Source organism: Candidatus Margulisiibacteriota bacterium, assembly GCA_041650855.1.
Taxonomy (GTDB): Bacteria; Margulisbacteria; WOR-1; order O2-12-FULL-45-9; family XYB2-FULL-48-7; genus JALOPZ01.
The window spans coordinates 111435-222002 of sequence record JBAZKJ010000002.1 but is presented as its reverse complement, the minus strand read 5'-3'; the positions used below and the strand labels follow the sequence as shown (position 1 = coordinate 222002).

Annotated in this window: 119 protein-coding genes, 7 tRNA genes and 1 other RNA gene (2 of these 127 running past the window's edge); 57 read left to right on the top strand and 70 right to left on the bottom strand. The window is 59.0% G+C overall.

The features are described from left to right. The 6 genes from tsaE to WC529_05795 form a co-directional block, all read right to left on the bottom strand. Positions 1–319, bottom strand: partial view of a tRNA (adenosine(37)-N6)-threonylcarbamoyltransferase complex ATPase subunit type 1 TsaE gene (gene tsaE / locus WC529_05820; protein ID MFA5113791.1) — the 5' portion only. It extends 113 nt beyond the left edge of the window; the window shows 319 of its 432 coding nt (coding positions 1–319); its start codon is at positions 317–319; the stop codon falls past the left edge of the window. Further along, entirely contained in the window at positions 316–966 is a 651-nt protein-coding gene (gene folK, locus WC529_05815) for a 2-amino-4-hydroxy-6-hydroxymethyldihydropteridine diphosphokinase (GenBank protein MFA5113790.1), read from the bottom strand. Before folK ends, tsaE begins: the two co-directional genes overlap by 4 nt. Before the next feature lie 23 nt (positions 967–989). After that, positions 990–2171: a dihydropteroate synthase gene (gene folP, locus WC529_05810; GenBank protein ID MFA5113789.1), complete on the bottom strand. Its 1182-nt coding sequence runs from the start codon at positions 2169–2171 to the stop codon at positions 990–992. Next, complete coding sequence (tilS, locus tag WC529_05805; GenBank protein MFA5113788.1) at positions 2168–3547, bottom strand: tRNA lysidine(34) synthetase TilS; 1380 nt, start codon at positions 3545–3547, stop codon at positions 2168–2170. The genes folP and tilS overlap by 4 nt, the downstream gene beginning before the upstream one ends. After that, positions 3534–3845: a hypothetical protein gene (locus WC529_05800; GenBank protein MFA5113787.1), complete on the bottom strand. Its 312-nt coding sequence runs from the start codon at positions 3843–3845 to the stop codon at positions 3534–3536. Before WC529_05800 ends, tilS begins: the two co-directional genes overlap by 14 nt. Positions 3846–3867: 22 nt before the next feature. Beyond that, a tRNA-Met gene (locus WC529_05795) sits at positions 3868–3941 on the bottom strand. A 94-nt stretch (positions 3942–4035) separates the two neighbouring features. On the opposite strand from WC529_05795, the gene WC529_05790 reads away from it, so the two are divergent. The 3 genes from WC529_05790 to WC529_05780 are packed head-to-tail and all read left to right on the top strand — an operon-like array spanning position 4036 to position 6064. Beyond that, complete coding sequence (locus WC529_05790) at positions 4036–4467, top strand: response regulator (protein ID MFA5113786.1); 432 nt, start codon at positions 4036–4038, stop codon at positions 4465–4467. 53 nt (positions 4468–4520) lie between these two features. After that, positions 4521–5288, top strand: coding sequence for a hypothetical protein (locus WC529_05785; protein ID MFA5113785.1), 768 nt, complete (start codon positions 4521–4523; stop codon positions 5286–5288). Positions 5289–5332: 44 nt separating this feature from the next. After that, entirely contained in the window at positions 5333–6064 is a 732-nt protein-coding gene (locus WC529_05780; GenBank protein MFA5113784.1) for a hypothetical protein, read from the top strand. On the opposite strand, the gene nadA is transcribed toward WC529_05780, so the two are convergent. After that, complete coding sequence (gene nadA / locus WC529_05775; GenBank protein MFA5113783.1) at positions 6041–6955, bottom strand: quinolinate synthase NadA; 915 nt, start codon at positions 6953–6955, stop codon at positions 6041–6043. The genes WC529_05780 and nadA overlap by 24 nt on opposite strands. Next, the gene (gene mnmA, locus WC529_05770; protein MFA5113782.1) at positions 6927–7991 is read right to left on the bottom strand and encodes a tRNA 2-thiouridine(34) synthase MnmA; all 1065 of its coding nucleotides are present in this window, start codon (positions 7989–7991) and stop codon (positions 6927–6929) included. The genes nadA and mnmA overlap by 29 nt, the downstream gene beginning before the upstream one ends. A gap of 21 nt (positions 7992–8012) precedes the next feature. Here mnmA and WC529_05765 point away from each other — a divergent pair, with 21 nt between their 5' ends. Beyond that, positions 8013–8657, top strand: coding sequence for a class I SAM-dependent methyltransferase (locus WC529_05765; protein ID MFA5113781.1), 645 nt, complete (start codon positions 8013–8015; stop codon positions 8655–8657). After that, the gene (locus tag WC529_05760; protein ID MFA5113780.1) at positions 8654–9979 is read left to right on the top strand and encodes a hypothetical protein; all 1326 of its coding nucleotides are present in this window, start codon (positions 8654–8656) and stop codon (positions 9977–9979) included. The genes WC529_05765 and WC529_05760 overlap by 4 nt, the downstream gene beginning before the upstream one ends. Here WC529_05760 and nifU read toward each other — a convergent pair. The 11 genes from nifU to WC529_05705 all read right to left on the bottom strand — a co-directional run bounded on the left by nifU (position 9976) and on the right by WC529_05705 (position 18414). Then, entirely contained in the window at positions 9976–10407 is a 432-nt protein-coding gene (gene nifU / locus WC529_05755) for a Fe-S cluster assembly scaffold protein NifU (GenBank protein MFA5113779.1), read from the bottom strand. The genes WC529_05760 and nifU overlap by 4 nt on opposite strands. Continuing rightward, positions 10404–11594, bottom strand: coding sequence for a cysteine desulfurase NifS (nifS, locus tag WC529_05750; protein MFA5113778.1), 1191 nt, complete (start codon positions 11592–11594; stop codon positions 10404–10406). The genes nifU and nifS overlap by 4 nt, the downstream gene beginning before the upstream one ends. Then, positions 11584–12384, bottom strand: a complete 801-nt coding sequence (gene larE / locus WC529_05745) for an ATP-dependent sacrificial sulfur transferase LarE (protein ID MFA5113777.1) — start codon at positions 12382–12384, stop codon at positions 11584–11586. The genes nifS and larE overlap by 11 nt, the downstream gene beginning before the upstream one ends. Beyond that, entirely contained in the window at positions 12385–12795 is a 411-nt protein-coding gene (locus WC529_05740; protein ID MFA5113776.1) for an NIL domain-containing protein, read from the bottom strand. It lies immediately after the preceding gene. Between the two features lies 1 nt (position 12796). Further along, complete coding sequence (locus WC529_05735; protein ID MFA5113775.1) at positions 12797–14011, bottom strand: homocysteine biosynthesis protein; 1215 nt, start codon at positions 14009–14011, stop codon at positions 12797–12799. Positions 14012–14026: 15 nt separating this feature from the next. Continuing rightward, positions 14027–14950, bottom strand: a complete 924-nt coding sequence (cysK, locus tag WC529_05730) for a cysteine synthase A (GenBank protein ID MFA5113774.1) — start codon at positions 14948–14950, stop codon at positions 14027–14029. 37 nt (positions 14951–14987) lie between these two features. Next, the gene (locus WC529_05725) at positions 14988–15434 is read right to left on the bottom strand and encodes an RrF2 family transcriptional regulator (GenBank protein MFA5113773.1); all 447 of its coding nucleotides are present in this window, start codon (positions 15432–15434) and stop codon (positions 14988–14990) included. Positions 15435–16039: 605 nt separating this feature from the next. Then, complete coding sequence (nrdD, locus tag WC529_05720) at positions 16040–16339, bottom strand: anaerobic ribonucleoside-triphosphate reductase (protein ID MFA5113772.1); 300 nt, start codon at positions 16337–16339, stop codon at positions 16040–16042. Between the two features lie 4 nt (positions 16340–16343). Then, positions 16344–16745 (bottom strand): Rrf2 family transcriptional regulator, encoded by a 402-nt coding sequence (locus WC529_05715; GenBank protein MFA5113771.1) that lies wholly within the window; start codon positions 16743–16745, stop codon positions 16344–16346. A 134-nt stretch (positions 16746–16879) separates the two neighbouring features. After that, positions 16880–17221, bottom strand: a complete 342-nt coding sequence (locus WC529_05710; protein MFA5113770.1) for a hypothetical protein — start codon at positions 17219–17221, stop codon at positions 16880–16882. Between the two features lie 35 nt (positions 17222–17256). Continuing rightward, entirely contained in the window at positions 17257–18414 is a 1158-nt protein-coding gene (locus WC529_05705) for a permease (GenBank protein ID MFA5113769.1), read from the bottom strand. A gap of 34 nt (positions 18415–18448) precedes the next feature. Between WC529_05705 and WC529_05700 the strand changes: the two genes are divergently transcribed. After that, positions 18449–18874, top strand: a complete 426-nt coding sequence (locus tag WC529_05700; protein MFA5113768.1) for a YkgJ family cysteine cluster protein — start codon at positions 18449–18451, stop codon at positions 18872–18874. On the opposite strand, the gene amrB is transcribed toward WC529_05700, so the two are convergent. Beyond that, entirely contained in the window at positions 18835–20250 is a 1416-nt protein-coding gene (amrB, locus tag WC529_05695; protein MFA5113767.1) for an AmmeMemoRadiSam system protein B, read from the bottom strand. The genes WC529_05700 and amrB overlap by 40 nt on opposite strands. Before the next feature lie 109 nt (positions 20251–20359). Between amrB and WC529_05690 the strand changes: the two genes are divergently transcribed. The 3 genes from WC529_05690 to WC529_05680 are packed head-to-tail and all read left to right on the top strand — an operon-like array spanning position 20360 to position 22330. Continuing rightward, positions 20360–20719, top strand: a complete 360-nt coding sequence (locus WC529_05690; GenBank protein MFA5113766.1) for a single-stranded DNA-binding protein — start codon at positions 20360–20362, stop codon at positions 20717–20719. Between the two features lie 59 nt (positions 20720–20778). Then, positions 20779–21438 (top strand): SagB/ThcOx family dehydrogenase, encoded by a 660-nt coding sequence (locus WC529_05685; protein ID MFA5113765.1) that lies wholly within the window; start codon positions 20779–20781, stop codon positions 21436–21438. A gap of 1 nt (position 21439) precedes the next feature. Then, on the top strand, positions 21440–22330 hold the full coding sequence (locus WC529_05680) for an LCP family protein (GenBank protein ID MFA5113764.1): 891 nt from the start codon (positions 21440–21442) through the stop codon (positions 22328–22330). Between the two features lie 3 nt (positions 22331–22333). On the opposite strand, the gene hpt is transcribed toward WC529_05680, so the two are convergent. Both hpt and WC529_05670 read right to left on the bottom strand, forming a co-directional pair. Further along, the gene (gene hpt, locus WC529_05675) at positions 22334–22861 is read right to left on the bottom strand and encodes a hypoxanthine phosphoribosyltransferase (protein ID MFA5113763.1); all 528 of its coding nucleotides are present in this window, start codon (positions 22859–22861) and stop codon (positions 22334–22336) included. Next, entirely contained in the window at positions 22858–23454 is a 597-nt protein-coding gene (locus tag WC529_05670; protein ID MFA5113762.1) for an adenine deaminase C-terminal domain-containing protein, read from the bottom strand. The genes hpt and WC529_05670 overlap by 4 nt, the downstream gene beginning before the upstream one ends. Before the next feature lie 38 nt (positions 23455–23492). Here WC529_05670 and WC529_05665 point away from each other — a divergent pair, with 38 nt between their 5' ends. The 6 genes from WC529_05665 to rnpB all read left to right on the top strand — a co-directional run bounded on the left by WC529_05665 (position 23493) and on the right by rnpB (position 27860). Then, positions 23493–23747 carry a hypothetical protein gene (locus WC529_05665; protein MFA5113761.1) on the top strand — a complete coding sequence of 85 codons (255 nt, stop codon included), beginning with the start codon at positions 23493–23495 and terminating at the stop codon, positions 23745–23747. Continuing rightward, the gene (locus tag WC529_05660; protein MFA5113760.1) at positions 23731–24855 is read left to right on the top strand and encodes a site-2 protease family protein; all 1125 of its coding nucleotides are present in this window, start codon (positions 23731–23733) and stop codon (positions 24853–24855) included. The genes WC529_05665 and WC529_05660 overlap by 17 nt, the downstream gene beginning before the upstream one ends. After that, positions 24852–25367 (top strand): DJ-1/PfpI family protein, encoded by a 516-nt coding sequence (locus WC529_05655; protein MFA5113759.1) that lies wholly within the window; start codon positions 24852–24854, stop codon positions 25365–25367. The genes WC529_05660 and WC529_05655 overlap by 4 nt, the downstream gene beginning before the upstream one ends. After that, entirely contained in the window at positions 25354–27078 is a 1725-nt protein-coding gene (gene polX, locus WC529_05650) for a DNA polymerase/3'-5' exonuclease PolX (GenBank protein MFA5113758.1), read from the top strand. Before WC529_05655 ends, polX begins: the two co-directional genes overlap by 14 nt. Next, entirely contained in the window at positions 27075–27506 is a 432-nt protein-coding gene (locus WC529_05645; protein ID MFA5113757.1) for a ribonuclease HI family protein, read from the top strand. The genes polX and WC529_05645 overlap by 4 nt, the downstream gene beginning before the upstream one ends. Positions 27507–27508: 2 nt before the next feature. Further along, positions 27509–27860, top strand: an RNA gene (gene rnpB / locus WC529_05640) — RNase P RNA component class A. A 28-nt stretch (positions 27861–27888) separates the two neighbouring features. Here the strand turns inward: rnpB and WC529_05635 are convergent. After that, on the bottom strand, positions 27889–28527 hold the full coding sequence (locus tag WC529_05635; GenBank protein MFA5113756.1) for a hypothetical protein: 639 nt from the start codon (positions 28525–28527) through the stop codon (positions 27889–27891). Positions 28528–28602: 75 nt separating this feature from the next. On the opposite strand from WC529_05635, the gene WC529_05630 reads away from it, so the two are divergent. After that, on the top strand, positions 28603–29259 hold the full coding sequence (locus tag WC529_05630) for a hypothetical protein (GenBank protein ID MFA5113755.1): 657 nt from the start codon (positions 28603–28605) through the stop codon (positions 29257–29259). On the opposite strand, the gene WC529_05625 is transcribed toward WC529_05630, so the two are convergent. Next, positions 29245–30714, bottom strand: coding sequence for a DUF2779 domain-containing protein (locus WC529_05625; GenBank protein ID MFA5113754.1), 1470 nt, complete (start codon positions 30712–30714; stop codon positions 29245–29247). The two genes, WC529_05630 and WC529_05625, sit on opposite strands and share 15 nt — an antisense overlap. A gap of 95 nt (positions 30715–30809) precedes the next feature. Here WC529_05625 and WC529_05620 point away from each other — a divergent pair, with 95 nt between their 5' ends. Both WC529_05620 and WC529_05615 read left to right on the top strand, forming a co-directional pair. Next, a complete protein-coding gene (locus WC529_05620; GenBank protein MFA5113753.1) occupies positions 30810–31592 on the top strand; it encodes a hypothetical protein in 783 nt (260 codons plus the stop codon). A gap of 13 nt (positions 31593–31605) precedes the next feature. After that, the gene (locus tag WC529_05615; GenBank protein ID MFA5113752.1) at positions 31606–32238 is read left to right on the top strand and encodes a methyltransferase domain-containing protein; all 633 of its coding nucleotides are present in this window, start codon (positions 31606–31608) and stop codon (positions 32236–32238) included. On the opposite strand, the gene WC529_05610 is transcribed toward WC529_05615, so the two are convergent. The 4 genes from WC529_05610 to WC529_05595 all read right to left on the bottom strand — a co-directional run bounded on the left by WC529_05610 (position 32235) and on the right by WC529_05595 (position 34512). After that, a complete protein-coding gene (locus WC529_05610; protein MFA5113751.1) occupies positions 32235–32984 on the bottom strand; it encodes a hypothetical protein in 750 nt (249 codons plus the stop codon). The genes WC529_05615 and WC529_05610 overlap by 4 nt on opposite strands. 1 nt (position 32985) lies before the next feature. Continuing rightward, positions 32986–33303 (bottom strand): DUF1622 domain-containing protein, encoded by a 318-nt coding sequence (locus tag WC529_05605; protein MFA5113750.1) that lies wholly within the window; start codon positions 33301–33303, stop codon positions 32986–32988. 105 nt (positions 33304–33408) lie between these two features. Beyond that, positions 33409–33696 carry an RNA-binding protein gene (locus WC529_05600; GenBank protein ID MFA5113749.1) on the bottom strand — a complete coding sequence of 96 codons (288 nt, stop codon included), beginning with the start codon at positions 33694–33696 and terminating at the stop codon, positions 33409–33411. Between the two features lie 198 nt (positions 33697–33894). Then, positions 33895–34512 carry a hypothetical protein gene (locus WC529_05595; GenBank protein ID MFA5113748.1) on the bottom strand — a complete coding sequence of 206 codons (618 nt, stop codon included), beginning with the start codon at positions 34510–34512 and terminating at the stop codon, positions 33895–33897. A gap of 161 nt (positions 34513–34673) precedes the next feature. Between WC529_05595 and WC529_05590 the strand changes: the two genes are divergently transcribed. Beyond that, a complete protein-coding gene (locus tag WC529_05590) occupies positions 34674–35024 on the top strand; it encodes a four helix bundle protein (protein MFA5113747.1) in 351 nt (116 codons plus the stop codon). 212 nt (positions 35025–35236) lie between these two features. Then, complete coding sequence (locus WC529_05585) at positions 35237–35830, top strand: hypothetical protein (protein MFA5113746.1); 594 nt, start codon at positions 35237–35239, stop codon at positions 35828–35830. Positions 35831–35879: 49 nt separating this feature from the next. Here the strand turns inward: WC529_05585 and WC529_05580 are convergent, their stop codons facing one another. The 3 genes from WC529_05580 to WC529_05570 all read right to left on the bottom strand — a co-directional run bounded on the left by WC529_05580 (position 35880) and on the right by WC529_05570 (position 37103). Further along, entirely contained in the window at positions 35880–36497 is a 618-nt protein-coding gene (locus WC529_05580) for a hypothetical protein (protein ID MFA5113745.1), read from the bottom strand. A 125-nt stretch (positions 36498–36622) separates the two neighbouring features. Then, positions 36623–36778 carry a hypothetical protein gene (locus WC529_05575; GenBank protein ID MFA5113744.1) on the bottom strand — a complete coding sequence of 52 codons (156 nt, stop codon included), beginning with the start codon at positions 36776–36778 and terminating at the stop codon, positions 36623–36625. 121 nt (positions 36779–36899) lie between these two features. Continuing rightward, complete coding sequence (locus tag WC529_05570) at positions 36900–37103, bottom strand: hypothetical protein (protein MFA5113743.1); 204 nt, start codon at positions 37101–37103, stop codon at positions 36900–36902. A gap of 163 nt (positions 37104–37266) precedes the next feature. Between WC529_05570 and WC529_05565 the strand changes: the two genes are divergently transcribed. Genes WC529_05565 through dcm form a run of 3 tightly spaced genes read left to right on the top strand, consistent with a single transcriptional unit; the run spans position 37267 to position 40850 of the window. Continuing rightward, entirely contained in the window at positions 37267–37872 is a 606-nt protein-coding gene (locus tag WC529_05565; protein ID MFA5113742.1) for a S24 family peptidase, read from the top strand. Between the two features lie 10 nt (positions 37873–37882). Then, positions 37883–39754: a TaqI-like C-terminal specificity domain-containing protein gene (locus WC529_05560; GenBank protein MFA5113741.1), complete on the top strand. Its 1872-nt coding sequence runs from the start codon at positions 37883–37885 to the stop codon at positions 39752–39754. A 37-nt stretch (positions 39755–39791) separates the two neighbouring features. Further along, the gene (gene dcm / locus WC529_05555) at positions 39792–40850 is read left to right on the top strand and encodes a DNA (cytosine-5-)-methyltransferase (GenBank protein MFA5113740.1); all 1059 of its coding nucleotides are present in this window, start codon (positions 39792–39794) and stop codon (positions 40848–40850) included. Here the strand turns inward: dcm and WC529_05550 are convergent. After that, positions 40847–42028, bottom strand: a complete 1182-nt coding sequence (locus tag WC529_05550) for a hypothetical protein (GenBank protein ID MFA5113739.1) — start codon at positions 42026–42028, stop codon at positions 40847–40849. The genes dcm and WC529_05550 overlap by 4 nt on opposite strands. Position 42029: 1 nt before the next feature. Then, positions 42030–42215: a helix-turn-helix transcriptional regulator gene (locus tag WC529_05545; protein MFA5113738.1), complete on the bottom strand. Its 186-nt coding sequence runs from the start codon at positions 42213–42215 to the stop codon at positions 42030–42032. 392 nt (positions 42216–42607) lie between these two features. On the opposite strand from WC529_05545, the gene WC529_05540 reads away from it, so the two are divergent. Continuing rightward, entirely contained in the window at positions 42608–43183 is a 576-nt protein-coding gene (locus WC529_05540; protein ID MFA5113737.1) for a YdeI/OmpD-associated family protein, read from the top strand. Positions 43184–43226: 43 nt separating this feature from the next. Here WC529_05540 and WC529_05535 read toward each other — a convergent pair whose 3' ends face one another. The 8 genes from WC529_05535 to rpsT all read right to left on the bottom strand — a co-directional run bounded on the left by WC529_05535 (position 43227) and on the right by rpsT (position 50812). Then, the gene (locus WC529_05535) at positions 43227–43415 is read right to left on the bottom strand and encodes a hypothetical protein (protein MFA5113736.1); all 189 of its coding nucleotides are present in this window, start codon (positions 43413–43415) and stop codon (positions 43227–43229) included. 76 nt (positions 43416–43491) lie between these two features. Further along, positions 43492–43977 carry a M48 family metallopeptidase gene (locus WC529_05530; GenBank protein ID MFA5113735.1) on the bottom strand — a complete coding sequence of 162 codons (486 nt, stop codon included), beginning with the start codon at positions 43975–43977 and terminating at the stop codon, positions 43492–43494. Positions 43978–44023: 46 nt separating this feature from the next. Further along, positions 44024–44755 carry a hypothetical protein gene (locus WC529_05525; GenBank protein ID MFA5113734.1) on the bottom strand — a complete coding sequence of 244 codons (732 nt, stop codon included), beginning with the start codon at positions 44753–44755 and terminating at the stop codon, positions 44024–44026. Further along, positions 44752–45354, bottom strand: a complete 603-nt coding sequence (locus tag WC529_05520; protein MFA5113733.1) for a hypothetical protein — start codon at positions 45352–45354, stop codon at positions 44752–44754. The genes WC529_05525 and WC529_05520 overlap by 4 nt, the downstream gene beginning before the upstream one ends. Before the next feature lies 1 nt (position 45355). Further along, positions 45356–48565: a carbamoyl-phosphate synthase large subunit gene (carB, locus tag WC529_05515; protein MFA5113732.1), complete on the bottom strand. Its 3210-nt coding sequence runs from the start codon at positions 48563–48565 to the stop codon at positions 45356–45358. After that, complete coding sequence (gene carA, locus WC529_05510; GenBank protein ID MFA5113731.1) at positions 48558–49637, bottom strand: glutamine-hydrolyzing carbamoyl-phosphate synthase small subunit; 1080 nt, start codon at positions 49635–49637, stop codon at positions 48558–48560. The genes carB and carA overlap by 8 nt, the downstream gene beginning before the upstream one ends. A gap of 56 nt (positions 49638–49693) precedes the next feature. Further along, a complete protein-coding gene (ispE, locus tag WC529_05505; protein MFA5113730.1) occupies positions 49694–50527 on the bottom strand; it encodes a 4-(cytidine 5'-diphospho)-2-C-methyl-D-erythritol kinase in 834 nt (277 codons plus the stop codon). Next, positions 50528–50812, bottom strand: a complete 285-nt coding sequence (gene rpsT, locus WC529_05500; GenBank protein ID MFA5113729.1) for a 30S ribosomal protein S20 — start codon at positions 50810–50812, stop codon at positions 50528–50530. It lies immediately after the preceding gene. A 47-nt stretch (positions 50813–50859) separates the two neighbouring features. Between rpsT and accD the strand changes: the two genes are divergently transcribed. Both accD and WC529_05490 read left to right on the top strand, forming a co-directional pair. Further along, entirely contained in the window at positions 50860–51729 is an 870-nt protein-coding gene (gene accD, locus WC529_05495; protein ID MFA5113728.1) for an acetyl-CoA carboxylase, carboxyltransferase subunit beta, read from the top strand. A 2-nt stretch (positions 51730–51731) separates the two neighbouring features. Next, the gene (locus tag WC529_05490) at positions 51732–52721 is read left to right on the top strand and encodes an acetyl-CoA carboxylase carboxyltransferase subunit alpha (GenBank protein MFA5113727.1); all 990 of its coding nucleotides are present in this window, start codon (positions 51732–51734) and stop codon (positions 52719–52721) included. Here the strand turns inward: WC529_05490 and WC529_05485 are convergent. Next, positions 52718–53560, bottom strand: coding sequence for a UPF0164 family protein (locus tag WC529_05485; GenBank protein ID MFA5113726.1), 843 nt, complete (start codon positions 53558–53560; stop codon positions 52718–52720). The two genes, WC529_05490 and WC529_05485, sit on opposite strands and share 4 nt — an antisense overlap. Next, a complete protein-coding gene (locus tag WC529_05480; protein MFA5113725.1) occupies positions 53557–55683 on the bottom strand; it encodes a S8 family serine peptidase in 2127 nt (708 codons plus the stop codon). Before WC529_05480 ends, WC529_05485 begins: the two co-directional genes overlap by 4 nt. Before the next feature lie 65 nt (positions 55684–55748). Here WC529_05480 and WC529_05475 point away from each other — a divergent pair. Continuing rightward, positions 55749–55832, top strand: a tRNA-Leu gene (locus WC529_05475). A gap of 72 nt (positions 55833–55904) precedes the next feature. On the opposite strand, the gene WC529_05470 is transcribed toward WC529_05475, so the two are convergent. Further along, the gene (locus tag WC529_05470) at positions 55905–56411 is read right to left on the bottom strand and encodes an ORF6N domain-containing protein (GenBank protein ID MFA5113724.1); all 507 of its coding nucleotides are present in this window, start codon (positions 56409–56411) and stop codon (positions 55905–55907) included. Between the two features lie 130 nt (positions 56412–56541). Here WC529_05470 and WC529_05465 point away from each other — a divergent pair. Together WC529_05465 and rho are read left to right on the top strand one after the other, a co-directional pair. Continuing rightward, a tRNA-Leu gene (locus tag WC529_05465) sits at positions 56542–56626 on the top strand. 207 nt (positions 56627–56833) lie between these two features. After that, on the top strand, positions 56834–58078 hold the full coding sequence (rho, locus tag WC529_05460) for a transcription termination factor Rho (protein MFA5113723.1): 1245 nt from the start codon (positions 56834–56836) through the stop codon (positions 58076–58078). Here rho and WC529_05455 read toward each other — a convergent pair. Next, positions 58071–60029: a putative PEP-binding protein gene (locus WC529_05455; GenBank protein MFA5113722.1), complete on the bottom strand. Its 1959-nt coding sequence runs from the start codon at positions 60027–60029 to the stop codon at positions 58071–58073. The two genes, rho and WC529_05455, sit on opposite strands and share 8 nt — an antisense overlap. A gap of 49 nt (positions 60030–60078) precedes the next feature. On the opposite strand from WC529_05455, the gene murF reads away from it, so the two are divergent. The 16 genes from murF to WC529_05375 all read left to right on the top strand — a co-directional run bounded on the left by murF (position 60079) and on the right by WC529_05375 (position 78663). After that, positions 60079–61308 (top strand): UDP-N-acetylmuramoyl-tripeptide--D-alanyl-D-alanine ligase, encoded by a 1230-nt coding sequence (gene murF / locus WC529_05450; GenBank protein MFA5113721.1) that lies wholly within the window; start codon positions 60079–60081, stop codon positions 61306–61308. 3 nt (positions 61309–61311) lie between these two features. Then, a tRNA-Leu gene (locus WC529_05445) sits at positions 61312–61395 on the top strand. 46 nt (positions 61396–61441) lie between these two features. Then, positions 61442–62188, top strand: coding sequence for a flagellar hook-length control protein FliK (locus tag WC529_05440; GenBank protein MFA5113720.1), 747 nt, complete (start codon positions 61442–61444; stop codon positions 62186–62188). Beyond that, a complete protein-coding gene (locus WC529_05435) occupies positions 62181–62996 on the top strand; it encodes a flagellar hook basal-body protein (protein MFA5113719.1) in 816 nt (271 codons plus the stop codon). The genes WC529_05440 and WC529_05435 overlap by 8 nt, the downstream gene beginning before the upstream one ends. 6 nt (positions 62997–63002) lie before the next feature. Further along, positions 63003–64184 (top strand): FliM/FliN family flagellar motor switch protein, encoded by a 1182-nt coding sequence (locus WC529_05430; GenBank protein MFA5113718.1) that lies wholly within the window; start codon positions 63003–63005, stop codon positions 64182–64184. Positions 64185–64187: 3 nt separating this feature from the next. Further along, entirely contained in the window at positions 64188–64478 is a 291-nt protein-coding gene (gene fliN, locus WC529_05425) for a flagellar motor switch protein FliN (protein ID MFA5113717.1), read from the top strand. Then, a complete protein-coding gene (locus WC529_05420) occupies positions 64475–64762 on the top strand; it encodes a hypothetical protein (GenBank protein ID MFA5113716.1) in 288 nt (95 codons plus the stop codon). Before fliN ends, WC529_05420 begins: the two co-directional genes overlap by 4 nt. Beyond that, positions 64759–65451, top strand: a complete 693-nt coding sequence (gene fliP, locus WC529_05415; GenBank protein MFA5113715.1) for a flagellar type III secretion system pore protein FliP — start codon at positions 64759–64761, stop codon at positions 65449–65451. Before WC529_05420 ends, fliP begins: the two co-directional genes overlap by 4 nt. Further along, a complete protein-coding gene (fliQ, locus tag WC529_05410) occupies positions 65448–65717 on the top strand; it encodes a flagellar biosynthesis protein FliQ (protein ID MFA5113714.1) in 270 nt (89 codons plus the stop codon). Before fliP ends, fliQ begins: the two co-directional genes overlap by 4 nt. A 3-nt stretch (positions 65718–65720) precedes the next feature. Then, entirely contained in the window at positions 65721–66494 is a 774-nt protein-coding gene (gene fliR, locus WC529_05405; protein MFA5113713.1) for a flagellar biosynthetic protein FliR, read from the top strand. A 21-nt stretch (positions 66495–66515) separates the two neighbouring features. Continuing rightward, on the top strand, positions 66516–67619 hold the full coding sequence (gene flhB / locus WC529_05400; protein MFA5113712.1) for a flagellar biosynthesis protein FlhB: 1104 nt from the start codon (positions 66516–66518) through the stop codon (positions 67617–67619). 21 nt (positions 67620–67640) lie between these two features. Further along, the gene (locus tag WC529_05395) at positions 67641–69725 is read left to right on the top strand and encodes a flagellar biosynthesis protein FlhA (protein MFA5113711.1); all 2085 of its coding nucleotides are present in this window, start codon (positions 67641–67643) and stop codon (positions 69723–69725) included. Positions 69726–69800: 75 nt separating this feature from the next. Further along, positions 69801–72494: a hypothetical protein gene (locus WC529_05390; protein MFA5113710.1), complete on the top strand. Its 2694-nt coding sequence runs from the start codon at positions 69801–69803 to the stop codon at positions 72492–72494. A gap of 39 nt (positions 72495–72533) precedes the next feature. Beyond that, positions 72534–74366, top strand: a complete 1833-nt coding sequence (locus WC529_05385; GenBank protein MFA5113709.1) for an S-layer homology domain-containing protein — start codon at positions 72534–72536, stop codon at positions 74364–74366. Positions 74367–74451: 85 nt separating this feature from the next. Beyond that, positions 74452–76377, top strand: coding sequence for an S-layer homology domain-containing protein (locus WC529_05380; protein ID MFA5113708.1), 1926 nt, complete (start codon positions 74452–74454; stop codon positions 76375–76377). 3 nt (positions 76378–76380) lie between these two features. Continuing rightward, positions 76381–78663, top strand: a complete 2283-nt coding sequence (locus tag WC529_05375; GenBank protein ID MFA5113707.1) for a YCF48-related protein — start codon at positions 76381–76383, stop codon at positions 78661–78663. Positions 78664–78681: 18 nt separating this feature from the next. Here WC529_05375 and WC529_05370 read toward each other — a convergent pair whose 3' ends face one another. The 8 genes from WC529_05370 to WC529_05335 all read right to left on the bottom strand — a co-directional run bounded on the left by WC529_05370 (position 78682) and on the right by WC529_05335 (position 88582). Next, a complete protein-coding gene (locus WC529_05370; GenBank protein ID MFA5113706.1) occupies positions 78682–79794 on the bottom strand; it encodes a hypothetical protein in 1113 nt (370 codons plus the stop codon). 69 nt (positions 79795–79863) lie between these two features. Then, positions 79864–80958 carry a hypothetical protein gene (locus tag WC529_05365; protein MFA5113705.1) on the bottom strand — a complete coding sequence of 365 codons (1095 nt, stop codon included), beginning with the start codon at positions 80956–80958 and terminating at the stop codon, positions 79864–79866. 10 nt (positions 80959–80968) lie between these two features. After that, on the bottom strand, positions 80969–82240 hold the full coding sequence (locus WC529_05360) for a hypothetical protein (GenBank protein ID MFA5113704.1): 1272 nt from the start codon (positions 82238–82240) through the stop codon (positions 80969–80971). Next, complete coding sequence (locus WC529_05355) at positions 82237–83361, bottom strand: hypothetical protein (protein ID MFA5113703.1); 1125 nt, start codon at positions 83359–83361, stop codon at positions 82237–82239. Before WC529_05355 ends, WC529_05360 begins: the two co-directional genes overlap by 4 nt. Before the next feature lie 15 nt (positions 83362–83376). Beyond that, complete coding sequence (locus tag WC529_05350) at positions 83377–84663, bottom strand: hypothetical protein (protein ID MFA5113702.1); 1287 nt, start codon at positions 84661–84663, stop codon at positions 83377–83379. Positions 84664–84673: 10 nt separating this feature from the next. Continuing rightward, positions 84674–85825 (bottom strand): hypothetical protein, encoded by a 1152-nt coding sequence (locus WC529_05345; protein MFA5113701.1) that lies wholly within the window; start codon positions 85823–85825, stop codon positions 84674–84676. A gap of 26 nt (positions 85826–85851) precedes the next feature. Continuing rightward, complete coding sequence (locus WC529_05340) at positions 85852–87009, bottom strand: hypothetical protein (GenBank protein MFA5113700.1); 1158 nt, start codon at positions 87007–87009, stop codon at positions 85852–85854. Between the two features lie 49 nt (positions 87010–87058). Beyond that, the gene (locus WC529_05335) at positions 87059–88582 is read right to left on the bottom strand and encodes a hypothetical protein (GenBank protein ID MFA5113699.1); all 1524 of its coding nucleotides are present in this window, start codon (positions 88580–88582) and stop codon (positions 87059–87061) included. A gap of 213 nt (positions 88583–88795) precedes the next feature. Between WC529_05335 and WC529_05330 the strand changes: the two genes are divergently transcribed. The 3 genes from WC529_05330 to WC529_05320 are packed head-to-tail and all read left to right on the top strand — an operon-like array spanning position 88796 to position 89837. Beyond that, positions 88796–89038, top strand: coding sequence for a hypothetical protein (locus tag WC529_05330; GenBank protein ID MFA5113698.1), 243 nt, complete (start codon positions 88796–88798; stop codon positions 89036–89038). Then, positions 89035–89247, top strand: coding sequence for a hypothetical protein (locus WC529_05325; protein ID MFA5113697.1), 213 nt, complete (start codon positions 89035–89037; stop codon positions 89245–89247). Before WC529_05330 ends, WC529_05325 begins: the two co-directional genes overlap by 4 nt. Then, positions 89244–89837 carry a sigma-70 family RNA polymerase sigma factor gene (locus WC529_05320; protein ID MFA5113696.1) on the top strand — a complete coding sequence of 198 codons (594 nt, stop codon included), beginning with the start codon at positions 89244–89246 and terminating at the stop codon, positions 89835–89837. The genes WC529_05325 and WC529_05320 overlap by 4 nt, the downstream gene beginning before the upstream one ends. On the opposite strand, the gene WC529_05315 is transcribed toward WC529_05320, so the two are convergent. Next, positions 89838–90737 (bottom strand): diacylglycerol kinase family protein, encoded by a 900-nt coding sequence (locus tag WC529_05315; protein ID MFA5113695.1) that lies wholly within the window; start codon positions 90735–90737, stop codon positions 89838–89840. A gap of 39 nt (positions 90738–90776) precedes the next feature. On the opposite strand from WC529_05315, the gene WC529_05310 reads away from it, so the two are divergent. Genes WC529_05310 through WC529_05285 form a run of 6 tightly spaced genes read left to right on the top strand, consistent with a single transcriptional unit; the run spans position 90777 to position 97524 of the window. Next, positions 90777–92603, top strand: coding sequence for a proton-conducting transporter membrane subunit (locus tag WC529_05310; GenBank protein ID MFA5113694.1), 1827 nt, complete (start codon positions 90777–90779; stop codon positions 92601–92603). 8 nt (positions 92604–92611) lie between these two features. Beyond that, entirely contained in the window at positions 92612–93403 is a 792-nt protein-coding gene (locus WC529_05305; GenBank protein ID MFA5113693.1) for an NADH-quinone oxidoreductase subunit H, read from the top strand. Between the two features lie 5 nt (positions 93404–93408). Then, on the top strand, positions 93409–94044 hold the full coding sequence (locus WC529_05300) for a hypothetical protein (GenBank protein MFA5113692.1): 636 nt from the start codon (positions 93409–93411) through the stop codon (positions 94042–94044). Between the two features lies 1 nt (position 94045). Then, positions 94046–95443, top strand: a complete 1398-nt coding sequence (locus tag WC529_05295; protein ID MFA5113691.1) for a proton-conducting transporter membrane subunit — start codon at positions 94046–94048, stop codon at positions 95441–95443. Beyond that, positions 95444–97012 (top strand): NADH-quinone oxidoreductase subunit C, encoded by a 1569-nt coding sequence (locus WC529_05290; GenBank protein MFA5113690.1) that lies wholly within the window; start codon positions 95444–95446, stop codon positions 97010–97012. It begins immediately after the preceding gene. 14 nt (positions 97013–97026) lie between these two features. Further along, complete coding sequence (locus WC529_05285; protein MFA5113689.1) at positions 97027–97524, top strand: NADH-quinone oxidoreductase subunit B family protein; 498 nt, start codon at positions 97027–97029, stop codon at positions 97522–97524. 101 nt (positions 97525–97625) lie between these two features. Here WC529_05285 and WC529_05280 read toward each other — a convergent pair. The 4 genes from WC529_05280 to WC529_05265 form a co-directional block, all read right to left on the bottom strand. Continuing rightward, positions 97626–97699 (bottom strand) — tRNA-Val (locus WC529_05280). Positions 97700–97829: 130 nt separating this feature from the next. Beyond that, positions 97830–97900 (bottom strand) — tRNA-Cys (locus tag WC529_05275). Between the two features lie 11 nt (positions 97901–97911). Further along, a tRNA-Gly gene (locus tag WC529_05270) sits at positions 97912–97984 on the bottom strand. Between the two features lie 38 nt (positions 97985–98022). Beyond that, positions 98023–98667, bottom strand: a complete 645-nt coding sequence (locus tag WC529_05265) for a GGDEF domain-containing protein (protein MFA5113688.1) — start codon at positions 98665–98667, stop codon at positions 98023–98025. A 79-nt stretch (positions 98668–98746) separates the two neighbouring features. Here WC529_05265 and WC529_05260 point away from each other — a divergent pair, with 79 nt between their 5' ends. The 3 genes from WC529_05260 to WC529_05250 are packed head-to-tail and all read left to right on the top strand — an operon-like array spanning position 98747 to position 101134. Continuing rightward, the gene (locus WC529_05260) at positions 98747–99535 is read left to right on the top strand and encodes a dihydroorotate dehydrogenase electron transfer subunit (protein ID MFA5113687.1); all 789 of its coding nucleotides are present in this window, start codon (positions 98747–98749) and stop codon (positions 99533–99535) included. Beyond that, positions 99526–100401, top strand: coding sequence for a dihydroorotate dehydrogenase (locus WC529_05255; GenBank protein ID MFA5113686.1), 876 nt, complete (start codon positions 99526–99528; stop codon positions 100399–100401). Before WC529_05260 ends, WC529_05255 begins: the two co-directional genes overlap by 10 nt. Continuing rightward, positions 100364–101134, top strand: coding sequence for a TatD family hydrolase (locus WC529_05250; protein MFA5113685.1), 771 nt, complete (start codon positions 100364–100366; stop codon positions 101132–101134). The genes WC529_05255 and WC529_05250 overlap by 38 nt, the downstream gene beginning before the upstream one ends. Here WC529_05250 and WC529_05245 read toward each other — a convergent pair. The 12 genes in view from WC529_05245 to WC529_05190 are tightly spaced (at most 33 nt apart) and all read right to left on the bottom strand, a layout consistent with a single transcriptional unit that may run on beyond the window. Beyond that, complete coding sequence (locus WC529_05245) at positions 101117–101737, bottom strand: DUF4412 domain-containing protein (GenBank protein MFA5113684.1); 621 nt, start codon at positions 101735–101737, stop codon at positions 101117–101119. The two genes, WC529_05250 and WC529_05245, sit on opposite strands and share 18 nt — an antisense overlap. Positions 101738–101752: 15 nt before the next feature. Beyond that, positions 101753–103618 (bottom strand): 6-bladed beta-propeller, encoded by a 1866-nt coding sequence (locus WC529_05240; GenBank protein ID MFA5113683.1) that lies wholly within the window; start codon positions 103616–103618, stop codon positions 101753–101755. Positions 103619–103637: 19 nt separating this feature from the next. Continuing rightward, positions 103638–104420 carry an RnfABCDGE type electron transport complex subunit B gene (locus WC529_05235; protein MFA5113682.1) on the bottom strand — a complete coding sequence of 261 codons (783 nt, stop codon included), beginning with the start codon at positions 104418–104420 and terminating at the stop codon, positions 103638–103640. Further along, complete coding sequence (locus tag WC529_05230; protein MFA5113681.1) at positions 104417–104995, bottom strand: RnfABCDGE type electron transport complex subunit A; 579 nt, start codon at positions 104993–104995, stop codon at positions 104417–104419. Before WC529_05230 ends, WC529_05235 begins: the two co-directional genes overlap by 4 nt. Further along, entirely contained in the window at positions 104995–105585 is a 591-nt protein-coding gene (locus WC529_05225) for an electron transport complex subunit E (protein ID MFA5113680.1), read from the bottom strand. The genes WC529_05230 and WC529_05225 overlap by 1 nt, the downstream gene beginning before the upstream one ends. Then, complete coding sequence (locus tag WC529_05220; protein ID MFA5113679.1) at positions 105582–106010, bottom strand: FMN-binding protein; 429 nt, start codon at positions 106008–106010, stop codon at positions 105582–105584. Before WC529_05220 ends, WC529_05225 begins: the two co-directional genes overlap by 4 nt. 10 nt (positions 106011–106020) lie before the next feature. Then, positions 106021–106935, bottom strand: coding sequence for an RnfABCDGE type electron transport complex subunit D (locus tag WC529_05215; protein ID MFA5113678.1), 915 nt, complete (start codon positions 106933–106935; stop codon positions 106021–106023). Beyond that, on the bottom strand, positions 106932–108239 hold the full coding sequence (gene rsxC, locus WC529_05210; GenBank protein ID MFA5113677.1) for an electron transport complex subunit RsxC: 1308 nt from the start codon (positions 108237–108239) through the stop codon (positions 106932–106934). Before rsxC ends, WC529_05215 begins: the two co-directional genes overlap by 4 nt. Positions 108240–108272: 33 nt before the next feature. Then, a complete protein-coding gene (locus tag WC529_05205) occupies positions 108273–108542 on the bottom strand; it encodes a hypothetical protein (protein ID MFA5113676.1) in 270 nt (89 codons plus the stop codon). Beyond that, positions 108539–109636, bottom strand: coding sequence for a hypothetical protein (locus tag WC529_05200; GenBank protein ID MFA5113675.1), 1098 nt, complete (start codon positions 109634–109636; stop codon positions 108539–108541). Before WC529_05200 ends, WC529_05205 begins: the two co-directional genes overlap by 4 nt. 22 nt (positions 109637–109658) lie before the next feature. After that, on the bottom strand, positions 109659–110375 hold the full coding sequence (locus tag WC529_05195) for a methyltransferase domain-containing protein (protein MFA5113674.1): 717 nt from the start codon (positions 110373–110375) through the stop codon (positions 109659–109661). Next, a protein-coding gene (locus WC529_05190; GenBank protein MFA5113673.1) for an alpha/beta hydrolase crosses the window boundary here: on the bottom strand, positions 110365–110568 show its final stretch. It continues 417 nt past the right edge of the window; 204 of the gene's 621 nt are visible here — the last part of the coding sequence; its start codon lies beyond the right edge, outside the window; the stop codon is at positions 110365–110367. Before WC529_05190 ends, WC529_05195 begins: the two co-directional genes overlap by 11 nt.

The following is a 110568-nucleotide window of genomic DNA, read 5'->3' as shown; positions in this document are numbered from 1 at the left end:
CCGCCCATTCGATCACGCAAACCCCGCCGTTAGCAAAATACTCTTCGATCCCCAGCTCGGCGACCTGCGCGACATCATCAAGCCGGTAAAGATCGATGTGGTAAAACGGCAACCGGCCCGGGTATTCGTTAATAATAATAAAGGTCGGCGAGGTAACGTAATCTTTGACGCCGAGGCCGGCAGCGATCCCCTGAATCAGGGTCGTCTTCCCCGCTCCCAGGTTGCCGGTCAGGGCAATGATCTCGTTGGGCAACAAAAAAGCGCCGATCCGCCTGCCGAGCTCGACAGTCTCTTCAGCGCTTTTTGTGGTGAAGTTCACCAACGCTCGTAGTCGTCGAAACTCGCGCCTTTGATCTCTTTGAAGCCGGGGAGCTCGTCGTCGTACTTTTCGCCCCCCTCGGCCTTGCGCTCTTCGTAGATCGCGACGATGTTCTTTTCCAGCACCGGGTGGATGGCGTTCTGAGCGATCTCGCGCAGCGGCTTCAGGACGAACATCCGTTCGTGCATCAGCGGGTGCGGGATCTGCAGTTTATCGTCGGAAATAATGTCATTGTTGTAAAGCAGGATATCGATGTCGATCGTCCGCGGCCCCCACTCGCTCTCGCGCTCGCGGCCCAGGGCGGTCTCGATCTCCTGGCAGACTTCCAGCAATTTATGCGCGGATAGCTTGGTCCGGATCTCGACCGCGGCGTTGATGAACGGTGCCTGTTCGCCGCCCCCCTCCGCTTCGGTCTCGTAGTTGGAGGAGCGCTTGGCAACGTGGATGTTCGGGTTCTTCTCCAGCAGGAAACAAGCTTGTTCGATGTACTCTTCCCGGTCGCCGACGTTGGAGCCGAGCCCGAGATAGGCGATGGTAATACCGCCCGGTTTTTTCCCTTTCCCCGCCTTGCCGGCTTTCTTCCCATGACCGGCCGGCTTTTTGGCTTTCGTCGCCTTTTTCTTCGCCGGTTTAACTTTCTTTTTCATTTTTTTCGCCATACTATTGCCTCCTAAGATCGCACGATCGCGTCGGTCATCCGGGCTACCCGGGACATTTCCTGAACATCGTGGACCCTGATTATATCAGCTCCGCTTGCGATCGCAACCGCTACCGCCGCCGCCGTCCCCTCTACCCGCTCATCGACCGGCAAACCGAGAACCGCCCCGATCACCGCCTTGCGGGACGGGCCGACCAGGAGCGGACAACCGAGGACCTTCAGTTCCTTGAGTTTGCGCAGGATTTCGAGGTTGTGCCCGACCGTTTTTCCGAAGCCGATCCCCGGATCCAGGATAATTTTCTCATGTAGTATACCAGCATTTGTCGCGATTGCAAGACTTTCCGCCAGGTATTTTACGATCTCCCCCATCAGGTCGCTATACGCCGGTTTTTTCTGCATGTTGCGCGGCGTCCCCTGCATGTGCATGAGGCAGACCGGAACCTTTTTCCGGGCGATCAGGCCGGCCATCCGGCGATCGTGCCGCAAGCCGGAAATATCGTTGACCATGACCGCGCCGGCCCGGAGGGCGGCGGCGGCGACGGCCGCCTTCCGCGTGTCGATCGACACGGCGATCTTTTTCCCGGCCAGCGCCTTGATCACCGGCACAACGCGTTCAATTTCGGCGCGGGTCGGGACCGGCCGCGCTCCCGGCCGGGTCGATTCGCCGCCGACATCGATGATGTCCGCCCCAGCTTTGATCAGCCGCGCCGCCTGGTCGAGGGCCGCCGCCGGCTCGGCGTAGCGGCCGCCGTCGGAAAAGGAATCGGGGGTCACGTTCAGGATCCCCATGACATAGGTCCGGGCGCCGAAGCGCCAGGTTTTCTTGCCGACCTTCAGCGCCGGCGGGGTCGCTTCGTAGTTAGTCAGGGATCTCTCGATCTCGTCCGCGAGCCGCGGCAGGCCGAACTGGTGCGCCTTCAGCTTATTGATCAATTGCCAGAGATGGCGTTCGGTGCCGAGCAGGAGGACGTCGGTGAGCTTGACGGAATGGTCGAGCGAGCCGTAGGCGACGACCGCGTCGCCGCCGAACGAGAGCATTTCCTGTTTGATGATATTGGCCGCGATCGGCCGCAGGCCGGCCAGTTTCACGGCCCGGTGAACCGCCTTCGGCAGCATGATCTCCAGCCCGTCGCGGCCGCAGCCGACCCGCGCCATCTCCCGGACCAGGTCGTTTTCTACGACGCGCGGGATCATAACAGTTCCAGTTTAACGATCTTCTTGGTCCGGTCGGTGACCTTGGCCCGGTCGTCCAGCCGCTTGCCCGCCACCCAGATGATCTTGCCGACGCTTTCGACGATCGGGACCCGCTCCCGCTCCTCGGCCGGCACTTTTTCGTCGACGAAGAAATCCTGCAGCTTTTTCGTCCCCTTGACGCCGAGCGGCGTGAACCGGTCGCCCAGCAGCTTGTTGCGGACCACGATCTCCTTGCCCAGCAGGCTGTAATCGACAAAAGCGACGTCGGGCCCGGCGTTCTTGTCGATCGCGTCGACCACGCTCCCCCGGAGCGTCCGGCCGACCTCCTCGATCCGGATCTCGCCGGGCACGGACAGGAGGTACTTGAACGGCTTGGTCTCGATCACGACCGGTTTTTCCCGGCAGATCGTCAGAACGTTGCGCTCGCCGATCGCGAAGACGCTGTCCGGCAGGTGGAGCTCCCATTTTTCCGTCTCGCCCAGTTTCCCGAGGATCTCCCGGATATGGTTGAACGACAGCTCGGCCAGGTCGCCTTTGACCTTTTCGATCGCCAGCCGGATAATGTAGCGCTGGATGGTCCCTTCCACCGCTTTGAACTTTGCCAGGTCAAGCTTGACCTCGCCGACCTTCCGGCTGGTCATCAGCTCGGCGAACTTTTCCGCCGCTTTGTTTTCCAGATAGAGGTTGTCTTCGGTCACCAGGAGGATCGTCTGCAGGATGATCTCCTTGATGTTGAGGTTATAGATCTTGAGCTGCGGCACCAGCTTGAGGCGGACGGAATTGCGGATGTATTTCGACTCGTAATTGGTGTGGTCGCGCCGCGGCACCAGCTTGAGGGCGCCGACGTAATCCTCGATCTCCCGGCGCCAGACCTTGATCAGCGGCCGGACGATCTTCCCCCGTTTGGGCGGGATGCCGCAGAGCCCCTTGAGGCCGGCGCCGCGCAGCAGCCGCATCAGGAAAGTCTCGATGTTGTCGTCGGCGGTGTGGCCGACCGCGATCTTCCGGGCGCCGATCCGCGCGGCCGCCCGCTCAAAGAAATCGTAGCGGGCGACGCGGGCCGCCTCTTCGGTCCCCAGCTTCTCTTTTTCCGCCAGGGCGGCGACGTCGACCGTTTCGACGATCACCGGCAGCTGCAGTTTTTGGGCCAGGCCTTCCACGTATTTAACGTCAAGCTCGGCGTCGCCCTTGCGCAGCTGGTGGTTGAGGTGGGCGACCTGGAGCTGGACCTGAAGCTCTTCCCGGCAGGCGGCCAGGAGATTGAGCAGCGCGGTGGAATCGGCGCCGCCGGAAACCGCCACCAGCACCGTGTCGCCCGGCTCGAACATCCGGTATTCTTTGATCGCTTCCAGGAATTTTTCTTTAATTGCGGCCATATAGCGTGAACATTTCGCCCTGGGCGCAGCGGACCGAGCAGGAAACCGCGTAGCCCCAGGCGCCAAAGGCGAACAGGACCTCGACCAGGTCAAGATAGGGGATGTAGAACACGCTCCAGACCAGATTGACCAGCAAACGGAGCGCGAAAAAACCGGCGAAGATCAGAGTCCAGAGGACCAGCGCCTGGCCGCCGTGAAAACCGACGTATTCGTCCTTGCGCAGCCTGGTCAGGACAATGTACAGCGCCGGCACCCAGCAAAAATAAGCCAAAACCGCCAGTGTTTTTGAGTTTTTCATTTTGACTTTTGCCTTAATTGAATGCCGGGGGCCAGGATTGAACTGGCGACCTAGGGCTTATGAGTCCCTCGCTCTAGCCAACTGAGCTACCCCGGCACAGGTCGGTAAAATCAGGATAACATAACTAAAATTGTATTGCAATAATCCCGGGGTGGTGTTACAATGGCCTCCGTAAAGGGGGAGAAATAACTTGGCAGACAACGTACGGATCATGGTCATCGACGACGAACCATCGGTTTTGGAATCGTTCAAAATGATCCTGAAGATCAAGGATTACGACGTCGCCACTTTCCCCGACGGCCCCACCGCCCTCGCCCAGCTGCAAAAAGGCCAGTACGACGTCGTTTTCTGCGATCTGAAGCTCCCCGGCATGGACGGCCTCGAGGTCCTGAAAAAGGTCAAGGAGATCGACCAGGACGTCGAGTTCATCATCGTTACCGCTTACGCCACCGAATCATCGCACGCCAACGCCATTACGCTCGGCGCGCTGGAATACCTGCGCAAACCGTTCCTGATGGAAGAGATCTACGAACTGGTCGAGCGCGGCCTGCGCCGCCGGCGGTCTAAAACAGCCCGGCGCGAAGGCGGCGAAGGCGGCCCTTCCCTCGCAGCCATCCATTAGCTGATTTAAGCGAAATTTCCCCCGGTTTTTGCCGATAATATCATAGAAAACCTATGAGTATCGGAGCAGTTACCACCCGGCCGGCCACATCGGCCAATGATCAACCGGCACCAATTAAAAGCGCGCCGCCAACTGCCGTTGCCATCCCGGCGGAACTGCAAGACCCATTTACTTTTACCATCGATCTTAATTCCCCTTATCTCGACTACCTGCTCGGCCAATCATTGCTGAATAAGCCGGAAACGGAGCGGCAGGCAATTGCGGCGGCGCTGATCGCCAGGACCGGGCTGCAAGGGGTCGACCTGGTACTCCCCCCGGGAAAGCTCTACCTGGCGCCGGCCAAGGATACTGCCATGGACAAACTCCTTTTCCGTCAAGAGCAAAAGCCGTGGGACCTTCAGGAGCTGATCGTCCTTTGCTACTCAGCCATAATGAAGGCGGTCGGCGGCAAGGCCGGCGTCCCGGCCGACAAGCTAACTCCCCTGCCCATGTTCGGCTGGTATGTTCAGCCGTTATCGCCAACGACCCGGGATATCCCTTTGACCGTTTTGGAAACGGACAAGGAAACAAATTCGGTCAAAGTCTTGATCGGACAAGGCGCGGAGGCGGTCCGTTTTATCCTGCCGGCGGAGAACAGCGACTTAGAAGAAGCCAAAACACTTTACCTGATCTTCAAGGAAAAGCGCCGGGAATGCGGCTTCCCCGCGATCAAGCAAGTGAACATGACCGAGCCCGGCCTGAACCCGATCGTCCGTTTTGCCCTGGACGAAGCAGGCTGCTCGACGTCGTCTTTGATAATTGTTCCAGTCAGGAGCTGCTGAACTGGACCGCTAGCGGCTGGCAGAGAGCGGCGCAGATCATTAAAATGACGATCGACCTGAACAACTATGCCGACCACGGCCTCTGGCGGCTGGTCCTGCTCGATTCGTACGAGGTCCAGGACAAACAAAAAGCGCCGCTCCTGGCGCACCGGATGGTCAACTACCAGGGCGTCCCGCCGGCCATGATCGACGGATCCGATTCGTATTTCGACGCTCTCCAGACGATGCAGATCTCGCTGCGGCGCGACGACCAATTGCTCGACCATGTCGTCGCCCACGAAATGGGCCACTTGCTCTACAGCCAGTGGGTGAGGAACGATCATGCCCTGACCCAGCAGTTCCGCCGCTTGTTCGTTCTGGCCCTGGGAGAAAACCGCTTTGAGCTGGCCGATGATTCCAACTACCTGCCGGTCAACGACCTGGTCGGCCATCCGTTCGACGAACCGGGAGAGCTGTTCGCCAGCTTTAACGCCGCCTACCGGACCAAGCCGGAACAACTCGCCGCTTTCATCAACGACCATTCGACGCCGCAGTTGACTAAGCGGCTGGGGATCGCGCTCTGGTGCCTGCTGCGCGACCGGGTCTACCAGGGGAAGGTCTTTGTCCGCGACGATCCGTTCGGCAAGTCTGACCTGGCGCAAATGCTGACCTCTTTTACCGACGAAGAGGTTAAGCTTTCGCTCTGGCAGGCGCAACATAGCAGCAATCTGCTGGTAGCGGCCGCGGCCCGGAACGAGCGGTTCTTACCGGCGTCAGTCCTGCCGGCCGATCGCTAGCATCCGTTCGATCGCGGTCCGCGCTTTGGCGGCAATGTCCGGGGCAACTTTAACCTCGGTCTTCATGTCTTCCAGCGACCAGAGGACCTTTTCCAGCGTGGTCAACTTCATATTGGGGCAAGCCGCCAGCTCGGTCACCGGATAGAATTTCTTGCCGGGATTCTCCCGCCGCAAGCGGTAAAGCATGTCCGTTTCCGTTCCGATCAACAGTTCTTTGGCCGGCGACTCCTTGGCGTACCTGACCATCCCTTCGGTCGACAAGGCCGCGTCAGCCGCCGCGATCGTCTCGGGCCGGCATTCCGGGTGGACCAGGACCGGCGCGCCGGGATGAGCTGCCTTTGCCTGGGCGATATGCTCCGGCAGGATCTTGGCGTGGGTCGGGCAATAGCCGGCGAAGAGCACGAGCTGCTTGTCGGGCAGCTTGCTTTGCACGAACAACCCCAGGAACTTATCCGGGACAAAAACGATCTTCTTATCCGGCAGGGACCCGACGACGTTGACCGCGTTGGCCGAGGTGCAGCAAACATCCGCTTCCGCCTTGATCGCCGCGCTGGAATTGACGTAACAGACGACCGGCACATTGGGATTTTGCAGTTTGAGGTTTTGCAATTTCTCGACGGTAATCATGTCGGCCATCGGACAGCCGGCCTTAACATCGGGCATCAGAACCGTTTTATCGGGCGAGATGATCGCGGCCGTTTCCGCCATGAAATGGACGCCGCAAAAAACGATGACCTTGGCGTCGGTTTTGGCCGCGGCGATCGACAGCCCGAGCGAATCGCCGAGGTAGTCGGCGATATCCTGGACCTCCGGCCGCTGGTAGTTGTGGACCAGAATGACCGCGTTCCGCTCCGCTTTAAGCTTATTGATCTTCGCTAATAATTCCGCCACCGATGACCTCTTCTCCCTGGTAGAAAACGACCGATTGGCCCGGCGTTACCGCCCGTTGCGGCTTCTGGAACAGCACTTTACCGTCAGGGGACAAATTCGCCGCCGCTTCAGGTGAATTATAACGGATTTTGGCGGTTACCGCTAACGGTCCGCCCGGCCCGTGTCCGGCAACGAAAGAAAGGTCGCGGGCCTGGAGCTCGCTGCGTAAAGTCTCGGGATCATCGCCGATGATGACCGCGTTCCTTTCGCGGTCGAGGCCGACGACATATTTGGGCGCCCCCCGGTGATGGCCGAGCCCCTTCCGCTGGCCGATGGTGTAGAAAGCGATCCCCTCGTGCCGGCCGACGACGTTGCCGGCCCGGTCGATGATCTCGCCCGGTTTGACCAGTTCCGGCGCCCGTTCGCGGATGAACCGGCCGTAATCGTCATCTGCCACAAAGCAGATCTCCTGGCTCTCGGGTTTATCGGCGACTTCGAGCCCCAGACTTTTGGCCTTCCGCCTGACCTCCGCCTTGGTCATTTCTCCCAACGGGAAAATAATCCGCGCCAACTGTTCCTGCGTTAACCGGTAAAGCACGTATGACTGGTCCTTCTTCGCGTCTTTCCCTTTCAACAGCTTATTCCCAGCTATTCGAGCATAATGACCGGTCGCAATAAACTCCGCGCCCAGCTCGCTCGCCTTGCGCAATAACAGGTCAAACTTAATGAACTGGTTACAGCGGATACAAGGATTGGGCGTTCTCCCCTGCCGGTACTCATTGATAAAGTCGTCAATGACCAGTCGCTGGAAGTCGTCCTTAAAGTTGACCGTGTAATGGGGAAAACCGAGCCGGTCGGCGATCAGTTTCGCGTCGCGGGCGGCATTAAGGGAACAGCAGCCGCTCTCCGCCGCTTTGCTCCCGCAGTAAAGCGACATGGTCGCCCCGACCAGGTCGTATCCCTGCTCTTGCAGCAGCGCCGCCGCCACGGACGAGTCGACCCCGCCCGACATGGCAACCAGAACTTTTTGCTTATTTTTCTTGAAATTTGCGCTCATTTCTCCGGAAATCATTATAACATGACTCCCTTCCGACCGTTAACATACTCCGGCCTGAACCGGACCCAGATGATGGATGTCTACCGGCATCTCCTGAAGACGCACGGGCCGGCAAAACCGGAGGCGCTAGGCTGGCGCGGGCCGGACAGCCAGATCGAACGCTTCCGGATCCTGGTCCGCGATGTAAAGCCCCACTCCCGGCTGATCGATTACGGCTGCGGGCTGGGCGACCTATATGGTTTTTTGACCCGGGTCAACTTGCCGCTCGATTATAAAGGGATCGACATCATGCCGGAAACGGTCCGCGCCGCCCGGTATAAATACCCGCGCGGCCGGTTCGCCATCGCCGGCTCGCTCCGCAACTTCCCGAGCAAGAGCTACGACTATATCGTCTCCAGCGGCGTTTTTTCCCTCCGCCTGGTCGATCATTTCAACCTGGTCCTGCGGACCATGGCCGATTTTGCCCGGGTAGCCAGGCAAGGCTTTGCCCTGGACCTCCCCGCGCTGGAATACTACCAGTCCGCGGCCGAAGATCCGGTATTTTTCTCAGTCGACCGCGACACGTTGCAGGACACCCTGCAGAAAATGAACTTTGATTTTGATCTGGAAACCGACCGGCTGCAAAAGAGCCATTTTGTTTTTGTCCGGAACGGGGTCAAGGGATGAAGATCACCGGGGCCACGCCGCTGGAGCGCCCGTCCGCCTCGCTCCTGTCACGCCTGCGCGGCCGCGACACGCTGCGCGGTCGGGGGCTGCTCTCCGACACGCACGGCAAGATCAAACAGCTCTACCTTTCCTGCACGACCTCTCTGTCCGCCCTGGCGGTGGAGCAATTAGGGCGCGCGGATGTTGTCGCCAGCCTCCAGACGATCGATCTCCCCAGGATCACTTCGATCTTGCGGCAAACCGACGCCGACGTGCGGGTCAACGTCGCTTATCACGCCGCCGGCGGCGAGGCGGACCTCGCTCGCCCTTTGCGGGAGCTGGCAGCCGAGTTTCCGGAAAAATTGAATTTGCTCGAGACCGAATACCAGACGGGGACCTGGGCCCAAGACCGGCTCTACGCCTTTAACGACCGGCACATCTCGGTCCGGGGAAGCACGCCGCGGACCGACAACTCTTTCGACTCGGAAGGACTGCCGACGATGAGGTTCGCGCTCGAACATCTGTCGGCGCTCGGCTTCACTATTTGCCCGGCTCCGATCGCCGAGCTCGACTTGATCCGGGGAGCCGATATCATCACCGCCGACGAACAGGTCTTCCTCGGCTTCAACGCTCTCCGCATCCCTTACATGTACGCCAACGAGGCCGGCGGCGAAGACCGCGGCAAAGCCGGTTTTTACCACCTGATCACCGACAAGGCCAAGCTTAAAGCACTGACCCGTTTTGAAAGGACCGGCAGGATCAGCGGCGAGCTGCAGCTCTTCGCGAACAGTATGGGCGCGGCGCTCGAACAATTCGCCGGCAAGCCGGTCATTTTTGCTGCCGGGTATGATCAGCCGCTCGCCGCCCAGTGCGACCTCGATATGTTCTTTACCCCGCTCGGCGGCGGCCTGGTCGCGGTGGCCGACCCGACGCTGGCCAATGAGACGCGCGGCCGGCTGATCGGCCAAGGCTTTCACGATCACGTTAATCGCTCTCAGGACACGCCGACCGACCGGTTCCAGCTGAAAAAAGAGGAGATGGCCGGCTTTGTCGACTGGCTTAAATGGAAGGGCTTCACGGTCGTCAGGGTGCCATTCTTTAATAAACTGGAGCGCGAGCCGGAGCTGGTCCCCTGGGCTTCTTATAACAACGTACTGGTCGAGATCTTTGCCGACCGGAAAAGGGTCTACATGCCGGTCTATGATCTGCCGGAGCTTGACGATCTGGCAGCCAGAACGTACGCCGGCCTGGGCTTTGAAGTTCGCCGGATAGCTGGAATAAAAGAGATCGCGGGGGCCTTCGGCGCGCTCCGCTGTTCGACCAAGGTCCTGGAAAGAGCTTAATGCTCCTGGAGCGGTTCGGCGTGCGGCTTAAAACCGGGCAGACCTTTGCCGGTCGTCTTCTTTAGATAATCGTCGATCGCCGCCTGGACCGCCTCTTCCGCCAGGACCGAACAGTGCATCTTCACTTTGGGCAGACCGTCCAGGGCTTCGGCCACCGCCTTGTTCGTCAGCTTCAGCGCCTCGTCGATCGTCTTCCCCTTGATCAGCTCGGTCGCCATCGACGAGGTGGCGATCGCCGAACCGCAGCCGAAGGTCTGGAACTTGACGTCGGTGATGACGTGATCCTTGACCTTGATGAACATCTTCATGATATCGCCGCAAACCGGGTTGCCGACCTCCCCGACGCCGTCGGGGTTCTCGATCTCCCCGACATTGCGCGGGTTCAGGAAATGGTCCATCACTTTTTTGCTGTATGGTTCGGGGCTCATTTTTTCCCTCCCGGATATAACGGCGACATCTTGCGCAGTTTATCGACGATCTTAGGCAAATGCTCCAGCACGTAGTCGATCTCCGCCTCAGTTGTCTGCTTGCCGAGCGAAAAACGGAGCGAGCCGTGGGCGATCTCGTGCGGCAGGCCGATCGCCAGGAGAACGTGGGAAGGATCGAGCGAACCGGAGGTGCAAGCCGAGCCGGACGAGGCCGCGATCCCCAGCATGTCCAAGCTCAACAACATCGATTCCCCTTCGATATAGCGGATACTGACGTTGACGTTGTTCGCCAGACGCTCGGTCGGATGCCCGTTGAGCCGGACGTCGGGGATCTTCGCCAAAATCCCTTTGATCAGCTTATCCCGCAGCGGCAGCAGTTTCGCGTTCTCCGCCGCCAGAGTTTTACCGGCCAGCTCGGCCGCGGCGCCGAACCCGACGATCCCCGGCACGTTCTCGGTCGAAGCGCGCCGGTTGTTCTCCTGGGCGCCGCCGTGGAGGAACGGGGTCAACCTGGTCCCTTTGCGAATATAGAGCGCGCCGACCCCTTTCGGGCCGTACAGCTTATGGGCCGACATCGACAGGAGGTCGACGCCGAGCTCGTCGACGTTGATCGGCAAATGCCCCGCGGTCTGCACCGCATCGGTATGAAAATAGACCCGTGACTCGCGACCCGTGACTCGTGACTTGATCGCTTCGCTGATCGCCTTGATCGGCTCGATCGTCCCGATCTCGTTATTAGCCTGCATGATCGAGACTAAAATGGTCTGGGGGGTGATCGCTTTAGCAACTGCTTCCGGACTGACCAAGCCGTCCTGATCGACCGGTACGACAGTAAGCGCAAAGCCCCGTTTCTTCAGGAACTCGGCACATTCGGAAACGGCGTGGTGCTCGATCGCGGAGATAATAATGTGGTTACCGCGCTGGTCGTTGGCAAAAGAGACCCCTTCGAGCGCCTGGTTGTCCGCTTCGGTCCCGCCGGAAGTAAAGACGATCTCCTCCGGCTTGGCCGCGATCAGCGCCGCGACCTGGCCGCGCGCTTTTTCGATCGCCGCCCGCGTTTCCTGGCCGAACGCGTGGATCGACGACGGATTACCGTACTTCTCGCTGAAATACGGCTGCATGGCCGCGACGACCGCCGGATCGGCCGGCGTCGTCGCCGCGTAATCGAGATAGGTCCTATTGCTCATTCATGCTCCCCGGCCGGTAGCCCTTCAAGTCGAGCGTAATATATGTATAACCGAGCGCTTCGAACTTCTTGACGATCCCGTCGATCATCCCCTGGCCCATCACCTTGGGCAGCGAGGCCGCGTCCACTTCGATCCGGGCGATCTTGTCGTGGTGCCGGACCCGGAGCTGGTTAAAACCGAGCGAGCGGAGATATTTTTCCCCTTCGCCGACCATCTGCAGCACCGCTTCGTCGATCCGCGTGCCGTAGGGGATCCGCGACGCCAAACAGGCCATGGACGGTTTGTCCCAGGTCCGCAGGCCGGCATCAAGGGAGAGGCGCCTGATCTCTTCTTTGGTCAGGTCCGCTTCCAGCAGCGGGCTGCGGACGCCGAACTCCTCTTTCGCCTTGTTGCCCGGCCGGTAATCATTGACGTCGTCGGCGTTGGAACCGTCGAGGACCTGGGCGATCGCCTGCTCCGCCGCCAGGGCCTTCATTTTGGCGAACAGTTCCTTCTTGCAGTAGTAACAGCGCTCGCGGCCGTTGGCCACAAAATTCTCGTCGGTGAACTCGGCGGTCTTGATCTGCCTGACCTTGATCCCGATCTCGTCTGCCACCCGGATCGCGTCCTCGATCTCCGCCACCGGGTAGGTCGGCGATTCGGCGATCACCGCCAGCACGTTGGCCGGGCCCAGCGCCTGTTTGGCCGCGTAGAGCAGATAGGTGCTGTCCACCCCGCCGGAAAAAGCGACCAGCACCTTGCCCAGCGAGGATAAAATATCCCGGAGTTTTTGTTCTTTCGCTTTCAGCATCTAGAAATGCACTTCGATCGCGCGCGGCGGGCACGGACGGATGCACAGTTCGCAGGCGATGCATTTGTCGGGATCAAAACCGACCTCCATCGTCTGCCGGTCCTTGACGTAAAGCGCCCCGGTCGGGCAGATGGCAACGCAGGCGCCGCACTGGACGCACTCGTCCCAGTTGACCCGGATATCCTTGGAGAGCGGCGCGACCTTGACCCCCTGCTCTTTCAGGAATTTGATCCCCTGTTCGATGTCGGGAGCGCCGCCGATCAATTCCAGCACCATGTGGCCTTCCTGGTCGGGCGTGATGCTGGCCTTCATGATATTGAAAGAGAGGTCGAACTCCTTGATCAGTTTGTAGACGATCGGCTTGTCAATCTTCTCTTTGGGAAAATTAAGGACGATCTTGCGGGTTGCCATTTTAGTTCCCCTCCTTGACCGGCCGCTCGTTAAGCGGCTTGAACTTGGGCGAATCGGGGCCGGTCGGCAGGTCGGCGACCTTCTCGGTCAGCAGGAAAGCGCCTTTTTTGATCTGCTGCTTCAGCTCTTCGGCGATGGTCCGGGCGTTCTTATAGCTGGAAATGCCGGCGGTCGGGACCTTTTTACCCTTGACCTCGATCTCGCCCGACTTGAGCTGGGCGTAATTGACCTCACCCAGGACGTCCGGCTTCCCCTGCGGATACGCTTCGCTGTAGTCCACGACCGCGCACTGGATATCCTCGTCCCTGACCGCGACATACTTGGCGATCTCTTCGTTGAGGAGCGGGATCGGCACGCCGATACCGACGTTGAGCGTCGTGCCGTAGCCGATAAAGCTGACCCCTTTGAGCCATTTCGGGCTCATCCCTTTCAGGTCGCCGATCACCGCCAGCGTCTGGGACGGCCGTTTCGGCACCCCGTTTTCCAGCCGCGGCGCGTGCGGGTTGAATTGCGTCCCCTGCCAGGCGACGTAACCGATGCCGCCGCCGAGCCAGATCCTGGTCCCGATCCCGATCGTTTTCAGGAACGGATCGTTGAGGAGCGGTGAAAGCTGGCCGGCACTGCAGTAGTTGGCGTTGCCGAGATTCGGCTTAAGCGTCCCGAGGTAAGTGTAGATGGTCTTACCCGACAGGTTGACCGCCACGTTATAGTTCTGGTAGGCGTTCCGCGTATTGAAGAGGACCGCTTCGTTGAGGTCCTTGATGTTGAGCCAGCTGTCGAGGTGCTTGCGCGGGTAGCAATCTGTCCCGTAAGCCTCGATCTGCAGCCGAACATCCTTGCCGGCGACCAGCTCCTCGATCACGTGCGCCCCGCCGTAAGCGAACTCCCCGGGGTGGATCTTGTTGCGCGGATCGTCGTCGGGCAGCGCGGTGGCGCCCAGGTACAGGTCGACCGCCGCCCAGCCGGTGTAAGCCGGGATGTCGTTCAAATAAGCCTTGCCGCCGCCCGCCTTGATCTTCGGCTTAGTGTGGCCGAAGTTAAAGTAGGCGCCGGAGGAGCACATCGGGCCGAAAGTGCCGGTCGTCACGACGTCGACCTCTTTCGCCGCCTGTGCCGCCCCTTTTTGCGCCACGATCTCAATGATCTCTTCGGCCGTGACGACGACTGCCTGCCCTTTTTTGATCTTTTCGTTTATTTCGGCTATTGTTTTGGCCATTTAACTCAACTCCTTTTACTCTTGGAACAGCGGCGTGCTCAAATACCGTTCGCCGGTATCAGGCAGCACCACCACGATCAATTTCCCTTTATTGGCCGGCCGTTTAGCGATCTCGACCGCCGCCTGGACCGCCGCCCCGGAAGAGATGCCGACCAGGATCCCCTCTTCCTTGGCTAAACGCCGCCCCATGGTCAACGCTTGCTCATTGGTCACCGGGAAGATCTCGTCATAGATCTTGGTATCAAGGACGCCGGGAATAAAACCGGCGCCGATCCCCTGGAGCTTGTGCGGGCCGGGCTTACCGCCCGATAAAACCGGCGAATCGGCCGGTTCGACGGCAACGACCTGAACGGAGGGCTTTTTCTTTTTCAAGACTTCCCCGACCCCGGTGATCGTACCGCCGGTGCCGACCCCGGCGACAAAAATATCGACTTTGCCATCGGTATCGGCCCAGATCTCCAGCGCAGTGGTTTGCCGGTGGACCTCCGGGTTGGCCGGGTTCTCGAATTGCTGGGGGATAAAAGAATTCCTGGTCTCTTTGGCCAGCTCAGCCGCTTTGGCGATCGCTCCGGCCATCCCCCTGACCCCCTCGGTCAGGACCAGCTCCGCGCCCAGCGCCTTTAGAAGATTACGCCGCTCCACGCTCATCGTCTCCGGCATCGTGAGAATAAGTTTATAGCCGCGGGCGGCGCAGACGAAGGCCAAAGCGACGCCGGTATTCCCCGAAGTCGGCTCAATGATAACGGTATCTTTTTTGACCTTGCCCGCTTTTTCCGCGGCGTCAATTAAAGCGACGCCGATCCGGTCCTTGATGCTGGAGCAGGGATTGAACGACTCCAGCTTGGCGGCGATCAAAGCGCCGCTCCCGGCCGTCACCTTGTTCAGGTAGACCAACGGCGTCTTGCCGGTCAATTCAGTTATATCTTTCGCTATTTTCATTTTATCCCCCAATTATACCAGAATATCCTCGCTTACCTTAGATATAATACATGGAATCGGTAACGCTCCCCTGCTTCTTGGCCTGGCGCAGGACCATCTCCTGCAAGCTGATGGCATCAAGGAAAGCGTTCATTTTATTCCCCAATTCGCACCAAACATCCTGAGCGGCGCATTTCCCGGAGCGGCGGCACGAACCGGCCTCTTCCAGGCAAGCGACCGGTATCAATGAATCCCCCATGACGGCGGCGATCTGTCTGATACTGATCTTTTCCGGCGCTTTTGCCAGCCGGTATCCCCCTTTGACCCCCCGTCCGGAGACGACCAGGTTGGCGGACTTGAGCGCGTCAACTACTTGCCAGAGGTATTTCCGGGAAATGCCCTGGCGCCGGGCAATATCTTTTAACAAGATCAAGCCTTTCCCATAGTTTGCCGCCAGGTCGACCATCAACCTGACGCCGTACCTTACTTTAGTCGATAAACGCATTTAATTAATCTCGCTCCTATTGTCTATTGACATAGTAGACATTATAGATCATACTATTTAATATGTCAAGCAGGTTTTTGCGCCGAATAGCCATAGCGACCTTGCTGGCCGCTCTTTTTACCTGGCCATTTTGCCCGACATATTCGGCCCATTGCCGCCACTCGGCGGCAGCGGACAGCTACTGCGCCGCCCATTGCCAACCGGGCGCTTTAGGCGGGGAAAACGACCTTCAGCCACCCACCCTCTTCCCCCTGCCTCCCGTTGCGACGGAGACCACTCGATCGCCATTAAAGTCTCTTATCGGCTTTTTATCGGAGACAACCGTCAAAACCTTGCTGGGCAGGGCTTTAAAAGCCCACCCCCCGACAGGTCCGCCGGAGCCTTTGCCGGCCTAGGTTTCTGATCGTCCATTGCCAAAAGGAGAATAAAATGAAAATATTAATTGTCAGTTTATTGGTGCTGACGCTTTTTGGGGCTGCGGCTTCTTATGGCGCCGCCAAGTGCTGTCCGACGGGCAAATGTTGCGTGCGGCCGGCAAAATGCTGTAAGTAATTCCGGTCACGCGAAGGGGGCCTCAGCTGAGGCCCCCTTTTTTTGCCAATATATTATTTAGCGATCTCGGTCCGGGCCCGATCGGCCAATTCCCCCTTCTTCCCCTTGTTCCACCCCTCGACGCGGGAAAAATATCCGGTGATCCGGGTAATGTGCTCCACGTTCCGTCCGGCGGTCAGGACCTGGTCAAGTTTTGCCTCGGTCAGTTCCTTGAGCGCCTTCGGCTCAACCTTGACCTTTTCCTGCTCGTCGTCGAACTGCTCGTGGCGGAAATAGAAATTCCCCTCGTCATCCTTCAGCCAGAGCACCTGCGGCCGGGAATCAAGATAGCGGTCCAGTTCTTCTAACGTCATTTGCTCACCTCCCCTTTTGCGCTAATTTTCCCACGGTCACCTTGGCGAACTTCGCCAGCAGCTCCCCCTGAGTTTTGGCCAGGAATCGATGGATCGGGCATTCTTTAGCCAAAAAACAGTTGAACTTTGGGCTTAAGCATTTATTCAGGCACGAATCCGGCTCGAACAGGGCAATAATGGCCGCCAGGTCAACGCCCTTATCGACCAGCCAGAGACCGCCCCCTTTGCCTTTGGCCGTTTTAACGATCTTCTCGCCGACCAGTCTCTGGACGATCTTGGCCAGGAACGCCCGGGAGATCCGCAGCCGACGGCTGACTTCGGCGGTCGAGACCCTGGCCCCTGCTGGCTGCTGGGCCAGATAGACCAGACAGCGCAAAGCGTAATCCGTTTTCCGGCTGATCAGCATTCCGCATCCCTCCCATTAATAAGACTATTCTTGTCCTATTATAGGTCGTCCACCGTGCTTGTCAAGGCCGATTTTGGGCAAAAGAAAACCGCGAAAGGTTTTCGCGGTTTTCCGAGGAGCGATCCAGGGGCCGGTTATTTCCGCCCCTTCCCCATCTTCTTCATCATGCAATCCATCTTCTGCTTGTCGGACATGTCCGACTTCATGCACGGCATTTCCATCTGCCCGCCGCGCCTTCCTTCCATCATCATGCCGCCCCGCATCATCCGGTTCCGGGCCTTGCTCCCCCAGGTGCCGCCGTAGATCAACAGCACGATCGTCAGTAAAGCGATCAGGACCGCCATCACCTGGCCGGCGGTCTTCATTCCGCCGTTCTCCTTGGCCGCCAAAACCCAGATAATATAGGCAAAACCGAAAGCCCAGACCACCGACAGCAATAATATCAGCCACGACATCGCGCCAATTCCGCCTCCCATCATATTATTTCACCTCCCCGTTTAATGAAAATAAATTAGAAGAAATAGTTTATCAGAACGGCCAGCACCATGACCTGGGGAACAGCAATGACCGGCAGCCAGACCGCCGTCCGCCAGCCGATGTTCTGCCAGATCAGCCCGATCTCGGTATAATCGGTCACCACGCCGGCCATTAAAAAGACGAAGCTGTTGCCGAGCGCGCCGGTCTGGCGGTAAAGCTCGAAGGCGAGCGGCGCCGAGCCTTCGGAACAGATCTCGATGATCGTCGCCAGGAACAGGGTGACCAGCAGGCCGAGCAGCGTCGGCCCCATGTAGTGGTGCATGAACCCGGCCGGGATATAAGTGGCCGCTACGCTGGCCAGCAGCATGCCGAACATGATCCACCAGAGGACCATGTTGCCAAGGGAGATCATCCCTCCCGTTATCCCCCGGACAGCCGCCAGCGGCTGGAACTGGACTTTGGCCAAACGCCGGCGCGCGTCCTGCCAGATCGAGAAATCTTCGCCGAGCGCGATCGTGTTCGCGTTGCGCTCGATCAGCGAGCGCGACTCCAAAAACATGAAGATGTAACCGGTGATCAGGGCGATGACGATCGCCCCCAGCACGATCACGAAAGCCTTCAAGCCAAAGAAGCCGAACATTAAAATGGTCAGCGGCAGGTTCGCCCACGGACTGGCCAGCAGGAAGGCGACGACCGCCGGCGGCGACGCCCCCTTCTTGTGCAGCTGGATCGCCAGCGCCAGGATCCCGTGGCTGCAGGCGGACATCAGGAAGCCGGTCATGACCGCGTAGACGATCGTCCGTTTCTTTTTGCGGGCCAGCAGGCTGGAAATATACTCGCCCGGCACCAGCCAGTCGATCACTCCGCCGATCAACAGGCCGATCAAGATCGGCCAGGCGATCGTCCCGACATACATTAATAGGGAATCTTTGAGCGGCGCCACGGAGCGGTTAAGCAGGCCGGCGACGATAATGATCGCGTAGACGAACGCCAAAAGGACTATTTTGTTCTGCCACCAGGGGGTGCCGGGAACCGGGACAGCACAGGAGGGGCAAGGTTCGGTGATCTTATTTTGCTGAATGAACTTCTGGCGGCAACGTTCGGAGCAGAAAAAATAGTCTTTCCCCTGCCAGGAAAGCTTTAAGCTCTTCTTTTCGTCAACCTGCATCCCGCAGATCGGATCGACTGCCATGGCGGCATTTTACCTCTCCTGCTATAATTAATCAATGATCCGCCGGTTCGTGCTCGCTTTTGTTATCCTGGATAACTTTCTGACTAACCTGGCCAAGCGGCTTTTTCCGACCAGGTATAAGCTGGCCGGGCAATGCCGCCAGTGCGGCAATTGCTGCCGGCAGATCATCCTGACCATGACCCCGGCCCAGATCAACAGCCGCTTCTTTACCGACCTCTCGGTCCGCTGGATCTCCTGGCTGTTCGGCTTTCAGCTGCTCGAAGTCGACCGGGAGCACTGTTCGCTCGTCTTCAGCTGCCGGCACCAGGCCGCCGACGGCCGCTGCGGCAATTACCGCTGGCGGGCGAACGTCTGCCGCAACTATCCGCTGGTCGATTATTTTGAGAAACCGAAGTTCCTCCCCGGCTGCGGCTTCAGCGCCTATTCCCGTTCGGAGAAAACTTCGGCGGAAAAACGGTAGAGGCGCGCCGCGCCGTCCTGCCAGGCGTCTTCCGGCAGACCGGCCTTGAGGCAAACCTGTTTAAGGAACTCGGCGGCGTCCCACCCCTGCTCGACCGCCACTTGCGGTAAGAGGACGCCGGAATCTTCCCCTTTAACAAGATACAGGCCGTCGCGGCCGATCAAAACCTCGCCCGGCGACTTGATCAGCCTCAGGCGGGAGAGGACGGAGATCTCCAGCGTAACAGCCGACAACTCTTCTTCCCTGAGCGGCGGGTAACGGTCGTCCGCGGTCGCGGCTGCCACCGCCGCCGCCTGAACCGTCATAAATAACGGGTCGGCCGACCGGACAAAACCGATGCAGCCGCGCTGCTTCCGCTCCTCGTCGCGCACGGTCACGAACGCCCCGCGCGGCTCGTTCAAGCTCGCCTCCGGCGGGGCGAACTGCGGCAGCTTTTTCCCGGCGACCCTGGCCGCGACGCTCCGGCGGGCGATCCTCAGCAGTTTCTGCCGGTCGCCGGCCGCTAACCCGGTCTCGGCGCGGAAAAAGCCGACCGCCGCGTAGCCGACGACCTTATTCGGCTCGCCGCCCTGCCCGTATTTCAATAATTCGATCCGGTTCACGCCCAGCGCCGGGGCCAGCAACAGGGCGGTGATCACGCCCGGGGCGCCGCACGCTTCGGTATCGCCGTGCGCCAGCCGGCTGAGAAAAGCTTCCAGGCTCCCCGCCACGACCGCCTGCAGCCCTTGCCGGTCCATTTTCCGCGCCAGGTAATCGGGATAATAATGCGACCAGTCGGTGCTGACCACCAGCAAGGTCCGGTCATCGACCAGATAGCTCAGAGCGTAGGCCAGCGCCTGGCAGTTGGCCAGCGACAGGCTGCCGAAAAAGAGCGGGACGATCTCGGCGGAAGGCAAGATCGTCTGGATAAAAGGAAGCTGGGTCTCCAGCGCGTTATCGCCCGCGGCGAACGGGGCGTCATTGAGCTTGATCCGGTCGCTCAGCTTGAGCAGTTTCGCCCGGAACTCGCGATCGACCGGGAGCGCGCCGAGCGGCGTGGCAAATTCGTCAAATTGCGGCACGGCGATCTCCGGAAAAGACAATTTATGGCTCTGCCCGATCAGTATTACCCGGTCGTAACCGCCGCCCGCGACCTGCCTGTAAGCGGCGGCCGCGATCTGGCCCGAATAGGGATACCCGGCGTGCGGCACGATCAGGGCGATAACCTCCCCCGCCGTTTTCCGGACCGGCGCTTTGGCCAGCAGGTTGCCGACCTGGTAAGCAAGCTCGTCCCGGTCGGCCGGATAGAAAGAACCGGCTGCCTGCGGCTGGCAAGTGGCCGCTTCCGCCGCCGCCGCGAGCAGGACCGCGCAGACCGCCCAAATGACCCTTTTCATCTGACGAAATTATAGCACTTACTGTCGAAAATCCCGACACTTCAGCCTTGGCGAGCGTGGCAATAACCTTGCTGTAACTCGCGCAGAGGAGGTGAGACGAATGGGAGGATTGAACAGGTCGATCCTGGCCGGGCGGCTGGTAGCCGACCCGGAGGTCCGTTTTACCAGTAATGAACTGGCGGTCACGCATTTCCGGCTGGCGATCAACCGGAACGGCAGCGACAACGCCGAGTTCATCAACTGCGTCGCTTTCGGCGGGCTTGCCAAGATCTGCGGCGAGTACCTGAAAAAGGGGAAATTGGTCGCCGTGGAAGGGCGGCTGCAGATCCGCAGCTACCAGAGCAAAAGCGGCCAAAAGCGGACGTCGACCGAAGTGGTGATCGACGAAATGCAGATGCTCGACAACAAGTTCTACAACGCCGCGACTAAAGCCAAGAACCGGGCGGATGAGGAACCGATCGAGATCTGAGCGGCTGGCCCCGGACGATCACCATTGTCCGGGGCGGCTCTTTTTGTTATAATCTGTCCATGCTGAAAAAGCTGGTCGTCCCGCTCCTGCTGCTCTGCCTGGCCGCCGATCTGGCCGGCGCCGCGCGCAAACAGCTCAAGCTCCCCGAACCGAAAGTCCTCGGAAAAATGACCGTGGAAGAGGCGCTCCTGCGCCGCCGCTCCGAACGGTCGTTCCTCCCCAACGACCTGACCCTGGAACAGATCTCCCAGCTCCTCTGGTCGGCCCAGGGGATCACGGAAAAGAGCTGGGGCTTCCGCACCGCCCCTTCTTCCGGCGCCCTCTACCCGCTGACCATCTACGTCCTGAAAAAGGACGGCGTCTTCCAGTACGTCCCCGACGGCCATAAGCTGGTCGAGGTCTCGACCGAAGACAAGCGGGCTTCCCTGGTGCGGGCTTCCCTGGGCCAGGGCTACATCGCGGAAGCGCCGCTGGTCATGGTGGTGGCCGGCAATTTCCGGATCTGCGAAGCGAAGTACGGCCAGCGCGCCTACCGCTACATGAGCATGGAGATCGGCCACGTCGCCGAGAACGTCCAGCTGCAGGCGGTCGCCCTGGGGCTGGTCTCCGTGCCGATCGGCGCTTTCTGGGACGACGTGGTCGCCAAAGCGCTGGAGCTCCCCGAAACGCAAGATCCCTTCTACGTCATCCCGATCGGCTACTACAAGTCCGGCACGTAAGATGCGCCGCAAACGACCGGATTGGCTCCGGCTGCTCGCCCTGCTGACCCTGTTCTGCGGCATCGCCTATTTTTACGCCAATATCTTCGCCCCGCGGCTGATCCCCCGTTTCCTGCGGATCGGCGTCACCCGCCGGCCGACCAATATCCTGGTGCTCGGGACCGACATCACCTTTGACGGGCGGTCCGGCGAACCGATCATGCAGACCAACGGCCGGACCGACACCATCCTCCTGCTCCACGTCGACCCGGTCCGCTACCGGATCGACCTGGTCTCCATCCCGCGCGACAGCTTTGTCGAGATCGCCGGTTACGGCTGGCAAAAGATCAACGCCGCCAACGTCTTCGGCGGGACCGAGCTGATCAAGAGCACGGTCGAGCGGCTGACCGGCGTCAACATCGATTACTACCTCAAGGTGAACACCTTCGCGGCGGTCAAACTGGTCGACCTGCTCGGCGGCATCGACGTCACGATCGACAAGGACATGTATTACGTCGACCGGGCGCAGAACCTCTATATTAACCTGAAGAAGGGGGAGCACAAGCTCTCGGGCAAGGAGGCGGAAGGCTTTATCCGTTTCCGGCACGACGCGCTGGGCGACATCGGCCGGATCGGCCGCCAGCAGCAGTTCATGGAGATCCTTTTTCACTCGTTCACCAAGCCGCAAAATCTGGTGAAAGCGCCGGTCGGCTTTACCCTGGCCATGCGCTACGTGCAGACCGACCTGCCGCTGCTCAAAACGATCCGGCTGGCCAATTTCGCCCGGATGATCTCGCTGCGGGAGATCCACTCGTTCACCCCCACCGCCGAATCGGCCTCCGATCCGGGCGCCGGCGCGATCCTCTTGCTGGATAAACGGGGATTGCAGCAGTATATCCGCGCTAACTTCTGACGCTCAGCGCCCGGCCGGCAGCCAGCCGATATAGGGGAGCTCGCGGAATTTTTCCTGGAAGTCTAACCCGTAGCCGACGATGAAACGGTCCGGCACCGTAAAACCCTTGTAAGCGAGCGGCACCCGGACCCGGCGCCGCGCCGGCTTGTCCAGCAGGGCGCAGATCCGGACCGAGCGCGGTTTTTTGTGCTTCAGGAAGCGGACCAGGTAATCCAGCGTGTAGCCGTAATCGACGACGTCCTCGACGATCAGCACCTCTTTGCCGACGATCGGCAGATCGATGTCCTTCTTGATCTTGATGACGCCGGAGGAATAGGTCGAAGCGCCGTAGCTGGAAACCTGGACCAGGTCGAGCGTGACCGGCCCGGTGAGGCCGCGAACCAGGTCGGCCAGGAAAACGAACGACCCTTTCATTACGCCGATCAGGACCAGCTCTTTGCCGCGGTAGTCGGCGTTGATCTTTCTACTAAGAGCGGCGACGCGCTGTTTGAGCCGGCGGGCGGAGATCAGGCTTTTGGGCCGTTCTTTCATTCAAAAAGCGGGACGTTCCCCGGTTTGCCCGGGTCGTACAGGCCGGTCGGCGTTAACCGAAGCTCGGGGATGGAGGTGACCGTCAGTAAAGCGAGAACGGCGAGCGGATCGGCCAGCCGGCAGCCGAGCTGTTCGAGCGATTTATAGAGCGCGGTCGTCTGGTCGACCGCTTCGTTGCTTAAATGTTCGGCCGGCGAAAGGGAAAGCTCGGCCATGGTCATCCCGCCGCTGACGACCGCCGCCCCCTGCCCGAGCGCCGCCACCCGCCTGATCGCCGAGGCGATGTCCTCGTCGCTCTTGCCGACCGCGATAATGCTGCCGCGTCCTTGCGTCAGCGTGGTGGCGACCGCCCCCCGGGTCAGGCCGAAACCTTTCAGGAAGCCGATCCCGATCTCCCCGCTCCCCTTGACGCATTCGACCGCCACCGCTTTCAGGATATCCCGTTCCAGGTCGACCCCGGTGTATTTGACGACCGCGTTGCGGGTAAAGAGCGAACCGGGCGCGAGCTCGATCACCTTGGCGTACTTCCCCGTTTTCGTCAGGCGGAGCTCGTCGACCTCAAAATATTTGATCTGGCACTTGCCGGGCTTCATTGTTGGCTAAAGTATATACCAGTGCTATAATTATTTCAATGAAGAAGCGGTATTACTGGGCGGCCTTAGCGTCGATTTTTATCGTCGGGCTCGGCCAGCTGCTCAAGGGCGAGGGCCATAAGGCCTTGCTGCTGATCCTGGCTTTCTATTTCACCTTCCCCGGGCTGATCTACCTGACGCTGATGTTCAACGCCTACCTTTTCCTGTCGGCCCTGGGGATCGGCATCGTCGGCGGTATCGTCCTCTGGAGCTACAATGTCCTGGACGCGTGGTCACATGAAGCGGTCAATTAAGCTTTTAACGCTCTTTGACATCCCGATCGAGATCAACTACACCTGGTTCATCATCCTCGGGCTCGTCGTCTTTACCCTGGCCAGCGGTTATTTCCCGGCCACCAACCCGGAGCTCGGCCCCCCGGCCCACTGGCTGATGGCGCTGATCGCCGCCCTCCTCCTGTTCGCTTCGCTGCTGGCCCACGAACTGGCGCACTCGGTGGTGGCGATGCGCAACGACCTGCCGATCCACGGCATCACCCTTTTCGTCTTCGGCGGCGTCGCCCAGCTCGGCGAAGAGCCGGCCACGCCGGCCGTGGAGTTAAAAATGGCGGCGGCCGGTCCGGCCCTGAGCCTGGCGCTCTCCCTCCTCTGCTTCAGCCTGACCCAGATCTTTTTCCAGCTCCGGCTTCCCACTCCGCTCCTGTCGATCACCAATTACCTGTTCATCATCAACCTGGCCGTCGCGCTTTTTAACCTGATCCCCGGTTTTCCGCTCGACGGCGGCCGCCTGCTGCGGGCCGCGATCTGGCACTGGACCGGCGACCTGCGCCGCGCCACCCGCGCCGCCAGCTATCTCGGCAAGGTCTTCGCATTCCTCTTTATGGGGGCCGGCATCCTTTACCTCTTCACCGGCCTGGCCGTTTCCGGCATCTGGTTCATCTTTATCGGCTTCTTCCTGATGGAAGCGGCCGACAGCAGCTACCGGCAGGTAGCGATGAAAAAGCTCCTCTCCGGCCTGCGGGTCGGCGGCATCATGTCGCAGAACGTCGTCGCCGTGCCGGCCGACATCACCCTGGCCCGGCTGGTGGAGGAATATTTTTTCCGCTTCCGCTTTGCCTCTTTCCCGGTGACCGACGACGACCGCCTGGTCGGCCTGCTGACCTTCCACGCCGTCAAGGAGATCGAACGGGAAAAGTGGCCGCTGATCACCGCCCGGGAAGCGATGCTGCCGGTCACCCCCCGGATGACCATCGACCCGCACGCCGAATTGACCGAGGCGCTGGGCCGGCTCGGCGCCAGCGGCGTCGGCCGCCTGCTGGTCATGGAGAACGGCAAGCTGGTCGGCATCCTCTCCCAGCGCGACATCATGAGCCTGTTCGAGTACAAGACGGAGGTGGAAGGATGAGCGGCCGGATCGTCATGATCATCGCTTTCCAGCGTTTCCAGGAAAAGGAATACGATCCCCCCAAGGCGATCTTCGAACAGGCCGGCTACCAGGTGGTGACCGCTTCGTCCCAGCCCGGCCTGGCGACCGATAAGACCGGGGGAAAAACGAAAGTCGACCTGACGCTCGACCAGGTCAAAGTGGCCGATTACGAAGCAGTGACGTTCATTGGCGGTCCGGGCAGCTTTGACTATTATGACGACCAAACCTGCCATGAGATCGCGCGGGAAACGGTCAAACAGGGAAAACTGCTGGCCGCCATCTGCGCCGCGCCGGGGATACTGGCGCGGGCCGGCGTCTTGAAAGGAAAAAAAGCGACGATGTTCGACGACACCGGCGAGATCGCCAAAGGGGGCGGCACTTTTGTCGGCCAGGGGGTCGTGATCGACGATAAACTGATCACCGCCACGGGACCGGCTACGGCCGGGGCCTGGGCGGAAGCGATCGTCAAGGCGCTCCATGGAAAACAGTGAGTTCGCCAAAGCTTTCCGGGAAATAGCGGAACTCCTCGAACTTAAAGGCGATAACCCTTTCAAGATCCGCGCTTACCAGCGGGCCGCCCAGAATATCGACGACCTGAGCCGGGAACTCCCGGACATTTACCGGGAAAAAGGGCTGGCCGGCCTGCAAGAGCTCCCCGGCATCGGCCACGATCTCTCGCTCAAGATCGAGGAGTATATTAAGACCGGCAAGATCACCTCTTACCAAAAGCTGGCCAAAGAATTCCCCAAAGGGATACTCGAATTGGTCAATATCCCGGGGATGGGGCCGAAAACCGCCCTCCTGCTCCATGACAAACTGGGGATCGCTTCACCGGCCCAGCTGGAGAAAGCCGCTCGCGCCGGGAAATTGCGGGACATTCCCGGGATGGGCGCCAAAAAAGAAGAGAACATCCTGCGCGGGCTGGACCTCAAGCGGAAAAGCCGCGGCCGTTTCCTGCTCGACGACGCGGCCGCCCACGCCGAGCTGATCGTGGCTGAGCTGGAAAAACTGCCGGCGGTCAAAAAGATCCTGCCGTGCGGCAGCTTGCGCCGCGGCCAGGAGACGATCGGCGACCTGGACATCCTGGTGATCTCCGACCGGCCGGCCGCGATCATGGACAAATTCACCGCCCTCCCGGCCGTCAAAGACGTCCTGGCCAAGGGGGCGACCAAATCTTCCGTTATCCTCCGCAACAACATGCAGGCGGACCTGCGGGTCGTGCCCGCCAGATCATTTGGCTCGGCCGCCCACTATTTTACCGGTTCCAAAGGGCATAACATCCACCTCCGGCAGCTAGCCCAGCAAAAAGGGTGGAAAGTCTCGGAATACGGGATCTTCAAGGGGAAGAAACAGATCGGCGGCCGGACCGAAGAAGAGATGTTCGGCAAGTTCGGGCTGCAATTCATCCCGCCGGAACTGCGCGAAATGCGGGGCGAGTTCGCGGCGGCGGCCCAGCACCGGCTCCCCAGACTGGTAGAGTTGGCCGATATTAAAGGCGACCTGCACATGCACACCACCGCCACCGACGGGGCCGCTTCGATCGAAGCGATGGCGCTGGCGGCCAAAAAGCTCGGCTACGAATACATCGCGATCACCGACCACACCGTTTCGACCAGGATCGCCGGCGGCTTGAACGAAAAACAGCTGCGGGAAAACCTTAAAAAGATCAAAGCGGCCAGGCAAAAGGTCCGGGGGATCACGATCCTGGCCGGCGCCGAGGTCGACATCCACCCCGACGGCACCCTGGATTACCCTGATGATCTGCTACAGGAACTCGACATCGTCCTGGCGGCGGTCCACTCCGGGTTCAAGCTGCCGAAGGCCGCCATGACCGCCCGGGTGCTGCGGGCGCTGTCTAACAAATACGTCAATATCCTCACCCACCCGACCGGCCGGCTGATCAACGAGCGCGCGCCGTACGAGATCGACCTGGAGGCGGTGCTCCGGGCCGCGAAAAAGCACGGCAAATGCCTGGAAGTGAACGCGCACCCGCGGCGGCTGGACCTCAATGACGCCCATTGCCTGCTGGCCAAACAGCACGGGGTCAAGCTCGCGATCAACACCGACGCCCACTCCACCGACCAGCTGGGGCTGATGAAATACGGCGTGACCACCGCCCGGCGCGGCTGGCTGGAGAAAAAGGACGTGCTCAATACTATGCCGCTCGGCCGGCTTCTGGTAGAATTGAAGGCGTCAAGATGAAACTAACGATCTATTCCGACGGCGCCTCCCGCAACAACCCCGGCCACGCCGGCCTCGGCGTCGTGGTCAAAAAAGGGAACGAAGTGGTGGCCGAGATCGCCGAATACCTGGGCAAGACGACCAACAACATCGCCGAATATATGGCGTTCATCCGGGGCCTGGAAGAAGCGCTCGCCCAGGGGGCCAAAGAGGTCCACTGTTACGCCGACTCCGAGCTGCTGGTCAAGCAGATCAACGGCGAATACCGGGTCAAGCACGAGGGGTTGGTCCCCTTATATCACCACGCCATGGCCTTGAGCCGGAAATTCGCCGATTTTGCGCTCGAATACATCCCCCGCGAAAAGAACCAAGCCGCCGACGCCCTCTCCAATAAAGCGATCGACGACCACCACCACTCGACGCACGGCCCCCTTTTTGGTACAATTTAACCAGGGCAGGCCGGGCGGTTACCCCACGGGGAGGAAAGTCCGGACTCCGGAGAGCAGCGTGCCTCGTAACGCGAGGTCGGGTTTAAACCCGAAGGAAAGTGGCACAGAAAAGACACAGCCTACCCTAGCCCTAAAGGCTGGGCGGCGATAGGTGAAAACGGGAGGTAAGAGCTCCCGACGTAATAAGCTGGAAACAGCTACGTGCCAAACCCCACGCGGAGCAAGACCAAAAAGAGTGAGAGGCTGCTCGCCTCGTTATGAGCTCGAGTAGGTCGCAATGAGGTAGATAGCGATATCTATCCCAGACAGATTATCGCACAAAGACAGAATCCGGCTTACAGGCCTGCCCTTTTTCTTTCTCTGTTCGCTCGGGAAATACCGCTCAAACGATCTGGAAGATGATCTGGTACCCCTCGGAGATGATCCGCTGGCCGGTTTTCTTCGCCCAATCGAGCACATACCGCCCTTTACCGATCGCCGGGCCGTTATCATCCACCACCACGATCAGGCCCGGGCTTTTCGCCAGGATCTTGCCGGCACTGGCCAGCTCCTTAAAATGATGGGCCATGCTCAGCTCCGGCTGCTCCGCGGTAATATCGCAGCTGTCCAGATAAAGGAGGTCGGCCGGCTCGTCGATCTCCGCCAACAGCTGGAGGGAATCCCCCAGCCGCGGCGAAAACTCGCACGGCCGGAGTTTTTGCACCGGGCTTTCCCGGAGGACGGCGCGGCAAGTATCCAGGTTAACTGGGTCGATATCGAGGGTGATCAGCTTTCCCCCGAAGAGATTGATGAATTCATAGAACAGCAGGGAACTTTGGCCGTCGGACCAGCCGTCCCGATAGCGCAAACAGCCGGTCTCGATGATCGTAAAATCCCGGTTTTTTCGCCGCAATAATTCGGTAAAGATGATTTTAAACCCGGCGAGCCGGTCCGCGTCGGCCAACAGAACGTCATTAAAATAAACGGTCAGTTTGTCGGCATATTGCTTAGTAAAGTATGCGAGATATTCCTGCGGGTCCATGGCAACATATTATCATTCGCGACGGCCCTTAACAATCGTTTGAAATCAGCCGGTCCCCCGTCCGATAATCCGCTGATGGGATTTCACATCTGTCCCTTTAATCCAATGGTGGCGAAGATCTTCGCCGCCGCGCCGGAAAAATTACTGCATACTCGCATCCCGATCGCCCAGCGGGCGGAGATCGCCAGCCGGATGGTCCGGGTCGATCTGGCCGAGGCGGCCGCGCTGGTCAAGCAGTCCGACTTCCGGGCCGGTTTCAACCGCTACCTGATCAGCGGGCAGGAAAAGCTCGACGACCACCGGCCTTTGGCGGCCCTCATTTCGCAACTGAGCAGCGTCACGCTCGGCGCGACCTTCCGGATCTGGTGCGAGCAGCGCGCGGCGGGATCGATCTTTTTCTCGATCGTCGGCTCCGGGGCGCCGCGGACCTACCCTGACCGGCACATGGAGATCACCCTCCAACCCAAAGACCTGTTCCTCCTGGAAATGGAGTTCTCGTCCGCCAACAGCCTGCTCTGGCTCAGTTACGTCGAATCGCAGCAAAAAGGGATGGGGGGAAAACTGATGAGCGTGCTATACAATACCGCGCTCGACCTGGGGACGGCGCGGATCGGGTTCGCCCCGTCCGCCACCGCTAACGCCAAGCAGTTCTACTTTCATCTCGATTTCGGCGCCAGGCGGGAAGACAACAGCGGCTTCTGGGAACTCCCGCTCCGCCTACCGCTCCGCTAAGACCGCTTCTTTTAACACCTGGAGGATCTCGATCATCGCCCGGGTATCCAGCTCGCAGTATTGTTCCAGCGCGTTCCTGACCTTCTGCCGATCCGCCTCGGCCACGTTCTCGCCGTAAGTGACGCGCATGTACTCGTAACGGGCCAAACCGCCCTCGCCGATCTCTAAGCCGTCGTAGGTGATCCCGGTCAGCGCCGGCAGGACCTCTTTCATCGAGGCGCTCTTCCCCTGGGCCGGGTGGTAGTAAAAGAATTTCCGGAACGGGATCAGGAGATCGACAAAATCCTCCTTGATCGCCTGGTACCAGGCGTCGTACTCTGAAAAAGCCTCGGCCGCCGTCTTGATCCGCCCTTTTTCGTAATCGGCGTTATAGGCGATGATCGAACCGCCCGGCTTGATCAGCTCGCGCAGGCGCCGCAGGACCTCCGGCCGCGGGTCAACGTCTCCCGGCGCCAGGAATGAATAATGTTCCGGCTTTGCCCCCTCTTTAGCGACAATATGAAGCGAATACTGGAACGGCACGTCCTCGTAAGGCCGGGTCCCGTCGTAGATCGGGACCGGCGGGGCGATCGTCTCGAAGTCGAGGTAGTAATACGGGTATTTGAGCATCCCGAGGAATTCCCGGAGCGACTCCCGGTCGACGAACGGTTCCTTGGTCCGGTGGCTTTCGACCTGGATGGTATGCTTCTCGTTCAGTTCGTAGTCGGCCGGAATATCCTTCAGCTTCAGGACCCCGCGCTCCATCAGGTCAAAAGCGACATCCCTCTGCCCCCGCAGGATAAAAACGTGGCCTTCCGGCAGGAATTGCCAGCACCGGTCGTAAAGCGGGCACTCATCGCTGCACTGCTTGCCGACCGCGGTCAGCGGCTCCGGCCCGGCGATCACCGCCTGCAGCTGTTCGAGTTCCGCGCCGATGTTCGGCAGGAACGGCGCGATCCCTTCCGACAGCTCTTCCCGGGTGAAAAGCTGTTGAATGTCGAGCGCGCCGTGCCGGACATATTCCCGGTTCATGAACAGCAGATAAGTGTGCCGGAGCTTGAGCCCGCGGCTGCTGTAGACGTATTTCTGGAACGCGGCGTCGCGGTAATGCTCGTCCTTGACCTTGGTCGAGCTTTTCACCTCGATCAGGTCCCATTCGTCTTCCCCGACCGGCACCAGGATATCGGCCAGCGCGTAGGCGCCGTCGTAGAGGAAACCGGCCTCAAAGAGCGGTTGGCGGGCCGCCAGCGCGGCATACGACTTGGCGTCCTGCCGCTGCGGGTTGAAGTCGCGCTCGATCAGGATGCCGCCGGGGAATAACTGCTGGGCGAGCGCGCCGACCTTGCGCCCTTCGGCGAAAAGCGCCTCCAGGAACGGGGTGTTCGGCGGCAGTTCTCCCTTACGGTTGTACTGGTACCAGAGGAGTTTGGGGCATTGCAGGCCGACCAGGTATTTGCTTTTGGAAATGACCGCCATTTCCCTTATTGTACGCCGGCGTTTTACGGGGTACAAGGCGCAAATCCGCTGAAATCGGGCGGCCGGCGGGCCGATACTTTCACGGAGGGACTTTAATGAGCATTTACGACATCAGCCGCCAGCTCAGGCTGAGCATTGCGCCCAAGCTGGATATCGGCTACGAAACTTTCAATTACGGTTCGGCGGGCGGCTCGCTCTACGTGCCGGCCAATCCGGACGATCCCGGGGCGGAAAGCCAGCCGGTCAACGCCAACGACTTCAACACTTTCGAGGCCGCCGTCGGCTTTGACGTCAAGCTCGACTTCCTGCAATGGGCGTATCTCAAGTACCAGCTGGCCTGGGACGGCACCACGCAGCGGACCGACATCAACCACGACGAGTACGGCTGCAAGCCTTACACGGAAGGCAGCGGAGAGACCAGCGCGATCTGCACCGGCAAACCGGTGCCGAACGAGACCCCTTACGCCGTTGGCGCAGGGGCGACTTTCGCGTCGGCCAGCGAAGGCGGGCCGGGCATCGACGATCCCTCCCTGATGCAGAGCGTGACGGTCGGTTACTACCCGCTCGTCTACCAAACCGCGGGGCCGGGCGGTTTGCGCGAACGCTCCGTCGCTTTTGAGGCCGGCGTCGCCACCAAAAATTACACCGTGACCCGCGGCTGGGTCCGCGACGGCATCGTCGAGATCCGGGACAAAGAAGAATACGACCTTTTCGGCGCCACCTGGGGGATCTATTATCACGACCTGCGTCTCAAGGGAGACAAGGATTCGTATTTCGGCGGCGTCAGTTTCGGCCTGAAGGGGACGCATTTTATCGGCAACAGCCACGTTTTCGCGGTCGAAATGAGCGTCCCGTTCGGCCTCGGCTGGCAGATCTAACTTGGGAGGAGCAATGCAAATTGCCCCGGTAAAACTGAACCTCGGCCGGATCGTCCAGCTGGAAAAAGCGGTCCGGCAGGCGGAACGGCGGATCGCCCCGCCCGACCAGCTGGTCGGCAGAGGACCGGACGATTACCTCTGCTTCCACAGCACCGCTCCCAACATCAGCACCTATGGGCCCAGCAGCGCTTTTAACTTTCTCCGGATCCTGAAAATGATCGACCCGCCGCCCGATCGCGAGCGGACCTTCGCCGACCTCGGCTCCGGTTTGGGCGTGATCACGATGGCCGCCGCGACCTATTTTCGCCAGGCGGTCGGGATCGAGTACGACCCGCGGCTGCTCGCCGGGGCCGAAACGATCAGGCAGGCGGAGGGGTTCGACAACGTCCGGTTCATTAAAGGGGATTTCACCAGGATCGACCTGCGCCAGTTCGGCTGCTTATATCTCTATCAGCCTTTTCTGGAAGATTTCAACGAGCTGATGGGGCCGAGGCTGTACCAGACCGAGCCGGGGACCGTCATTATCGCCAACCTGTTCAACTTCTTCCTGGAAGGGCTTTTTCCCGAGCAATACTTCCGCCAGCTGGTCAACGCCGACAATCCGGCGGTCGAGCTCTCCGCTTACCGCGTTTTCCTGCGGCTTTAGTCGTCGGCTTCCATCACGATGTAAGGCGTCCCCAACCCGCTCTCCAACCCCTCGTAACGGACAAAATCGTGCGGCGCCGCTTTCTTATACCAGAAGTAGGTCTTGGGCACGAAAGCGCCGAGCAGGTTTAGCGCCCCCAGGTCGGGGATCATCTCCAGCTTGTAGCAATTGGCCCCGTTCACGACCTCGTCGCCCAGGTATTTGAGGGTCATCGTATACAGGGACGGCTCGTGGGTCAACAGCTTGAAGAGGAGCGAGCTTTTGTTCAACGGGTAGTTCGTCAGGACCGGCCCCATCATCTCCTTGTCGATCAGGTCGGCAGCGAAATCGTAGATCTTGGTCTGGCCGTTGATCTTACAGGCGACTTTTTTGCTCACCGCGTCGTAGTTCTTCTCCAGCGCGGTAACGACCTGGCCGTTCTTGTCTTTGACGGTCAGCTTGACCGAGTACGGGAGCAGGTAATTGCCGCTGAGCCGGACGTAGGCGACCGTTTTCCAGCTTTTGACCGTTTTGTCCTTGCCGTAAACGCCCGAGCCGTTATCCTCGATATAGAGGAACGGCTCCCCTTTGGCGTTGACGGTCTTGCGGGTATTGACCTTGCTGGACCAGAGCGGCTGGCCGCTCGCCTTGTCTTTCGCTTTCAAGCCTTTGACCCCTTCGTTAATGCGGGTAATAACGAACTGTTCGGCCCAGGCGGAGCAGGCGACGGCCAGGAGGAGCAAGAGGGTGATCAGGCGCCGCTTCATGTTAGGCCTCCCCTTTCAGTTCCAGGCCGAGGAAGTAGCTAAGGACCGTCCGCAGGGCGATGATCGCCGCCAGCATGCCGATCTCGTTCCAGTCCGGCCGGGTAATGGTCCGGATGATATCGGCCGCGATGAAGAACTCGAGGCCGAGGACCAGGTAGGCGCCGAGCTTCTGGCGCAGCACCCGTTTCGATTCGGGCGTTTCGTTAAACAGCTGGAGAACGAAATCCTTTAAGACCAGGAGCAAACCCCAGAGAATGACGAACATGCCGAGAAAACTGACGCCGTAGACCACGTAATTGACCAGTTGAAATAATGTCATTGGTCCCCCCTTGAGCCAAATCTTACCACACGAGTCCCCGCTTGCCAACAAAAAGGCCCCACCCTTGCGAGTGAGGCCTTCTGTTTAATTAGAGTGACGGTTCAATTAGAACCGGCGTTCTCTGCGACCACCGCCGCCGCCGCCCATATCGGACTTCGGCCGGGCCTCGTTGACGGTAATTTCCCGATCGCCCCATTTGTAGCCGGTCATCCCAGCAATGGCTTTTTCAGCGTCGGAATCTTCCATGTCAACAAACCCGAAGCCCCGGGACTTGCCCGAGAACTTGTCGGAGACCACCCGGGCCGAGATGACGTTGCCGAATTCAGAGAACTTGCCCTGAAGATCAGCATCGGTCACGGACCACGGAAGGTTGCCTACGAATATGCTTTTCATATTACAATAATTCCTTGTTTTAGATTTTTCTGCGGATTAATGGACAGAAGAATGACCTTTGGAGGGGTCCGCTTCGGATCAAAGACGCAGCCTCTTCTCTCACTTATACCCATTAACTTCGACCTTGGCATGAACAAAGTTATTATGCCACAAGAGCGCGGAAATGTCAACCGCCTATTTTGGGGAAGAAGTGCAGCATTAGGGCGTCGCGACCGCCTTATCGATCTCGTCGACCTCGCGTTCGCCGGCGCCCGGATTGAGGTAGCTGACGATACCGAGCACGGCGAAAACAAGCGCGCCGGTATTCAAACTATCTTTGTAAGCCGGCGTGGCGCCGGTCGTCAGCGCGCTGATCAGCGCGAAGCCGAGGCCGCTGCCGGCCAGCAAAAGGCCCCCGTCCTTCCTGGCGTCCTTACTCTTCTCCGCGTTGCTCTTGAGGATCGAATAAGCGGCCAATTCTTTTTCCGCCCCCGTCAAACCGAGCCCGTTCAAAGTATCGTTCTGGATGACCGGTTCTCCCGGGGAAAGATAAAGGAGCGCCGAGGCGAGCACCGACATCAGCCCGATCGTCAGTCCCCCCAGCTTGTTATTATCGATCGTCCCGCCGCTATTCGCCTGCATCAGCCCGAGGCCGATCAAGCCGAACGACCCCGCCACCCACGGCTTGTTGGCGTCGTAATCCGCCGCCTGGGAGGCGATCCTTTGCGAGCAGAGCGGCTTAAGCGTCAGCAGTTTATCTTTGTCGATCGCCAGCGCGAACACGGCGGACTGGGAACCGATCATTAGAGCAAGGAAGAGCGCAATTAGGTTTTTCATGGGAAGATTATACCACCGCACTGTCGAAAAACGCTACAATTGGCCAGCGTTTCCTCGTGGCAATAAGATTGCTGTGAAGACCGGTAAAGGAGGAGAGGAAGATGGCTGAGCAAATTGATAATTTAAAGAGTAAAGTTGAAAATTACAGTTTAAAATGCAAAATGGGGATCAAGGAAAGGGCTTACCAGTACGCGCTGACGGTCATCAAATTGATCGACAAGCTGCCCAAAGACATGGCATCGGTCGTGATCGCCAAGCAAGTATTGAGGAGCGCGACCAGCGTTGGCGCTAATATTGTTGAAGGGAATTCAGCCAGCTCCAGGCGAGACTTCACGAACTTCATCAACCATGCTTTAAAGTCGGCGAACGAGAGCCGGTTTTGGCTTAATTTGTTAAGAGACAGCGGTAAAGCCACTTCGCCCGAAGCATTCGCCGCGATCCAGGAAACGACGGAGATATGCAAGATATTGGCCGCCAGCATGATAACCCTGAGGGACAAAAGAAGGCTGTAATAATTTAGAATTTAGAGTGTGGAGTTTAAAATTGATGTGTCTTAATCCGGAATATATACTAATTTAAAATTTAGAGTTTAGAATTTAAAACTGATGTATCTTAATCCGGAATCTGATAATTATTAATTGTAATTATCAACTCTAAACTCTAAATTATCAATTAAGTAGGCTGGCTTGGTGAAATCATAGCGTTTTTGCTCCGATAATACTCCATGCTCAGCCTGAATACGCGCTCATTCTCCCGGCTCAAGTCGGGTAATTTACTTCTCAACCCCTGGACCAGGGTCGCCCCACCCGCTTTGGCCAAAGATCCGCTGACGGCGATCATCAACTTTGCCCGCTATGTCGGGCTAAAGGCGATCCCCGGCCGAACGATGGAGAAGCTGGCCAAAGACCAGTATTTCCGCTACTGTTTTTACGCGCTGAACGTTCACGGAGTTTACGAAGGGAAGATCCCGGAAACCAGGGCGATCAAGCACGACCTGATCCGGCTCCTGAAGGAACCCGATTCGATGACTGACGGCGACCTGGCTCTTGGCCTGGGCAATTATCTGAACTGCTTTATCGCCTACATGCCGGGAACTAAGGGGCTAATCGCGCAGCTCATCGACCGCTCCCCCATTACGGCGAAGATCAGGGATACTGTTTTGGAGCTGCTTAAGGAAAAGGGCTTAGCCGAGCGCGCGACGGAGTTGCGCCAAGCCACAGGCGACGCCGAGCGGTGCGAGTTCATGAAGATGAGCCTCGAGATCTTCCAGCTGATGGTCAGCCAGAAAGGTTATTCGCCTTACATCCTGTGGCGGTGAGGGGCATGGGGAAAGGGCCCGTAAAGGTGACGATTTTCGTCAGCCGGTGTCAGCTGGCTGCTAATTTATTGCGGACCGGGCTGGTCAGCAACTCTTCGTTCAGGGAGAGGACGCGGGCGGCTTCTTTTAGGAATATAAGCTGGCTGCCCAGCTGAACGCGATAATCCTCAGTTCCTTTGTCCGCCGCGTAAAGCTGATTGGCTACCAGCAGGAGCAATTTGATCTGCGGGAACTCGTTTTCGCCGCGGAGCGCCCGGACCAGCGGCGCCGTTTTGGCCCCCAGGATATCCGGGGTCATCTTATCCTCTGCGGTTGTCAGCATCACCCCGGCAAGGACCTCGCGCAAGATGTTGGTCTGCGCCACGGCCGGATAACCCTCATATTTACATTGCCGGAAGATCCCGGTGATGAACTCGAAAGGATCGGTCAACCCGGCGTCGACAAGCCGGTCGGCCAGACGGCCGATATACTTGAGGAAGTAGCCGTGATCGGCGAACAGCTGGTCTTTTAGCCGTAGGACCGCTGCCGGGTAATCGGCCGGCGTCAGCGGCCTGACGGCGGACAGGTATTTTATGGTCCGCTGGGCCATAATATCGATCTGATCTTTGATCGCCGGAGCGCCGGTCGGGGCGCCGATCTTGCGAGCCGCCTTTACCGGATCAAACACCGTCGGGCCCGTGATTTTCGCCTTAACATCGGCAGCAAAGGTTTGCGCCCTCATTATTAGGCGGGGGATCTTCATGGCATGTTATCGGCGGGCGCGGCCGATGATTTCAGCAGTAAATTTAGCGGCTAAGAACGCCTGATCAGGCTTACCCCGCCCCACACGCAAACAATGATCACCAGCAGATCAACGATCTCCCAGTACAGCCAGTGTTTGACCGCAAAGCCGGCCAGGACGGCCAGCGCGAGGCCGAGCAAAAGCCAGCCAAGTTGTTTGTTGTTCATGGGGGGATTATACCACGCTCGGAATGCGGAGTGCGGGGGGCTAATGGCTTCGCAAATATTTCTTAATGAAAGGAGCTACAGTCGTTTTATTGATTTTATGGCCGGGGCGGGCTAAACTTAACTACTTACCAGTAATCAAGTCGTTGAGGGATTTGATCCCCTGCGCCTTGAGAAAATTTCCCAAGTGCATGTCGGACCTTGCTCCTAGATCGACACCATATTTTTCCTCTATGGTTCCGATATGAGTGTCATCGCGTTTATCTCTCAACTGACCATCCTCATTCCTGGAGCGGCATCCCCGCATTCCTGGCGCATCTTTCGCCATTGGAATTACTCCTTTCCGCGAGTGAAGAGCCTCGCGTGCCATTAGCACGAGGATTCACTACAAGTTAGGGAGCCCGCCCCGACTCAAGGGGATTATAGAACATTAGCTGGTATATTGCAATATGTTCTTGACATTTTAGAACAGCCAGGCTAAAATGGCTGCAATGAAGGAGCTACATCCTACCCAGGAAAAACTGCTCAAATTATTGAAGCAGAACATCGCGGATCCTCTTACGATTAGGGCACTTCAAGATGAGTTAAGCATTTCTTCTCCGAGCGTTGTTTATCATCACCTTCAACAGCTTGAAAGGAAAGGTTATTTGAGGCGGAATCCAGCCAATCCCAAAGATTATCAAATACTAGCAGACTCCCCGGATAAAATAATAACCTATCTTAATCTGTACGGCCTAGCCTCCTGCGGGCCAAATGGATCGGTTCTGGATGGCAACCCTATTGATCGCATACCAATATCCACCCGTATCCTTGGATTCCCTTCTACCGAAGCATTTATGATGAAAGCGAGGGGCTCCTCGATGGCCCCCAAGATTAATGACGGTGATTTAATAATTGCCAGAAGATCTAAAAAGGTTTTAACCGGCAACATAGTAGTTTGCATAAACAATAGCGAAGTAATGATAAAAAAGATTCAAAAAGAAAACGGGAACACGATCCTAGTTTCTCTTAATCCTAATAACCCGCCATTTTTGGCTGCTGATGATTTTCGTGTCGAGGGAGAGGTTAGAAGCATCATTTCATACAATATGGGTTAAAATATAGATAATGAACAACATTTATAACACATTTAATTTTATATATCCGAAATACCATAACAAAGCGGCTTTGGTTGATAAGCTATTAAGTTTTTTAACAGATAAACCAGAAATAAATGATCAATTAGATAGCTATTTATATGGCTATTTAACAACTGATTCATCCATAGCCCCAATCGCAATCATTCAGCTTATTGGGTTAGTTCACCAAAGAATAAAAGAGGAACTAATCATTGCTAAAACGAATGAGCGGAAACATTTTGGCATATATTATACCCATTACGAAATTGCCAAGCTTATAACCAATGAAACCATACAATTGATTCCTGACAACAAAGACATAAGAACGCTTAAGTTTTTAGAGCCTTGTTCTGGCATAGGAATATTTGTTTTTACCTATATTGATCATGTGTTAGCAAGACTTAAGGATTACAATAAAAAGGATATCCAGGCCATTATAGATAATATATATTGCGCAGACATAGACCCTGAAGCGATACGCATTCTAAAGAAAATACTGCCTCTTTATATAAATATCAAATACCATATGAGCATAAAGGTTAATAATAACAACTTTTTTGAGGGGGACATCCTCTTTAGCGACAATAATGGACAAATCGAACATAATGACCCTAGAATTCTTTTTAATGTTCCAGACGGGTTTGACATTGTTTTAACCAACCCCCCATATAAGCTCTTAAAGGCAAACTCAGACAAATATTCGGATAATGGCAAGAATAAACACTCGGGCAATTTAGGCAAATTAATTGCGTTCATTAAGAACCACGACCATTTTAAATATAATGAAGGCACATTAAATTATTACAAGCTTTTTGTTGAGGAAATACTGGAATTTCATACTCATAATGATAGCAAAGTCGGATTGCTTATCCCCATAACCCTATTAAATGATCATCAAAGCAAAAAACTAAGGAAAAGAATAGTTAACAAATATTTATTGTCAAAATTATACATAATGCGCGAAAAGAATGATTTCTTCCCTGATATTTCACAAGCTTTTTGTTTTTTTAGCCTAGATAAAAGATTAAAAGGCACAGATATAGAAATGATCACAGATATTGTCACCGAAGCCGACCTGTCAAAAAAAGGGATAAAAATTAATATTGAAGCTCTTAATGCCATTTCTGAGGCAACCCCCATAATAATAGAAAAAGAAACCGGCTGGAATATATTAAACAAAATAAATGCTCATCAGAAAGTTGCTGCCTTCCCAAATATTTGCAATCTGAGAGGGGAATTGGACTTAACTTTAGACAAAGTATTTATTACCGATAAAAAAACGCACTACCCTTTATTGCGAGGCAATAACCTAGAAGGTTTTTCTTTTACCTATGGAGGTTTCTTCGTCAATAATAGTTTTATAACTAAACTTAATGGCAAAAGAGCTCACGTTGGGGCAGAAAGACTTGCCTGCCAACAAATATCCAATATCCATGGGAATCATAGATTGAAGTTTTCACACATTCCTCCTGGGATAATTCTAGGCAATTCGTGTAATTACATCTGCCTCTCTGATGTGCTCTTTGGGGATAAAAATATCTCATTAAAATATCTAATGGGGCTTCTCAACTCCTTGCTTCTAGATTGGAGATTTAAAATCACAAACTCAAATAATCATATAAGTAATTATGAAATATCTGAACTTCCCATCGCAATTACGGAAAATGGGCAAAAGGCACAAATAGAAGATTTAATTGATAAGATTACATCAAATAACTCCATTAAAGATGTAGCGTTGTTAAATATATGCGTTTTCAATTTATACAAACTCAATAGAAATGAAATGCTATATGTTTTGAGCAGTTTTAAGCAGGATCAGCTAATTAGCACAATAAAGCAGGAATTAAATAATGTTTCATAACCATGTAACATACCCGCTTAGCGAGAATGATCTCCTTATGGTTGAAGCTGTCCCCCAAGGGGGCAATTGGAAACACATCCCCCTGCATATACCCTCGAAGAGATTAGAACAGATAAGGAAGAGTGGCGGAAGAACCACACTATACGGGAGGCTTAGCTGGGATAAGCCAAGTTATACAATAACCACATATTTTAATCGCCCTGGCAATGGAACGTATATACATCCAGATGAAGATCGTGTTATAAGCGCTAGAGAAGCTGCCCGGTTACAATCATTTCCTGACAGTTATATATTTTATGGTTCAAAGACTTCTTTCTGCAAACAAATAGGCAATGCCGTTCCCCCTTTACTAGCTTATTTTATCGCAAATATCATTAAAAAGAGAAATAAGGTATCGAATGTATTAGATCTCTTTTGTGGTGCTGGCGGTTTGAGCAAAGGATTCGAATGGGCTGGATATAATATTGTGGCAGCAAATGACTGCTTTAATGCCGCGTGCGAAACATACAGAAATAATCATAAAGATACTATTCTTATTGAAGGGGATATAACAAATAAAGACATTAAAAAATCGATCTTACAAAGCATAAAGAATAAAAACATTGACATTATTGTCGGCGGCCCCCCCTGCCAGGGATTCTCTTACGCTGGCAAAAGACTTATTGATGACCCAAGGAATTATTTGTATAAAGAATTTGTTAATATAGTTGAACAAATTAAGCCGAAAGTAATATTAATGGAGAATGTTGAGGGAATATTAACCAGTAATGGCGGAAAGACATATGAAAGCATTAAGAAGTGCTTTACGCAATTAGGATATAAAATACATGGCAAGAAAATGCACGCCGTAAGATATGGCATTCCCCAAAAAAGAAAACGCGTGGTTATAATCGGACTATTAAAAGGAGACCCTGAATCTTGTTTCCCAAAAGAACTATTTATTGACGAGTCAAAATACACAACTGTCCAAGAAGCCATTGGGGACCTTCCTCCTATCAACAAAACAAGAAAACAACGAATAAAGAATGTCAGCACTTATCAGAGATTTATTAGGGGCCAAATAACCGCGGAAGATTATATTAAAGACCTGAGTTAGAATTTACTAGCTAGCTCAACAGCTAGAGCATCAAGGATCGAAAAGAGAGTATTTTTTGCCCCTATATTTTCATTGTTGCTTAGTTGCGTAATCATTGTTTTCAACATTGCTGATATTGTGTCGTTGATCAATCCCTTAACATTCCTATTACCAACTTTCACATATTTCCTTAAAGATTCGAGCGATATACGCACATATCTTGTTGCATTATTATGATATTGTTTTTTTGAGCCCTTTTTCTTAACAATGCTTCTAAAAGTTCCAGTGGAAGGATCAAAATCGATAAATTCAATAGAATAGTATGCGTATTCTGGATGGAGAAAGTTGTTCACTAAGAAATCATTAAATCCTTCAGAGGAAATATTTGCCAGTATAGTTAAAACACAGTGCAAGTTTATCCTCATAAGTTTACTTAGTTTGCCTGCATCTCTATCAGAAATCACCTTATGTTTTAGCTTCTCCCAAAGAAACCTTGAGTGCCATGAAACAACAGCATCCCCGCTTGATTCATCTTTGATCAAAGTTTTAACATCTGCAAGTGACATTCTGTTGTTTTTTGCTGAGTTGCTTGCGGGTGTGAGAGGTTGAAATTTAGGCCTATGGGCAAAGCCTAATGAAATTGGCCCGATATGGTCTGGGCTCAATCCGAACTTATTAAAAACCTTCATGAGCCAGCTGGCAGCTTTCCAATCACCATCTGCCCAGTTTTCATAGGCGCGCCTGTCTTCTCCGTATCTTTCTAAATTCTTTTTATGTCTACCTGTGTCATGTTTGCTTCTACAACATAAATTATAAGTATGGTAACCGTCGAACCTATCTGGAGCATTACTCATAGCCCCCGGACTCTTTCCTCCGCGCTTATTTGGGTATATATAATCCAAGGACATTTCTTTCCCGCATATTTGACAAGGTTTTTCCCCAAAAGGATGAATCTTTCTAGCAACCTTAGAAATCCAAGCATGCCCCTTTTTAATGCCTAATTCCTTCCGTTTCTTATCCCACCACTCCAATCGCTTCTTGCCAACCTCGCTTTGCCTAGTTACTACCCACCTAATTTCTCCATCCTCTTTATACGGATCTGGCATCCCAGCATAATTGGGATGGTTGACAATCGCTTGCATGTATTGATTAAAATTGCTATGCCAATTACGTTTTTTGCGTTTTTTTCTGTTTGTCATTTCACTCATGAATAAAATAATTCAATGGTTTGCCATAAAGGACGGCAAACTCTTTAAGCTGCATAATATCTAACCTACGCTGACCCGATTCAATCTTTGAAATGTAAGACTGTGACTTTCCCAGCTTGCTTGCAACCTTAACCTGATCAAGCCCTGCAGCTTTACGCGCATCAATAAGTTTTTTCACCAATGACTTATGCTCATCCGAATAGATTGTCTTCCCCATTGCAGCCCTCCATGTGTTATGGTATATTCCATTATGTCATATGCCAAATTGGAATATATAGTCCCGCTCATACAGTATAGGGATCAAGAGTCAGGAATTAGAGATGAAAAGACTAACTCCCCACTCTAAACCCAATAAATGTTAACAGAATAACCCCCGATTCGGTCAGGCCGCTTGTCAGGAAGATCCAGAGGCAAAATGTGACATATAACACGATCTTGAGCGCGCGAAGCATTTTGGGACCTCTATAATTATTATCGTAGCGAGGATAGCGGGAACTTGTGTGGGGACTGTTGGGAAGGGGACTAAGGTACTGGGGGCTGGGGACCAAGGAATGTTATAATGCCCCCACGATGCATTTAGGGAAAACATTTTATGCGGCGGATAGGAAGAAATGGCGCTCATGGCTGAAGAAAAACCACCGCCAGGCGAAAGAGATCTGGCTGGTCTACCCTAAGAAACACACAGGCAAGCCCCGCGTCGGCTACAATGACGCGGTCGAAGAAGCGCTCTGCTTTGGCTGGATCGACAGTACGGTCAAAAAGATCGACCGGGACTCTTACGCCCAGCGGTTTTCACCAAGAAAAAAGAGCAGCCAATGGTCGGAACCTAACCTGGCGCGAATGCGGCGGCTGATCAGGCTGAAGCGGATGACCGCGGCCGGCCTGGCGGCGCTCAGCGATCACGCCCTTTTACAAGTAAGCCGCAAGATGGCGATCGCTCCGGCGATCCTCAAGGCCTTGCAGAAAGATAAGCAGGTCTGGCACAATTTCCAAAGATTCCCCGACTCATATCAAAGGATCCGCCTCGCGTATATTGAGAGCGGCCGGAGACACGGAGCGGCAGAATTTCGCAAGCGCCTGTTAAATTTCCTCAAAAAGACCCGGGGGAATAAAATGTTTGCCTTCGGCGGGGTGCAGGGGAATTAAGGTTTTTCCCTCTTTCAAAAGGGGCTGAGGGACTAAGGGCTGTTTACTTCCCCCGCCCTTTCCTCGTGCGCAGGCTTTTCGCGCAATAACGTTCTTCCTGGATGATCACCTTGGCGTTCTTCCGGTTTATCTCCGCCCGGCAGTGCGGGCAATAAACGCTGCCAATGGCGACCGTGTGGCCGCAATCGCACTTTATTTTCGCCTTTATCCTTGGTTTCCTTAAATCGATCACGAATTAATTATAGCATTGTTGGGGCCAGGTGCCGGGGAAATCGGCGTGGGTTTTCATGGCCAAATTATAACATGGACTATACTGCCAAGAGATGACCGTTGTCGCGCAGCCAACGGCGGTGGACGCGATGGTCGGGAACGACCTGGCTGACGCGCTGCCAGAAGCGGGCGGAGTGATTTAGTTCAGCCAGGTGAGCTAACTCGTGGACAATGACATAATCGATGACCGCGGGAGGCGCCAGGGCCAACCGCCAGGTAAAGTTGATATTGCCCTTTGCCCCGCACGATCCCCACCGGCTCCGGGCCGCAGTGATCCGGACCTTCGCCGGACGGTAACCGGTCAGCTCGCTAAAATAACGGCAGCGCTCGGTGATCCGCTCGCGCGCGACCTGGCGCCACCGCGCCCGCTCCTCGTCCGTCAGGACCACCGGCTTGGGCCGGGAAGCCTGGCGCGCGATGTTCCGCTCGATCCACACCCGTTTCTGCGCGATGAAGCGGGCGATATCACGATCGGAAAGGTACTTGGGGGCGCGGACGACCAGTTCGGCGTCGGCCGTGATCATTAAAGCGACGCTCCGGCGGCGGGAACGGATAACCTGCGGGAGTCGGCTATCGATCGTTGGCCTCCGGGAAAGGATTGGAGACCTTCCTCAGCTGCTCGTAAGTTTCCGCCCGCAGCTTCTGCTGCAAAACAGCGATTCCGGCGATCATTTCGGGCACGTGAGTCGGATCGGCAGCGTACTCCTTCAGCTGTTTTTCAAATAATAGCTCGATCTGGAAGAGGAGCATCGCCCGCTCACGCACGCTGATCTTGTAAGCGATCTTCCCTTTCTGCCCCCTCGTGTTGGCCAGGACCTGCGGCAAAAAAGAGGCGACCGCCCCGCCCATTATATGGTATGATTCGTCCTGCCGCTTCTCGGCCGCCTGCGCCCAGGTAACACTTTCGTCCTCGCTGACGGAACCTGGATTTTCGTTGTACCGCCGCATCATTGCCAACCCCTGGTTGCCGTCCCGGATAAAGACCGCAATTTCGTCGGAAAGCAACCCGGCGACCGTCCTGATCAGGGAATCGGGATCGTTAAGGTACGGTTTCAGCAGCGCGGCCGAATGCTGGCAATTATCAAGCGCCCGGAGCATTGCGCTGACGGCAGCGGCGCCCTCGGTCTCATCATTGGCCGACACCACCTGCTCCTGCGATTCCCTGAACTTGGAGAGCGCCCCGAGGACCGTCGCGGCGAAGCGGGATGGTTTGGACCGGAAAATATCTTTGGTGGCTAACGCCGCCGGAACAACCGCGAGCGCGAGCAGAAGGGCGATCAGCGGCACCGTTAACTTTTTCATTTCAGCTCCTTTTCGATCTGATCTTCTTCCTTTTCCACGTCGGAGGGGACAAAGAGGGAATACAAGCCCATCGCGACCAGGCCGACGGCCGTGGCATCCGCCCAAATCTTATCGTTATCGGTCAACCCGTTCGAGCTGTTGGCTAAAACCGCGCCGACGACCCCGGAGAGGAGCCAAACGGCCCCCGAATATTCACGCTGGGTCTTGTTCTTCTCCGCGTAGCTCTTGATCAGGAAGTAGGCGTTCAGCTCCCGATCGCTCCCGTTCAGGTAAAGATCGTCTAAGATCAACCGGTCGGTCACGTAGGCGCTCCGGGCAAAATACTGCAGGCCGCCCATGACTAAAAAGGTGTAGCCGGAGATCGTGTTGTAAACGCGGTAAGCTTCGTACCCTTTGCCGAGGTTATTGTAGATCAGCCAAGCGCCCGCCCCCGCGCTGCCGAGCGAGAGATAGAGCTTCGTGTTCTCGTAATTCCGGGTTAACCGCTCAAAACGCTCGGAAGGCAGCGGTTTCAGTTTGAGGAGTTTGTTTACGTCGTAAGCCAGCGCGGGGGTTAGCAGGAGCGGGATCAACGCGAGGGCCAGCAAGCGTTTGATCATGTTACTTCTTATGATAATCCTGGAGCGCCTTGACGCCAAAACCTTTCTTCTTCGCCGCTTCGATCCCGTTGACGGTCGCCTGGGCGCCCGAGATCGTGGTGATGAGCGGGATATTGTGGGCGACGGCGGCGGAACGGATCTTCGCCTCGTCCGCTTTCGTCTTCTTGTCCCCCGGCGTGTTGATCAGGAGCGAGATCGAGCCCTTGTTGATCAGGTCCAGGATACTTTTGCCGTCCTCGTGCAGTTTGCCGACCAGCTGGCAGTCGACCCCGTTCTTTTTCAAGACCTTGCCCGTCCCGGCGGTGGCCACGATCGAGAAGCCGAGATCGGCGAGCTTTTTGACGACGTAAACGATGTTCCGCTTGTCCCGGTTGTTGACCGAGACGAATATTTTCCCCTTGAGCGGCAGGTTCTGCCCGGCGGCGATCTGCGATTTCATGAAGGCGACGCCGAAGTCGGCGTCGATCCCCATTACTTCGCCGGTCGACCGCATCTCGGGGCCAAGGATGGCGTCCGCCCCCGGGAATCGGTTGAACGGGAAGACCGCTTCCTTGACCGAGATGTGCTCCGGTTCGACCTCCTTGATCCCCTGCTCTTTCAGCGACTTGCCGACCATGCACTTGGTCGCCACTTTCGCCCACGGGACGCCGGTCGCCTTGGAAACAAAGGGGACGGTGCGCGAGGCGCGCGGGTTAACTTCCAGGACAAAGAGCTGGTCGTTCTTGACCGCGAACTGGATGTTCATCAGGCCGATCACTTTCAGCTCTTTGGCCAAAGCGTAAGTGCTCTGCTTGATCTCCCTGATCATTTCATCGGCCAGCGAGTACGGCGGCAGGGCGCAGGCCGAATCGCCCGAATGGATGCCGGCCTCCTCGATATGCTCCATGATTCCGCAGACGACCGTCTGTTTGCCGTCGGAGACGGCGTCGACGTCGACCTCGATCGCGTCTTCCAGGAACTTGTCGACCAGCACCGGGTGCTCCGGCGAGACCATGACCGCCGTGTTCATGAAGTCGACCAGATCGCCCTCGTCGTAAACCAGCCGCATCGCCCGGCCGCCCAGGACGTACGACGGGCGGACGAGGCAGGGATAACCGATCTTGGCCGCGATCTTCTTCGCCTCTTCCGGCGCATACGCGGTGCCGTTCGGCGCCTGCTTCAGTTTTAACCGGGTCAGCAGCTCGGAGAACCTTTTGCGATCCTCCGCGCGGTCGATCTCTTCGGGCGAGGTGCCGATGATCGGCGCCCCCGCCTCTTCCAGCGGCAACGCTAAGTTCAACGGGGTCTGCCCGCCGAACTGGACGATGATCCCGTCCGGTTTTTCTTTATCGATGATGCTCAGGACGTCTTCCCGGGTCAGCGGCTCAAAATAAAGCTTATCGGAAGTATCGTAATCGGTCGAAACGGTCTCCGGGTTGGAGTTGACCATGATCGACTCGTACCCTTCTTCGCGCAGGGCAAAGGAAGCGTGGACACAGCAGTAATCGAACTCGATCCCCTGCCCGATCCGGTTCGGCCCGCCGCCGAGGATCATCACTTTCTTCTTCTTCGACCGCTTGGCTTCGTCCTCCACCTCGTAGGTCGAATAGTAATACGGGGTATAAGCTTCGAACTCGGCGGCGCAGGTGTCGACCAGCTTATAAACGGCCGATAGGCCGAGCGCTTTCCGTTTGGCCCAGACCTCTTTTTCTCCGGCGCCGATCAGGAAGGCGACCTGCTTGTCGGAGAAGCCGTGCTGCTTCGCCCGGTAAAACGACTCTTTATTGTCGAGGATGGCGACCCCTTCTCTCATGATCCGTTTCTCTTCTTCGATGATCTGGAGGATGTTCTCCAGGAACCACGGGTCGACCGCGGTCAGGCCGGCGACTTCCGGGACCGACATGCCGTGCTCCAGCGCGTATTTGATGTAAAAGATCCGCCGGTCGTTGGGGACTTTTAACTTGTTCAAAAGCTCTTTCTCGTTGACCATCTCTTTTCCATCCGCGCCCAATCCGGCCCGGCCAACCTCCAGGGAACGCAGCCCTTTCTGTAAAGCTTCTTTGAACGTCCGGCCAATAGCCATCGTCTCGCCGACCGACTTCATCGACGTGCCGATGACCGGCGGCGTATCGGGGAACTTCTCGAACGTGAAGCGCGGGATCTTGACGACGCAGTAGTCGATCGACGGCTCGAACGACGCCGGCGTTTGTTTGGTAATGTCGTTAGGGAGCTCGTCCAGCGTGTAGCCGACAGCGAGCTTGGCGGCGATCTTGGCGATCGGGAAGCCGGTCGCTTTCGACGCCAGGGCCGACGAACGGCTGACGCGCGGGTTCATTTCGATAATGACCATCCGCCCGGTCTCCGGGTGGACGGCAAACTGGATGTTCGAGCCGCCGGTCTCGACGCCGATGGCGCGGATGGCGGCGAGCGACTGGTCGCGCATCTTCTGGTATTCCCGGTCGGTCAAAGTCTGCGCCGGAGCGACGGTTATTGAGTCCCCGGTGTGGACCCCCATCGCGTCAAAGTTCTCGATCGAGCAGACGATAACAACGTTGTCCTTCTTGTCGCGCATCACCTCGAGCTCGTACTCTTTCCAGCCGGTCAGGTCTTCCTCGATCAGGATCTCGGAGACCGGCGACAGCTCCAGCCCCTTTTTGACGACCTCTTCGTACTCTTCCGTCGTCCGGGCGACGCCGGAGCCGGTCCCGCCCAGGGTGAAGCTCGGGCGAATGATGACCGGCAGGCCGACTTTTTTCAGCCCTTTACGCGCTTCGGCCAGCGTGTGGGCAAAAAAGCTCTTGGGCAGGTCGAGGCCCGCCTTGGCCATCGCTTTTTTAAAGAGTTCCCGGTCTTCCGCCGTCTTGATCGCCTTGACGTCGGCGCCGATCATTTCGATCTTATATTTCTTGAGGATCCCGGTCTCGGCAATGCCAACGGCGATATTAAGCGCCGTCTGGCCGCCGATCGTCGGCAAAATCGCGTCCGGCCGCTCTTTCTCGATGATCTTACAGCAGATCTCAACCGTGATCGGCTCGATATAGGTCCGGTTGGCCATCTCCGGATCGGTCATGATCGTCGCCGGGTTCGAATTGATCAGGACGACCTCGTAACCCTCTTCGCGGAGCGCTTTGCAGGCTTGCGAACCGGAGTAATCGAACTCGCAAGCTTGGCCGATGATGATCGGGCCGGCTCCGATCAGCATGATCTTTTTTATGTCAGTGCGTTTAGGCATTGTCCATCAGCTCCGCGAACTTCTGGAACAAATAGTGCGCATCATGCGGCCCCGGGCCGGCTTCCGGATGGTGCTGAACGGAGAAGATCGGCAGCTTTAAGTGCCGCATCCCTTCGACCGTCTTATCATTTAAGTTAATGTGGGTCAGTTCGACCGTCCCCTTCGGGATCGAATCGACGTCGACGGCGAACCCGTGGTTCTGCGCGGTGATGTCGACCTTGCGGGTCTTGAGGTCGATGACCGGCTGGTTGCCGCCGTGGTGGCCGAACTTTAACTTGTAAGTCTTCCCCCCGAGGGCTAAACCCAAAAGCTGGTGGCCGAGGCAGATGCCGAAGATCGGCTTCTTGCCGATCAATTTCTTGATATTCGCGATCGCGTAAGTGACCGCCGCCGGATCAGCGGGCCCGTTGGAGAGGAAGATCCCGTCCGGCTTGGTCTTTAAGATCTTTTCCGCCGGATAATCGGCCGGGTAGACCGTTACTTCCGCCCCGATCAATTGTAAATTGCGTAAAATATTGAACTTGATCCCATAATCATAAGCGGCAACCTTGTATTTCTTCCCCGGCCCCCACACATATGGCTCTTTGCAGGTAACGACTTTGACCAGGTCGACGCCTTCCACCCCCTGGCATTCTTTAGCTTTCTTAATGAGACTCTTTTCGTCCAGGTCAACGGTCGAAACGACCCCTTTTAATGACCCTTTGGTCCGCAGCCGCCGGGTTAACATCCGCGTGTCGATCCCTTCGATCCCGACGATCCCGTGCTGGGCCAGATAGTCGTCCAGCTTCATGGTGGAGCGGAAATTGGAGGCTATTTTGGAGTTCTCGCGGACAACGAACGCTTCGCACTGCGGGCCGCGTGATTCGATATCCTCTTCGTTGATCCCGTAGTTACCGATCAAAGGGTACGTCATGGTGACGATCTGGCCCTTATACGAGGGGTCGGTCACGATCTCCTGGTAACCGGTGAGGGAGGTATTAAAGACTACTTCGCCGCTCTTTTCGCCTGTTGCGCCAAAAGAGCTCCCGGGGAAAACCGAACCATCTTCGAGTGCGAGGATTGCTTTTGCCATTAGCTGGAGACCTTAGCAAGTATAGCGGAAAAAAGGCCCCCAGGCAAGCGGGGTAATTAGCTTATTTCGGCGATCCCGGCGTCGACCGATTCCACGGCATAGCTGCGGGGAAATTCCGGTTTGAGCGTCGCGACGATCAGTTCCGCGGTTGCCCGGTCGGGGACGATCCCAAAGACCGTCGGCCCGCTCCCCGACATCTGCGCGTAGCTGGCGCCGAGCTCGACCAGCCGCTCTTTGACCTTTTGGATGATCGGGTATTTTTTTATAACGACCGCTTCCAGGTCATTTTTAGTCCCGGGTCGCGAGTCGCGGGTCGCGGGTTGCTGGTCGAACGCTTCGTAGGCCCATTTAGTTGGCACTTCAACGTCCGGAGTGACCAAAACAAAATGCCGTTTGCCGTGGAAGGGGGTCCTTTTAACGTGCTCGCCCCGTCCGGTCACGGTGCAGTTGCCGCCGGTCAGGCAGAAAGGGACATCCGAACCGATCTGTTCTCCCAGCTTCATCAGCTCATCGCGCTTGAGCCGACCCCCGGTCATCTGGTTGAGGCCAAAAAGGACGGCAGCCGCATCGGCCGACCCACCGGCCAACCCCGCCGCCAGCGGAATGTTCTTTTCAATATATATTTTCACTCCACAATTATTAATTTTAAACTTTGAACTTTGAATTTGGCAGAACAAGGCGGCAGCCTTATACGCCAGGTTCCGCTGGTCATTGGGCAGCTTAAGATTGGTGGTCGCCAGCTGGATGCCGGAGGGGGTTTCGGTGAGGGTTATCTGGTCGGCCAGCGACACCGACTGCATCAGGGAGTTCAGTTCGTGGTAGCCGTCGGGCCTAAGGCCGCTGATCCCGAGCGACAGGTTGATCTTGGCGTAAGCTTTTAGCCGGAGCACTTACTTGTTCTTGTTGGAAGCCTTGGTTAACCTGGATTTGAGCCGGGCGGCCTTGTTGGCATGGATGATCCCGCGCTGGACCGCTTTGTCCAGGGCGGAGATCGCCTTTTTCAGCGAGTCGGCCAAGTCGGCCGCCTTATTGGTGATCGCCGTGCGGGTCGTTTTGACGACATTTTTCAGGAATGCCTTTTCGCGTCGGTTGCGCGCCGTCCGTTTCTTCGTCTTGCGGACGTTCTTGACGTGTTTCCGGGCGCTTTTGACAACTTTTTTTGCTTGTTCAGCCATGTTTTTGCCTCCTGTACTGTTGACAATATACCACGGAATCCTTTATCATGGCAAGCGATTTGAGCATTAACGATTGGTTTAAAAAGAAGAAGCTCCAGAGAGAGCCCGAATACACCCGCGAAAAACTCGATATCCCCGGCAACCTATGGGTGAAGTGCTACAAGTGCGCCCAAACGCTCTATTCCAAGGACCTGGAAGCGAACCTGAAGGTCTGCCCCAAGTGCGGCTACCACTTTAAACTGACCTCCCGGGAACGGATCAAACAGCTGACCAACGGCTCCCCTTTCACCGAGATCGCCGCGAACCTGACCTCCAAGGACTTCCTCGGCTTCACCGATGTCAAATCGTACGCCAAACGGATCAGCGATTCGATCATGAAGACCGGTATGAACGACGCGATCGTCGTCGGGCTGACGAAGATCGGCGAGCACGGCGTGGCGCTTGGCATCATGGACTTCGCCTTCATGGGCGGCTCGGTCGGTTCGGTCGTCGGCGAGAAGATCGTCCGGCTGATCGAGGCGGCGGTGGAAAAGAAGCTGCCGGTCATCATCTTTTCCGCTTCCGGGGGGATGCGGATGCAGGAGAGCATCATGTCGCTGATGCAGATGGCCAAGACCGCGGCGGCGCTCGGGCGCCTGCGCGAGAACGGCCTCCCCTTCATTTCCGTCTGCACCGACCCGACGACCGGCGGCACGACCGCCAGTTACGCCATGCTCGGCGATCTCAACCTGGCCGAGCCGAACGCCTTGATCGGCTTTGCCGGCCAGCGGGTGATCGCCCAGACGATCCGCGAGAAGCTGCCGACCGGCTTCCAGCGGGCGGAGTATCTGCTGGAACACGGGATGCTCGACGCGGTGGTACCGCGCAAGGAATTGAAAGAGACGCTGGTGCGGATCCTGCGTTTCTTCAAGGATTAATTATGGCAACCGTCAAGAAAAACGCTAATGGCAATAATAAGATCCTCCTGCCGTTCGAAAAACCGCTGGAGGAACTCTACGACAAGCTGGCCAAACTCCGCGCGATCCAGGATTCAGGGAAGATGGAGATGACGGCGGAGATCAGCCTGTTGGAGAAGCGGATCGAGACCGCGCGCGCCAAGCTCTTTGCCAACCTCCACCCGACCCAGATCGTCCAAGTCGCCCGGCACATCATGCGCCCGACCATGCTCGATTACGTCGGCCTGATCTGCGAGGACTTCGTCGAACTGCACGGCGACCGGAACTATGCCGACGACCCGGCGCTGGTGACCGGGATCGCCAATTTCAACGGCCGCTCCGTCGTTGTCATCGGCCACCAGAAGGGCCACTCCACTAAAGATAACATCACCCGGCGCTTTGGCATGGCCAATCCCGAGGGGTACCGCAAGGCGCTCCGGATCATGCGGTTGGCCGAGCGTTACGGTAAACCGATCATCTCGCTCGTCGACACGCCGGGCGCTTATCCCGGCATCGGCGCCGAAGAGCGCGGCCAGGCCGAAGCGATCGCCAAGAACTTGCGGGAAATGGCGGAGCTAACGGTGCCGTTCGTGACGGTCATCACCGGCGAAGGCGGCTCCGGCGGCGCGCTCGGGATCGCCATGGGGAACCGGGTGCTGATGCTGGAGTTCGCGATCTACGCCGTCATCTCCGCCGAGGGGTGCGCCTCGATCCTCTTCAACGACGCCAAACGCGCCCCCGAAGTGGCGGTGGCGATGAAGATCACCGCCAAAGACCTTTTAGAACTGGGGGTCATTGACGAGATCGTCAAGGAGCCGGTCGGCGGCACCCACAACGACCACCAATTAGCCGCCAAGAACCTGAAAGCAGCGATCATTAAGCACCTTGACCCGCTCCTCTCCCTCTCCCACCGCGAACTAATAGCCGACCGCTACAATAAATACCGGAAACTCGGGATCTTCAACGAAGGTTAGATCTTCAGCGAGAAGCGGTGCGTGGCGCCGAGGTCGCCGGCGGAGAGATAGGCGTAATCGAAACCGACCCGGCTCAGTAACAGGCCGAAACCCAAACTGACTTTCCCCGAATCGTAACCGCAGCGCGGATAAAGCATCCCGTTAATGTCCAGCTCCACCCCCGCCCTGGTCCGCAGCCCGTAGTCGGTGGCATAGCAGAGATCGAGCGCCGGCCGGCAGTAAGCGAATTTGGCGGCGATCCCAAGCGTTAGGGAGCGGCTGATCTCGCCGGTGAACTGGCCGAGCAGGTTCGTCGCCGCCAGGCCGACGGTCAGGTTCCGCTCCGGCAGCCGCCAGAGCAGCCCGGCGTCAACGCCGTAACCGACCGCGTCGGACGAGCCGAGGTATTCGCCGAACAATTTGAGGCCGAGCCCCCAGGCGAACAACGGGGAGACGTTCTTACCGAAACCGCAGCGGTAACTGAGCGCCCCCGAGCTGAAACTCCCCCCGGTCCCGCCCGGCTGGGCCAGCGTCGTTTCGTTGATCCGGCCGTAATCGAGATAGGCGGCGGCAAAAGCGCAACCGGGAGCGGCCAAAGAGAGCGCGCCGTAGCGGGTATCCACGAACCAGTTGGTGTACATCGACTGGAGCTCCGGCTTTTGCAGGGTCGCCAGCCCGGCCGGGTTGAAAAAGAGGGCGCTGCCGTCGTCGGCCACGGCGACAAAGGCGTTGCCGAGCGCCAAAGGCCTCGCCCCCAGGCCGAGGCCGAGGAACGCGCCCGAGGTCGTGCCGGCGTTGTCCGCGGCAAAGAGCGCGGTTGCCGATAAGAGCAAGATCAAGCCGATCGTTAGGTTTCTCATAGTATCGCGATCTTCCCGGTCCGTTTATTCGTCCCCTGGTTTATCACGTAAAAATAGATGCCGCGGGCGACCTGTTGGCCGGCGGCGGTGGTCCCGTCCCAGCACCAGGAATTCTCGCCGGCCGCGGCCTGCGACTTCACCTTATCGCCGTTAACATTATAGATGCTGATCGTCTCGCTCCCGTTCAGGCCGGAAAAGTAAACCCCGCTGCCGGTCCCCGGCTGGAACGGGTTCGGATAGATGAGGATGCTGTTGAGCGTGCCGGTGACGTCGAAAACGGCGTGGGTCGACAGGTGGTAGGTTTGATAGGAAAGAGCATTGCTGGTCCGGGCGGTCACCGTAAAAGCCCCGTCGAGCCAGACGCCGGAAACCGGGTCCCAGTAATACGGCAGCGGGTTCACCCCGGCGCTCGGGATCTTCAGGGTAACGGTGATCGGCAAGGTGAACGTCGTCACGGTGGAAGAGAAATTGACCGCCTGGCCGAACAGGTCGGCGCCGATCGGGTAAGGTTTGAGGGCCGACGGATCGGCCACGACTTCGGCCGTCACCACCGGCGCGGTAGAAGAACAGCCGACCGGAAAGACGATCGACGCGCCGCTGACCGGGTCGGAATAAGTGACCGCCTCCAGCGTGATGGCGAAATTGGTCGCGTCGCTCTCCAGACCGAGCGCGTTGACCGCCTTCAGGGCGAACGCGTTCGTTCCGGCGGCCAGGGTGAGCGATCGCCACCAGGTCGTGGCGGTCGGGTAAGCGACCCCTTCGCTCGTTCCGTTAACCAGGATCAGCGTCGAATCGGCGCTCTTGGTCCCGGTCAGCGTCAGCGCCGCCACGTTGGTCGGCGAAGTGTAGCGGTCAACGGTCGGCGCCGGCGGCGAACCAGACTCGGTCACCGCCTTGAGCGCGTTGATCCGGCCGTAGCCGTAATAATCGTCGCGCCCCGCCCCCCCCAGGTCGTCGGCGGTCAACATCAGTTGGTGGCCGATCATGTCGCCCGACCAGGAAGGATGCTGCGACTGGACCAGAGCGGCTAGCCCGGCGGCGAACGGCGTCGCCATCGAAGTTCCCGCTTCATAAGTATAGGAGTTAACGATGAAACAGCTGTAGATGTTGTTGGTCGGCGGGTTCGTGGCGGTGCCGCCCGGCGCGCAGAGGTCGACGCTCGAGTTGTAATTGGAAAAAGAGGAGTGCGTATCGAGCTTGGTCACCGCGGCGACGCCGACCACGTCGGTGTAACCGGCCGGATAATTCATTGTCGGGTCGCCGTCGTTGCCGGCCGCGGCGAAGATCGCGCACCCCTTGCCGATCGCGTAAGCGACCGCCGTCCGGGTGGTATTGTCCGGCACGTCGACGCCGAGGCTCAGGTTGATGACCTTTGCCCCGTTATTGGCGGCGTAGTAGAGCGCGTCGTTCAAGTCGGCGACGTTCCCGTCGCCGTTCTCGTTCAGGATGCGCAGGTTCATCACCCGGCTCCCCCAGGAGACGCCGGCGACGCCGACGCCGTTATTGGTCGTCGCCGCCGCGATGCCGGCGACGTGGGTCCCGTGGCCGAACAGGTCGTTCGGATCGTTATCCCCTTCGTAAAAATCCCAGCCGGTGATGTCGTCGATGTAGCCGTTGCCGTCGTCGTCGATCCCGTTGGCCGGGATCTCGTTCTTGTTGTCCCACGCCTGGCCGACCAGGTCGGTGTGAGTTTTATCGATCCCCGAATCAACGATCGCGATCACCGCTTCGGCGGTCCCCCGCTGGATATCCCACGCCTGGTCCGCCTTGATCTGCGGCAATCCCCACTGCAGCGAGTAAGCCGGGTCGTTCGGCGTGGTGGCGAAAGCGCGGACAATGTAGTTCGGGTGGGCGTATTCAACGCGGGGATCGTTCTGATAGGCCGCCAGTAATTTGCCGACCGGAACGTCGGCCGAAAGCTGTTGAACCCCCAGCGAGAGCGCTTTGGCCTTGATCCCGGACGCGGCGTAGCCCGGCTTGAACTTGACCAAAACCTCGCCGGCCACGACGTCGACCGTGCGGCCGAGCCTGGGGTCAAAGTATTTTTCGATCTTCAGGGGTTTGGCCGCAGCCGCGGTCGCGATAAACAGGACGGCAAACAGTAAAAAGAACGATTTTTTCATGACCGAGCAGTATCATAGCGCAATTTTCTTGAATTGTCTGCCAAGTTATGAGAAAATGAATTTGTGCCCAGGTGGCGGAACTGGCAGACGCACCAGCTTCAGGAGCTGGCGGGGTCAAACTCGTGGAGGTTCAAATCCTCTCCTGGGCATTTTCCCTTTACAGCGAACCAGCGCTGATGTTGGGCGGCTTGGAGGCGACGATAGTTGCCGAGGGCTAAAAATTACTCTCCCCGCTCTTGCACAAACCCTATTCTTCTTTTTGGTTTTTCTTCGATCGCTACGATCCGCTTGATCTCAGCAACGACTTGAAGAATTGCCGTATCATGCCCATCAACTCTGCTTTCGAGCTCCTTGAACTTATCGGCCAGTTCTTTATGTAGGGCCAATGTCTGCCTGAATCGAACAAATGCGCGCATAATCTGAATATTGACCTGGACAGCTCTTTCGCTGTTTAGAATGGAGGAAAGCATAGCTATGCCCTGTTCGGTAAAAGCATAAGATAAATAGCGGCGGCCGCCATAACTTGAGGTGACATTTTGGCACTTCAAGTTCTCCTCTTTCACAAGCTGGAACATGAAATCACCAGGAAACCTGCTCGTATTTCTTTTAACCTGCCTTTTCAGGTATTTTGTTTCAACTCCGTAAAGGTTAGCCAGGTCATAGTCAAGCATTACCTTCTGTCCCCGAATCTCGTAAATCTTACTTTCTATCCCTTCGATCGCCATCATTTTGTTCATTATTTGCTCCCCTATTTACCCATAGCAATCTCATTGCCACGAAGAAAGAGAGGATAACTGTAGCGATTTTCGACACCTTGCGTCCTAAACAATGGTTAGGTATAATTAAAAAGCTCGTCGTGCCGCTGTGGTGGAATTGGCAGACGCGCCTGACTCAAAATCAGGTGGGGTTAACCCCCGTGCCGGTTCAATTCCGGCCAGCGGCATATTTCTCTGTTGACATTTTCGCGCTGTCATAGTAATATGTAGAAGTAATCGATTGAACGGCCCCATATTTTTAATCGTTTTTTGCAGAAAGTTGATCCGAATTGACAAAAACACCCGACAGCCTAATAAAAAATCCCAAAAAAACAAAAACAAAACAGTTTCGAGTTTCGTATTTCGAGTTTCGAATTTGGACCTAGGAGGAAAAGATGGACATCGTCGAGTTAGAAGGTAAAACAATGCCGGACCTGTACGGGATCGCGAAGGACCTGAACATCCCGAACCTGAGGCAGTTGAAGAAGCACGACCTCATTTTCAAGATCCTGGAGGCCCAGACCGAAAAGAACGGCTTTCTCTTCACCAAGGGGGTGCTGGAGATCCTGCCGGAGGGCTACGGTTTCCTGCGGACCGGCGGTTACCTGCCGAGCCGCGAAGACGTCTACGTCTCCCAGACGCAGATCCGCCGCTTCGACATGGAGAACGGCGACTACGTCACCGGCCAGGTCCGCCCGCCCAAAGAAGGCGAAAAATATTACAGCCTGCTGAAGATCGAAGCGATCAACGGGGTCAATCCGGAAGAGGCGCGCCAGCGGGTTTCGTTCCATAATTTAACGCCGATCTTCCCCAACCGGCACTTTGTCCTGGAGCACCCCGGCTGTCCCATGGCCTCGCGGCTGATCGACATGGTCTCGCCGATCGGCGCCGGCCAGCGCGCCATGGTCGTCTCGCCGCCGAAAGCGGGTAAAACGACCGTGCTGAAGAACATCGCCAACAGCATCACCGCCAATTATCCCGAAGTGCTGATCAAGGTCCTGCTGGTCGACGAGCGGCCGGAAGAGGTCACCGACATGCAGCGCTCCGTCAAAGGGGAAGTCGTTGCTTCGACGTTCGACGAGCCGCCGGAGGACCATATCCGGATCGCCGAGCTCCTGCTCGAATCGACCAAGCGGATCGTGGAAGGCGGCAAAGACGTCGTGATCCTGCTCGACTCGATCACCCGCCTCGCCCGCGCCTACAACCTGGTCTGCCCGCCGTCGGGCCGCACCCTCTCGGGCGGTCTCGATCCGACCTCGCTCCACCGGCCGAAACGGTTCTTCGGCGCGGCGCGCAATATCGAGGAAGGCGGCAGCTTGACGATCATCGCCACCGCGCTGGTCGACACCGGCTCCCGGATGGACGACATCATTTACGAAGAGTTCAAGGGGACCGGCAACATGGAGCTCCACCTGAACCGGAAACTGGCCGACCGCCGCGTTTTCCCGGCGATCGACGTCCGCCTCTCCGGCACCCGGCGCGAAGATCTGTTAATGGACGACAAAGAGCTGAAAAAGATCTGGCTGCTGCGCAAGGTGATGGATAATTACGAGACGGTGGAAGCGACCGAACAGCTGATCGAGCGGCTCAAGACTTTCAAGACCAACAAGCAGTTCTTCGAATCGGCCGACGTCAAGTAGTCGGTTCCGCCGCCAGGTAGCTGAGCGGCGCGGCCGTCATGATCACCCCTTCCAGGGCGACCCTGGTGTCGGCATGCGTCCGGCCGGTGATCAGCGCGAACAGGAACTCCCTGACCGCCAGCGCGTCCGCCATTTTCAGCGCCTGCTCGATCACCGCGAATTTCCCCCACTCCGCCAGATGGATGTTGGTCAGGACGTAATTGATCTCCCGCCGGAACGCTTCGTCCATGCTCAGGTTGTCGACCCCCAGCAAGGTCAAAACGATGGCGGCCAGCGGGTCGCGCGAGATCTCGCCGCACGAACCGACCCCGATCCCCTTCCCGCGGGCGACCGCGACGATCTTCGCCAGGCTGCTCAGGACGACGGGCGAGAGCCAGTCATACTGCTTGCCGGTCATCATCATTTTCCGTTCGGCGAAGCCGAGCAGGTCGCGGGTCAGGTCGTTGCCGCCGATGCTGAAATAAGCAACTTCCTCGGCTAACCGCTCCAGGTTGGCGATCGCCGCCGCCGTCTCGATCATCGCCCCCAGCTCGATCGTTCTGGCGACCGGCCCGCCGATCTGTTTCCGGGCGATCAGGTCGTTCTGCGTCTCGGCAATGATCATTTTGATCCGCTGGACCTCGTCCGGGCTGCTGACCATCGGCACGATCAGCCGGACTTTTTTGCCGTTCAATTCGTTCTGGCCGCCGCGCAGCAGCCGGTCCTGCGCGATCAGGATCGCCTTGATCTGGTCGGTCAGGATCGACCGCCCGTTCTCGGTATTAAGGAGAAAATCGAGGCTGTATTGCCGCGGCGCCGCGCCGGTTTCTTTAGCGATAAAATCGGGGACCTTGTCGCCGGCCAGGTCGAACAGCCGGATATTGATCACGGACGCTTTCCGGATCGCGTCCTTAAAGACCCGGACCAGGGTCTGGATCGAGGGGCGCCCTTCGGCATATAACCCTTCGGTCCGGAACAGGCCGACTTCCTGCCCGGCGATCTTTTCCAGGTCGTGCCGGTCCTTGATGTTGATCTGCAGCGACGGCAATCTCTGCCCGTCCAGGCTCAGGTAAGGTTTGGCGTGCTCTTTGAAAAGGCGGGACAGCTGTTGATATCCCCGCCGGCGGAAATCGAGGGCGCTCACGGTCGCGTCGGTCGGGTCGACGATCACCTGGCCGGTCCGGGAGTCGACGGAGACCCGGCAGCCGGCTTCGATCTTGCGCAGCGGTTCCGGGATCACGACGAGCGGGATGCCGTTGTTGTGGGCGAAGATAAAAGGATGATTGATCGGGCCGAGCTGGTCGCTGCTCAGGATAAAACCTTTGGCGCCGGCGGCGTAGTAGCTGACGATCTCCCGCCAGGAGAGGTTGTCGGCGACGTGGACCACCCCTTCCGCGTTCGGTTCGCCGTTGTAGGCCTGCAGGTGAAAGATCAGCCGGGAGAGCAAGTCGGCGTAATCGGCCAGGAAAGCTTGCTGCCGCTGAAAAAAATTCCAGGAGCCGTTAAGTTCGCCATCAAGCTCTTCGAGCGTTTGGTATTTATCGTTGCCGACCACTCCGTCCCGCGAGAGCTGCCTGATCCGCTCCCGGAGCGCCTGCGCGTTGGCTTCCACCGTTTCTTTCCCCCTGGTCAATCCGGCCAGTTGGTCGGACATTACCCGGTGGAGCGCCCCTTCCGGATTAAGCAGGTCGCTTTTGACCAGCTCTTCCGCCTTGTCGATCACCTCTTTGGCGATGCAGGCGAAAGTCTCGCCTTTTGCCACTTCCGCTTCGGGAGCGAAACGAACGGTCAACCGGGCGATCCGTTCGAGCTGGTGGGGCAATTCCGCCGCGTCGAGCTTCCGTTCGACAATGGCCAGGTTCTGGCTCCTGAGATGGACCCGGACCGCGACGTTATTGATGATGGAAAAAACGCCGTTCCCCACCCCCCGGATCAGGTGGTTGGGCCGGCAGATCTTTCTGACCGTTTCCATGGTAACTTTTCGTCATTTTACTGACAAAATTTCATGATATAATGGCGCCATGTTCACCCCACGGGAAGTCGAAACCATCGTCAAAGGGTCACGGGTCACGGGCCGCGGGTCGATCATTAAAGGGATCTCGACCGATAGCCGGACAGTGAAAAAAGGCGAACTGTTCATCCCCCTGGTCGGCCCTAAGTTCGACGGCCGTAAGTTCATCCCGGCGGTCCTGAAAAAAGGGGCCCTGGCGCTCAAGACGGCCGACGGCTTAGCCGCTTTGCAAACGCTCGCGGCCTATCATCGCGCTAAATTCCGGCTCCCGGTGATCGGCATCACCGGCAGCGTCGGCAAGACGACGACCCGGGAGATGATCGCTTCCATCCTGGCGCAAAAATATCCGGTGCTGCAGAACGAAGCGAACTACAACAACGAGATCGGCGTCCCGCTCACCCTGCTCCGGTTGACGAAAAAGCACCGGGCCGCCGTGATCGAAATGGGGATGCAGGGGCTGGGCGAGATCAAGCTGCTGGCCGGGATCGCCCGGCCGACCGTCGCCGTCGTCACCAACATCGGCGAGTCGCACCTGGGAAGGCTGGGCAGCCGCCGGAATATCGCCAAAGCCAAGGCCGAGATCTTTGCGTTCTTAAAAAAAGGCGATCGCGCGGTCATTAACCAGGACGATGAGTTCGCGGAGCATTTAAAGTCAAAAGTAAAAAGTCAAAAGTCAAAAATAATGACTTTTGGATTGCTGGAAAAAGCGGACGTCACGACCAAAGAGCTGGCGGGGATCAAGCTGCCGCTGCCGGGCGAGCACAATATTTACAACGCGCTGGCGGCGATCGCGGTCGCCCGGCTCTTGCGCGTTGACCGGCCGGCGATCAGGCGCGGCCTGGAGCGGGTCCGGCCCGCTGCGCACCGGATGGCCGTCATCAACCTGCCCGACCGGACCAAGATCATCGACGACACTTACAACGCCAGCCCCCGGTCGATGACGGCGGCCCTCCGGGTCCTGGCGGCGCTCGACGGCCGCAAGATCGCGGTCCTCGGCGACATGCTGGAGCTCGGCCGGCAGTCCCGGCCCGCCCACCGGCGGATCATCGCCCTCGCCCGGCGGCTCAAGGTCGACAAGATCTTCACTTTCGGCCGCCTTTGGCCGGCGGCGACCGGGCCGGAAAAAACGCACCGGCCGCTGATAAGAAAGTTGCGGAAATTTATCCGGCCGCGTGATATAATCCTCGTCAAGGGTTCGCGGGGAACGCGCTTGGAAACGGTGGTCGCGGCCTTAAGTTAACGTGCCGAGGTGGCGGAATTGGCAGACGCACCAGCTTGAGGGGCTGGCGCCCTCAAAAGCGTAGGAGTTCGAGTCTCCTCCTCGGCAAATCTAAATTGACGCGCGCAAGATTGTTGATTATCATTACGATTGAATGAAGGGAGGAGCAGTGACTATCCAGTTTCCTCAGCTCGAGCAAACCGAGCCGCGCCTGTCGACGGATAGTACTAACTTGCGGGACCACGACAGCTCCTTCGCGGAAAAACTGCAGCGCGAACAAGCCCGCCTCGGCCTCCTCTTCTCGCCTTTCGCCCAGCTCGGCTCGCTTTTTGCCCCGGCGCTCAGCCTCGGCTTTAAGCCCGAAGATTTCGCCCAGGCGATCACCTCCGGCCAAACGGCGGAAAACTACCGCGCCGCCAGCCGGGAACCCTCGGCCACCGCTCAGCAGGCCGCGTCCGGCAGCGAGACCGTCAGCGTCCCGCTCTTTGAATCGCTGCCGCCCGTCTCTTTCAACCGGCAGCAGCTGCAGGAACTGCTCACCGCCACCAACTGGCTCCTGCCGAACCTGCAAGCCCAACCGTCGTTCTTCCAGGCCTCGCAAAACGGCGCGCTGCGGGCGAATTTCGACCTGCAAGCGCTGATCGACCAGCTGGTCAAACAGGTCAACATGGTCAAGAGCAAGGGGAAGGTGGAGTTCTCTCTCACCCTGGAGCCGGCCGAGCTCGGCCGGCTGGTGCTGACGCTGACTTCCCACGCCGGGCTGATCAGCGTCGATATTCAGGCGCTGAGCGGCACGAAAAAGGCGCTCGACCTCCGGCGCGGCGAGCTGGAACGCGCGCTGGCCAAGGCCCATGTCCATTTCGACGAGATCAAGATCAGGGAGGTAGAAAACAATGCTTGATGTCATGACGCAGGCGAAGAACGCGATCGAAGCTTACAACACGGCGCTCAAGATCAGCTCCTCCAACCTGGCCAACATGAACGTTCCCGGCTATAAAAAGCTCAACGTTTCCTTCCAATCGGTGTTCGAGCAGGTGCTCACCCAGGGGACGGCGGCCGGCCTGACCCAGGGCGGGACCAATCCGAAACAGCTCGGCCAGGGGATGTCGATCGCCGGGACCAGCATCGACTTCGCCAACGGCGAGACGACCTCCGGCAGCGCGATCGACCTGGCAATTGCCGGCGGCGGCCTCTTTATCGTCTCCCCCGACGGCGGCGCTTCCCAGCTCTACACCCGCAACGGCAACTTCGAAGTGGACGCGGCCGGCAACCTGACCAGCAACGGGATGCAGGTCTACGGTTTCGACAGCTCCGGCAACCTGGTCCCGATCGTCGGCCTCCCTTCCGGCCAGAAGACCGATTACAAATGGCAGGACGACGGCACCCTGCTCTACTCGCCCGACAGCGGGACCACCTTTACCACGACCGGCTACCGGATCGCGCTGACCCACTTCGCCAATCCCGGCGGGTTGGTCCAGGCGCAGGGGACGGCTTTTGCGGCGACCCTCGCTTCCGGTAACGCGGCTTCCGCGGAAAGCCCGGGGGGCGTGGCCGGCATCATTAAGCCCGGCCAGGTCGAGCAGTCCAACGTCAATTACCTGAGCGAAAGCATTTACTCGCTGGAACTGCAGCGCGCCCTGAGCGGCAACCTGAGCATGGTCCGGTTGGCTTCCGACCTGATCTCCAGCGTCATCACGAAACTGACATAATAAACCGTGGCGGATAAGACACCAAACAAGCCGGAAATAGCGTCGCAAAAAAGGGTCATTAAACTGACCCCGGCGATCGGCGATTGGACCACCTACCGGCCGCCCAAGGTCCTGATCAAGCGGGTCAAGAGCGGCCTGTACGGTTTTGACCGGCTCTCGCGCGAGGACCTCGCGCTCGGCCTGAAGGTCCATTACAATTTCGTTTCCCGCCTGCTCGACCGGCTCAAGGTCGAGCTGGGGATCGGCGTGGAATTCCTCTCCTGCCAGGCGGAACAGACCACCTACCTCAATTTTCTCCGCTCGCTGGCCGGCCAGGTCGTGCAGTGCCAGCTAAACCTGGCGGAGATCAACGACGGCATCCAGCTGTTCTGCGGCCTGGAGATCGCCAATTCCCTGATCAACCACGCGCTCGGCAGCCACGACACCGAGGCGCTGAACCGCGCCCTGACCGAAGCGGAAAAAGAGGTCTTCACCGCGGCCCTGACGGAATACCTGGCGGAGTACCGGACGGCCTTCCTGTCGGCGATCTCCGAGCCCTCTTTCCGCCTGGTCAGCGCCCCGGAGATCACGCTCGACCAGTCGGTCAATCCTTCGGCCGCCTTCATCGCTTTCACCGCCGAGGTGATCTTGAACGATAACCAGCCCGCCCGGATCGTCTTCGGTTATCCGGGGAGCGCGCTCAAGACGCTCCTCCGCGCCTACAAGGAAAAAGAGGCGGAGCAGCCGCTCAATTTCGGCCGCCTGCCGGCCGCCCTGCTCAACCGGCTGGCGATCAAGGTGGAAGGCTTGCTCGGCTTCACCGCCCTGCACACCTCGGAGCTCCACCGGCTGGAAGTCGGCGACGTCGTCTCTTTAGATACTCCGATCAACGCGCCGGTCACCCTGGTGATCGGCCGCAAGCTGAAACTGCCCGGCCAGCCCGGCACCCGGAACAAAAAGAAGAGCGTCCGGATCGCCGCGCTCGGCGAGAACGCGGCGGTGGAGCTCACTCCGCCGTTCGCCCCGGCCGAAGAGGTCAAAGCGCCGCCGCCGGCCCCGGTCAAGCCGCCGCCCGCGCCGGCCCAACCCGCCCCCGAGCTGCCGTCCGAAGACATCTTCGCGGAGGAACCGCTGGCGGACGACGATTTCAGCGCCGCAGACCTGGAACTGGAAGATTTTAATCTGGACTCGGAAACAAAGGAGGCATGATCCATGGAAGTCAAGAACGTTAAATTCCCGGAAGCGCAGGAAGGGGACAAAGGTGATCGGGTCGAGACCCGGGTGCTGGGCGATATCCCGGTCCAGGTCACGGTGGAGCTCGGCGCCACCGAGCTATCCCTCAAAGACGTGCTCGACCTGGCGGAAGGCTCGATCATCGAGCTGAACCGGCTGGCCGGCGAGCCGCTCGACCTGAAGGTCGGCGGACAGCTCGTCGCCCAGGGCGAGGTCGTCGCGGTCGACGATTTTTACGGCCTGCGCATCACCAACGTGGTCATGAAATGACGACCGAGGCTCTTGTCTTATCCAGTTCGCCGATCATGACGGTCGGCTACCTGATGCAGGTCATCCTGTCGCTGGCGATCGTCCTGGGGCTGATCTTCGTGATCGCCCGCTACCTGCTCCCCCGGCTCAAGGTCGCGCCGGGCGGCAAACTGATCCAGGTCGCCGACCGGGTCATGCTCGAGCCGCAGCTTACCGCTTACGTCCTCAAGGTCAAGGGGAAGTCCTGGCTTGTCGTCGCCGGCAGCAAGGGGGTCGCTGCGGTCGGGGAAGTGGAGGCCGAATGATCCTGCTGGCCGCCCCGCTTGCCGCCACCGTCAACCTGAACGCGATCATGCAATCGCCGCAGTTCTCGAACAGCGTGCAGCTGCTGGTGGCGCTGTCGGTGATCTCGCTCATCCCGTTCTTCCTGATCTCGGTCACCTCGTTCCTCCGGATCATCATTGTTTTCGCCCTGCTGCGCACCGCCATCGGCACGCAGGCGGTGCCGCCCAACTCGGTCCTGGTCGGCCTCGCCCTCTTCATGACGGTCTTCATCATGTCGCCGGTCTGGCAGGAGGTCAACAAGACCGCGATCGTCCCCTACAACGAGGGGAAGATCTCGCAGATGAAGGCGCTGGAGATCGGCATGAAACCGGTCGCCACTTTCATGCTCAAGCAGACCCGGGAAAAAGACCTGGCGCTGTTCGTCCAGTTCGCCAAGATCCCGCCGCCCAAGAGCGCCGAACAGGTCCCCTACTACGTCCTGATCCCGTCGTTTATGATCTCGGAGCTCAAGACCGGTTTCCAGATCGGCTTCCTCCTGTTCATCCCGTTCATCATCATCGACCTGGTGGTGGCCAACATCCTGCTCTCGCTCGGCATGTTCATGCTCTCGCCGGTCATGGTCTCCCTGCCGTTCAAGATCCTCCTCTTCGTCCTGGTCGACGGGTGGAACCTGATCGCCCGCGGCCTGATGCTTAGCTTTCTGCGATGAACCAGGATTACGTCGTCCAAATCCTGTTCCAGGCGGTCAGCCTGACCATCCTGATCTCGGCGCCGGCGGTCGGCATCGGCCTGCTGGTCGGTTTCACGATCAGTTTGTTCCAGGCGATCACCCAGATCCAGGAGCAGACGCTGACCTTCGTCCCCAAGGTCGTCTCCGTCCTGCTGACCGTGGCCTTTACCTCTCCCTGGATCATCTCGCTGATGATCGACTTTACCAACACGCTCTGGAGCGCGATCCCCGCCATGGCCCGCTAAGCGATGGTCCTGTCGCTCGCCCAGCTCGAGGTCTTCTTTTTCATCCTGGGGCGGATCGGCGGGGTCTTTATCCAGGCGCCGCTCTTCAACTCGCGCAGCTTCTTCGCTTCGGCCAAGGTCGCGCTGGTCGTCTGGATCGCTCTCCTCCTCTGGTTCGTCACGCCGGTCACGCCGGTCCTGCCGACCACGCCGGTCGGTTTCGTCCTGGCCCTGGTGGCGGAAGTGGCGGTCGGCTTCCTGATCGGTTTCGTCGCCAATATCCTGTTCGTCGCCCTCCAGTCCGCCGGGGAAATGATCGACCTGCAAATGGGGCTATCCGTCGCGCAGGCGCTCGATCCGGTCTTCGGCGCCGTTATCTCGATCATCGGCCGGTTGACCTTCTTCGTCTCCCTGATCGTCTTTATCACGCTCGACGGCCACCATCTCCTCCTCGCCGCCCTGCACCAGAGTTTTTCCCTGCTGCCGGCCGGCCAGATCGCCAATTTTGCCACCCCGGCCATCCCCGAGCAGCTAGCCGGGTTGGCCGCCACGCTCTGGCTGACGGCGATCAAGATCGCGGCGCCGATCGTTTTGCTCATTTTCCTGTCGGACTTCACCTTCGGCATCGTCTCCCGGGTGGCGCCGCAGGTCAACGTCTTCATGCTCGGTTTCCAGGTCAAGCCGATCCTCGGCCTGTTCGGGCTTTCCCTCCTGGCCCCGTTCATTGTAAAATACATCAGCAAGCTGATCGAGGTCATCGGTTACGAAGTGCTCAAGCTGCTGGTGGCCATCAAGTAAAAAACAAGGAGTTGACGCGCGATGGGCGAAAGCGGCGGCGATAAAAGCGAAGAGCCGACACCCCATAGGATGCGCGAGGCGCGGGAAAAAGGCCAGGTCGCAAAAAGCAAAGAGGTCACGACCGCCATCCTCCTCCTGCTCTCCTATTTTCTGTTCCGCTACCTGGGCGAGTTCATGTGGAACAACCTGGCCGAGATGGCTTACGCCATTTTCCAGCTCATCCCCGAAGCGCGCAACTTCAACCTCGGGTTCGTCGCCTATCTGTTGATCCTGGGGCTGCGGGCGATGGCCCTGGTCCTGCTGCCGATCTTCGGCGTCACTTTCCTCGCCGCCCTGCTGGCGGAGGCGGCCCAGACCGGTTTCGTCATGGCGCTCGACCCGCTCAGCCCCAAGCTCGAACGGGTCAACCCGCTCGACGGCCTCAAGCGGATGTTCTCGCTGCAGGGTTTAGTCGAACTGGTCAAGTCGCTCCTCAAGATCGTCATCGTCTTTTACATCGCCTGGTACGCCGCCAAAGACGACCTGGCGTACATCGTCGTCCTGGTCGAGTCGCATCCCTGGCAGGCGCTGGTGCTCGGCGGCGACATCGCCTACCGGATCGCCATGCGGGTCGGGATGTTCTACATCGTGATCGCGATCCTCGATTACCTCTACCGCCGCTGGGAGTTCATGCGCAACCTGAAAATGACCCGCCAGGAGGTCAAGGAAGAGTACAAGCGGCTGGAAGGGGACCCGATGGTCAAGCAGCGGATGCGCGACCTGCAGCGGGCCGTCTCCCAGCAGCGGATGATGTCGTCGGTCCCCCAGGCCGACGTCGTCGTCACCAACCCGACCCACCTGGCGGTCGCCCTGAAATACGAGCAGAACAAGATGAAAGCTCCGCTGGTCCTGGCCAAGGGCGAACGCAAGGTCGCCGAGGAGATCAAGCAGATCGCCGAAAAATGGGAGATCACCGTGGTCGAGAACGAGACCCTGGCCCGCTCGATCTACCGCACCACCCGGGTCGGCCAGGAGATCCCCGCCGAGTTCTACCAGGCGGTCGCCGAGGTCCTGGCCTACGTTTACAAGATCAAGCGCGACCGCGCCGAGCGGAAAAAGGCCTCGCTTGCCCTCGCTCCCCGTTAGGTATACAATATAATGTAAACCATGGCAGTGCCGGGCTTTGATCTAAAGAACCTCCGCAGTCTTTTTTCGCTCAGCGATTTCATGGTGGCGGGCGTCCTGATCGTCATCATCGCCCTGATGCTCATCCCGCTTCCCCCGTTCGTCCTTGATATCCTGCTGACGATGAACATCGCCATTTCCCTGGTGATCCTCCTGGTCGCCATGTACTTGAAAGAGCCGCTGGAACTCGCTTCGTTCCCGTCGATCCTGCTCGTCATCACCGTCCTGCGGCTGTCGCTCAACATCGCCGCCTCCCGGCTGCTGCTGACCAACGCCTACGCCGGCCAGGTGGTCGCCGCCTTCGGCTCGTTCGTCGTCGGCGGCAACTACATCGTCGGCATCATCATCTTCGCCATTATCACGATCGTCAACTTCATCGTGATCACCAAGGGTTCGGAGCGCGTCGCCGAGGTCGCCGCCCGGTTCACCCTCGACGCCATGCCCGGCAAGCAGATGTCGATCGACGCCGATCTCAACGCCGGCCTGATCGACGCCACCGACGCGCGCGCCCGCCGCCGCAAGATCGAGCAGGAGGCCACCTTCTTCGGCAGCATGGACGGCGCCAACAAGTTCGTCCGCGGCGACTCCATCGCCGGCATCATCATCGTCATCGTCAATATCCTGGGCGGCGTCCTGGTCGGCTGGCTGCAGCTCGGCATGTCCCCCATGGAGGCGCTCACCACCTACGCCCTGTTGACGGTCGGCGCCGGCCTCGTCGGACAGATCACCGCCCTCCTGATCGCGATCGCCACCGGCCTGATCATCACCAAGTCCGCCTCGGAAATGAGCCTGGGGAGCGACGTCACCGCCCAGCTCTTCGCCCAGCCGCGGGCCTTCGCCTTTGTCTGCATCATTCTCGGGACTTTCGCCATGATCCCCGGCCTGCCGACCATCCCCTTCCTGATCATGGCGTCGTTCTCCGGCATCCTGGCGCTGGTCCTGATGCGCAACCAGGCCACCAAGGACGAGGCCAAGGTGGTCAAGGAAGAGGTCTCCGCCAAAGACGTGCTGAAGAAGCCGGAAAGCATCCTCGGCACCCTCGGGCTGGACCCGCTGGCGATGAAGACCGGCCGCAACCTGATCCCGCTGATCGACCCGGGCCAGCGCGGGCCGCTCCTCGAGCGGATCACCCTGATCCGCTACAACATCGGCCAGGAGCTCGGCTTTGTCATCCCCGGCGTCCGGGTGATGGACGATCTCTCGCTGCCGCCGAACCAGTACACCATCGACATCCGCGGGACCAAGGTTTCCACCGGCGAGGCACTGCTCGGCTGCCACCGGGTCGACCTCTCCCTCGCGCAGGTCAAGGCGAAAAAGCTGACCGGCACCGAGCTGCGCGACCCGCTGAGCAACGACCCGGTCACCTGGATCGCCGACGAATACCTCCCCGAGCTGCAGAAGCTCGGCCTGGCCGCCCGGGCGCCGGTCGACGTCATCTCCGAGCATTTTACCGAGGTGATCAAGCGCTACGCCGACGAGATCATGACCCGGCAGAACGTCCAGTCGCTGATCGAGCTGGTCAAGAACACCAACGCGGCGATCGTCCGCGAGCTGATCCCCGACCTCCTCTCGCTCGGCCAGGTCCACAAGGTGCTGCAGCTGCTGGTCCGCGAGCGGGTCTCGATCCGCGACCTGTCGACGATCCTGGAGCGGCTGGCCGATTACGCCCACCTCTCCCGCGACATCAACATCCTGGCGGAGTACGTCCGCCAGTCGCTCGCCCGGCAGATCTGCGAAAGCTACACCGACAAGAAGGGGGTCATCACCGTCGTGACGATCGACCCGGCGCTGGAAGAGACGATGATCGGCGCCATCCACCAGTCGGAATACGGCTCGTTCCTGGCGATCGACCCGAACGTCGGCGAAAAGGTCCTGGTCCAGATCTCGGGCCACTTGCAGAACTTCAAGCGGCTCAAGCTCCGGCCGGTCATTCTCTGCTCGCCCCGCCTGCGCCCCCATTTCAAGCGCTTTATCGAACGGAGCTTCCCCGACCTGGCCGTGCTCTCGTACAACGAGATCGTGCCGCAAGTCAAGGTCCAGTCGATCGGCATGATCGCCATCGATTAAGTTGCGTTTTGGCCGGAAAAAATATATAATAAATAGCGTGAATAACGGCGCCTAAGGCGCCGGAGGAGGCCCCCAATGAAAAAGTTATCTGCCGCCGCTCTCTTGCTCCTGCTCGCCTGCTCCCTTGCCCAGGCTATCGGCGTTTCGGAAACGACCGTCCTCGGCAGCGCCAATCCGGCCGCTGCCGCGCCGGGAACGACGCTCAGCACCGTGATCCTGTCGGTCGAAACGATCGTCAGTACCGGCGTTAAAGCCAGCGCGGTGGTTTTAACCAATTACACCGCCAATTTCGGCAGCGGGATCACCTGCGGCACCCTGGAAACGATCCGCCGGATGAAGCCGGGCGCGCTCGCGAGCGGCGGGACCTTGCCGCTCAGCATTACCGGCTTCAAGGTTTATAACGTCGTTATCTCCTCCGCCGCCCGTAAGGGGATCCGCGAGGTCGTGGTCAGCAATGACATCGGCGAACCGGTCGCCAGGGGTTCTGTCTTTGGCGTCGCCGATACCAGCGGGGTCGCTAAGATCGCCTACACCAAATCGTCGATGGACCCGGTCTACCGCCCCGAAGCGATGATCGGCCTCAGCTTCCCGACCGAGCGGATCGGCTACGGGGTCGGCCCGTGGAACGAAATGTGGAAAACGACCAACCGCGGCGTCACCTGGACCAAAAGCCAGCTGCTCAAGGGGACCCCGCCCGACGGTCTTTACCGGATCTTCACCTCCGTCTGCTTCCCGACCGCGCAGACCGGCTACGCCGGCGGGATCTACCTCAACGGCGTCACCGCGGACTACAAGCCGTACATCATCAAAACGACCGACGGCGGCACCACCTGGGCGGAGACCAACCTGACCGATTACGCCACGGTCTGCGCCGTGACCGACCTTTACTTTGCCGACGAGAACACCGGCTGGGCGGTCAACAGCTACCTCGGCATGTCGGGTATGGCGAAGAACCTTTTCCGCACGACCGACGGCGGCGCCTCCTGGCAAACCGGCGGCATCGTCCGGGCCAGTTCCGCCGGCTCTGTCGGCGCTCAATTGAAAGTTCTCCCCGACTATCTCTCACTGATCGGCATCACCGCCGTCCCCAATAGCGGCGGTAAATACGACGTCTGGGCGGTCGGCGCCCCCTGGGCGATCACCGGCACCAACATGATCTTTAAGAGCACCGACAGCGGCGCCACCTGGGCGGTCCAGGATTCGACCGCTTTTTCCGCCCCGGCCGATGCCCGCAAGGTCTACCTGATAACCGACGTCGATTTTGTCGATAACAACACCGGTTACGTGACCGGCGTCGGCATTGTCGGCTTCTCGCCGGTCGTTTCCTCCCTCTACGGCAAGGTCTTTAAGACGACCGACGGCGGCACCACCTGGACCCAGCTCGCGACCGGGATGACCTCCACCCCCGCCCTGCTCGGCGTCGATTTTGCCGACGCCAATAACGGCGTCGTGGTCGGCGCTTACGGCACCATGCTCAAGACGGCCGACGGCGGCGCCACCTGGACCCAGTACTGGCGCGACTCGCGCCACCTGCGCGGCGTCGTCTGCAAAGACGCCAACAACGTTTGGACCTGCGGCGGTACGATGTTCCCCGGCATCCCCCTCCTCTGGGCCGGGGCCTTGCCGCTGAACGAACTGACGGGCGGCATCCTACCTGTCATTGGCTCCCTTAATGCCAAAAACCTCAATGCTAAAAACCTCGGCTACGACCCGGGCACGGCGCCCAACTTAGCTAGTTTAACCGCCAACGCGATCAAGAGCGCCGGCACCAGCGGCGACTACATGCCGGTCAACGGCTACAACGACGGGCCGCTCGGCGTCAAATTCGTCCTCGACCCGACCGTTACCGCCGTCGTGCCGGGCGAAGGCAACGCCGGCGCGACCGACTTGACCCTGACGGTGAGCGGCGCTAACCTGCAAAGCGGCGCCACGGTCGACTTCGGGACCGGCGTCACCGCCAGTGCTCCGAGCCTGACCAGCGATTCGGGCAGTTCCGCCCTGGTCAACGTCAATATCGACGCCGCCGCCGGTACCGGCGCCCGCGACGTTACCTGGACCAACGAGGACTGGGGGAGCGCCGTCGTCTCGTCCGGTTTCAGCATCCTGCCCCCCCTGCCGACGACGACCACCACCGGCACGAACAAAATGACAATCCGCGACGTCACTCCGTCCAAGGAAACGCTCGGTAAGGGGCTGGATATCGCCATTTACATGGGGGCGGACAACACCGTCGCCCCGACCAGGGTCACCCTGATCTCCACCCGGACCGGCCGGACAATGACCTTTACCACTTTCACCTATCGCGACGGCGTGGTCACCCTGCCGAGCATCCCGAGCGCCGAGATCAACCCGAACGACGTCGGCTATTGGAACGTCCGGGTCGAAGGCCCGGGCGCCAGCGCCATGGCGCCGCGGCCGATCCTGATCGACCTGGGGGGCGAAGGGAACGTGGTCGTGACCCCCAACACGATGGGCGAACAGACCTTCCGGGCCCTGGCCGCGGGGGAAACCCCGTCTCGCATGGCTTACACGCTGGCCGGCGACAAGGCGGTCAATGTCTACATCATTGAACTGAAAGAAGGGAAAACCGTTTATCACCGCGCCTACTCCGCCGGCAACGACGGCGGCAAGAGCGGCTACAACGAACAGGTCCTTAGCCTGAAGACCGACCTGGGAGGGACATTCCCGAACGGCGTCTACCTGATCCAGGTAGTGGCCAACGGCAAGGTCATCGGCACCGCCAAGTTCGTCGTGAACAAAATATCATAGAAGGGACGATCGCCGATTAAAAAAGCGTTCTATTGCCTGTTGCTCCTCCTGGCGGTCTGCCTGGCCGCTCGGGCCGAGGATGTCACGATCACCAGCGACATCACCCGGCTCGGCGTCGGCGCCCGGCCGCTCGGCATGGGCAAGACCTTTACCGGGATGTGGGACGACCTGAGCACCATGTACGTCAATCCCGGCGGCGTCGGCACGATCAAGGATCTGCAAGTTTTGAGCATGTCGAGCACCTTCGCCAATGCCGTCGAGTACCTGACGCTGGCCACCGCCGTGCCGACCCCGTACGGCGTCTTTGGCGCCGGTTTCTCGGGGAGCGGCCTCGGCTTCGATACCCCGGTCTTCAACCTGGTGGAGATCGCCACCGGCGAATACCGCATCATCCCCTCGACCAACGAAACGGTCAGCTACGATTACAACAGCAGCGTCGTCGCCCTCACCTACGGCAACCAGTTCTGGCGGCCGGAACTGACGGTCGGCACCACGCTCAAGTTCTTCGGCGAGAAGATCGGCGGCTCGACCAGCGCCAACGCCAACGGCTTCGACCTCGACCTCGGCCTCCTCTACCGGCACGATCCGAGCTGGGCTTTCGGCCTGGCCGGTAAGAACGTTTTGACCAAGGAGATGGGGGGCGTGATCCGCTGGAGCAGCGGCAAGTCCGAGATCCTGCCGATCAACTACCTGGTCGGGTTCGATCACCAGCGCCAGCTCGGCCGCTTTGGGCTCCTGAACGCCGCCCTCGATTACGAGTATAAGCCGGAACTTACCTCCGCCCCCGGTTTCTGGCACGTTGGCCTGGAATGGTGGCCGATCGAGACCTTCGCCCTGCGGGGCGGCGTCGACCAGGACGTCGTCGGCCGCGGCGACGGCTTGAGCCTGAACGCGACGAATAACCTGACCGCCGGCATGAGCCTTAATTTCAGCGGCGTCCGTTTCGATTACGCTTTCCACCAGTACAACCATTTGGCGGCCAACGATACCCACTATTTTTCGCTGGCCTATCTGCATCCCACTCCCCGGGATTACCCGATCGATCTCGGCCAACCGCAGGACAAGAGCGTCATCGACCGGCCCAGCGTCACTTTCCGGGGCAAGACCCGCAACCCGGCGGTCAGCGTCATTAAGGTCAATAACCGGGTCGCCCTGCTCTCCACCCGCGAACGGACTTTCGAGGCGGAAGTCCCGCTGGAGCTCGGCAAGAACAGTATCTGGCTCGCTTCTTACGACAAGAAAGGCAAATTGCTGGAGAAACGGCGCATCCGGGTCCTCCGCCTGACCTCGTTCAACGACGTGCCCGACGACCACTGGGCGAAGCTGCCGATCGAGGAGCTGGCGACCCTGGACCTGATCTCCGGTTTCCCCGACGGCACCTACCGGCCGAACGAAACGCTCAAGCGCGCCCACTTCCTGGTCAAGGTCATGCAGCTCGGCAATATCGCTACGGCCGAACCGGCGCCGATGCCGTTCAGCGACATCCGGGTGCGGCAGCCGGTCGCGCCGTTCGTCAAATCCGGCTACAACCGGCGGCTGGTCCTCGGTTATCCCGACCAGACTTTCCGGCCGTCCAGCACCACCAGCCTGGTCGAAGCGATCCTGGTCACCGTCCGCTACTCCAACCTGCCGACCGCCGAAGTGCTGGAGCGCCCGTACGACGACATTTCCGGCCGCCACTGGGCGATCAAGGAGATCACCGCCGCCAAGCAGAACAAGTTCCTCGATTTCGCGGGGGCCAAGCTTGACCCGAAACAGGACTTTACCCGCGCCAGTTTTGCCGCGATCATCGCCAAGTCCCCGCCGGTCGCCGCCCGGATCAAAGGCTTACTCGATTTTGAGAGCGGTTACCCGGCCTCGTTCCCGTATTGACGCCGCTTCTGGCCCCTGTTTTTTGCCACAATTATCAGCATATTATATTGACACTAATTAATGTAAGGTGTTATCATTGTCCCCAATGAGACCGGCAAAACGCCTAATTTTGCTCTTTTTGGCCGTGGCAGCCGTCGTTCTCCCCTGCGCTCCCGTCCTGTCCCAGTCAGCACCCGATCCCGTCCGCATCGCCACCGGCGCCCGGCCGCTCGGCATGGGTAAAGCGTTCGTCGGCCTGGCCGATGACGTCGGTTCGGTCTTCCTGAATCCCGCCGGCCTGGCCAATCCGACCCGCTGGCAGGTAACCTCCATGTCCGGTAAACTGTTGGAAGAGTTCAATTATCTCTCCCTCTCCGGCCTGTACCCGACGGCGTCATACGGCAATTTCGGCTTCGCTTTTATCGGCTCGGCGATCGGCGGCGCCCTCCCCACCACGATCGAAGCCGGCTCGGACCCGGCCGACCCGATCTATACCGTCGACACGACGACCGACCCGATGAACTACACCAACAATCTGTTCCTCCTCTCCTGGGGCGATAAAATGGAACATCTGCTGCAGCTGCCCGGCCTGGCCGAGATCGGCAAGCGGTGGCCGCAGCTCGGCGGCATCAACCTGGGCGCCAACCTTAAGCTGTTCACCGTCTACCTGACCGGCGACCGCATCACCGGCGGCAACGCCGCCGGCAAGGAGCTCGACCTCGGCATCCAGGGGAAGCCGCTCAACTGGCTGTCGCTCGGCGGCAATCTGCAGAACGCCCTGCCCGCCTCGCTCGGCGGCAAACTGCATTACGATTCCGGCTGGGACGAAAATTATCCCGCCGTCCTGAAACTGGGCGCGGCGGTCGACCTGCTCGCGCCGAGCAATTCCCTGCTCCGCTACGGCAACCACCGGGTCAAATTGCTGACCGACGTCGATTACGAAGTGGCTCGCTCCGCCCAGGTGCCCCCGCTGTTCCACCTGGGGGCGGAATGGAAACCGCTCGATCTGATCGCCGTCCGCGCCGGGATCGACCAGGAGATGATCGGCGTCCAGCAGGCGGCCAACAACCTGACCGCCGGGGTCGGCCTTTATTACGGCGATTTCCGCTTTGATTACGCTTTCCACCAGTTCGCCGGCGCTCCCGGCATCGATAACCACTTTTTCTCGCTGACCTACGGCATCGCCCCCGTCACCGCCCAGCTCAAGGATAAGCTGATCGCTTCGCCCGACCGGCTGATCACCACCGCGGCGCTCGTCGCCGTTTCCGGTGAAGCGCTTGACCGGACGATCACGGCGGTCAAAGTCAACGGGAACAAGGTCGCCCTGAACGCCAAAGGGCTGTTCCGGAGCGAGGTCGCCTTGAGCCTCGGCAAGAACAGCATCCTGGTCGAAGGGTTTGACGGGCTCGGCAAGCCGATTTCCACGCTCAAGCTCCGCGTCCTGCGGTTGATCACCTACCCCGACGTCGCGGCCGACTACTGGGCCGGCGATCAGATCAGCTACATCGGCACGCTGAACATCATCCAGGGTTACCCTGACGGCACTTTCCGGCCGGAAGGGAATATCACCCGGGCCGAGCTCTCGACCCTGCTGATCAGGACCGCCGCCAGCGGCGACGCCAACGTCCCGGCGGCGATCGGCCAGGCCTTCCCCGACGTCCCGCTCAAGCACTGGGCGGTCAAGTACATCAACCTGGCGGCGGACAAAGGGATCGTCAAAGGTTATCCGGACGGCAAGTTCAAGCCGTCGGCCAACATCACCCGGGCCGAAGGGCTGGCAATGATCGCCCGGTTCGGCGCGGTCAAAGAGCTGGCTTATTCCGGCCTGGAATTTAGTGACGTGAACACCCGGCACTGGGCCGCCCCGATCATCGCCGGCGCCTACCGCGACGGGCTCTTGATCCACTTCAAGGACAAGCCGCTCACGCCGAACAAGAAGCTGAACCGCGCCGAAGCGGTTGAGCTGCTTTTCCGCAGCGCGCCGGTCGCCGGTCTGGTCGGCGACCTTAAAAACTTCGAAAGGGGGTATTAACCAATGCGTAAGATCTGCCTGTCTCTGCTCTGTCTTGCCCTGTTGGTCACTACCGCCCTGGCCGGCGAGCGCTGGGTCAGCCAGGCCAGTCCGACCACTCGCGGCCTGTACGCCGTTGACGCGGTCAATAACAGCCCCCGGATCGCTTATGCCGCCGGCGACCGCAGTGTTTGTCTGAGAACGACCAGTTCCGGCGCCAGCTGGGAGATCACCCAGACCGAAACGTTCGGTAATTACCTGGCCGGCATCTCTTTCCCTTCTGCGACGGTCGGCTACGCGGGCGGCGCCTTTATCATGGCTGATCCGAACCTCCCGCTGCTCTATAAAACGACCGACGGCGCTGGGACCTGGGCTCCGCTGAGCGCCCCGGCCAATGCCACAAACATCCTGGACCTCTTTTTTTCCAACGAGAACCGCGGCTGGGTCGCTGTTAACGACACGATCACCACCAACCGGGTCCACCGGACCGACGACGGCGGTTCCTCCTGGACGCCGAAGGTCACCGGGCTGAACGCGACCAAGAACTATTACGGGCTCTATTTCCTGAACGATACCGACGGTTTCCTCGTCGGCGAGACCGGGCTGGTCTACTTGACCAAGAATGCCGGCGAGAGCTGGAGCCAGGCCGCGATCGGGGTGACGACCAGCGACCTGAACGACGTCTATTTTGCCGATATCGACCACGGCTGGGCCGTCGGTAATGCCGAGGCCCTGCTCCGGACGACCGACGGCGGCACGAATTGGACGGCTATCGACGTTCCCTTTCTGACCTCCGACCATACCCTTTCCGGCGTATATTTTTTGGATAATAATACCGGCTGGGTGGTCGGCTGGTCGCCCAGCGGCCCGGTCCTGATCAAGAGCCTCGACGGCGGCGTGACCTGGACGGCGGAAACTTTGCCGGCCGGCGTGACTAGCGGCCGCCTTTACGACGTCAACTTCGGCAACCAGTACAACGGCTGGGCGGTGGGCGAAGGGAGCAGCTTCATTTTTAAATACGTAGTCGACCCGACGATCAGCAACGTGCGGCCGACGGCGCGCTTTGCCGGCTGGACAGGCCTGGTCACTTTTGAAGCGATCAACGCCCTGGCCGGCATGACCTTTGAAGCGGTCAAGAGCGGCGGGAGCGGCGTTACCGTCTCGTTCGCGACCGTTGAGAGCGTGTCGCCCACCCTCATCGCCTCGCTCCTTATCACCGCCGAAGCGGCCGCGACCACCGGCGATTGGACCCTCTATTTCCGCAATCCCGACGGCGGCGTCTCGACCGCCGCTTTCACCGTTAACCCGATCCCGGCCGTTTCCACCGTCACCCGCGCCCACCCGATCGAGGGGAACACCAATTGGGACCGGCGCGGCGCCCTCCGCCGGATCGCCGTGACCGGCGGCAATTTCCAGGCCGGCGCCGTCGTCTCCTTTAGCGGCAGCGGGGTAACGGTCTCCGCCGCCACGCTGGAAAGCGCGACCACGCTGGAAGCCACGATCGCGATCACCGAAGCGGCCGACCTGGGCTGGCGCGACGTTACCGTGACCAATCCCGACGGCGGCACCGCCACTCTGGCCAGCGCCTTCCAGATCCTGCCCAACTCGGTCGGGCCGACGATCACCGGCGCGGCGATCGCCGGCGCGGTCGACGCCTCGTCCAAGAAACTGCCGATCAGCGCCTGGCCGCCGCGGATCAGCTGTACCCTGGAAGATCTGACCGGCCTCACCGCCGCGACCGTCAACTTTAAGGTAATTCTCAATTCGCCGGTCGCTTACTACAGCTCGTTCGCCGGGGAGACCGTCTTCACGCCGGACGCGGCCGATCCGACCCATAAAGGGACGATCGCCGCGGTCCTGCGCAACGTTAAAGTCTTCACCTCGGAAGTGGTAACCGACGCCTACCCGATCTTCGGCTCGCCGGTCGACGTCTATTTTTACGCGGAGGACCGCGACAGTAACCCGACGCTCCAGCTCTACGACACGGTCTACGTCGAAGGGGCGGCCGCGCCGGCCAGGAGCATTACCAGCGTCCTGGTCGCCCCGAACCGGCGGCCGACGCCGGCCGATCCGGCCGCCATCCAGTTCCTTTCCACCGACCTGGAGGGGACGCTCGACATCTACTTCATGAACGTGATGGGCGGGGCGTCGCGGAAGATCAGCACGGTGGTCACCAAGGGGCTGAACAAGGTCAATTTCGACGGCCTCGACCTGATGGGGCACCTGATCTCCAACGGCATGTACAAGGTGAACTTCGTTTACGGCGGCCGCTCGGTCGGCAGCGGCCTGATGATGATAACGCGCTAAGGTCTTTTACCCCGACGGTTACGGCAGCGCCGTGAACTTTCCTTTGCCGAGCAATTTGTTGTTCTCGCGGTCGATTAGGCTGAAGACGTAGATCCCCGAGGCGACCAGCGAACCCTGGTCGGTGATCAGGTTCCAGGTCAGTTTGTTCACCCCGGCCGAACCGCCCTCTTCCCCGGCCGTGCCGGCCAGCTTCTTGACTACCCGGGCCGAGATGTCGATCACGTAGATGTCCAGGTTGGCGTCGCGGCTCAGGGTATACTGGAAGGCGACTTCCTTGTCGGTCCGCAGATGGAGCGGGCTCGGGAAGGTGACCGGGGTGCCGATCAGGCGGACGGGGCCGCCCATCACGTAGACGGCGCAGGCCGTGGCGGTCTCGGTCGCCGGCCCGAATGTTCCCTTGCTGCTGGCGTAGAAAGTGAAGGTGTAAAGCGTTTCATCCGCCCCCGCCACCAGCTCTTCCGGATAATCGGACTCGAGGACGAACGGCTTAATGCCGGCGGTGCTGGCCTTGACGCTGGCCAGGGTCGCCATGTCGAACGTCTTGCTGACGCCGAGCGGCGACATCAGCTTGACGTTGTAGCTGCGCGTTTCGTCGAGCGTGTACGGTTCGGGGATGGAAACCTCCAGCTTGAACCTGCCTTTTTCCGAGACGACGAACGGCTTTTTCCCTTCATCCTTGTTCCCGTAGATCGCCGGCTGGTAGAGCCGCTTGCCGAACCAGACCTTGATCGCCGGGGCCGGCTCGGTGCCGGTCGACGGCAGGACGATCCCCTTGCCGTAGCCGAGGACCAGGTTCGGCGCCAGGTCGTAGCCGGCGCCGGTCACCGTCACTTCCACCGGGTCGGCGCCGTAATTGTCGGCGCCGCGGGCGACCGCGACCTTATACTTGCCGGGAGCGACCGCCAGCCGCCAATCCTTGTAGGCGTTGAGCACGTACCGGTTGACCTGGCCGGAAAGCCCGGAAGGCCCGGCCAGCTCAACGGCGTAACCAGTCGACAGGTCTTCCTTAAAGAAGACGACCTGGCGGCCGTCGGTCCCCTTGCCGTCGGGATCGTCGATCGCGCCGGCGATCCAGTACATGCCCAGGTAGACGTGCTGGGCCGAGGCCGGGGCGCTAATGACAAATGTCAAATGACAAATGACAAATGTCGGTATAATTATTCCAATTAAAAACCGTTTAAGCAAACTAACCTCCTGCTCCTATTGCGAGAACGTGACCGTCACGTCGCTATTGACCGACAGCTGGTATGATTTACCCCGCTCCAGCACCAGGCTGCCGTCAGCGGACAAGCCGCTGGTCGGCGCGAACGTCGGCTCGCCGCCGGCGTTATAGGTAACATAGAACCCCTTGATCGCGCTATCCTCCATCCAACCGATAGCGGTGACGTTGTCCCGGCGGGTCGACTTGGCGTTGACCGCCGCGACCAGCTGGGCGATGGTGCCGACCGCGGTCGGCGCGGCAGCGGTATCGACCGAGAACGGCACGTTATGGATCGCTGCCACCGCGTTCAGGCCAAGACCGTCGGCAACTTTCCGCAAAGTATAGGTAACGGGACCGGCCGCACCACCCCCCGCTCCCAATGTCGTATAGCTGACCTGCGACCCGGCGGTGGAGCCGAACCAGTTGGTCGCCGTCGGGGTGAACTTGTAGGTCCCCGCCGGGGTGTTGGTCAGGGTGACCGACGAGCCGGTCCGGGTCTCGACCGTTCCGCTCGGGTAGACGACCTCGACGGAAAAACCGGTCGCTTCCCGCTTGCCGTCGGCGCCGCTTTCGTTGTAAGAGACCGGCACGGTCAGGGTTAACTGATAGGAAGTCCCGGTCCGGCGGAGCGATTCGCTGATCGCGCCGATCGCCGGGGCGTACGGGACGTCGGCCTTGTAGTCGGCCGCCAGCGAGCTGATCGTCCAGTCGTACGGCAGGGTCGTACCCGACGCCACGCCGTGCGAGGTCTTGCCGTAGTAGCTCCCCCTGGTCGCCGGGGTGCCATTCCAGACCCGGACGTAGAGGGTGCCGCCGTCTAAAGAAGCAAGTTGGTATTTATGCTGACCGCCGATCAGCGTGTACTGCGTCGCGGTGTCGATCGTCAGCCGGCCGGCGCTGGCATTGGGGGCCGGCAGGGTATTATAAAACAACTCCAGCTTGGCTTGGTAAGGATGATAATTGCTGTCCGCCAGGACGCCGCCGTCCTTGTTTTTGATCGCGTTGGCGGCGAAGAACGCGTTGATGCCGGTCGCGCCCGCTTGCGCCGCCAGGAACAGGATCACCGCCCAGACCAAAAATAATTTATTTCTCATCATTTGCCTCCTACGGGAAAGTTATCCCCCAAGTAAAATTGCTCCGCGGCCGGTAGTATCTCGGCTGCGCCAATGCCAAATTGTTGATCCCGGCCGGGCCGACCCAATCGGCGCCGTCGTATGTCGCCCCTTCGTAGCCCTGGGTGGCGACCAGCCAGCGGAGCAGGTCCGCCCCGTTGTCGGGGGTTACTCCCATCGTTTCGAACAGCGAGGTTGTCGGGTACGGGAAGGCGATCAGGTTATACTGGCTGCCGACCAGTTCCCTGACCGGCGTGCCGTTGAGCGTGCCGAAACGGCCGACCAGCGCGACGCTGGCGGCGGCCGGCGCGCGCAGGATAAAGCCTTCGCCGATCCGCAGGACCCGGTCGCTGCCGGTCCAGGCGGTCGCGTAGGTAGCCCCGTTGTAAGCGGTGCCGGTCCACCAGAGGAACTCGCCGCCGCTGCCGACCTGTTCGCCCAGGATGCCGGCCAGGGAAACGTTGTCTTCCTGGAACGGCAAGGCGGTAAAGACGTACTGGTTCGCCGGCAGCGCGACCTCGACCTTGCCGGCGGTGATCGAATTATTGTCCGCGCTCAGGACGGTAGTCCCGCCCGGCAGCGGCTCGGGGACGATCCGGTAGTAGAGATTATTGCCGTTGCGGGCCGCGCCGGCGTGCGTGTAGGTTACCGTGCCCGACGGCACGGCGATCAGCTCGGCAAAAGAAGCAGGATCGGCCGCGTAGGCCGCCGCCGCGCCGGAACGGACATAGATCTTAACGGCGGTCGGTCCCCGGCCGGGTGCCGGATCGTAGCCCCAATCAAGCCGCAGGTCGCTGCCGACCCGGGTGATCCGCGTCTCCCTGATCCAGCCGGTATCCACCACTTCGTAGGTCCCCGGTCCCGCTCCCAGTTCGAGCGTCAGCCGGACATATTTGTTCCCCAGCGTGCTTAACGCAAAGTTCTCCTGGTTCGCGCCGTAACCGTCCGCGCCGCGGTAGACGGCGGCGGCAAAGTCGTTCGGCTCAAAGGTGACCGGGATCTCCCGGTTATAGAACGGATTAAAGGTAAAGCGGCCGTCCGCTTCGGTCGTGGCCGTCAGCTTAAGCGTGCCGCTGAGCGGGTCGCTGGCCGCGACGAAAAAGACCGCCGTTCGCCCGCCGAGCGGCACGGTACCCGGGACACCGGCCCCGCGCACCACTTCGCCGGTCACCCAGTTAAGCCCTAAGTAGACGTGCGGCTCCGCCCCCCAACCGATCGAGGCGGCAAAACCGACGACTATTAGTATTAGGGCAAGTTTCTTCATCTAGTTAAGGTGAACTCCACGGTGACGTTCTCCGACACGCCGACCTGATAAACTTTCCGCGCTTCGATGGCGACGGTCGCCGGGTCGGCTGCCGCGCCGTTGACCGGGGCAAATGACGGCGTTGACCCGCTGTAAGTAACGACATAGCCGCGGTCGATCTGTTCGACGTCGTCCCACCAGCCGAGCAAGGTGACGCGCGCCGTACCGACCGAGTTGATCTGCTCGACCAGGGCGGCCAGGCTGGCGACCGGGGTCGTCCCGCGGCGGACATTGGCGGCATCGAACGCGAACTGGTTAAGGCCGAGGCCGCCCGCTTTCTTTTTCAGGTTCAAGGTGACCGTATCGGGGCTGCCGCCGGTCGTGGAGCCGGAGATCGTGTGGTCGTACCAGTCGCTAAACTCCCCCCACACGCCCCACAGGTTCCGGTAGCGGACGCGGAAGCGGTAAGCGTCGCCGACGCTCAGGGTAAAGGTCGGGGTTTGCAGCTCGATGGCCGCGCCGGTCATGGTGCCGACGTCGACCGCGCTCCCGTTGCGCGTGACTTCCCACTGGCAGCCGGCCGCTTCCACGATCTTGGCGTCGCCGCGCGGCGTCTGCCGGGAGAAAACTTTCAGCTTGCCGGTCCGGGTCGCCGGCAGGACCAGGGAGGAGGTCTCGTCGACCTGGGTGATCTGGCCGTTGCCCGGCGTTGCCTTAATGTACGGGTACGACAGCGCGCCGAACGGCACGGTGCTCGGCGAGGTAAAAGGATTGGTGAAGCCCGCCAGGGAGGAATAGGCGCCGCCATCCCGGTCGCGTTCGCCGTCCCAGATCCGGATATAGATCCCGCCCGAGCCGGCGTAACCGGAGGCGTCGGAGGCGCCGAAAACGTAGGTCGTGGCGTTGTCGCGCCGGGCTTGCGTATTGGTATTGGTGACGTCGAGGACGACGCCGGCGGTCGGGTTAACTATCCGGCCCAGGTTGTTCGCGCCGTTGGCGTCCCCGGACCAGTAATACTCCACCCGGTTAATAGCGACGTCTTCCGGCATGGAGACGGTCAAAATGGCCTGTGCCGCACCGGCGGACAGGACCGCGGCAAGCAACCCGATCACCACCTTATGACACAGATTAATTATTCTCATTATCCTCATTCCTCCTTAATCACTCGTGATCCTCGCCTCAGGTATTCTGGCGTCGCCCTGCCACTGGCGGCTGCCGGCGGCGTATTCGTACCAGAATCCCTGGTTCAGTCGTAAAGTTAGTGCCGGCCAGCCGGCTGAGCCCCTGTTCACTTTGTCCAGCCCGCGGCCGATCTGCGGATAGATGATGTCCGCCGTCGTTCCCCCAAGGAGCGCGCTGCTCAAACCGGCCGGCAGCGGATTGCCGGTCAGATCGAGCCCGGCGATCCCGCGCTCGAGCGGCACGGCCAATTGACCAACAAAGGTGATGACCAGCGGCAAAGTTCCCGGATTTTCCAGCCAGAAACCGAGCCCCGGGTCAACATTGACGTCGGTGCCGGTCAGCCCGGTGGAACGGGCGATCAGTTTGTCCAACCCCCGGCCGACCCGCGGGTAAATGTTCAATTCCGCGCCGGACGGCATTTGCGGCGGGTAGATCGCCGACATTTTGCCGTCCTTGACCGGCACGCCGGCCAGGAGCAAACCATTGCCTTCAACGTACACGTTGATCTTGCCGTATGGATAAGAAGCTTCGAACGTGGCGCGCCCGGACGGGGTCGCCACGTCGACGCCCGCTTTGATCGCCCGGAAGTAAGCCTCCGGCACGCCGCCCGCGACCTGGTCCAGGTAGAGGACGGAGCCGGCCGCGTAATTGGTAAAGTCAAAACCGGCCGTGCCGGCGGAGATCCTGGTCCAGCGGGTGACGTCGTTGCTGTATTCGCCGGTGCCGCTCCCCGTCAGCAGAAAGATCTGCGGGTCGGCGTAATCGGGATTCGCCGCCTCCCAGGAGATCCGGACGTCATTGCCGGAGCGGCTGATCTCCAGCGGGACGGTGTCGACCGGCACGGTCGGCAGGTACGGCCCTCCCCCTTCGATCAGCGTCAGGTTCTTGATCATGTAACCGGCCTCGCTGGAGAGGACGATCGTCTCCAGCGTCCCATAGCCATTGGGGGTATCCCGCACGACCGCCAGGACGTAACCGGCGCTGCCGTCGAGATTGACCGGGATATTCTGGTAGTACTGGAGCTCGAACGGATTGAGGGAATATTTGCCGGCGGAGTCTGTCCTGGTTTCGATCCGCACCGCCAGGTCGGTCGTGTAGAAGACAACCAGCTTGTTATCGACCGCCACGCCGGTCGGCGCGGCCACCGTCCCGCTGAGCCAGTAGAACGGCAGGAACGGCTGCTGCGGCGTCGCGGCCACTGCCGCGCTGCCCGCCAGCACCATCCCGACCAGTATTAAAGCTATTGTCTGCCCGATCTTCATTTACATCCCGTTAAGGAGAGTTCTTGATCACCAGTTCGATCTTGGCCGGGGGATTAGATCCATTGCGCTTTTTCCCGATATACACCTGATAACCTTCCCCGACCTTCAGACGGCCAAGCTTGGTATTCATCTCGATCGCTGAGCCAGACCCCATTTCCCAGCCGTTATCGCCGTAATAGACGATCATCACGCCGGTCAAGGCCTGCATATTTCGGTCCCACTTGCCAAAACTGGAAACGACCGTTCCGCCGGCTGCGTTGTTAATGTGGACAGCCAAAGTCGACGCGTTTTGCACCTCGTTCGTCCCGGATGTTCCCTGGTGCAAGAGTTTTGACCCGTCTGGCCTAAAGACCCACCAGCGGCCGGTCGAATCGGGCGGAAAAGGCATCGAGAAACTGTTGATCCCGGAGCCGCCGGCCGCCACCTTGCTCTCCAGGGTCAGGACAAACGATTGGGACCCGCCGCCGCTGAGCATTGTAAAGCTCCTCTCTCCCCAGGCGGACAGGGCCGGGTCAACACCGGCCGCGGTTCCCTTGATCCGGAACGCGTAAGTTTGACCGGAGAGGAGGACCCGTCCGTCGACATATTCACCCATCGCGTAACTGGCCGGCAAACCGGAGGGGGTCGTAATGTCGGGCGACGCCGGCGTCACCTGGATCATGACCGACGAGTAGAGATAATCGGGATCGTAGGTCAGGGAAAGGACCTTGGCCGATTCGTAGCCGACGTTGATGGCGCCGATCGCCGGCGGGGTTGGCGGCCCGGCCCGGTAAGAAGTGATCGCCGGGGTCTGGTCGTCTCCCGGAATATCGGGCGTGCTGGCGGAGAGAATCGCGTACCGGGTCGAGCCGGCGTCCTTTAACAAGATATAAGCGGTCCCGGCCGGGCAGTTGTTGATCGCGATCTTAACGGCCGGAGTGGTACCGGCGTAGGAGCTGTTCCGGTCGAGCGTGTAGTGGGTGCCGACCGACAGCGGTGTGCCGCTGCCGCTCTGGTTGGTCGGCGAAGAATAGAGGGAGATCTGGACAGAATCCTTGTCCCCCAGGTTGGCGGCGGAAATACGCGAGTGGTAAAGAAAAACGTTGGCCAGACCGGCGTGGGCTTGCGACCCGATCAGCAACAACAGGAGCATGATCACCGCGCTCGTAATTTTGTTCTTCATATTTATTAATTGCCTCCTAATTTAACTCAATATGCTATTTCCCAGGGGAGCGTGTCCGGCACCGCCCGGTAATACAAATAACCTTTGGCGGTCCTGATCTGCTGCGTCCCCCAGGTTGACTTCGGATAAGATGCTTCGATCAGTTTAGAGTCTTCGTTGCGGACTTTAAACTCATCGAGCGCGTTGGCCGCCGCCGGCCCGAAAGCCGATAATGCCTGCCATCGCGGATAAGGTAAACCGACAAAGTTCCAACCGTTCGCCCCGACCCGCGTCAGGGATGTGCTGTAATTGTCCAGGGTGACCGAGCCGATCATTGTCGCCGTCAGCGGGGCAGTTTGCGAGCGGTAGAGCCAGTACCCTTTTGCCCGCTCGAACGGCTGCGTTCCCCACTGGCCGCTGGCGGCACTGTAGGCGACGGAAACCGGCGCGAACTGCTTGGTCGCCTCGTCGCGGATCTTGATCTCGTCGGCGGCGCTAAAATTGCCGAAGAGCGCTTCCCCGATCGGCCGGACATTGAACGGATAAGCGATAAAGTTCCAGCCATTCGCGCCGGCGCGGGAAATGTTGACGTTGACTTTCCCCACCGCCCAGGCCGAGCCGAGGTAGCTCGCCCCCATAACGCGCGGATTAGTGGCTGAACGATTTACTCCGGCCTGCAGCGCCTTATAGTATGCTTCCGGAAAACTTTGTCCAACCTGATTAATATGAATAAAGTAGCTCTGGCTCAGATATTTATCGATGTCATCGGATAAAGCCGGATCATCGAGCGATAACCAACCCGGGCCATCGTTAACGTACTCGCCGGCCCCGTTACCGGTAGAAATGAAGATCTGCGGATTGACGAACCGGGCTTCCCAGGAGATCTTGAGGTTGTCGCCGCTGCGCGAAATGTAGAGCGGTACGGTGCCGTACGGCCAGTCGCCTTCGACAATGGTGGGGCCGGTCCCGTAGATGCCGCCTAAGCCCAATCCGTAATTCGCCGACGACATTTCGCCGGCGATCCCCTGCCCCTTGATATCGTTCATAAGCTTGCCGCCCGCCTCCAGCGAAATGTGCCCGCCGGCGGAGATCACGTGGGGCGCCAGCAGATAGTTCGTGCTGGCCATCTCCGCGCGAGCTACCCCGGCCATGATCAACGGCACGCAAAAAAGAACCAGCAGTGTTATTTTTAGTCTATTGTTCATCAATTCACTATTAGCATTCGCCCCGCCAACCCGCCATCCGGCCTGATTACTAATTAATGACCAGGTAACCGACTTTTTTCGCCGCCGCGCCCCAATTCCGCTTGATCGTAAAGCTCCCGGCTGATTTGGCCGAGATCCAATAATAGGCGTCGCTATCTTCCTGGGGAGTGATAAAAATAATCGACGCAGCGTTAACATATCGATTGGTGACCGTGACTGCCGTACTGCTGGCGGTAAATTGAGCCAGCCCGACTATGTACCCATCGTAAGAGCTGGCAGTTCCGGTCCGGATCTTTAATTTGCCCGGCCCGATCTCAAATGCCGTCCCCTCTGCCGCCCCTGTTCCGTAATTCGCCGCGTATACTCCAATTGCGTTAGGCCCCATCCCCGACCCGGAAACACCGACTCCTTCTCCCCCACCCGCGCTATAGCCGGTGGCTTTCCCTTGTACGCCGGCAAAGCCTTCTCCATATACCCCGATCCCACCAGCTTCCGAGGAGCCTCTTCCGTAAAAGCCGTAATGGCCTTCACCATACCCTCCGGCCCTTTGCTGTGCTGTTCCAAACGACTTTGTCGATCTGGTGATCAATCCCACGCCCGCCGCGTTTTCAAATAATCCGCCGGCCGTGGTCCCTTTGCCATATACCCCAACCCCGGCCGTACTCTCAAACGAACCGCCGGCTACCACGCTTTTACCGTAGACACCGATATTGGTCAGGCTGACACCCGCAACACCAGGCCCCTTCAAACTGGTCCCATAAACACCAGCTGGAGGGATTGTTCCGGACGTCACGGTTACGCGAGTGCTTGAGCCGTAAACGCCGGCACCAGACCAGGGGCTGGATTCCGTTGCTGAACCGGCCGAAGTTCCCCAAACACCCAAACTGGTCCCATTACCGCCAACGCCATAACCATAATTACTTAAACCGTAAACACCCCATCCGCCGGAAACGGTGTTGACCCCAAGAACACCGGCGTTACCGCCGGTATTGGTGGCAGAAAACCCCATGACCCCTGACCCAGTAGTGCTTTCAAATGACCCCCCCGCAACCGAGCCGAAGCCGGAGACGCCGATCTTACCCGTCCCCCTAACGCCCGTACCGAGATATTCCGTCCCGCCGACCACGAAGACCGCATTAGTCCCTTTGATGACGGTAACTGTGTCCGAAGCGGCCCGGGCGTTGACCACTCCCCCTTCGAGGTTCTTGGCCGTATAAGCGTAAGGAACGGAAACCAGCCGCTGCCGAGGGGTCATTTCCGCGTCGCCGGCCACGGCGATCCCGACATAATAATAATCGGTAGTGAACTCGACATTCAGCGCTGTTTTGCTGCCTAACAAGACATTGAAGATGCCGTTATCATTAAAGACGACATTACTTTGCGTTTCGGTCCAGACCGCCGTTCCTCCGGTCAGGGTGGTGTAGAGGTTAAAGGTGATCGATCGTTCGCCGGTGATCGGGCTGCCGGTGTTCTTGTCGACCAGCCTCCCCTGCAAGTTTATCTGCGTCGGCACCGCCCATCCCGCCGACGCCAGCACCGCGATCAACAGACCGAACATAATGACTTTTTTCATTTTATTTCCCCCTTTATTGCCTCGACTGCGCTCGGCATAAAAAAAACCCAGCGGGTAGCGCTGGGTTCATGGTTCAACCGTTACAATGTTCCGCCGTGCGAACGATACGGGCTTTCATTGTGCCTCAATTCTACTGCCCTAATTTACGGCTGTCAACGGTGTTTTTTCGCTTGCTTTGCTGAAATATGTGCCGTAAACTACCGATAAATAGCCATGCCCAACTACGAGCTGTTCGAGCAAAAGATCGCGACCAACCTGTCGGCCGGGCTGACGGCCAAGGAGATGGCGGAACGCTTCGTCGTCGCCGCGCTGGAGTCCGAATTCGGGCACAGCTTTACAACCTCACCCGGCTTTGCTAAAATGGTGGACACTCTGGCGGAAGCGATCGTGACCAACCCGGAGCTCCGGCGCCAGACCCTGGCCATGGCCAGTCTCTACATTAAAAAGAAACCGTGAGCATTAGAAGAGTCGACCAGCACAAAGAGCTGAGAAAGATCGGGCGGCCCGGCGTCGAAGGGGCCGCCTCCGCGCCGCCCGCCGGCATCTCCCCCATCCTCCGAGCGTCATGGAAATTCGCCCACGACATGGCCGAGCGCTTCAGCAAAGAGCTGGGAAACAATAAGACCCAGGAATTCCTCAAAAATCTCGCCAAGAGGTTCTCATGACGACCCGCAAAGAGGTAGAGGACCGGATCGTCTCCATTCTGCGCGAACAGTTCGTCAAATACAGCTCTGAAACACTGGAAAAATACAAGGACCAGATCAATTCGACCGTCCGCTGGTACGTTTCCACCCTCCCCCGGCACATCGCCAGCTCCGAGGCGCACGACCTGGAATCGGAAGCCAAGATCGCCTTTGTGGAATGCCTCAAGACCTGGGACCCGCGCAAGGGAGACCTGTGGCCGTACGTTTCCGTCCGGTTAAAGGGCTCCATGCAGGATTACCTGCGCAAGCGGGGGACCGACCCGGTCGCCGGCCTCTACGAGTTCATCACCAGCGCGGCGAACGTCTACATGGCGTTCAACCGGAAAGAGATCGTCCACGAAGAGGTCGACAAACTGCTGCACGTCGACTCGGCGATGGAAGACTTCTCGGCCAAGGAAAGATCGGTTATCGAGAACTACTATCAGAAAGACAAGACCTTTAAGCAGATCGGCAAGGAGATCGGCCTGTCGGAATCGCAGGTTTCCCGCATCTGCAAAGACGCCACGCTCAAGCTGAAAAAAGCGCTCCGCGACGAAGAACCGGCCGAATAACTAAACGATAAAAGCGACCGCTTGTTGTAATATCTGGAACTTCGCTTCGGTCATCCCCAAAAGCTCGCCGTCCGCTTCCACCCAGGCCGTTTCGGCCGAACTGATCGTGATCGCCCGCCCCCTGGTCACCTTGATCTTGGGATGGGTCAAATGCGTGCCGGCGTAGATGCTGCCGATATTGAGCAACACCTCGATCCGCCCCATCCGGCCGACCACCACGACCTCGAACAACCCGTCGTCGACCTCCGCCTGCGGGGCGATCATCATGCTCCCGCCGAAAAAGCGGCCGTTGGCCATGGTGACGATCAGCGAGCGGCCGCTGAAGAACTCCGCGCCGTCGACCTCGATCCGGAGCGGGGTGTTTTTCAGGAAGAGGAGCGACCGGAGGACGCCGAGGATAAAGGTCGCTTTGCCGCCCAGCCGCTTGGAAGAGCGGTTGACCCGCTGGACCACGTGGGCGGAAAAACCGAGGCTGGAAACGTTGATGAACTTGCGGGCGGCCTGGCCCCCTTCGGGCGAGCGGTAAGTAACCAGGCCGACGTCGATCCGCTGCTGCTCCCCCTTTAAGATCCGCTGGACATGGTCGGCCAGCGATCGTCCGGCGATTCCCATCGTCTGGGAAAAATCCTGGCCGGTCCCGCTCGGATAGTAACCGAGGACCGCTCTTTCGCTCAAACCGTTGAGGACTTCGTGCAGGGTGCCGTCGCCGCCGACGGCGACGATCTTCTCAAAGCCGTTCGCCTGAGCGGTCAACGCCAGCTTGGTAGCGTGGCCCTTCGCCTCGGTCAGGGCAAAATCGAGCGGGCCGAGGGAGGACTCGAACGCTTGTTTAATGGCAGGCCATCTCTGGGCGGTCTTGCCGTTCGCCGAACGCGGATTAACGATGAAGTAAGACCGCATATGTTATAATTATAGCATTGCGGTGAAATAAACGACAAAATGAACTTACTTATTGATCTGCGCTCGCTGGTATTACTGGACCCTCTCGCCCTCTATTTTCTAACAGTTATTCTCCTGGTCAGCGTTCCCGCCCTGGTCTATTCGCTCGGTTATTTGCGGGGGAAATTCACCCGGGCCAAGCTCCTGACCACCCAGCTTATTACCCTGGCTTTTATCGGCTCCATGCTGCTGCTGGTAGTCGCGGGGAACGCGTTGGTCTTTCTGATCGTCTGGGAACTGATGACGCTCCTTTCCTACCTGCTGGTCCTGACCGACAGCGAGAACGAGGCCGCGGTCAACGCCGCCTCCCTGTATATCATCATGACCCATTGCGGGACCGCTTTTCTGACCGGCGCCATTTTCCTGATCTACCGGCACGCCGGTTCGTTCGATCTCGCCGCCATGGCCGCCGCCTGCCAAACCATGTCCCCCCTGCTCCGCAACGGATTGTTCCTTTGTTTCCTGATCGGCTTCGGGACCAAGGCGGGGATCGTGCCGCTCCATATCTGGCTCCCCGCCGCGCACCCCCAGGCGCCCAGCCATATCTCCTGCCTGATGTCCGGCGTCATGATCAAAACGGCGCTCTACGGCCTGATCCGTTTCGTTTTTCTGGTCCTGGGGATCAGTTCGCTCTGGTGGGGGGTCGCTGTCCTGGTCCTGGCGACGATCTCCTGCCTGGTCGGCGTGATCTACGCTTTGATGGAACACGACCTGAAAAGGCTGCTCGCTTATCACAGCGTCGAGAACATCGGCATTATCCTGCTCGGTCTGGGACTGGCAATGGTCTTTACCCGCCTGAATTTGGCGAGCTTGGCCGCGCTGGCGCTGATCGCCGGCCTGTACCACTTGGTCAACCACGCCGTTTTCAAAGGGCTCCTCTTCCTCTGCGCCGGCAGCGTCCAGAAAGGGACCGGCACCCTGGACATGGAAAAATTGGGCGGATTGATCAAGAAGATGCCGTGGACCGCCGCTTTTTTCCTTGTTGGGGCCATGGGGATTTCCGCGCTCCCGCCGCTGAACGGCTTTGTCAGTGAATGGCTGATCCTTCAAACTTTCTTCGCCGGCGCGCTCAAAGTGCCCGGCACCCTGGCCTTTGGCCTGGCGCTCGGCGCGGCCGCCCTCGCCCTGACCAGCGGCCTGGCCGCCGCTTGTTTCGTCAAAGCGTTCGGCATCACTTTTCTGGCGCTGCCGCGCGGCCGGGAGGCCGAGCAAGCCAAAGAATCTCCCTTCTCCATGCAGCTCGGCATGGCCTTTTTGGCGGCGGCAGTGGTCGGCCTCGGTTTGCTGGCGCCGGCCGTGTTCAACCTGATCGCCCGGGTCGCCGGACCGATCTGCCACGCCACCCCGCAGATCACCGATCTTTTCAGTTTAGGCCTGCCGCCGCTCGGTCGTCCGGCGATCTCCCCGTTGTTCATCACGCTGGTTTTGGGCGGCGGCTTGACCGTCGCAGCGGTCGTTTACCGGCTCACGGCCGGCAACCGGGTCCGGCTCGGCCGGACCTGGGATTGCGGTTATTACCAGGTCGGCAGCCGGAACGAATACACTGCTACCGCATTTTCCAAACCGTTCCGGATCAGCTTCAGTTTCTTCCTCCTCCCTTTCCGGAAAACGGAGAAGGTCAAAGATTCTTTTTATCACGTCAAATCGTTCGTTTACGAAACCTACACGACCAAGATCTTCAAAGAATATCTTTATGACGCCAGCCTGGGCGTATTGCTCCGCGCCGCCCGGCAGTTTAAGCGGGTCCAGGCCGGCAGCATCCACCTGTATATTTCTTATATTCTGGCCACGCTGGTCTTGCTGGTCTTCCTGGTGAGGGTATTTTGATGACAAGCATGACGATCGTCTTACGGTTGTTCCTGGTGATCGGGCTGGCTCCCTTGGTTAGCGGCCTGATCGCCAAGATCAAGAATAACCTCCGTCTCCGTCAAGGTCCGGATATTTTTCAGCCGTACCGTCAGCTCTGGAAATTATTCGGCAAAGAGTCGATCGTCCCGGCCGACAGCTCCTGGATCTTCCGGGCCGCTCCGTTCATCGCTTTCGCGACCGGCGTGACCGCGGTCATCTTACTCCAGGCGGACAACTTGCTGGCGATCATTTTTGTTCTGGCGCTCGGCCGCTTCTTCCTGGCGTTAGCCGCGCTCGACGCGGGGAGTTCTTTCGGCGGGATCGGCGCCTCCCGGGAGATGTTCATCGCCAGTTTTGTCGAGCCGGCGGCCTGTCTGGTCATTTTCACTCTTTATCTGGCGCCCGGAGCAGGCTGGTCGGTCTCGCACCTGTTGGCCGGCCTCGCTCTCTTGCTCGTCATCCTGGCGGAAACGGCCCGCCTGCCGGTCGATAACCAGGAAACTCACTTGGAGCTGACCATGGTCCACGAAGCGATGCTGCTCGATTATTCCGGCCCGGCGCTCGCGCTGATCGAACTATCCGCCCAGATCAAGCAAGCGTTCTGGCTTTGCCTGCTGGCCGGCGTGTTCGGCCTGCTCTCTCTGCCGGTGCTGATCATCGTGATCGCGCTGATCGAAGTTGGGACAGCAAAGTACCGGCTGTTCAAGGTCCCCGACCTGCTCGTTTTCGGCGTGATCCTGGCGCTGCTGGCCGTAGTCAGCGCGCTCCTGGGGGTATAAGTTAAATGGTCTGGCTTTGTCTGTTCGCAATTTTATTAATAACCGCGGAAACCGCGCTGGTAAGCCGCTTCCCGGCGCTTTTGCGTAATTTCCGCTACCAATCGCTCTGCCTCGCCCTGCTGACGCTGATCGCCGCCTACCGCGAGGGAAGCCCGGAACTTTACCTGATCGCTTGCCTGCTGTTCAGCTTAAAAGTTTTGCTGATCCCGCATCTCTTCGACGTGCTGATCAAGCGGATCGGCTCCAGCGACCACCTGGGATTGTTCGTGAACTCCCAGGTTTCCCTGCTGTTGACCGTCGTCATCGGTTTGCTCTCCTGGTCGCTGGCCTGCATGGTCATACCCGCCCCCGCCTACCTGGAGCAAGCTACCTTGGGCGTAGCTTGTTTTGTCATGCTGACCGGAATATTTTTAATGGTCACCCGGATCAAGGCGCTCGCCCAGGTCATCGGCCTGCTGCTGACGGAGAACGGCGTTTTCCTGGCCGCGACCGTCATTCCCGGCGGAATGCCGTTCTTCGTCGAGATCGCCCTGTTCTTCGATATCCTGGTCAGCGTCATGATCCTGGGGCTGTTCATTTACCGGATCAACGCGATCTTTACCCATATCGACGTCAGCAAACTGTCGGGGTTAAAAGGTTAACATGATCAAACGAGCAGGCCTGATCAACGCCGCGGGCCATTTTCTGATCTGGCTGGTGTCGCTTTATCTCCTGGCGACGGTCGGCGCCGGCAATCTGAAAATCCCCCTGGGCGCGCTCTTTTATGTCGACGCGCTGAGCGCTCTCCTGATCCTGACGACGGCCACGGTCACTTTTGCCGCCGCCCTCTTTTCCATTTCCTTTATCGCCGACGACCTGGCGCAGGGGAAGATCACTACCGGTAAAGCGCTGCTGTATTATTTATTATTCAACCTGTTCGCCGCCGCGATGTTCCTGGTCCCGTTGATCAACAATCTCGGGTTCCTCTGGATGGCGATCGAGCTGACCACGCTTATCTCTTCTTTCCTGGTCGGCTTCTACAACTCCAAACATTCGGTCGAGGCGGCCTGGAAATACCTGATCATCTGTTCCGTCGGCATCACCCTGGCCTTGTTCGGCGCGATCCTGTTCACCTTCGCGCTCTCCTCGGCGACCGGGCTCAAGAGCCTGAACTGGACCGATCTGCTGGCCGCGGCCAAGCTGCTTAACCCGCAAGTCGTTAAGGTGGCTTTTATCTTTATCCTGGTCGGCTACGGCACCAAAGCCGGCCTGGCGCCGCTGCACACCTGGCTGCCCGACGCGCACAGCCAGGCGGTCTCCCCGGCCAGCGCCATGCTCTCCGGCGTCCTGCTCAAATGCTCGCTGTACGCCATCTTACGCTACGGGATCGTCGTCACGCGCTGCTGCGGGGCGCCGTTCTATTCCAGCCTGATGCTCCTCTTCGGCCTGCTCTCGCTGATCGTGGCGTGCATTTTCATCGTTACCCAGAAGGACCTGAAGCGTCTCCTGGCGTATTCCAGCATCGAGCATCTCGGCCTGATCGCGATCGGGATCGGCCTCAACAGCCCTCTGGCGATGTTCGGCGCCCTCCTCCACCTGTTCAACCACGCGGTCGGCAAAGCGCTGATGTTCTTCGGCGCCGGCCGCGTCGCCCAAGCCTACGGCACGCACGACCTGGCCAAGATCTCGGGCGTCGGCCGCGCGCTGCCGGTGACCGGGCTTGCTCTGTTGGTCGGTATTTTCGCCCTGATCGGCTTTCCGCCCGGCGCCGTCTTCGTCAGCGAGTTCTATCTGGTCGGCGCCGCGTTCATCGCCGGTCATTACCTGATCGGCGCGCTCCTGCTTGGCCTGCTGGCGGTGATCGGCGGCGCCCTCCTCTATCATTTCGGCAAGGTCCTCTTCGGGCGGCCGTTGGAACAGACCGTTTCTCCGGCCGAACCGATCGGCGGCTGGTTGTCTTACGGGTTCCTGCTTATTTTTATCATCGGTTTGGGGATATTCATCCCCAATGTCTTGCGCCAGAGCCTCGACGCGGCGGTCAGCGTCTTGCGGGGGAGCTAAATGGGTATCAGGGAAGAGTTACACGGCAAATATAAGATCGAACCGGTCACGGTCAACGCCAAGATACCGGGGGAAAGTTATTTGACGGTCAAGCCGGCCGATTTTATCCCCGCTTGTCTGGCCCTGCACAAGCTTTGCGCCTCGCCGGTCATGATGATGTTCGCGGAAGATAAGCGGCGGACGCGCTCCTGTTTCCGGCTCAACACCGCTTTCTACGCGGCGGCGGAGCGGCACTGGTTCTACGTTTGCCTCGATCTCCCGGCGGGGGCCGAGTCGTTCCCTTCCCTGGCTAAAGAGATCTATTCCGCCAGCTTGTTCGAACGGGAGATCCGGGAGATGTTCGGGATCGACCTGGAGGGGAGCCCCGACCTGCGCCGCTTGCGGCTGCACGACGAGGTCTGGCCGGCAGGCGTTTTCCCGCTCCGCAAAGACTTCGTCGCCCCGTCGGCCGCAGGGCCGACCGGACAGTCCTACGATTTTATCAAAGGCGAAGGCGAAGGGTTGTTCGAAATACCGGTCGGGCCGGTGCACGCCGGCATCATCGGCCCGGGCCATTTCCGCTTCAGCGTCGCCGGGGAACCGATCATTAACCTGGAAATCAGGCTCGGCTTTACTCATCGCGGCGTGGAAAAGATCATGGAAGGGAAAACTTTGATCGAAGGGCTCCGTTTAAGCGAATGCGTGGCCGGCGACTCCGCTTTTGCCCACAGCCTGGCCTTTGTGCTAGCGTCGGAAAAGCTGCTCGGCTTGACGCCTCCCCCGCGCGCCGTCTTGCTCCGTGCCGTTTATCTGGAACTGGAGCGGATGTCCAACCATCTCAACGACATCGGCGGGATCGCGCTCGACGTCGGTTTCACCTTTGCCGCCTCGTTCGCCTCGGTCCAGAAAGAGAGGATGCTGCAGCTGAACGACCGGCTGACCGGCAGCCGTTATTTGAAGGGGATCAATCTGGTCGGCGGCGTCGCCAAGGACCTCGATAAGAACCTGGCCGCCGAGCTGACTGCCAAGCTCCTCTCTTTGACCATCGACTTGAAAGAGCTGGAGGGGATACTGTTCAACAGCGCCAGTTTTATCGACCGGGTCGATTCGACCGGCATTCTCCGCCGGAAGACCGCCGAAGATATCGGCGTGCTCGGCCTGGCCGCGCGCGCCTGCGGCCTGCCGCGCGACCTGCGCGCCGACCTTGAGCCGTACCGATCGGCCGGCTTCCAGCCGGTCGTCCAGGAAACCGGCGATTGCCTGGCCCGGCTAAAAATGCGGTTGCTGGAGTTCAAGCGATCGAGCGAATTGATCAGCAATTTTCTCGGGCAGCTTCTCCCCGGTGATTTGACGGTTACGGCCCCCTCTCCGGTCGAAGGTTACGGGTTGGGAGCAGTTGAAGGGTGGCGCGGCCCGGTCCTCTACTGGCTGAAGCTGGACAATGAAGGGAAGATCGAACGGTGCAAGATCGTCGATCCTTCTTTCCATAACTGGGAAGGACTTTCCTACGCCGCCCAGGGGGAGATCATCCCCGACTTTCCGCTCTGCAACAAGAGCTTTGATCTTTCTTACGCGGGGAACGACCTGTAATGGCACTGTTAAAGATGATCAAAAACCGTCTGCGCCAGGGGATCGTCGATCTGCCGCGCCAGGAGCTGACCGCCGAGGTTGAAGCCTTGGGGAAAGAATTAAAGCGGGTCATCGACCGGCGGTTCAAGGGGTCGTTCCAGATCCGCGAGGTCGACACCGGCTCGTGCGGCGCCTGCGAATCGGAGATCATCTCGACCACCAACCCGATCTATGACATCCAGCGGTTCGGTGTCAGTTTTGTCGCCTCGCCCAAGCACGCCGACGCCTTGCTGGTGACCGGCCCGGTCAGCCGCAACATGCTGTTGGCTCTGCAGAAGACTTACGAAGCGCTGCCGGGGGAGAAATTTGTCATCACCGTGGGCGACTGCGCGTTGAACGGGGGATTATTCAAGGATTCGTATTACACGCTGGGCGGGGTCGATAAGGTCCTCAAGGTCGATCTGCATATCCCCGGCTGCCCTCCCTCTCCCACCACGATCATCAGGCATTTGTTGGCATTCCTGGCGGCATAAAAAAAGAAGAATGCGCGCTACTGGGATCGAACCAGTGACCCCTTGCCTGTGCCGAGCGAAGTCGAGGCACCTGTCAAGTCCCGATGGGGCCAACTCATCATTGCGCGCTACTGGGATCGAACCAGTGACCCCTTGCCTGTCAAGCAAGTACTCTAACCAGCTGAGCTAAGCGCGCAATGATGATGCTGATCGAATCGGGATCCCGATGATTCCATTATTATCTATTATAATGACCATCGGGACAAGTACTCTAACCAGCTGAGCTAAGCGCGCATTCTTCCCGGTATCCGGTATATTGTAACATAAGGCGGCATCCAGGTTCGAACTGGAGTAAACGGTTTTGCAGACCGCTGCCTAACCACTCGGCCATGCCGCCGCAAGAAAAAAAGCGGGAGACGGGGTTCGAACCCGCGACCTTCTGCTTGGGAAGCAGAAGCTCTACCAACTGAGCTACTCCCGCTCGATTAGAAAATTATAGCACAACAAAAGGAGAAAAGACTATTCCTGTCCGCTGATCTGGTTGCGGCCGGCGTTCTTGGCGTAATAAAGGGCCAGGTCCGCCTTCTCAAAAAGCGTCTCTTTTAACGCCTGATGGCCGTCCTGGTCCATATGAAAGCGCAGTTTGTCCGGTTCATAAGCGGTATAGCCGATACTGGCGGTCAACTTGATCGCCGTCCCCTTGAACGAGAAGGCGTGTTCGGCGATCCGCTGCCTGATCCTCTCCAGCGGTACGGTCGCCTGGGCGAACGAGGTCTCGTCCAGGAGCACGGCGATCTCTTCCCCCCCCCAACGAGCGACGGTATCGGTCAACCGGAGCGCCTTCTGCATTATTTGGGCAACCTCTTGCAGGACAAAATCGCCGGCCGCGTGGCCGTGCGTATCGTTAACTTTTTTAAAGAAATCAAGGTCGAGGATCGCCAGGGTGAACTTGCGGCCGTGCCGGATGGCGGCCGAGAGGGTCCGTTCGTAACCGGCGGTAAAACCGCGTTTATTAAGCAAGCCGGTCAACGGGTCGCGCAGAGCCTGCTCCAGCAGCCGCTCGTTGTTATTTTCCAGCGCCGCGACCCGGCCGCGCAAACGCCGGTTCTCCAGACTTAACGCCCGGATTTGTTTTCCCTGAACCAAAGATAAAGGTCTGCCCACCCGTATTTTTATTCCCGAACGTACCTGCATAGCTAATTATCTTGAAATAAGGCGGAAAATTTCATATAATTACAGGGCAATGCCGATCCAGGAAAAGTGCCGGATACTCGACCACCAAAAGATCGGCCCCCGCTTTTACAAACTGACCCTCCTTTCCCAATATATCGCGACCCACGCCGAACCCGGGCAGTTCGTGGAGGTCAGGTGTTCGGACAGTTACGACCCCCTCCTCCGCCGGCCGATCAGCCTCCACCGGATCAACCCGGAACACGAGACCTTTGAGCTCTTCTACGAAGTGGTCGGCCGGGGGACCGAACTTTTGACCAAATATTTCGTCGGCGAAGAACTGGACGTCCTCGGCCCTTTAGGCAGCGGCTTTAAGATTGACCCGGGGAAGAAGGCCCATCTCTTAGTCGGCGGAGGCATGGGCGTCGCTCCCTTGCTTGCCTTGGCCAACAAGCTCAAAAGCAGCAAACCGTTCATCCTGATTGGGGCAAGGGAGAAAGATTGTGTGCAGTGCGAAGCGGAGCTGAAAGAAGTTGCCGACCGGGTGATCGTCAGCACCGATGACGGCAGTCACGGAAAGAAGGGACTGGTAAGCGATCTGCTCCTTGATCTGCTCGAGAATACGCTGGGGGCTAGGGACTGGGGACTAACGGAAATATACGCTTGTGGGCCGAAGGCGATGCTCAAGGCTGTTGCCGAGATCGCCTGGCAAAAGAAGATCGACTGCCAGTTGTCCCTGGAAGAACGGATGGCGTGCGGCGTGGGAGCCTGTAAAGGTTGTGCTATTATGACCAAGGGTGGTTATAAAATGGTCTGTAAGGATGGGCCGGTCTTTGACGCTAAGGAGATCACATGGAGTTAGCCGGGATCAAGTTAAAAAATCCGATCATGGTCGCCTCGGGAACGTTCGGCTGGGGCAAGGAATACTCCGAGTATCTGGACCTTAATAAGCTCGGCGCGATAATCACCAAGAGCATCACGCTCAAGCCGCGCGCCGGGAACCCCGCCCCCCGGATCGCGGAAACGCCGTCGGGCATGCTCAATTCGATCGGCCTGCAGAACGAGGGGTTGGAACATTTTCTGCAAGAAGACCTCCCCTTCCTCGCCAAGTTCGATACCCCGACGATCGTCAACATCGCCGGCGAGACGGTGGAAGAATACGCCGAACTGGCCAAGCGGTTAAGCAAAGAGACCATGGTCAAGGGGCTCGAGGTCAATATCTCCTGCCCTAACGTGAAAAGCGGCGGTATGGCGTTCGGCGTAGATGCCGGATTAACCGCCCAAGTCATCTCGGCTGTCCGTAAAGCGACGACCCAGCCGGTCATCGCCAAGCTGACGCCGAACGTGACCGACATCACCGTCATCGGCCAGGCGGCGGTCGACGCCGGAGCGGACGCTCTCTCCGCCATCAACACGATCGTCGGCATGGTCATCGACACGGAGACCCGCGACTCGCGACTCGGGACAAAAACCGGGGGCCTTTCTGGGCCAGCGATCAGGCCAATTGCCGTCCGGATGGTCTATGAACTGACCCGGGCCGTTAAAGTCCCGGTCATCGGGATCGGCGGGATCATGACCGGCAGCGACGCGGCCGAGTTCCTGCTGGCCGGCGCCAAAGCGGTCCAGGTCGGCACGGCCAACTTCGTCGATACCGGGGCCCCCCTGCGGATCCTGGCCGAATTGAACGACTATGTACATCGACACCCACGCGCACTTAACTTTTCCTGAGTTCGCGCTCGACCTCCCCGACGTTATCAAACGGGCCAAAGAAGCCGGCCTGGAAGCGATCGTCAATATCGCCTTGGATGATGAGGCGCTGAAAAGATCGGTCGCCCTCGCTGCCGAATATCCCGGCTATCTCTTTACCGCGGCCGGGATCCACCCGCAAGAAGCCCAGGATTACCGGGAAGCGGATTATCAACGGTTCAAGGATTTGGCGAAACAACATCAGCTCGTCGCGATCGGCGAGACCGGCCTCGATTACCATTACCGGCTCTCCCCGGTCGAAGCCCAGCAGCAGGTCTTTCGCCGCTTTCTCCAGCTCTGCCAGGAGATCGATAAACCGGCCGTCATCCACTCCCGCGACGCCGCGCGCGACACGCTGACGATCTTGCGGGAAGAAAATAAGGGGAAGCTGAAGGGTGTTCTGCATTGCTTTGCCGGGGATCTGACGCTGGGCCAGGCGGCATTGGACATGGGACTCTATATCTCGTTCACCGCCAATATCACTTTCCCCAAGGCGGACGATCTGCGCGAGGCGGTCAAACAGGTGCCGCTGGAGCGGATCATGATCGAGACCGATTGTCCGTTCCTCGCCCCTCAGGCGTTCCGCGGCCAAAGGAACGAGCCGGCTTACGCGGTAAAAGTGGCGGAACAGATCGCGGCGGTCAAAGGCCTGACCACGGCCGAGGTTGCTTTAGCGACGACCCGGAACGCCAAACGGCTATTCCTGATCGGGTAATTCCTTCATGTTCCGGTAAAGGTTGCTCGGGTTCATCCCGCGCGGCGCCCTCATCGATGGTAAGCTCATTTTATTAAACCCGGCCGGCACGCTGAATAGCACCTCAGGCTGATCGCCCTTGTTGATGTTTTTGAACTCGGTGCTCCACGAGCCGTCGACCGCCGCCGACTTGACCGGCCATTTGTCATCGGAGATCCACTGGTGCATCTTCTCGGTCTTGCGGCCGTTCTTGTAGGTCACTTCGTATTTGTCGGCCGCGACCCCGTTGACCGGCTCCCGGCCGATCTTTTTGCGCGATACTTCGCCGTTTTGCTTCGCCGTCATCCCCCGCTGGTGTTCCGGTCCCATTTTCTGTTCCAGGTAGAGCCGCTGTTCCGGCATGACCATCCAGACGACCTTCTTGTCGCTCCGGACGATCGAGACCGTCTTCTTGCCGCCGGCCGTCGTCTCCAGGCGCCATTTATCGCCGCCGTAATTCAGCTTGGAGTTAATGGTCTGCCCTTTGGTTTTCGTCACCACGTCGGCCGAAAACTCCTGGACGGCGGCCTCGGCCGCCAGGGCCAGAGCGGACATCAGGCAAACCGCGATAATTTGCTTGTTCATTTTTACCCTCCTCGGTTAGAATGTCCCGGCCGGGATATACTGCATCCGGTTATTGGCGCTGTCGATCACCCAGAGATTGCCGGCGCTGTCGGACTTGACGTCGCTCGGATAACCGAACTGGCCGCTGCCGCTCCCCGGCGAACCGTAACTCGCCAGGTAGTTGCCGGCGCTGTCGAATTTCTGGATCCGGTGGTTCTCGTAATCGGCCACGTAGATGTTGCCCGCACCGTCGACCGCGACCGCGAACGGCGATTTGAACTGGCTGTTGCCCGGCCCGTAACTGCCGAATTTCAAGGTCATCGTCCCGGCGGCGTTGAACCGCTGGACCCGGTGGTTATTGGTATCCGCGACGAAGATGTTGCCCGCCGCGTCGACCGCTACCCCGCGCGCCCCATCGAGCTGCCCGTCGCCCGCCCCGGAACTGCCGTACGTCGCCTGGTGAACGCCAAGGCTGTTGAACATCTCGATCCGGTCGTTGTCCGTATCGGCCACATAAATATTGCCGCTCGCGTCCAGGGCGATGCCGGCAGGCTGGTCAAACTGGCCGTGGGCGCTGCCGGTCGAGCCGAACTTGCTGACTAAGGCGCCGGAGCTGTCGAACTTTTGGACCCGGTCATTACCGCTGTTAACCACCAAGATATTCCCGGCCGCGTCAACGGCGATCCCAACCGCGTTGGCAAATTGGCCGTCCCCGATGCCGAGCTCACCGAACTGCCAGAGGAAGACCCCGGCCGGGGTGAATTTTTGCACCCGGGCATTGTACATGTCGGTCACGTAGCTGTTCTTGCCCGCGTCGATCGCCACGCAAGCCGGCATGTTGAATTTCCCTTCGGCGGTCGCCTGCGAACCGTAAATAGCCAGCAGGTTGCCGCTGTTATCAAATTTCTGGACCCGGTGATTATTGGCGTCGACGACATAAATGTTATCGGAACCGTCGACCGCCACATCCTCCGCCCCGTTGAACTGGCCAGCCCCCTTACCGGTCGAACCGATCGTCGTTTGGAGCGTGCCGGCAGAGTTGTATTTATAAATGTGGTTATTATCGTCATCGGCCACGAAAACATTTAACGATGAATCGATCGCCACTCCAGAAGGCGAACCGGCCGAATCGAAGCCGAATAAAAAGCTGCCGGCCGGATTGTACTGCTGGATCTTCACATTATCGGTCGAAGTGACCCAAAACTGGTCGCTGGTCGTGTGGAATAATCCGCGCGGTTTGCTGAAAGCGGTCCCGCCGCCGGCTGTACCGTCGAACTCCCCAAAGTAACTCGGCGTCCCGCCGGTCAGGTCGAAGTACTGGGCCCGGTTGTTGCCGTAGTCGGTCACGTAAAGGTCGCCGGCGCCGGAAAAAGAGAGCCGCTGCGGACCGTCGAACGCGCCGATCCCGGTCCCCGCGCTCCCGTAGGTCCACTGAAAAACACCGCTGCTGTTGAACATCTGGATCCGGTCGTTATTGGTATCGGCGACATAAATATTGCCGCTCTTGACCGCCACCCCGCGCGGCATGATGAACTGGCCGTTGCTGTTCCCGTATCCGCCGATCGTCAATTGGTGCGCCCAGCTGCTGTCGAATTTCTGCACCCGGCACCCCATCATTTCCGACACGTAAAAATTACCGCTGTTATCGATAAAGATGCCGGACGGCCGGTTAAATTCGCCGGCCGCGGTAAAACCGCCGACAATGTAAGCCCCGATCGTCGTCGTGGTGGTGCTGGTCGTTGTCGTGGTCGTCGTTGTTGTCGACCCGGTCCCGGTCGTGGTCGTCGTCCCCGGCGCGACCGTGGTGGTAGTAGTAACGACCAGATCGGGTATCCCCTCGCCGCAGCCGAGCAGGAACACGAAAGAAATTAAACAGACCAGCGCCAAAATTGTTTTTTTCATCTTCAACCTCCCGTACTTGCTACGACTTAAGTATACACTTGGTGGGGCATTTTTCCACGGCCGGATCGCAGTTGACGCCGGTCTGGGCGTAATCGAGCACCGCCAGGTTGGCGACTACCTTAAAAACTTCGGGAACCGCTTTTTCGCATATTTTGCAGGCGATACAGCCGACCGGGCAATTTTTCCTGGTCGCGGCCGGGCCGTCGTGCGACGAACAGGCGACGCGGACGGGCAAGTTGTAAGGGCGCAAGCTGATGATGCCGCGCGGACAGGCGGCGACGCATTTGCCGCAGGCGGTGCATTTTTCCGGGTCGATCTGAGGGAGACCGTCGACCATCTTAATGGCGTCAAAAGCGCAGGCGCAGAAACAGTCGCCGTAGCCGAGACAGCCGTAAGCGCACATCATGCCGGCCGTACCGACAATGTCGGCGTTCTGACAGGTTTTGACCCCATAGTAGTGCGCGTTCCGCCGCCGCTGGCCCTCGTTCGCCCCGCAATGGACCGCGGCAACCTTCTTGTGGACGGTAAAACCGGACGTCCCCATGATCTCGGCGATCTTCTTGGCGACTTCCGCCCCGCCGACGACGCAGCCGCTGACCGCGATCTCTCCCTTAACGACCCGCTCGGCAAAATCGTGGCAGCCGCCGGCGCCGCAGGCGCCGCAGTTCGCGCCGGGCAGGATCGCGATGATCGAGCTGACCCGCGGATCGACCTCGATCGCGAAATAATCGGCCGCCAGCGCCAGGAGCGCCGCAAAGACGAACCCCATTATCCCCAGAACAACGATCGAAGTTATGATCATAGCCCGAACAACCCCGTAAAACCGAGGAAAGCGAGCGACATCAGCGCCGCGGTGATAAAGGCGATCGGATAACCCTGGAACCATTTCGGGATCGGCGCCAGCGCCATCCGCTCGCGGACGTAGGCGAACAGGATGATCGCCAGCGAGTAGCCGAACGAGACGCCAAGCGAATAGACCATCGACTGAACGAAGTCGTAGCGGTAATCGATCGCCAGGAAAGCGACCGCCAGGATCGCGCAATTGGTGGTGATCAGCGGCAGGTAGATCCCCATCGCCCGGTAAAGGGTCGGGATCATTTTCTTAAGATAGAGCTCTTCCAGCTGGACGAGCGCCGCGATCGTCAAAATAAAGGTGGCCGTCCGGAGGAACTCCAGGTGGAACGGGGCCAGGATCGCGTGGAAAATGACCCAGGAAACGGCGGACGAGATCGTCATGACGAAGATGACGGCCAGGCTCATCCCGACCGAGGTGTCGATCTTGGTCGAGACGCCGAAGAACGAACAAAGCGCGATGAAACGGATCAATAAGATGTTATTGATCAGGAACGCCGCGAAAAATATGCCGAAAAGTTCCACTATTGCACCTTGTTCTCGTATTTATTGAGCAGCGCCATCAGGATGCCGATCGTGATGAACGCCCCGGGCGGCAGGACCATGATCGTCGCCGCTACGGCCGGATTGAAAACCGTCAGGCCGAAGACCGAACCGGCGCCGAGCAGCTCGCGGACCACGCCGATGCTGACCAGCGCGAAAGCGAACCCGAGGCTCATCCCCACCCCGTCGAGGACCGAGCTGAGGACCGGGTTCTTGTAAGCGAACGCTTCCGCCCGGCCCAGGATGATGCAGTTGACGACGATGAGCGGGACGAAGACGCCGAGCGCGGCGTACAGCGCCGGATAATAAGCCTGCATAATGTAGTCGCTGATCGTGACAAAAGTGGAGATAATAATGATGAAGATCGGGATCCGGATCTGGTCGGGGGTGAATTTGCGGAGCGCCGCGATCACCCAGTTGGAGCAGATCAGGACAAAAGCGACCGCCACGCTCATCCCGAGCGCGTTGGTCGCGTTGTTCGAGACCGCCAGCGTCGGACAGAGCCCGATCATCAGCCGGAGAACGGGGTTCTCTTTGATTATTCCCTGGTTAAAGTCTTGCCATAAGCTCATGGTGTTTTTTTCAACGCCTCTTTAACGCCGAAACAGACCGCCCGGCTGGAGATCGTCGCCCCGCTGATTGCGTCGATATCTTTTTTCGCTTCCAGCCGGTCGCCGGCCTTCTTCCCTTTGAACTGGCCGAGGAATTTGGTTCCCGTGATATTGGCACCGAGCCCCGGCGTTTCCCGGTGGTTCAGGACCTTGAGCCCGCTCACCACCCCTTTGGCGTCGATGCCGACCAGCAGCTCGATCTCACCGCCGTAACCGCGCGCCTTAACGGCGACCGCCCGCCCCTGGCCGGACGCCGGCAGGACCTCTTTGGTCGAATTCTCCAAGGCGATCTGGCCGTTCGCCGCGATCTGCGTCTGCGTGAACATGTAAACATAAGCCAAACCCCAGGCGGAGATAACGCAGAAAACCGCCAGGATCAGTCCCATTTTGCAGCTGTTAAGCATGTTTGCTCCCGAATAAACGCGGCCGCGCGTACTTGTCGATCACCGGGGTCAGCATGTTCATTATTAAAATGGAATAGTTGACCCCTTCGGGGAAACCGCCGAAATAGCGGATCAAGACCGTCAGTAAGCCACAACCAAGGCCGAAGATAAAACGCCCTTTGACGGTGACCGGCGCGGTGACATAATCGGTCGCCATGAAAAACGCGCCGAGGACCAACCCGCCGCTCAAGATGGCGAAAAGCGGATCGTGGCCGAGCAGCCAGGAAAGGAGCGCCACCGTGCCGATAAAAGCGGTCGGCGCCGGCCAGTCGATGACCCGGACCAGCAGGAGGAGCGCCGCGCCGATCAGAATGGCCAGGACCGAAGTCTCGCCCAGCGAACCGGCCCGGTTGCCGACAAAAAGCGCCCAGTAGCTCGGCGCCGCTTCGTGCAGTTTATTGACCAGGTAAAGCGGGGTCGCCGTCGTGACGGCGTCGAACGGCCGGACCCAGGTCGTCATCGCCACCGGCCAGGAAGCGAGCAAAAAGGCGCGCGCGGCCAGCGCCGGATTAAAAATGTTAAAGCCCAGCCCGCCGAAGAGGACCTTGACGATCGCGATCGAGAAAGCGGCGCCGATCCCGGCCATCCAGAGCGGCAGGGTCGGCGGCAGGATCAGGGCCAACAGCAGGCCGGTCACGGCCGCGCTCCCGTCAAGCGCGGTGATCGGCCGCCGGGCGAACCACTGGCACGCCGCTTCGGTCGCGACCGCCACGAGGGTCGTGAAAACGATCAAGATCAGCGCGCCGGAACCGAAGTAATAGACCCCGGCCGCCGCCGGAAAAAGGAGCGCGAACGCCACCAGCCACATGACCAGCCTGGCGTCGGACGGAACGCGGATGTGCGGGCCGGTGGAAATGTCAAAGCTCATTTACAAACAGCCTTTCTGGTCTGCAGCTCGCGCTTGGCGACCTTGAAATACTGGACCAGATAGATCCGGCTCGGGCAGACGTAGCTGCAGCAGCCGCATTCGATGCAATCGGCGACGTGGTACTCCGCCATCTTGTCCCAATTTTTTAACCGGGCATACTCGCCGAGGAAATTCGGCATTAAGCCGGTCGGACAGACCTTGAGACAGCGGCCGCAGCGGATGCAATCCCCCTCTTCATAGTGTTGCGCGTCCCGTTTGTTCAGGGCCAGGATACCGGAGGTCGCCTTAACGACCGGCACGTCGAGCGACGCGACCGCGATCCCGGTCATCGGCCCCCCCATGATCACCTTGGCCGCGTCCTCCGTCAGCCCGCCGCACTGGTCGATCACTTCTTTAAATGTCGTCCCGATCCGCACCACCAGGTTTTGCGGCTGTTTGACCGCGGAGCCGGTCACCGTGACCACCCGCTCGATCAGCGGCTTGCCGTACTTGACCGCCTCGGCGATCGCCACCGCGGTCCCGACGTTCTGGACGACGACGCCGACGTCGGACGGCAGCCCGCCGGACGGGACTTCCCGCCCGAGCAGCGTCTTGATCAGCATCTTTTCCCCGCCCTGCGGATACTTGGTCCGAAGCTTTATTGTCTCGAGTTGCGTGTCGCGTGTCGCGAGTTGCACCTTAGCGATTGCGTCAGCTTTGTTCTCCTCGATCGCCATAATGATCCGGCCCGCCCCAACCGCTTTGGCGATCGCCCGCGCCCCGTAGAGCAGGTCCGCGCCCCTTTCCAGCATGATGCGATGGTCGGCCGTCAGGTACGGTTCGCACTCGCAGCCGTTAATGATGACGGCATCGATCTGCTTGCCGGCGGGCGGGGTCAGTTTTACGTGGGTCGGGAAGGCGGCTCCGCCGAGGCCGACGATACCCGCTTCGCGGACCGACTGGCGGATCTGTTCCGGGGTCAGCTCTTCGACCGACCACTGGCCGGCGTATGCGGTAGCAGCCCCACTCCCCTCGATCACGATCGAAGCAGTATCAAAACCGCAGGCATTGTCCAGTTTTTCGATCTTGGTGACTTTGCCGGAGATCGGCGCGTGGAGCGGGGCGGCAATGAACTTCTGGGCGTCGGCGATCTTCTGGCCTTCCTTGACCTCGTCGCCGACCTTGACGAGCGGGTCATTGGGACAACCGAGATTCTGCTGCAGCGGAAGCACGACCCTGGCCGGCAAAGCGGCTGTTTTCAGCGGTTGTTTCTCTGTTGCGTCCTTTTGTTCGGGCGGGTGGACACCGCCGCGGAAATTTGGCATAAAATCAAACGCCACATTTTAGCACAACCGGCGTTACTTTGCCACATTCCGGGCGTGGATGACGGCGTTAGCGACGGAAACGATCAGCGCGGCGTTCATGATCGGCGACCAGTTGAGCGCTCCCCCGTGCGCCAATTGATTGGCGACGGCGTAGCTCCAGAACGTGGCGAACGGGAGCGTTTGCCAGAAAGTGAGGTCGAATTCGGTGGCAAAACCGCGGCCGCCCGCCTCCGCGGTCGCGGTCTGGGCCAGGACCGGGGTAACCGCCATGATCAGCAGCAGAACGACGGCGGCGCCTTTCATTCGGCTTTCACCCGCCGGAACAATCTGGCGTAATAAAGCGTAACGGACAGCTCGTCCACGACCGGCTCCAGAGCGGCGCTCAGCTTCGCGTTCGGGCAATGCTCCCCTTCCCGGCAGAACAGGACCAATAAGCCGAGCGACCGTTTCTGAAAAGCCAGTTTCTTCAGCATCAGGTGATGGATCACGTCATTATCGATCATGATCCCTTTCAGGTTTGCCGGCGAAATATCGAGCTGTTTCAAGTTCTGCCGGCTGAAGACCTCCAGCAGTTCGGGCGGGACATTTTTGGCGGCCTTCGGCACCAGCGCCCCTCTTTGGTCGGTGATCATGATCAGGCCGGAACCGAGGTCGAGGATATCAAGCAGCTTGGCCAGGACCTCGCTCAGCATATTGTCCAGGTTGAACACGTGGGTCAGCGTCCAAAAGACCTGCCCGAAGGCGGCGATCTTTTTTTCCAGCTCTTTTTCCCCTTCCAGTTCGCCTTGCAGCGTCTGGCGCTCCCGCCTGGTCACCTGGCCGATCAAATACACCCCGAGCGCGAAAAAGGCTATCACCGCCGGGATCAGGAAGAGGTTGGTCGTGATCGAATGCGCGACCGCCGGCGTCATCCCGACGATCTCGGCGCCGCGGGCGTAGACCGGGAGGAAACCCGCCAGCAGGAGGAGCAGGAGCGCGTCGTAACAGAAGGCGGCGACCGCCGCCCACAGGAAAACCGCCTGCGGGAAATACGGGGTGCTGATCAGCTTGGCCGCCAAAACCAGCAGGTAAAAGACAAAGTAAGGGCTATCCGCCCCGCCGCTGAAATAAACGAAAACGGTAATGGCCAGAATATCGACCACCCCCAGGAAGACCGAGAGGAAAATGGTCTCCCCGAGCGACGGCCGCTGGGTCGTCAGGTAATAATAGCTGAGCAGGGCGTAAAAAAGGATCGCCAGGCCGATCAGCACCAGCACGATCGTCGGTTCGCGCAGGAAAACGCCGAAGGAATTCATCACGATCAAACCGAAGAAAAAGATCGAACCGAAGATGATCCGGAAATGGTTCGCCCAGGCGACCCGGCTCAGGACCTCCGCTTTACTGTACCTGACTTCCATGCAATTGAATAATAAGCCAGCCCTATTTAAAAAGCAACCCGGTGATCACTTCGAACGTCGCCGTGACCAGCGGGTGACGCTCCCGGAAACGGCGAAAAGCGGACAGTTCGGCGCGCGGCCGGTACTCCGGCGTATTGGCGCCGAGCTCCTTAAGGTAATGGAGCAGCTCTTTCAGGCTGGAAAAACCGCTGAGCCGGGTCTCGGCCGCGATCTCGGCCCGGGCAAAGAGCGGCACGGCCAACAGGTTCAGCTCTTCGGCCGCCAGGAACCGGTTGACCGCGAAACCGCCGGTCCGCAGTTCAAGCAAGGTCTGCGGCCCAAAGGTGGTAAAGGCAAAAAGGCCGTGCGGCTTCAGCGCCCGCGCCACGCGGGCAAAGACCGCGGCCGCGTCCATCCACTGCAAAGCAGCGTTGGCGACGACCAGGTCCCATTCCTTCTCGCCCTCCAACGCTTCACCGTCACCGACCCGGAATTCCAAGTTGCCGCCGGCCCGCCGGTTGGCGATCTCGATCATCCCCGGCGCGATATCGAGGCCGACGACGCGCGCGGCCGGGAACTTGGCCGCCAGCTCCCGGGTCAGGGTCCCCGTGCCGCAACCAAGGTCAAGGATCTTTTGCGGTTTAATGTCCGGTAATTTCGCCAGCAACCCGGCCGCCATAGCTTGCTGCAGGACCGCGTGCCGGTCGTACTGCGGCGCGCTGCGGGAAAAATTATCGCTGATCGCCGTTTTATCCAGCATTGTTCCTCAGCAATTCGGCGAACCGCTCCGGCGCTTCGACCGGCGGCGCGTGTTTGACCCCCGGCAAGATGACCAGTTCGCTCCCGGCGATCCCGGCGTGCAAGTAGCTAGCCGCCGCCGGCCGGCAGATCTCGTCCCGCTCGCCGTGGACGATCAGGGTCGGCGCTTTGATCGAGCCGAGCAGGGACCGCAG

What these genes read in the sequence shown, in the direction of transcription:
- flhB (MFA5113712.1), top strand. Translation starts at nt 66,516, where the DNA reads ATGGGCGAAAGCGGCGGCGATAAAAGCGAAGAGCCGACACCCCATAGG.
- WC529_05215 (MFA5113678.1), bottom strand. Translation starts at nt 106,935, where the DNA reads ATGAGCTTTGACATTTCCACCGGCCCGCACATCCGCGTTCCGTCCGAC.
- nrdD (MFA5113772.1), bottom strand. Translation starts at nt 16,339, where the DNA reads ATGACGTTAGAAGAACTGGACCGCTATCTTGATTCCCGGCCGCAGGTG.
- WC529_05345 (MFA5113701.1), bottom strand. Translation starts at nt 85,825, where the DNA reads ATGAAGAACAAAATTACGAGCGCGGTGATCATGCTCCTGTTGTTGCTG.
- folK (MFA5113790.1), bottom strand. Translation starts at nt 966, where the DNA reads ATGAAAAAGAAAGTTAAACCGGCGAAGAAAAAGGCGACGAAAGCCAAA.
- WC529_05435 (MFA5113719.1), top strand. Translation starts at nt 62,181, where the DNA reads ATGCTTGATGTCATGACGCAGGCGAAGAACGCGATCGAAGCTTACAAC.
- WC529_05735 (MFA5113775.1), bottom strand. Translation starts at nt 14,011, where the DNA reads ATGGCCAAAACAATAGCCGAAATAAACGAAAAGATCAAAAAAGGGCAG.
- WC529_05595 (MFA5113748.1), bottom strand. Translation starts at nt 34,512, where the DNA reads ATGAAAAACCTAATTGCGCTCTTCCTTGCTCTAATGATCGGTTCCCAG.
- WC529_05630 (MFA5113755.1), top strand. Translation starts at nt 28,603, where the DNA reads ATGGGATTTCACATCTGTCCCTTTAATCCAATGGTGGCGAAGATCTTC.
- WC529_05800 (MFA5113787.1), bottom strand. Translation starts at nt 3,845, where the DNA reads ATGAAAAACTCAAAAACACTGGCGGTTTTGGCTTATTTTTGCTGGGTG.
- WC529_05645 (MFA5113757.1), top strand. Translation starts at nt 27,075, where the DNA reads ATGAAACTAACGATCTATTCCGACGGCGCCTCCCGCAACAACCCCGGC.
- WC529_05310 (MFA5113694.1), top strand. Translation starts at nt 90,777, where the DNA reads ATGAACTTACTTATTGATCTGCGCTCGCTGGTATTACTGGACCCTCTC.
- WC529_05785 (MFA5113785.1), top strand. Translation starts at nt 4,521, where the DNA reads ATGAGTATCGGAGCAGTTACCACCCGGCCGGCCACATCGGCCAATGAT.
- WC529_05235 (MFA5113682.1), bottom strand. Translation starts at nt 104,420, where the DNA reads ATGATCATAACTTCGATCGTTGTTCTGGGGATAATGGGGTTCGTCTTT.
- murF (MFA5113721.1), top strand. Translation starts at nt 60,079, where the DNA reads ATGTTCACCCCACGGGAAGTCGAAACCATCGTCAAAGGGTCACGGGTC.
- WC529_05225 (MFA5113680.1), bottom strand. Translation starts at nt 105,585, where the DNA reads ATGAGCTTATGGCAAGACTTTAACCAGGGAATAATCAAAGAGAACCCC.
- WC529_05525 (MFA5113734.1), bottom strand. Translation starts at nt 44,755, where the DNA reads ATGAAAAAGTTAACGGTGCCGCTGATCGCCCTTCTGCTCGCGCTCGCG.
- cysK (MFA5113774.1), bottom strand. Translation starts at nt 14,950, where the DNA reads ATGAAAATAGCGAAAGATATAACTGAATTGACCGGCAAGACGCCGTTG.
- WC529_05335 (MFA5113699.1), bottom strand. Translation starts at nt 88,582, where the DNA reads ATGAAAAAAGTCATTATGTTCGGTCTGTTGATCGCGGTGCTGGCGTCG.
- WC529_05420 (MFA5113716.1), top strand. Translation starts at nt 64,475, where the DNA reads ATGACGACCGAGGCTCTTGTCTTATCCAGTTCGCCGATCATGACGGTC.
- WC529_05440 (MFA5113720.1), top strand. Translation starts at nt 61,442, where the DNA reads ATGAAGGGAGGAGCAGTGACTATCCAGTTTCCTCAGCTCGAGCAAACC.
- amrB (MFA5113767.1), bottom strand. Translation starts at nt 20,250, where the DNA reads ATGAAAAGGGTCATTTGGGCGGTCTGCGCGGTCCTGCTCGCGGCGGCG.
- WC529_05780 (MFA5113784.1), top strand. Translation starts at nt 5,333, where the DNA reads ATGACGATCGACCTGAACAACTATGCCGACCACGGCCTCTGGCGGCTG.
- WC529_05260 (MFA5113687.1), top strand. Translation starts at nt 98,747, where the DNA reads ATGCCGATCCAGGAAAAGTGCCGGATACTCGACCACCAAAAGATCGGC.
- nifS (MFA5113778.1), bottom strand. Translation starts at nt 11,594, where the DNA reads ATGAGCAATAGGACCTATCTCGATTACGCGGCGACGACGCCGGCCGAT.
- WC529_05200 (MFA5113675.1), bottom strand. Translation starts at nt 109,636, where the DNA reads ATGGAAGTCAGGTACAGTAAAGCGGAGGTCCTGAGCCGGGTCGCCTGG.
- WC529_05255 (MFA5113686.1), top strand. Translation starts at nt 99,526, where the DNA reads ATGGAGTTAGCCGGGATCAAGTTAAAAAATCCGATCATGGTCGCCTCG.
- WC529_05605 (MFA5113750.1), bottom strand. Translation starts at nt 33,303, where the DNA reads ATGACATTATTTCAACTGGTCAATTACGTGGTCTACGGCGTCAGTTTT.
- WC529_05490 (MFA5113727.1), top strand. Translation starts at nt 51,732, where the DNA reads ATGGCAACCGTCAAGAAAAACGCTAATGGCAATAATAAGATCCTCCTG.
- WC529_05195 (MFA5113674.1), bottom strand. Translation starts at nt 110,375, where the DNA reads ATGCTGGATAAAACGGCGATCAGCGATAATTTTTCCCGCAGCGCGCCG.
- WC529_05665 (MFA5113761.1), top strand. Translation starts at nt 23,493, where the DNA reads ATGAAGAAGCGGTATTACTGGGCGGCCTTAGCGTCGATTTTTATCGTC.
- WC529_05360 (MFA5113704.1), bottom strand. Translation starts at nt 82,240, where the DNA reads ATGAAGAAACTTGCCCTAATACTAATAGTCGTCGGTTTTGCCGCCTCG.
- WC529_05765 (MFA5113781.1), top strand. Translation starts at nt 8,013, where the DNA reads ATGACTCCCTTCCGACCGTTAACATACTCCGGCCTGAACCGGACCCAG.
- WC529_05395 (MFA5113711.1), top strand. Translation starts at nt 67,641, where the DNA reads ATGGCAGTGCCGGGCTTTGATCTAAAGAACCTCCGCAGTCTTTTTTCG.
- fliQ (MFA5113714.1), top strand. Translation starts at nt 65,448, where the DNA reads ATGAACCAGGATTACGTCGTCCAAATCCTGTTCCAGGCGGTCAGCCTG.
- WC529_05660 (MFA5113760.1), top strand. Translation starts at nt 23,731, where the DNA reads ATGAAGCGGTCAATTAAGCTTTTAACGCTCTTTGACATCCCGATCGAG.
- polX (MFA5113758.1), top strand. Translation starts at nt 25,354, where the DNA reads ATGGAAAACAGTGAGTTCGCCAAAGCTTTCCGGGAAATAGCGGAACTC.
- WC529_05530 (MFA5113735.1), bottom strand. Translation starts at nt 43,977, where the DNA reads ATGATCACGGCCGACGCCGAACTGGTCGTCCGCGCCCCCAAGTACCTT.
- fliR (MFA5113713.1), top strand. Translation starts at nt 65,721, where the DNA reads ATGGTCCTGTCGCTCGCCCAGCTCGAGGTCTTCTTTTTCATCCTGGGG.
- WC529_05315 (MFA5113695.1), bottom strand. Translation starts at nt 90,737, where the DNA reads ATGCGGTCTTACTTCATCGTTAATCCGCGTTCGGCGAACGGCAAGACC.
- WC529_05655 (MFA5113759.1), top strand. Translation starts at nt 24,852, where the DNA reads ATGAGCGGCCGGATCGTCATGATCATCGCTTTCCAGCGTTTCCAGGAA.
- WC529_05740 (MFA5113776.1), bottom strand. Translation starts at nt 12,795, where the DNA reads ATGGCAACCCGCAAGATCGTCCTTAATTTTCCCAAAGAGAAGATTGAC.
- WC529_05250 (MFA5113685.1), top strand. Translation starts at nt 100,364, where the DNA reads ATGTACATCGACACCCACGCGCACTTAACTTTTCCTGAGTTCGCGCTC.
- folP (MFA5113789.1), bottom strand. Translation starts at nt 2,171, where the DNA reads ATGATCCCGCGCGTCGTAGAAAACGACCTGGTCCGGGAGATGGCGCGG.
- WC529_05670 (MFA5113762.1), bottom strand. Translation starts at nt 23,454, where the DNA reads ATGAAGCCCGGCAAGTGCCAGATCAAATATTTTGAGGTCGACGAGCTC.
- WC529_05355 (MFA5113703.1), bottom strand. Translation starts at nt 83,361, where the DNA reads ATGAGAATAATTAATCTGTGTCATAAGGTGGTGATCGGGTTGCTTGCC.
- WC529_05455 (MFA5113722.1), bottom strand. Translation starts at nt 60,029, where the DNA reads ATGGAAACGGTCAGAAAGATCTGCCGGCCCAACCACCTGATCCGGGGG.
- WC529_05375 (MFA5113707.1), top strand. Translation starts at nt 76,381, where the DNA reads ATGCGTAAGATCTGCCTGTCTCTGCTCTGTCTTGCCCTGTTGGTCACT.
- WC529_05565 (MFA5113742.1), top strand. Translation starts at nt 37,267, where the DNA reads ATGAAGGAGCTACATCCTACCCAGGAAAAACTGCTCAAATTATTGAAG.
- mnmA (MFA5113782.1), bottom strand. Translation starts at nt 7,991, where the DNA reads ATGAGCGCAAATTTCAAGAAAAATAAGCAAAAAGTTCTGGTTGCCATG.
- WC529_05295 (MFA5113691.1), top strand. Translation starts at nt 94,046, where the DNA reads ATGATCAAACGAGCAGGCCTGATCAACGCCGCGGGCCATTTTCTGATC.
- WC529_05715 (MFA5113771.1), bottom strand. Translation starts at nt 16,745, where the DNA reads ATGCTGATCAGCCGGAAAACGGATTACGCTTTGCGCTGTCTGGTCTAT.
- WC529_05590 (MFA5113747.1), top strand. Translation starts at nt 34,674, where the DNA reads ATGGGGATCAAGGAAAGGGCTTACCAGTACGCGCTGACGGTCATCAAA.
- WC529_05725 (MFA5113773.1), bottom strand. Translation starts at nt 15,434, where the DNA reads ATGCGTTTATCGACTAAAGTAAGGTACGGCGTCAGGTTGATGGTCGAC.
- WC529_05245 (MFA5113684.1), bottom strand. Translation starts at nt 101,737, where the DNA reads ATGAACAAGCAAATTATCGCGGTTTGCCTGATGTCCGCTCTGGCCCTG.
- WC529_05285 (MFA5113689.1), top strand. Translation starts at nt 97,027, where the DNA reads ATGATCAAAAACCGTCTGCGCCAGGGGATCGTCGATCTGCCGCGCCAG.
- accD (MFA5113728.1), top strand. Translation starts at nt 50,860, where the DNA reads ATGGCAAGCGATTTGAGCATTAACGATTGGTTTAAAAAGAAGAAGCTC.
- WC529_05760 (MFA5113780.1), top strand. Translation starts at nt 8,654, where the DNA reads ATGAAGATCACCGGGGCCACGCCGCTGGAGCGCCCGTCCGCCTCGCTC.
- WC529_05305 (MFA5113693.1), top strand. Translation starts at nt 92,612, where the DNA reads ATGACGATCGTCTTACGGTTGTTCCTGGTGATCGGGCTGGCTCCCTTG.
- WC529_05520 (MFA5113733.1), bottom strand. Translation starts at nt 45,354, where the DNA reads ATGATCAAACGCTTGCTGGCCCTCGCGTTGATCCCGCTCCTGCTAACC.
- WC529_05220 (MFA5113679.1), bottom strand. Translation starts at nt 106,010, where the DNA reads ATGGGACTGATCCTGGCGGTTTTCTGCGTTATCTCCGCCTGGGGTTTG.
- WC529_05480 (MFA5113725.1), bottom strand. Translation starts at nt 55,683, where the DNA reads ATGAAAAAATCGTTCTTTTTACTGTTTGCCGTCCTGTTTATCGCGACC.
- WC529_05625 (MFA5113754.1), bottom strand. Translation starts at nt 30,714, where the DNA reads ATGGCGGTCATTTCCAAAAGCAAATACCTGGTCGGCCTGCAATGCCCC.
- WC529_05380 (MFA5113708.1), top strand. Translation starts at nt 74,452, where the DNA reads ATGAGACCGGCAAAACGCCTAATTTTGCTCTTTTTGGCCGTGGCAGCC.
- WC529_05610 (MFA5113751.1), bottom strand. Translation starts at nt 32,984, where the DNA reads ATGAAGCGGCGCCTGATCACCCTCTTGCTCCTCCTGGCCGTCGCCTGC.
- WC529_05585 (MFA5113746.1), top strand. Translation starts at nt 35,237, where the DNA reads ATGCTCAGCCTGAATACGCGCTCATTCTCCCGGCTCAAGTCGGGTAAT.
- fliN (MFA5113717.1), top strand. Translation starts at nt 64,188, where the DNA reads ATGGAAGTCAAGAACGTTAAATTCCCGGAAGCGCAGGAAGGGGACAAA.
- WC529_05205 (MFA5113676.1), bottom strand. Translation starts at nt 108,542, where the DNA reads ATGAAAGGCGCCGCCGTCGTTCTGCTGCTGATCATGGCGGTTACCCCG.
- WC529_05635 (MFA5113756.1), bottom strand. Translation starts at nt 28,527, where the DNA reads ATGGACCCGCAGGAATATCTCGCATACTTTACTAAGCAATATGCCGAC.
- WC529_05330 (MFA5113698.1), top strand. Translation starts at nt 88,796, where the DNA reads ATGCCCAACTACGAGCTGTTCGAGCAAAAGATCGCGACCAACCTGTCG.
- WC529_05470 (MFA5113724.1), bottom strand. Translation starts at nt 56,411, where the DNA reads ATGATGGCGATCGAAGGGATAGAAAGTAAGATTTACGAGATTCGGGGA.
- WC529_05685 (MFA5113765.1), top strand. Translation starts at nt 20,779, where the DNA reads ATGCTGAAAAAGCTGGTCGTCCCGCTCCTGCTGCTCTGCCTGGCCGCC.
- nifU (MFA5113779.1), bottom strand. Translation starts at nt 10,407, where the DNA reads ATGAGCCCCGAACCATACAGCAAAAAAGTGATGGACCATTTCCTGAAC.
- rpsT (MFA5113729.1), bottom strand. Translation starts at nt 50,812, where the DNA reads ATGGCTGAACAAGCAAAAAAAGTTGTCAAAAGCGCCCGGAAACACGTC.
- fliP (MFA5113715.1), top strand. Translation starts at nt 64,759, where the DNA reads ATGATCCTGCTGGCCGCCCCGCTTGCCGCCACCGTCAACCTGAACGCG.
- WC529_05575 (MFA5113744.1), bottom strand. Translation starts at nt 36,778, where the DNA reads ATGAACAACAAACAACTTGGCTGGCTTTTGCTCGGCCTCGCGCTGGCC.
- WC529_05705 (MFA5113769.1), bottom strand. Translation starts at nt 18,414, where the DNA reads ATGGCAGTCGATCCGATCTGCGGGATGCAGGTTGACGAAAAGAAGAGC.
- WC529_05365 (MFA5113705.1), bottom strand. Translation starts at nt 80,958, where the DNA reads ATGAGAAATAAATTATTTTTGGTCTGGGCGGTGATCCTGTTCCTGGCG.
- WC529_05620 (MFA5113753.1), top strand. Translation starts at nt 30,810, where the DNA reads ATGAGCATTTACGACATCAGCCGCCAGCTCAGGCTGAGCATTGCGCCC.
- WC529_05615 (MFA5113752.1), top strand. Translation starts at nt 31,606, where the DNA reads ATGCAAATTGCCCCGGTAAAACTGAACCTCGGCCGGATCGTCCAGCTG.
- dcm (MFA5113740.1), top strand. Translation starts at nt 39,792, where the DNA reads ATGGTTGAAGCTGTCCCCCAAGGGGGCAATTGGAAACACATCCCCCTG.
- rho (MFA5113723.1), top strand. Translation starts at nt 56,834, where the DNA reads ATGGACATCGTCGAGTTAGAAGGTAAAACAATGCCGGACCTGTACGGG.
- WC529_05680 (MFA5113764.1), top strand. Translation starts at nt 21,440, where the DNA reads ATGCGCCGCAAACGACCGGATTGGCTCCGGCTGCTCGCCCTGCTGACC.
- WC529_05300 (MFA5113692.1), top strand. Translation starts at nt 93,409, where the DNA reads ATGGTCTGGCTTTGTCTGTTCGCAATTTTATTAATAACCGCGGAAACC.
- WC529_05350 (MFA5113702.1), bottom strand. Translation starts at nt 84,663, where the DNA reads ATGAAGATCGGGCAGACAATAGCTTTAATACTGGTCGGGATGGTGCTG.
- tilS (MFA5113788.1), bottom strand. Translation starts at nt 3,547, where the DNA reads ATGGCCGCAATTAAAGAAAAATTCCTGGAAGCGATCAAAGAATACCGG.
- WC529_05485 (MFA5113726.1), bottom strand. Translation starts at nt 53,560, where the DNA reads ATGAGAAACCTAACGATCGGCTTGATCTTGCTCTTATCGGCAACCGCG.
- WC529_05290 (MFA5113690.1), top strand. Translation starts at nt 95,444, where the DNA reads ATGGGTATCAGGGAAGAGTTACACGGCAAATATAAGATCGAACCGGTC.
- hpt (MFA5113763.1), bottom strand. Translation starts at nt 22,861, where the DNA reads ATGAAAGAACGGCCCAAAAGCCTGATCTCCGCCCGCCGGCTCAAACAG.
- WC529_05240 (MFA5113683.1), bottom strand. Translation starts at nt 103,618, where the DNA reads ATGAAAAAAACAATTTTGGCGCTGGTCTGTTTAATTTCTTTCGTGTTC.
- rsxC (MFA5113677.1), bottom strand. Translation starts at nt 108,239, where the DNA reads ATGCCAAATTTCCGCGGCGGTGTCCACCCGCCCGAACAAAAGGACGCA.
- carB (MFA5113732.1), bottom strand. Translation starts at nt 48,565, where the DNA reads ATGCCTAAACGCACTGACATAAAAAAGATCATGCTGATCGGAGCCGGC.
- WC529_05570 (MFA5113743.1), bottom strand. Translation starts at nt 37,103, where the DNA reads ATGGCGAAAGATGCGCCAGGAATGCGGGGATGCCGCTCCAGGAATGAG.
- WC529_05550 (MFA5113739.1), bottom strand. Translation starts at nt 42,028, where the DNA reads ATGACAAACAGAAAAAAACGCAAAAAACGTAATTGGCATAGCAATTTT.
- WC529_05320 (MFA5113696.1), top strand. Translation starts at nt 89,244, where the DNA reads ATGACGACCCGCAAAGAGGTAGAGGACCGGATCGTCTCCATTCTGCGC.
- carA (MFA5113731.1), bottom strand. Translation starts at nt 49,637, where the DNA reads ATGGCAAAAGCAATCCTCGCACTCGAAGATGGTTCGGTTTTCCCCGGG.
- WC529_05700 (MFA5113768.1), top strand. Translation starts at nt 18,449, where the DNA reads ATGATCCGCCGGTTCGTGCTCGCTTTTGTTATCCTGGATAACTTTCTG.
- WC529_05540 (MFA5113737.1), top strand. Translation starts at nt 42,608, where the DNA reads ATGCATTTAGGGAAAACATTTTATGCGGCGGATAGGAAGAAATGGCGC.
- WC529_05390 (MFA5113710.1), top strand. Translation starts at nt 69,801, where the DNA reads ATGAAAAAGTTATCTGCCGCCGCTCTCTTGCTCCTGCTCGCCTGCTCC.
- WC529_05710 (MFA5113770.1), bottom strand. Translation starts at nt 17,221, where the DNA reads ATGGGAGGCGGAATTGGCGCGATGTCGTGGCTGATATTATTGCTGTCG.
- WC529_05600 (MFA5113749.1), bottom strand. Translation starts at nt 33,696, where the DNA reads ATGAAAAGCATATTCGTAGGCAACCTTCCGTGGTCCGTGACCGATGCT.
- larE (MFA5113777.1), bottom strand. Translation starts at nt 12,384, where the DNA reads ATGCTGAAAGCGAAAGAACAAAAACTCCGGGATATTTTATCCTCGCTG.
- WC529_05560 (MFA5113741.1), top strand. Translation starts at nt 37,883, where the DNA reads ATGAACAACATTTATAACACATTTAATTTTATATATCCGAAATACCAT.
- WC529_05340 (MFA5113700.1), bottom strand. Translation starts at nt 87,009, where the DNA reads ATGAACAATAGACTAAAAATAACACTGCTGGTTCTTTTTTGCGTGCCG.